Source organism: Pedobacter aquatilis (assembly GCF_030409415.1).
Classification (GTDB): Bacteria; Bacteroidota; Bacteroidia; order Sphingobacteriales; family Sphingobacteriaceae; genus Pedobacter; species Pedobacter aquatilis.
Genome location: NZ_JAUFPW010000035.1, coordinates 115,344 through 230,686, shown reverse-complemented (window position 1 = coordinate 230,686; position 115,343 = coordinate 115,344). Strand labels below are relative to the sequence as shown.

At 35.8% G+C, this 115,343-nt stretch carries 79 protein-coding genes and 1 tRNA gene (2 of these 80 cut by a window edge); 26 read left to right on the top strand and 54 right to left on the bottom strand.

The window, feature by feature from the left end; genetic code table 11:
- A protein-coding gene (locus tag QWY86_RS17930) for a ferredoxin-like domain-containing protein (protein ID WP_290244095.1) crosses the window boundary here: on the bottom strand, positions 1-423 show its beginning. Its footprint begins 1,671 nt before the window's first position; the window shows 423 of its 2,094 coding nt (coding positions 1-423); it begins with the start codon at positions 421-423; its stop codon lies off the left edge, out of view.
- 244 nt (positions 424-667) lie between these two features.
- A complete protein-coding gene (locus QWY86_RS17925) occupies positions 668-1,114 on the bottom strand; it encodes an RrF2 family transcriptional regulator (protein ID WP_290244094.1) in 447 nt (148 codons plus the stop codon).
- 240 nt (positions 1,115-1,354) lie between these two features.
- On the opposite strand from QWY86_RS17925, the gene QWY86_RS17920 reads away from it, so the two are divergent.
- The 5 genes from QWY86_RS17920 to QWY86_RS17900 all read left to right on the top strand — a co-directional run bounded on the left by QWY86_RS17920 (position 1,355) and on the right by QWY86_RS17900 (position 6,356).
- Positions 1,355-3,028 (top strand): ATP-binding protein, encoded by a 1,674-nt coding sequence (locus QWY86_RS17920; RefSeq protein ID WP_290244093.1) that lies wholly within the window; start codon positions 1,355-1,357, stop codon positions 3,026-3,028.
- Positions 3,029-3,120: 92 nt separating this feature from the next.
- Complete coding sequence (locus QWY86_RS17915) at positions 3,121-4,347, top strand: metallophosphoesterase (protein ID WP_290244091.1); 1,227 nt, start codon at positions 3,121-3,123, stop codon at positions 4,345-4,347.
- Positions 4,348-4,389: 42 nt separating this feature from the next.
- Positions 4,390-5,016 (top strand): M23 family metallopeptidase, encoded by a 627-nt coding sequence (locus QWY86_RS17910; protein ID WP_290244089.1) that lies wholly within the window; start codon positions 4,390-4,392, stop codon positions 5,014-5,016.
- 71 nt (positions 5,017-5,087) lie between these two features.
- Entirely contained in the window at positions 5,088-6,083 is a 996-nt protein-coding gene (gene mgrA / locus QWY86_RS17905; RefSeq protein ID WP_290244087.1) for an L-glyceraldehyde 3-phosphate reductase, read from the top strand.
- A gap of 78 nt (positions 6,084-6,161) precedes the next feature.
- Positions 6,162-6,356, top strand: coding sequence for a hypothetical protein (locus QWY86_RS17900; RefSeq protein ID WP_290244086.1), 195 nt, complete (start codon positions 6,162-6,164; stop codon positions 6,354-6,356).
- 53 nt (positions 6,357-6,409) lie between these two features.
- On the opposite strand, the gene QWY86_RS17895 is transcribed toward QWY86_RS17900, so the two are convergent.
- Positions 6,410-9,856, bottom strand: a complete 3,447-nt coding sequence (locus QWY86_RS17895; RefSeq protein ID WP_290244085.1) for a PAS domain S-box protein — start codon at positions 9,854-9,856, stop codon at positions 6,410-6,412.
- Between the two features lie 659 nt (positions 9,857-10,515).
- Between QWY86_RS17895 and QWY86_RS17890 the strand changes: the two genes are divergently transcribed.
- Both QWY86_RS17890 and QWY86_RS17885 read left to right on the top strand, forming a co-directional pair.
- The gene (locus QWY86_RS17890) at positions 10,516-10,920 is read left to right on the top strand and encodes a response regulator transcription factor (RefSeq protein WP_290244083.1); all 405 of its coding nucleotides are present in this window, start codon (positions 10,516-10,518) and stop codon (positions 10,918-10,920) included.
- A gap of 5 nt (positions 10,921-10,925) precedes the next feature.
- The gene (locus QWY86_RS17885; RefSeq protein WP_290244082.1) at positions 10,926-12,128 is read left to right on the top strand and encodes a sugar transferase; all 1,203 of its coding nucleotides are present in this window, start codon (positions 10,926-10,928) and stop codon (positions 12,126-12,128) included.
- Between the two features lie 9 nt (positions 12,129-12,137).
- On the opposite strand, the gene QWY86_RS17880 is transcribed toward QWY86_RS17885, so the two are convergent.
- The 4 genes from QWY86_RS17880 to QWY86_RS17865 all read right to left on the bottom strand — a co-directional run bounded on the left by QWY86_RS17880 (position 12,138) and on the right by QWY86_RS17865 (position 25,007).
- Positions 12,138-12,335, bottom strand: a complete 198-nt coding sequence (locus QWY86_RS17880; protein ID WP_290244081.1) for a hypothetical protein — start codon at positions 12,333-12,335, stop codon at positions 12,138-12,140.
- Positions 12,336-12,507: 172 nt separating this feature from the next.
- A complete protein-coding gene (locus QWY86_RS17875) occupies positions 12,508-14,502 on the bottom strand; it encodes an OmpA family protein (protein WP_290244079.1) in 1,995 nt (664 codons plus the stop codon).
- A gap of 9 nt (positions 14,503-14,511) precedes the next feature.
- Complete coding sequence (locus QWY86_RS17870; RefSeq protein ID WP_290244078.1) at positions 14,512-15,513, bottom strand: PorP/SprF family type IX secretion system membrane protein; 1,002 nt, start codon at positions 15,511-15,513, stop codon at positions 14,512-14,514.
- A 32-nt stretch (positions 15,514-15,545) separates the two neighbouring features.
- Positions 15,546-25,007, bottom strand: coding sequence for an Ig-like domain-containing protein (locus QWY86_RS17865; protein ID WP_290244076.1), 9,462 nt, complete (start codon positions 25,005-25,007; stop codon positions 15,546-15,548).
- Positions 25,008-25,170: 163 nt separating this feature from the next.
- Between QWY86_RS17865 and QWY86_RS17860 the strand changes: the two genes are divergently transcribed.
- The 3 genes from QWY86_RS17860 (at position 25,171) to QWY86_RS17850 (ending at position 28,964) form a co-directional block, all read left to right on the top strand.
- Positions 25,171-27,753, top strand: a complete 2,583-nt coding sequence (locus QWY86_RS17860; RefSeq protein ID WP_290244075.1) for a hypothetical protein — start codon at positions 25,171-25,173, stop codon at positions 27,751-27,753.
- Between the two features lie 114 nt (positions 27,754-27,867).
- Positions 27,868-28,587 (top strand): 3-keto-disaccharide hydrolase, encoded by a 720-nt coding sequence (locus QWY86_RS17855; RefSeq protein ID WP_290244074.1) that lies wholly within the window; start codon positions 27,868-27,870, stop codon positions 28,585-28,587.
- Between the two features lie 146 nt (positions 28,588-28,733).
- The gene (locus QWY86_RS17850; protein WP_290244072.1) at positions 28,734-28,964 is read left to right on the top strand and encodes a DUF4287 domain-containing protein; all 231 of its coding nucleotides are present in this window, start codon (positions 28,734-28,736) and stop codon (positions 28,962-28,964) included.
- A gap of 160 nt (positions 28,965-29,124) precedes the next feature.
- Here QWY86_RS17850 and QWY86_RS17845 read toward each other — a convergent pair whose 3' ends face one another.
- Positions 29,125-31,668, bottom strand: a complete 2,544-nt coding sequence (locus QWY86_RS17845) for an alpha-L-rhamnosidase (RefSeq protein WP_290244070.1) — start codon at positions 31,666-31,668, stop codon at positions 29,125-29,127.
- Between the two features lie 281 nt (positions 31,669-31,949).
- On the opposite strand from QWY86_RS17845, the gene QWY86_RS17840 reads away from it, so the two are divergent.
- The 5 genes from QWY86_RS17840 to QWY86_RS17820 are packed head-to-tail and all read left to right on the top strand — an operon-like array spanning position 31,950 to position 39,551.
- Positions 31,950-32,627 (top strand): response regulator transcription factor, encoded by a 678-nt coding sequence (locus QWY86_RS17840; protein WP_290244068.1) that lies wholly within the window; start codon positions 31,950-31,952, stop codon positions 32,625-32,627.
- On the top strand, positions 32,627-33,976 hold the full coding sequence (locus QWY86_RS17835; RefSeq protein ID WP_290244067.1) for a HAMP domain-containing sensor histidine kinase: 1,350 nt from the start codon (positions 32,627-32,629) through the stop codon (positions 33,974-33,976). Before QWY86_RS17840 ends, QWY86_RS17835 begins: the two co-directional genes overlap by 1 nt.
- A gap of 56 nt (positions 33,977-34,032) precedes the next feature.
- Positions 34,033-35,304 (top strand): TolC family protein, encoded by a 1,272-nt coding sequence (locus QWY86_RS17830; protein WP_290244060.1) that lies wholly within the window; start codon positions 34,033-34,035, stop codon positions 35,302-35,304.
- Positions 35,305-35,309: 5 nt separating this feature from the next.
- Positions 35,310-36,407 carry an efflux RND transporter periplasmic adaptor subunit gene (locus QWY86_RS17825; protein ID WP_290244058.1) on the top strand — a complete coding sequence of 366 codons (1,098 nt, stop codon included), beginning with the start codon at positions 35,310-35,312 and terminating at the stop codon, positions 36,405-36,407.
- Positions 36,408-36,434: 27 nt separating this feature from the next.
- Complete coding sequence (locus QWY86_RS17820) at positions 36,435-39,551, top strand: efflux RND transporter permease subunit (RefSeq protein ID WP_290244057.1); 3,117 nt, start codon at positions 36,435-36,437, stop codon at positions 39,549-39,551.
- 55 nt (positions 39,552-39,606) lie between these two features.
- On the opposite strand, the gene QWY86_RS17815 is transcribed toward QWY86_RS17820, so the two are convergent.
- From QWY86_RS17815 to QWY86_RS17785, 7 genes are all read right to left on the bottom strand, one after another.
- Complete coding sequence (locus QWY86_RS17815) at positions 39,607-39,795, bottom strand: Sec-independent protein translocase subunit TatA/TatB (RefSeq protein WP_290244056.1); 189 nt, start codon at positions 39,793-39,795, stop codon at positions 39,607-39,609.
- Positions 39,796-39,865: 70 nt separating this feature from the next.
- Positions 39,866-40,093, bottom strand: a complete 228-nt coding sequence (locus QWY86_RS17810; protein ID WP_290244054.1) for a hypothetical protein — start codon at positions 40,091-40,093, stop codon at positions 39,866-39,868.
- Between the two features lie 212 nt (positions 40,094-40,305).
- On the bottom strand, positions 40,306-40,827 hold the full coding sequence (locus tag QWY86_RS17805; RefSeq protein WP_290244053.1) for a protease: 522 nt from the start codon (positions 40,825-40,827) through the stop codon (positions 40,306-40,308).
- Between the two features lie 115 nt (positions 40,828-40,942).
- The gene (locus QWY86_RS17800) at positions 40,943-41,131 is read right to left on the bottom strand and encodes a cold-shock protein (protein ID WP_290244052.1); all 189 of its coding nucleotides are present in this window, start codon (positions 41,129-41,131) and stop codon (positions 40,943-40,945) included.
- A gap of 144 nt (positions 41,132-41,275) precedes the next feature.
- Entirely contained in the window at positions 41,276-41,482 is a 207-nt protein-coding gene (locus QWY86_RS17795) for a hypothetical protein (protein ID WP_290244051.1), read from the bottom strand.
- 158 nt (positions 41,483-41,640) lie between these two features.
- Positions 41,641-42,051, bottom strand: coding sequence for a response regulator (locus tag QWY86_RS17790; RefSeq protein ID WP_290244049.1), 411 nt, complete (start codon positions 42,049-42,051; stop codon positions 41,641-41,643).
- Entirely contained in the window at positions 42,044-45,355 is a 3,312-nt protein-coding gene (locus QWY86_RS17785) for a PAS domain S-box protein (RefSeq protein WP_290244047.1), read from the bottom strand. The genes QWY86_RS17790 and QWY86_RS17785 overlap by 8 nt, the downstream gene beginning before the upstream one ends.
- A gap of 572 nt (positions 45,356-45,927) precedes the next feature.
- Here QWY86_RS17785 and QWY86_RS17780 point away from each other — a divergent pair.
- Complete coding sequence (locus QWY86_RS17780) at positions 45,928-46,095, top strand: hypothetical protein (RefSeq protein ID WP_290244045.1); 168 nt, start codon at positions 45,928-45,930, stop codon at positions 46,093-46,095.
- Positions 46,096-46,566: 471 nt separating this feature from the next.
- Here QWY86_RS17780 and QWY86_RS17775 read toward each other — a convergent pair whose 3' ends face one another.
- The 6 genes from QWY86_RS17775 to QWY86_RS17750 all read right to left on the bottom strand — a co-directional run bounded on the left by QWY86_RS17775 (position 46,567) and on the right by QWY86_RS17750 (position 56,911).
- Complete coding sequence (locus tag QWY86_RS17775) at positions 46,567-48,258, bottom strand: sodium/sugar symporter (RefSeq protein WP_290244043.1); 1,692 nt, start codon at positions 48,256-48,258, stop codon at positions 46,567-46,569.
- Positions 48,259-48,305: 47 nt separating this feature from the next.
- Positions 48,306-49,466: an aldose epimerase family protein gene (locus QWY86_RS17770; RefSeq protein WP_290244042.1), complete on the bottom strand. Its 1,161-nt coding sequence runs from the start codon at positions 49,464-49,466 to the stop codon at positions 48,306-48,308.
- A gap of 36 nt (positions 49,467-49,502) precedes the next feature.
- Positions 49,503-50,573 (bottom strand): glycoside hydrolase family 2 TIM barrel-domain containing protein, encoded by a 1,071-nt coding sequence (locus QWY86_RS17765; protein WP_290244040.1) that lies wholly within the window; start codon positions 50,571-50,573, stop codon positions 49,503-49,505.
- Positions 50,574-51,067: 494 nt separating this feature from the next.
- Positions 51,068-51,769 (bottom strand): DUF3823 domain-containing protein, encoded by a 702-nt coding sequence (locus QWY86_RS17760; RefSeq protein ID WP_290244039.1) that lies wholly within the window; start codon positions 51,767-51,769, stop codon positions 51,068-51,070.
- A gap of 22 nt (positions 51,770-51,791) precedes the next feature.
- Positions 51,792-53,693, bottom strand: a complete 1,902-nt coding sequence (locus QWY86_RS17755) for a RagB/SusD family nutrient uptake outer membrane protein (RefSeq protein ID WP_290244038.1) — start codon at positions 53,691-53,693, stop codon at positions 51,792-51,794.
- An 11-nt stretch (positions 53,694-53,704) separates the two neighbouring features.
- A complete protein-coding gene (locus QWY86_RS17750; RefSeq protein WP_290244036.1) occupies positions 53,705-56,911 on the bottom strand; it encodes a SusC/RagA family TonB-linked outer membrane protein in 3,207 nt (1,068 codons plus the stop codon).
- 301 nt (positions 56,912-57,212) lie between these two features.
- Between QWY86_RS17750 and QWY86_RS17745 the strand changes: the two genes are divergently transcribed.
- Both QWY86_RS17745 and QWY86_RS17740 read left to right on the top strand, forming a co-directional pair.
- The gene (locus tag QWY86_RS17745) at positions 57,213-60,383 is read left to right on the top strand and encodes a ligand-binding sensor domain-containing protein (RefSeq protein ID WP_290244035.1); all 3,171 of its coding nucleotides are present in this window, start codon (positions 57,213-57,215) and stop codon (positions 60,381-60,383) included.
- Complete coding sequence (locus tag QWY86_RS17740; protein ID WP_290244034.1) at positions 60,368-61,186, top strand: response regulator transcription factor; 819 nt, start codon at positions 60,368-60,370, stop codon at positions 61,184-61,186. Before QWY86_RS17745 ends, QWY86_RS17740 begins: the two co-directional genes overlap by 16 nt.
- On the opposite strand, the gene QWY86_RS17735 is transcribed toward QWY86_RS17740, so the two are convergent.
- Both QWY86_RS17735 and QWY86_RS17730 read right to left on the bottom strand, forming a co-directional pair.
- The gene (locus QWY86_RS17735; protein WP_290244210.1) at positions 61,173-62,054 is read right to left on the bottom strand and encodes a DUF808 domain-containing protein; all 882 of its coding nucleotides are present in this window, start codon (positions 62,052-62,054) and stop codon (positions 61,173-61,175) included. The two genes, QWY86_RS17740 and QWY86_RS17735, sit on opposite strands and share 14 nt — an antisense overlap.
- Before the next feature lie 197 nt (positions 62,055-62,251).
- Positions 62,252-64,654, bottom strand: coding sequence for a TonB-dependent receptor (locus QWY86_RS17730; RefSeq protein ID WP_290244033.1), 2,403 nt, complete (start codon positions 64,652-64,654; stop codon positions 62,252-62,254).
- Between the two features lie 223 nt (positions 64,655-64,877).
- On the opposite strand from QWY86_RS17730, the gene QWY86_RS17725 reads away from it, so the two are divergent.
- Together QWY86_RS17725 and QWY86_RS17720 are read left to right on the top strand one after the other, a co-directional pair.
- Positions 64,878-64,952 (top strand) — tRNA-Arg (locus QWY86_RS17725).
- A 498-nt stretch (positions 64,953-65,450) separates the two neighbouring features.
- The gene (locus QWY86_RS17720) at positions 65,451-65,888 is read left to right on the top strand and encodes a VOC family protein (RefSeq protein WP_290244032.1); all 438 of its coding nucleotides are present in this window, start codon (positions 65,451-65,453) and stop codon (positions 65,886-65,888) included.
- Between the two features lie 86 nt (positions 65,889-65,974).
- Here QWY86_RS17720 and QWY86_RS17715 read toward each other — a convergent pair whose 3' ends face one another.
- The 11 genes from QWY86_RS17715 to QWY86_RS17665 form a co-directional block, all read right to left on the bottom strand.
- Positions 65,975-67,204: an alkaline phosphatase family protein gene (locus QWY86_RS17715; protein WP_290244030.1), complete on the bottom strand. Its 1,230-nt coding sequence runs from the start codon at positions 67,202-67,204 to the stop codon at positions 65,975-65,977.
- A gap of 231 nt (positions 67,205-67,435) precedes the next feature.
- The gene (locus QWY86_RS17710) at positions 67,436-68,893 is read right to left on the bottom strand and encodes a SusD/RagB family nutrient-binding outer membrane lipoprotein (protein WP_290244029.1); all 1,458 of its coding nucleotides are present in this window, start codon (positions 68,891-68,893) and stop codon (positions 67,436-67,438) included.
- Between the two features lie 11 nt (positions 68,894-68,904).
- On the bottom strand, positions 68,905-72,330 hold the full coding sequence (locus tag QWY86_RS17705; RefSeq protein ID WP_290244028.1) for a SusC/RagA family TonB-linked outer membrane protein: 3,426 nt from the start codon (positions 72,328-72,330) through the stop codon (positions 68,905-68,907).
- Positions 72,331-72,461: 131 nt separating this feature from the next.
- Complete coding sequence (locus QWY86_RS17700) at positions 72,462-73,457, bottom strand: FecR family protein (RefSeq protein ID WP_290244027.1); 996 nt, start codon at positions 73,455-73,457, stop codon at positions 72,462-72,464.
- Positions 73,458-73,557: 100 nt separating this feature from the next.
- Positions 73,558-74,124: an RNA polymerase sigma factor gene (locus QWY86_RS17695; protein ID WP_290244026.1), complete on the bottom strand. Its 567-nt coding sequence runs from the start codon at positions 74,122-74,124 to the stop codon at positions 73,558-73,560.
- A gap of 133 nt (positions 74,125-74,257) precedes the next feature.
- Entirely contained in the window at positions 74,258-75,739 is a 1,482-nt protein-coding gene (locus QWY86_RS17690) for an ArnT family glycosyltransferase (RefSeq protein WP_290244024.1), read from the bottom strand.
- Positions 75,740-75,788: 49 nt separating this feature from the next.
- A complete protein-coding gene (locus QWY86_RS17685; RefSeq protein WP_290244023.1) occupies positions 75,789-76,583 on the bottom strand; it encodes a phosphatase PAP2 family protein in 795 nt (264 codons plus the stop codon).
- 9 nt (positions 76,584-76,592) lie between these two features.
- Complete coding sequence (locus tag QWY86_RS17680; RefSeq protein ID WP_290244020.1) at positions 76,593-76,991, bottom strand: hypothetical protein; 399 nt, start codon at positions 76,989-76,991, stop codon at positions 76,593-76,595.
- A gap of 63 nt (positions 76,992-77,054) precedes the next feature.
- Complete coding sequence (locus QWY86_RS17675) at positions 77,055-78,305, bottom strand: sensor histidine kinase (protein WP_290244019.1); 1,251 nt, start codon at positions 78,303-78,305, stop codon at positions 77,055-77,057.
- Positions 78,302-78,979, bottom strand: a complete 678-nt coding sequence (locus QWY86_RS17670) for a response regulator transcription factor (protein WP_290244017.1) — start codon at positions 78,977-78,979, stop codon at positions 78,302-78,304. The genes QWY86_RS17675 and QWY86_RS17670 overlap by 4 nt, the downstream gene beginning before the upstream one ends.
- Positions 78,980-79,006: 27 nt before the next feature.
- Positions 79,007-79,621 (bottom strand): HD domain-containing protein, encoded by a 615-nt coding sequence (locus QWY86_RS17665; RefSeq protein WP_290244015.1) that lies wholly within the window; start codon positions 79,619-79,621, stop codon positions 79,007-79,009.
- A gap of 199 nt (positions 79,622-79,820) precedes the next feature.
- Between QWY86_RS17665 and QWY86_RS17660 the strand changes: the two genes are divergently transcribed.
- Entirely contained in the window at positions 79,821-80,708 is an 888-nt protein-coding gene (locus QWY86_RS17660) for a winged helix-turn-helix domain-containing protein (RefSeq protein WP_290244013.1), read from the top strand.
- 29 nt (positions 80,709-80,737) lie between these two features.
- Here QWY86_RS17660 and QWY86_RS17655 read toward each other — a convergent pair whose 3' ends face one another.
- The 8 genes from QWY86_RS17655 to QWY86_RS17625 form a co-directional block, all read right to left on the bottom strand.
- A complete protein-coding gene (locus QWY86_RS17655) occupies positions 80,738-81,232 on the bottom strand; it encodes a 2'-5' RNA ligase family protein (protein ID WP_290244012.1) in 495 nt (164 codons plus the stop codon).
- Positions 81,233-81,453: 221 nt separating this feature from the next.
- Positions 81,454-82,647: a glycoside hydrolase family 88 protein gene (locus tag QWY86_RS17650; RefSeq protein WP_290244011.1), complete on the bottom strand. Its 1,194-nt coding sequence runs from the start codon at positions 82,645-82,647 to the stop codon at positions 81,454-81,456.
- A 2-nt stretch (positions 82,648-82,649) separates the two neighbouring features.
- Positions 82,650-83,834: an alginate lyase family protein gene (locus QWY86_RS17645; RefSeq protein ID WP_290244010.1), complete on the bottom strand. Its 1,185-nt coding sequence runs from the start codon at positions 83,832-83,834 to the stop codon at positions 82,650-82,652.
- A 32-nt stretch (positions 83,835-83,866) separates the two neighbouring features.
- The gene (locus QWY86_RS20175) at positions 83,867-83,998 is read right to left on the bottom strand and encodes a hypothetical protein (protein ID WP_353958927.1); all 132 of its coding nucleotides are present in this window, start codon (positions 83,996-83,998) and stop codon (positions 83,867-83,869) included.
- Positions 83,959-84,117, bottom strand: a complete 159-nt coding sequence (locus QWY86_RS17640; protein ID WP_290244008.1) for a hypothetical protein — start codon at positions 84,115-84,117, stop codon at positions 83,959-83,961. The genes QWY86_RS20175 and QWY86_RS17640 overlap by 40 nt, the downstream gene beginning before the upstream one ends.
- Positions 84,118-84,220: 103 nt before the next feature.
- Positions 84,221-86,095: a RagB/SusD family nutrient uptake outer membrane protein gene (locus tag QWY86_RS17635; RefSeq protein ID WP_290244006.1), complete on the bottom strand. Its 1,875-nt coding sequence runs from the start codon at positions 86,093-86,095 to the stop codon at positions 84,221-84,223.
- An 11-nt stretch (positions 86,096-86,106) separates the two neighbouring features.
- Positions 86,107-89,193: a SusC/RagA family TonB-linked outer membrane protein gene (locus QWY86_RS17630; RefSeq protein ID WP_290244004.1), complete on the bottom strand. Its 3,087-nt coding sequence runs from the start codon at positions 89,191-89,193 to the stop codon at positions 86,107-86,109.
- 236 nt (positions 89,194-89,429) lie between these two features.
- The gene (locus tag QWY86_RS17625) at positions 89,430-91,286 is read right to left on the bottom strand and encodes a 7TM diverse intracellular signaling domain-containing protein (protein WP_290244003.1); all 1,857 of its coding nucleotides are present in this window, start codon (positions 91,284-91,286) and stop codon (positions 89,430-89,432) included.
- A 209-nt stretch (positions 91,287-91,495) separates the two neighbouring features.
- Between QWY86_RS17625 and QWY86_RS17620 the strand changes: the two genes are divergently transcribed.
- Positions 91,496-92,080 (top strand): DUF4142 domain-containing protein, encoded by a 585-nt coding sequence (locus tag QWY86_RS17620; RefSeq protein ID WP_290244002.1) that lies wholly within the window; start codon positions 91,496-91,498, stop codon positions 92,078-92,080.
- A gap of 149 nt (positions 92,081-92,229) precedes the next feature.
- Here QWY86_RS17620 and QWY86_RS17615 read toward each other — a convergent pair whose 3' ends face one another.
- Positions 92,230-92,691, bottom strand: a complete 462-nt coding sequence (locus QWY86_RS17615) for a PA2169 family four-helix-bundle protein (RefSeq protein WP_290244000.1) — start codon at positions 92,689-92,691, stop codon at positions 92,230-92,232.
- A 230-nt stretch (positions 92,692-92,921) separates the two neighbouring features.
- Here QWY86_RS17615 and QWY86_RS17610 point away from each other — a divergent pair, with 230 nt between their 5' ends.
- Positions 92,922-93,743: an SMP-30/gluconolactonase/LRE family protein gene (locus tag QWY86_RS17610; protein ID WP_290243998.1), complete on the top strand. Its 822-nt coding sequence runs from the start codon at positions 92,922-92,924 to the stop codon at positions 93,741-93,743.
- Between the two features lie 46 nt (positions 93,744-93,789).
- Here QWY86_RS17610 and QWY86_RS17605 read toward each other — a convergent pair whose 3' ends face one another.
- Entirely contained in the window at positions 93,790-95,115 is a 1,326-nt protein-coding gene (locus QWY86_RS17605) for a PAS domain-containing protein (RefSeq protein WP_290243996.1), read from the bottom strand.
- A gap of 242 nt (positions 95,116-95,357) precedes the next feature.
- Here QWY86_RS17605 and QWY86_RS17600 point away from each other — a divergent pair, with 242 nt between their 5' ends.
- Positions 95,358-95,630: a hypothetical protein gene (locus tag QWY86_RS17600; RefSeq protein WP_290243995.1), complete on the top strand. Its 273-nt coding sequence runs from the start codon at positions 95,358-95,360 to the stop codon at positions 95,628-95,630.
- A 252-nt stretch (positions 95,631-95,882) separates the two neighbouring features.
- Positions 95,883-98,573: an ATP-binding protein gene (locus QWY86_RS17595; protein ID WP_290243994.1), complete on the top strand. Its 2,691-nt coding sequence runs from the start codon at positions 95,883-95,885 to the stop codon at positions 98,571-98,573.
- A gap of 440 nt (positions 98,574-99,013) precedes the next feature.
- Here QWY86_RS17595 and QWY86_RS17590 read toward each other — a convergent pair whose 3' ends face one another.
- Genes QWY86_RS17590 through QWY86_RS17550 form a run of 9 tightly spaced genes read right to left on the bottom strand, consistent with a single transcriptional unit; the run spans position 99,014 to position 113,941 of the window.
- The gene (locus QWY86_RS17590; protein WP_290243992.1) at positions 99,014-99,871 is read right to left on the bottom strand and encodes an ROK family protein; all 858 of its coding nucleotides are present in this window, start codon (positions 99,869-99,871) and stop codon (positions 99,014-99,016) included.
- A gap of 3 nt (positions 99,872-99,874) precedes the next feature.
- Positions 99,875-101,053, bottom strand: coding sequence for a glycoside hydrolase family 76 protein (locus tag QWY86_RS17585; RefSeq protein ID WP_290243990.1), 1,179 nt, complete (start codon positions 101,051-101,053; stop codon positions 99,875-99,877).
- A 24-nt stretch (positions 101,054-101,077) separates the two neighbouring features.
- Complete coding sequence (locus QWY86_RS17580; protein ID WP_290243988.1) at positions 101,078-103,432, bottom strand: GH92 family glycosyl hydrolase; 2,355 nt, start codon at positions 103,430-103,432, stop codon at positions 101,078-101,080.
- Positions 103,433-103,447: 15 nt separating this feature from the next.
- On the bottom strand, positions 103,448-104,656 hold the full coding sequence (locus QWY86_RS17575; protein WP_290243987.1) for a glycoside hydrolase family 76 protein: 1,209 nt from the start codon (positions 104,654-104,656) through the stop codon (positions 103,448-103,450).
- Between the two features lie 45 nt (positions 104,657-104,701).
- Complete coding sequence (locus QWY86_RS17570; RefSeq protein WP_290243985.1) at positions 104,702-105,829, bottom strand: SusE domain-containing protein; 1,128 nt, start codon at positions 105,827-105,829, stop codon at positions 104,702-104,704.
- A gap of 10 nt (positions 105,830-105,839) precedes the next feature.
- The gene (locus tag QWY86_RS17565) at positions 105,840-107,465 is read right to left on the bottom strand and encodes a RagB/SusD family nutrient uptake outer membrane protein (protein WP_290243983.1); all 1,626 of its coding nucleotides are present in this window, start codon (positions 107,463-107,465) and stop codon (positions 105,840-105,842) included.
- Between the two features lie 20 nt (positions 107,466-107,485).
- The gene (locus QWY86_RS17560) at positions 107,486-110,638 is read right to left on the bottom strand and encodes a SusC/RagA family TonB-linked outer membrane protein (protein ID WP_290243980.1); all 3,153 of its coding nucleotides are present in this window, start codon (positions 110,636-110,638) and stop codon (positions 107,486-107,488) included.
- Between the two features lie 58 nt (positions 110,639-110,696).
- Complete coding sequence (locus QWY86_RS17555; protein ID WP_290243978.1) at positions 110,697-112,118, bottom strand: sugar porter family MFS transporter; 1,422 nt, start codon at positions 112,116-112,118, stop codon at positions 110,697-110,699.
- 5 nt (positions 112,119-112,123) lie between these two features.
- Positions 112,124-113,941, bottom strand: coding sequence for a class I mannose-6-phosphate isomerase (locus QWY86_RS17550; protein WP_290243976.1), 1,818 nt, complete (start codon positions 113,939-113,941; stop codon positions 112,124-112,126).
- Positions 113,942-114,310: 369 nt separating this feature from the next.
- Between QWY86_RS17550 and QWY86_RS17545 the strand changes: the two genes are divergently transcribed.
- The gene (locus QWY86_RS17545) at positions 114,311-115,045 is read left to right on the top strand and encodes a GntR family transcriptional regulator (protein WP_290243975.1); all 735 of its coding nucleotides are present in this window, start codon (positions 114,311-114,313) and stop codon (positions 115,043-115,045) included.
- Positions 115,046-115,241: 196 nt separating this feature from the next.
- Here QWY86_RS17545 and QWY86_RS17540 read toward each other — a convergent pair whose 3' ends face one another.
- Positions 115,242-115,343: the 3' portion of an alpha-L-fucosidase gene (locus QWY86_RS17540; protein ID WP_290243973.1), read on the bottom strand. The gene runs 1,671 nt beyond the window's last position; the window shows 102 of its 1,773 coding nt (coding positions 1,672-1,773); its start codon lies beyond the right edge, outside the window; its stop codon occupies positions 115,242-115,244.

Below are 115,343 nucleotides of genomic sequence, written 5' to 3'. Positions count from 1 at the left end.
TTCATCTTTATCAATTCCTGAATTTGGCGATGCCGTTACGTTGCGAACCGTGTTTCCACAAGCTTCACGTAAGGTAATATCATCTTGTTCTAACTTCGCCCAAAGTTCTGGGGTTTTATCTAAACTGACATAGTGCAATTGTATATCCTGACGCGTAGTAAGATGCAAATTACCACTTCCATACTCATCGGCAATATCGGCAATGCGCAATAATTGCTTAAACGTAACTTTACCAAAAGGCAGTTTAATGCGAATCATTTGTACGCCTGGTTGCCTTTGGCCGTAAACGCCGCGGGCTAAACGTAAGCTTCTAAATTTCTCATCGTGAATGGTTCCATCGCGAAAAGCCTTAATCTTATTCTCTAAATCGATAATGTCCTGCTCGACAATATTGTTTTCGAGTTCTGTTCTGAAACTTTGCATATGTGTTGTTAGCTTTATTCAAAAAATGCTTCCCTATTTACTGAGAAGCATTTCAATATTTTATACCTAAAAATTACTAAATACCCTCTTCTACTGTGTTTTATAACAACAGCACATCATTTGAGCGAAAACATTTTTAGGTGCAAATTTGAAGTTCATCCGTCAAATATATAAAGTATATAGAAATAGTAGTAATTTATTTTAAAAAAATTGCTTATTTGTTGATAAATAAGCAAATTCAGTATTAATTGTTGTTTATGCCTAGCTTCAAAGTATCTTCCCTACCAATAACATCTGCTATGCTGGTTTCACTTAAAACCTTAAGTGTTGCATCTCTTACATCAATAAATGCGCTTCTGATGCCACAAGTTTTTTCATCTTCACACTCATCACACTTGTGGTAAAAGTTTAAACTTGCGCAAGGCACCATTGCAATTGGTCCATCTGTAACACGCATAACCTGAACCAAAAGAATATCTTCAGGTTTTTTGTTTAGGCTGTAACCACCTCCTGCTCCTTTTTTACTATAAAGGAAACCAGCATTTCGCAAATCGAGCAGAATTTGCTCTAAGAATTTTTTAGGAATATGCTCCTCCTCCGCAATCTTTGATATTTGCATAGGTGGTTTTTCTACGTTTTTACCAAGCGCAACAAGTGCTTTAATGGCGTATTTAGTCTTTTTAGATAGCATATATCATACAAAGCTAATAAATTAAGTATAATTTTAAAATGTACAAAATAATTGCAATTTCTTTGCTAATTACAATATATATAATTTGCTTAAATTATAATATCTTTGTAGATTAAATTTTACAAAGTGCTAAAAAGCATTAAGATATTAAATTTACGTAGTAGAAAAATCAGTTTAGAATCTAAACTCTTTGCTGTTTTATGCCTTTGTGTAACAATAGTGTCTTTCATGTCAATTGTAATGAATATTATATTACAATTAGCTTGGATTATCAACCTAACCATCCTTTTTAATATAGTTGTACACTTAACTTTCTATTACTTTGCGGTTAATGATAAAGTAAAGGAATGTGGTCGTTTTTGGTATTTTATTTTTAACTGTGCTACAATGCTTCCGGCATGGTTTTTAAATGGTGGTTCTATGGGTTCTACTCCCATATTTTTGATATTTTATTTAAGCATTGCCACACTATCTTTATCAAAAAAATACAGGATAAAATTTATAGTTATTTTCTTCAGCATTGCTGTAAGCTGTGTTTTAATCGAATATTATTATCCACAATTAGTAGTTCCATACCCTAGCGAGCACGAAAGAAAATTGGATATTCTATTTGCTTTCCTTAACATGTCTTTCATGATGATTTTTATGCTGGTAGTGTACAGAAAGGTAACAGAATATGAACGTTTTCTGTTGTTAAAAAGTAAGCAGCGCTTAGAAACATCACAACAAGAGCTTATCATCACTAAAGAAGAAGCAGAAGCTGCAACTAAAGCAAAATCAAGGTTTTTAACCAGCATGAGCCACGAAATTAGAACGCCTTTAAATGGAATAATTGGTGCGTCAGAACTGTTGAAGTTAACCAAACTTGATGAAGAACAGTTACAATTGCTAAACACTTTGCAGGCAAGTAATAGCATAATGGTTGATATTGTTAACGATTTACTAGATATTTCGCGGATTGAGGCAAACAAGATGGACATTCTGAAAAACCCTTTCGATGTTAGAAAATCGATAGCTGATATTGAGAATATCGTTCGTCCGTTGCTAAAAAATAAAAATCTAAACTTCAGTTTTACTATTGATGACAATTTACCTAAAAAGATAATAGCTGACGAGATAAAATTTAAACAAGTAATTATTAAACTCTTAAGCAATTCTATTAAATTTACTAAAGAAGGTTACATTACGTTACAACTCAAGTTTGTGAATAACGAAGGTATTAGTATGATAACTTCTATAATTAAGGATACTGGAATTGGAATTGACCAGCAAGACATGAAGAAGCTATTCTTACCATTTTCCCAAGCTAACCCATATATAGCCCGAGAATTTGGTGGTGCTGGTTTAGGTTTGGTAATTTGTAGAAAATTAGCAGAAATGATGGGTGGAGATATTGCAGCATTAAGTACGAAAGGAAAAGGTTCTATCTTTACCTTCAAAATGCCGTTTGAGAAGCATCTATTGAACACTGAAATTAGCAACAGCATCATAAATCCTGTTAAAAACTCTATTCCAGTCGCCGGCATGAAAGTCTTAATTGCTGAGGATAATGTTTTTAATCAAATCATAACATCAAAAATGTTGCTTAAATCTGGTTATAAATATTCGGTTGCCAACAATGGATTAGAAGCTATTAAAAAAATTAAAGATGAATTTTTTAATATTATATTGATGGATATGCAAATGCCAGAGCTTGATGGCGTTTCTGCAACACTTCAAATTTTAAAGAGTTACGAAGATAAAAACGAAACCGCCCCTATAATAATTGGCTGCAGCGCTAACGCAATGGAAGAGGATAAAAAAGAATGCTTAAACGCCGGAATGAGGGATTTTATAGCCAAACCATTTACTTTTGATGATTTAAAAAATATAATGTTTAAGTGGACAAAAGCTGAAAACGAACATTACAATTAATCACACTTTAGTCAAAAAAGCCTAATCACAGCAACTTATTATTCTTTTTGTAATCTTTAGATTTACCTTGCCTGGTAATATAAATTTGATTGATGAAAAGAAAAATAAATCTTCTTCCCTTTATAATTATTTCAATACTATTTCTTTTATTAAATGGCTATATTTTAACAGGTTTAGCTGTTGTAATAAGTTCTAAAATATTAGTTCCTGTTTTTTGGGCGATAATTTTGGCTTTAACGATATCTGTTATCATTGCTATTCGAAGAATGCGCAAAAATGGTGTCGACCGCTTTTTTACTATTGCTACGCATGCTTTCTTAGTTTTATTTGTTGCAGAATTAATTTTTGCAGTCTTTCTACTAATCGGCGATGTTTATAGGTTTTTTCTGGGGATTGCAACAAATTTCGAACCTGAAGGTTTTCACTGGATAGGCAGAAATTCTAATTGGATAAATTTTTCGCTGATAATGTTTGCTTTAACAGTTCTAATGTTTATTTATGGAATTACCCGCGGTAAATATGCTTACAGAGTAATTAAACATACGTTGTATTTTGATGACTTACCAAAAGCATTTGATGGTTTTACGCTAACACAAATATCTGATGTACATGCCGGAAGTTTTACAAAACCAAATTTGTTACAAAAGGGTATAGATTTAATTAATAGTCAAAAAAGTGATTTGTTTGTATTTACCGGAGATTTAGTAAATAACTCTGCCACTGAGATAAAGCCTTACATTAATCATTTTTCGCAAATAAGAGCACCATATGGTCAATTTTCGGTTTTAGGAAACCATGATTATGGCGATTACATTAAATGGCCAACTGAGTACGATAAAACTAAGAATCTGCAACAATTAAAAGAATATCATGCAGAAATTGGCTTTAAACTTTTGCTTGATGAACACTTCGAAATTCATAAAAATGGAGAAAAAATTATTCTTGCAGGCGTAGAAAACTGGGGTATAGGATTTGGTGAGCGTGGTGATTTAAAAAAAGCACTTAACAATACAACGGATAATGATTTCAAAATTTTGCTTTCGCATGATCCTACACACTGGGAAGCTCAGGTAAAACAAAATCCATCAAAAATTCAGTTAACACTTGCAGGTCATACTCATGGTATGCAGTTCGGAATTGAAGCATTGGGAATAAAATGGAGTCCGGTTAAGTACAGGTATAAACATTGGGCCGGACTGAAAACCGAAAATGGAAGGTATTTGAACATTAACAGAGGTTTTGGATTTATTGGTTTCTCTGGCAGAATTGGTATTTGGCCAGAAATTACTGTTATAGAACTTAAAAGAAAAACGACATAAATTTATCATATAGAAATTCTATCTTCAATAAAAATTGATTTTATGAGGATACTACTTTTTTCAATTATTGCGCTATTTTTTACTCAAAAACCTACTATAGATAATGATAGAGAAAGGTGGAAACCTTATTATATTAATGTTACACCAACTAATATTGCCGAAAATTGGGTTTTACCATTCGAGGCAGATAATAGAAAGCATATTAATTCCATTAAGATCATCAGTATTTTCGGCGATCATCGAGATAGCTTTCTCAAAGGACATATTCATACAGCAATTGACATTAACCCTTCGAAACCAAAAGCTAAATTAATAAGCGTTTACCCTATGGCAAATGGCGTTGTGTGCTCCATTCATTTGGGAGAAAATCAGAAAACCATCGTGATTAAACATCGATTAAAAAATGGTCAATTTGTTTTTACCAGCTACAAACATCTTAAAGAAATATATGTAAATACCGGCCAGCAAGTAAATATTAACACCAAACTTGCCAGGCTCTTTACAAAGGAAGAGAGTAGAAAATATGGTGGCGATTATCATCATCTCCATCTAGAAATTAGAAAAAAATTTGATGATTATGGCTGCGCAAGTTGGTTAACAATGAATAACGAACAGCTTAATGATCGTTTTTACAATCCGCAAATTTTTATCAGGCAAAATGTAAAATAGGCTTTTAAGATTAACTAATTCTATCTGTTTTACTTAACTCAATAAATCACTCCCAGAAAATCAATTTTAAAATGAGCAATATAGATTTATCTAACCGTTACGAAAAAATGACCTACCGTAGAAGCGGAAATAGCGGACTAAAATTACCCGAATTATCATTAGGCTTATGGCATAACTTTGGGCATGTTAATATGCTCGAAAATAGTAAAAACTTAATTGCTACGGCTTTTAGTCATGGTATTACGCATTTTGATTTAGCGAATAATTATGGTCCGCCTCCAGGTTCTGCTGAAGAAAATTTTGGTAAAATTTTAAATGATAATTTTAAAAGCTATCGCGATGAAATGATAATATCTTCAAAAGCTGGCTACACGATGTGGGATGGCCCATATGGCGACTGGGGTTCAAAAAAATATCTTGTTTCTAGTTTAGATCAAAGTTTAAAAAGAATGAACCTTGATTATGTAGATATTTTCTACCACCATAGACCAGACCCTGAAACACCATTAGAAGAAACGATGGCAGCGCTTAGCCTAATTGTGCAACAAGGAAAGGCTTTGTATGTTGGTATTTCCAATTATCAGGCAGAAGAAGCTAATAAAGCATTCAAAATTTTAAAAGAATCTGGAACACCCTGTGTAATCCATCAGCCTAAATATTCGATGTTTGAACGCTGGGTTGAAGATGGCTTACTTGATGTTTTGGAAGAAAATGGGGTTGGATGTATTCCTTTTTCGCCATTAGCGCAGGGGCTATTAACAGATAAATATTTACATGGAATTCCGGCAGATTCTAGAGTTGCAACAAGCGGTGTATTTTTGAATGAAACAAACCTTACATCAGAAGTTTTATCAAAAATTTCAAAATTAAATGATGTTGCAAAAGGCAGAAACCAAAAACTAGCACAAATGGCAATAGCTTGGCTGCTGAAAGATAAACGTGTAACATCTGTATTAATTGGAGCAAGTAAACCCGAACAAATTACCGACTCTTTGAAAGCCTTAGAAAACGTAACCTTTAGTAATGAAGAACTCGAAAGCATTAATCAAGTATTAGCTGGACACTAAATTCAAAAAAAATAAAATTGCTAAAACCAAAATGTATAGCTAGTTGTTTCTCTATTTACGAGAAAAACCTGAAGCTATATGATAAATCAACAATTTGCAGTTAGTACTAATGAGGAGTACATTACAATCGCGGAAGAAAATGACCAAACCTATTGGGCCAATAGATTAGGCGTTAGCATTGTAACGTTAAAATCTGCTATCAGAGCCTGCAGAAGTACGGTATACAATAATGTAAAAGCGTATTTAAAAACCGTTGGTAAAACACCGAACTAAATATTACGGATTAAAAAAGAAAGGGTGAAGTTTAAAACTTCACCCTTTCTTTTTTAATCTATGTTCTCATCAGGAAATTCTTCTTTAAGCAAAGAAGTTACCTTATTTATTGTTACTTCTGTATTTCTTAATGCTTCTGGTAACGATGAGCCATCTAAACCTTCCTTCCCAATGGTTTCTATATCTCTTATAACTTTCTGCAATGAAGTAATGTTTAAATTATCAATACTTGGCTTTATTTTATGTGCTATAGCGCCCATTTGCTCGAAATCATTTTCGTGGTAAGCATCAATCATTTCTTTAACAGATAATGGCGTTTGCTCGCAAAACATATCGACCATTTTTTTAACAAAAGCTTCACGCCCTTTACTAATTTGCCTTAATGTAGATAAATCATATAAAACCTGATTTTCATCTTCTTCCATTATTTCATTGTTTGGTATATCGTTATCTTCTTGCTTAACCCATCTATCAATGGTTTTCAGGAAATCTTCTTCGTTAATTGGTTTGGTTATGTAATCGTTCATTCCCATGGATAAACACTTTTCCTTTTCGCCTTTAATTGCCGATGCAGTTAGAGCAATAATTGGGATATTATTACCCATTTTACGAATTTTCCTTGTTGTATCATATCCATTCATAACGGGCATTTGAATATCCATCAAAATCACATCGAAATTTTCCTTTTCAATCATATCAAGTGCAATTTCTCCGTTCTCTGCAACCATTACAGTAGCGCCAAAATCCAAAAGCAAAATTGAGGCTACCAACCTATTCAAATCGTTATCATCGGTAACTAAAATCTTTTTACCAAGCAAAAAATCTTCACTAAATGTAGTTTCTGCCTTTTCAGGTACATCATCTGTTTTTCCTTTTTGAAATTCTATTACAAATGCGATTGTTGTACCAGAACCTTTAACGCTATCCACAAATATCTCACCCCCCATTTGTTCAATCAATTCCTTGCAAATGCTCATTCCTAAACCAGTTCCACCATATTTACGGCTTACAGATTCATATTCCTGACTGAACTTTTCGAACAAATGTTTTACAAAAGATGCTTCCATACCGATACCGGTATCAACTACAGATATGTGGATAACCTGAGAGTTTGGTTTATCGGCAATAACCCTACAGATCAAATCAACAGAACCTTTTTCGGTAAACTTAACGGCATTTGTCATTAAGTTAAGCAACACCTGATTTAAACGATATGGGTCGCCAATTAACACTTTTGCAATACTGCCATCAAAATGGAAATTATTTAAATCCAATCCCTTTTCTTCACCTTTATGCGTAATCACCTGCATAGCATTTTGCAATACATCAATCAGGTTAAATCCAATATTTTCAAGGCTTAACTTACCTGCATCAATTTTTGAAAGATCAAGAACATCATTAATAATAACCAGTAAATTTTTTGATGCAGTATGAATAGTTTCCAGATAAAATTCTTGCTGTGGCTCGAGATTGGTTTTAGCCAATTGATTTGCCATACTCATAATGGCATTCATTGGTGTTCTAATTTCATGGCTCATATTAGCCAAAAATGTTTCTTTAGATTGAGCCGATTGTTCTGCCTCAACCCTTGCATCAACCAATTCCAATTCTTGGTTCTTTTTATCTGTAATATCTAAATGAATACCGATTGAACCAGCAAGTTCAGCTTTATCATTATACCTTGGAGCCCCGCTACTTAACCACCATTTTTTATTACCTTTTTTATCTCTGGTTTCAACCTCATAAGCATCAGCTAAGCCCTTTTCAATACTCTTCCATTTTTCCTTTTCACTTTCTAATCTTCCCTCTGGCAAAAACAATTCTGATGCGCTTTTGCCAATTAATTCGGGCATCGCATAACCACTCATGTAACAAAAACTGTTATTTGCATATGTGATATGACCATTGTTATCAATTTCAAGCAAGCCAAGTTTCATGTTAGCTAAAATGCTTCGATATTTTTCTTCGTTAATTCTTAACGATTCTTCTACACTTTTGCGTTCTGTAATATCAGACATAAAACCAGTGAATACCTTTGCTTTATTATCCGGATCAGTATATGAATAAGATGAGTGTACTGCATACCATCGGGCGCTCAAACCCGGTATAGTGATTTCAGTTTCATCATAAAAAGGCTCCAAAGTATTTCTGCTATGTTGCTGCTTTTCGTTAATCCTTTGTTGATCTTTGGGTGTTATGTATTTCTGATTCCAAAAATCATCGGCTGTAATGCCAAATACGCGTTCAATTGCTGGGCTAATGTATCTTAATCCATCAGTACCATCTTCCCGGTATTCATATTCATAAATTACACCCGGAATGTTCTCAGAAAGAGATTTAAATTGTTTTACTCTTTGTTCGAGTTCTTGCTCTGTTCTTTTAATAGGAGTAATGTCTGTATGCGTGCCAACCACTCTTAGCGGTCGACCGTTTTCATCCTTCTCTATTACTACACCACGATCTAGAACCCATTTAATATCACCATTTTTATGCAATATCCTATATTCTTCGCTGTGCGAATCAATTCTACCACGACGATATTTTTTAAAGTTATCTACCAGAAGGTGAAAATCATCTTTATGTACCCTATCCCACCAATTAGATTCGCTTTCTGCTAATTCATTATCTGTATAGCCCCAAAAATCATTATTTGTTTTGGAGAAAAAAGTTTTCCCTGTTATAAAATCATGTTCCCAAACATTTCCGATTTTTTCAAGTGCAAGTCTGAAGCGATTTTCAGAATCCTTTAAAAGTTCTTGGGCTGCTTTTTCAACGGTAATATCTTCGATTAGAGCAAAAAAACCGGTAAGTTCTCCATTTTGGTTATTAATTGGTTGCCCTTTAATACGTGCCCAATACGGTTTTCCAGATTTTGAATAATTATAAATATCTGCATTAAATGATTCGCCTTTAGATACCTGCTTATTTAGATAATCAAGTGTGGTTTGACTTGTAGAAGGTCCGTGTAAAAGATATTCTGGTTTTCTTCCGATAGCTTCATCAAAAGAATAACCCGTCATATTAGTAAAACTCTGATTTACCCAGGTAATTAAATCAGTAGCATCTGTAATAATTACTGTATTTGTATTTACTTCGGCAATCTGCGATAATATTAATAGCTGTTCTCTTTGCTCTCTGGTTGTAAATTTAACTTCACCATCGGTAGATTTAGATTCGGTAATTAAACTCCCAGTAAATAATAGCCATCCATCATCTTTACCAATTTCTAAATATCCTGTAATGGTTTTATTTAAATCGAAAATAGTTTTAACGTTTAATAGCTGATTATTTAAAGACATTAAATCTTCAAAGCTTAAATTTTGAAGGTTCTTATCGTTGATAATAAAATTTTGAATAAAAGACTGACCAATAAGATTTTGATTTAGTTCTACTAATCTACTACCGCAATCGTTTATAATTAAATCTTTATCAATAACTATATGGTAAGGAAATAACCTATTGAGTTGGTCTTTATTAAATGAAAAAAGGGATGACGTCATGCTATTCAACAATAGTTTATTTGAGCGTTAGAAATAGAGCGTTTTATTAATTGTTTGAAAAGAAAAAAGTCAAACTAGAATTATTAAATTTCAAAAAATTAAAAGATTAAATATATAGCTTTAAAAATTAAAAAAATATTTCGTTAGCATTTTTTACATTGTAATTAATAGGCAAAAAAACATTTTTACCGGTTTCGTCAAAAAAAAAAATCAAAATAATTACCAAAAGCACTACAAAAGTGTTGCCGATTCATTTTTCATAACAAAAAAGTCGCTGTAAATTATTTTGATAAAAATTCAATTGGTTATTCCTTATGTTTTCTTTATTATTGCAGAATAACATCACCCTAAAATACCTAAAACTATAGTTATCTGAAAACATAGTGAACCTATCATTATTTCAGTTTTTTATAGTACTTACCATTTTATTAATGATGTTATTAAATTAATTTTTAAATCAGAACTAATAAATAAAGAAGAAAAAATCAACCGCTCACTCTAAATTAAAGGCTACAATTCTTTTTATTAAAAAAAGCATAACTTAAATTATTATGTTTTTGCTAGTTGTTAGCTTAACAAATAAATAAAAATAACTAAAACCTTATTCTCGGTTTTTACGTATTAAACACCGAGGTTTTAAATTATGCAATCCTAAAAAAATGAGTTTATCAGGTTCCAGAACAATAAAAATATTAATCGTTGAAGATGACGTTTTTATGCAGGCAATACTGGAGGAAATTTTAAGTTCTGCTTACGAAATTGAAACAAGTTCAAATGGTATGGATGCGTTGGCATTTATGCAAAATGGAAATATTCCTGATTTAATTATCGCCGACTTAAATACGCCAAAACTTAATGGCTTAGAATTAATAGAACAAGTAAAAGTTAGCGATTTCTTTAATTCTGTTCCAATATTAATACTTTCTGGTGAAGAAAGTTCTGACAAGCGAATAAAATGCCTTGACGCTGGAGCTGATGATTTTGTTGTAAAACCATTTAATCCGGCTGAGTTAGAAGCAAGAATTAGAGTTGTTTTAAGAAGAATGGGTAAGTTGAGTGCTTAATAATTATGAGTGAAGGAATTTACGCTCCGCCTGGTAAACCAATAATTGCCTTAGTTGGCTTCGAAGATGCCTTTGCAGATATGTTTGCAAACTGCAATTTTGGAGAGAAGGAACTTATTCATTTCGAAAATGGGATGAAAATGGTATCAGCATGGAACGACCAAAACTTAAACATTACTGCAATAGTTTCTTATAGTGAGATTATGGCTCCTGCCGGATTAGCATTGGTTGAAACGTTAAAGAAAAGGGATTTATCAATTGTTCCATTTTTTCTGGTTGTTAACTATTTTAATCCCAACCTTAGGAAGTTAGCACTATCTGCAGGAATATCTGATGTATTTAGAATCCCTTTAAAGATAAATAGAATTGAGAAACGAATTAATTTCTTAATTGATAATTGGAATGAATTAAAAGACAGTATAAAATCTGAAGTTCCGCCAATAAAAAATATAGGTTTTGCAAAACGTGTATTTGATGTGTTTTTCGCCAGTATGGCACTTTTCTTTCTATCTCCGTTATTTTTAATTATTTATATTTTAATTAAACTGGAATCCAAAGGTCCGGTATTTTATTATTCGCTTAGAGCTGGGACAGGTTTTAAGGTATTTAAGTTTTATAAATTCCGTTCGATGTTTGTTAATGCAGATCAACGCATTAAAGATTTAAAACACTTAAACCAGTACAATATCGATTCGGCAACTAAAGCCGAAGAAGATACCGTGATTCGTGAAAGCTTATGTAATCAATGTGCTGCTGAAGGCAAATGTCAGTATCCACTTTATGCTGATAACATACAATGGTGCGAGAAAGACTTTAAATATTCTAAACTAGCAAATTCGGGTTCGGCATTTTTCAAAATCAAAAACGACCCAAGAATTACCAAGGTTGGTAATTTTATAAGAAATACGAGTATAGATGAGCTTCCTCAGCTTTGGAATGTTATAATTGGCGATATGAGTATTGTAGGGAACAGGCCATTGCCTCTTTACGAAGCAGAAAAGTTAACTACGGATAAATATGTTCTTCGTTTTGCAGCACCAGCAGGAATTACTGGCTTATGGCAGGTAGAAAAACGTGGTAAAGGTGAGATGAGTGAAGATGAACGCTTAATGCTCGACAATACTTATGCTCAACAGCAAAGTTTTAAAAATGATATCAAACTGATTTTTAAAACAATACCTGCTCTTTTCCAAAAAGAAAACGTGTAAAAACTCGTATTATTCGCCAGTAGCCAACTGAATATCAACTGCTACTAACCCCGCATCTGTTAATTTAATATTGAAATTTACATCGGCACCCTTTATATTATAAAATAAAGAATCGCCTAGTGTGAAAGGAATTTCTTGTTCATTCTCGTCAGTGATTAATCCTGAACCATCGTTATTAATTGATGTTATTTTACCTTTTCTAAGCATTAAGGATGAAAGTCTATTTTTTAAAAACAATAATGTTCTGCAATAATATAAATTTCTGTATAATTAATTCGTATAATTCAAAATACATTTAACAACTTTTTTGAGTAATTTTTTTAACAAAAAAGCAGGGTTAAATACCCTGCTCTAAACCAAACCAACATTGTTTTATGTACTATTTCTTAATAACTTTAAATTCGGTTCTTCTATTTTTAGCTCTACCATCAGGATTGTCTTTGCCATTCTTTAATTTATTGGCTGAAATAGGTACACGTTCTCCATATCCTTTCGATGACATTCGATTCTCTGCAATACTTTTACTAGCCAGATAATTTAAGCAAGATTTTGCTCTCCTTTCTGATAAATCTTGGTTGTACGCGTCTGTTCCAATATCATCTGTGTGAGCACCTAATTCAATTTCCATTTCAGGATTATCTTCCATAATTGCGACCAAAGCATCAAGTGTTTTTTGCGACGATGGAGTTAGTTCGGCGCTATTAAATTCGTAGTAAATGTTTTCAAGAACAATTGGAACATTGATTTTGAATGAATTAATGCAATAATCTACGTTCATTAACGTGTCTGCCTTTGCTACTTCCTCGTAGCTATAATTTTTATTAAGGGCAAAGTAATTATCTTTTGATATATTAAGTTTAATAGGTCTTCTGCTATCGATTTTAAACTCATACCTACCATTTACATCTGTTATAATGCTTTTTTGGATATCCTGGTCAATCATCTTAACAGAAACGCCTGCTAATGGTTTTTTAGTTTTGCAATCGCTAATGATTCCGTTAATCGAAATATATTCTCTTTTAACTTCAAATATTTCCAAGCAGCAGGCCGATTCTCTGTCAGAACTTATGTATCCTTTACTTGCATCAGCATTAATTGCAGTAAAATAGAGATCATCTTTTGAAGAGTTAAATGGATAGCCCATATTAACTGGAGTAGTCCAATTAATAAAATCTCCTTCCGATTCAAAGAAATCTAAACCGCCAAATCCGACTCTCCCATCGGTACTAAAAAGCAATTTACGGGTTAGAGTATTATAATATGGAGCCTTTTCATCAGCTTCTGTATTAATTTCTGGTCCTAAATTAACAGGTTGACCTACCGAACCGTCTGTCCGGATTGAAGCGTACCATAAATCATATTTTCCAAAGCCTCCGCTCCTATCCGATGAAAAAATCAAAAATTTACCATCGCTAGTAACAAATGGTTGTGCAGAATTAAATTCCTTCTCATTAATTTGTAGACCTAATGGGATTGGGTTAGCCCACTTATCTCCATCTTTTTTAGATTGATAAATGGCATATTTTTCCTTGTCCTTCCATGCTGTAAAATAGGCGATATTACCTTCAGGATTAAAGCTTATTGCTGCTGTTTCCATATCCTTAGGCAAATTTAAATCAAGTGCCTTAACCGAAATGTCAGAAGAGTTTAAATCATCCTTAGCAAAATAAATATTATTTATAAAAGGGTTAGCCTTCGTACTTACAACTGTTTCACCTTTTACAGCTTTTATAACCTCAGTTTTCCCTGTAACGGCAACAGGTCTTGAAGATGTGTAAAAGAATTCACTACTACGCTTAACGGCAGCATAGTTTGAACCCAAACCATTGATTTTTTCCGGAACTCGTTGAAGTTGCAATAATCTTGGATAACGCATTTCTTGGATCGCAAACTTGCACGATAGAATTTCCAGATTGGCAGCTTTTACTAAATCATCACTTTTATTTTTTGCTATAAATTGTTCGAATGCTGTAATTGCTTGCGGAAATTTTTTATTAGCCCTTAAACTCTCTGCATAGTAAAATAAAGCATTTTTATATTTTGGTTTTCCGAATGTGCTGGCTACAGCGTAGTATTTTTCTGCTTCTAAAAAATTTCGATATAACCTACTCGATTCAGCCAGATTAAATATAGAACCTTCGTAATCTTCGATTAAATTGTCTTTTATATTTTGCTTATTCTCGTTTGTGTAAGGCAGTACAACCTGTGAACTATCAGAGCTTATCTTCAACGCTTTTTTATAAAACGTTGATGCAGCATAATAATCCTTATTTTGAAAATATGCATCTGCAACTTTTTTATAATTAACAACATATTGTGCGTTTGTTGTTAAGCTACTAATGAAAACGGCTACCAGTATGATTAATTTTTTCATATTTTTCTTTTATAAACGAGGACAGAAAAAGTTTGGACCAATAATTCCATTCCTTCCAATTAGAGAAATGGACAACTCTAAGCCACCATTGCTATTAGATGCTCGTTGGAAAGAGGAAGTATTAATATCATAGCTCAATCCAAAAACCATATTTTTAAATTGTAAGCCTACAAATGCTATTGCTGCGTCTTTTATGCGATAATTTCCCCCGAAAAGTATATTTGATTGATTGTTAAGCATAAGTTGACCATAGCCGCCTAACGATATTTCTCGGGTATTTCCCTGATACATAAATAGTGCATTTGGTACTACGTCAAAAATCTCAGATGCCCTTATCCTGGCTCCACCATGTGCTGTGAAACGAATTGGAGTACGCAAACTATTTCCAGAAAACCGTTCGACCGGGCGATTAAGGTGAGCTGCGCTAAAACCAGCAAAAACATTAACATTTTGGTTAGGATTTCCATCAAAATACATCACTCCGGCATTTACATCAGGAACAAATGATGATGTTGAAGAAAACATTTCTCCACTCATCATTCCACCGTCATAACCGCCTACGGGATTAAATTGATTACCAAAACGGGCTTGAGAAAGATCGAAACTTCTATTTACAAAACCTGCCTGCAAACCAAAACTTATCATTTGCAAACCTTCCAAACCAAAACGTAATCGATATGAACCGGAAACCAAAGCAGTAAGATAATTAAAATCTAACTCCCCTGCTCTCTGATTCAAAATGGTTGCGCCAAAGGCGAAGTTTTTAGTTGGTGCAACATCAAAAGATGCTCCACCAGTTAAAAATGAATTGGAAAGCGCACCCCATTGCTGTTTAAAATTAACTGATGCACGATAGTCGCCATCGATAACACCAGTAAGTGCTGGGTTTAGCCATAGTGGATATGCATAGTATTGCGAAAAATGTGGATCTGTTTGAGCATTAACCTTTAAAACGAAACTGCACAAAGCAAATACAATAATATATAGTTTTACTGACGATAATATTTTCATGGTATCTTATTTTAACTGTGATAATTATTTTGTTATCTGATTAATGTAATCGTTCCTTTTTTCATCACTTTGGTTCCATCCGAAGAAATTACCTCAATCATGTAAACATAAACTCCGCTAGGCTGTGGTACGCCTCTGTAAGTTCCATCCCATCCTGTTGTTGTAGAATCAACCTGATAAATTAACTGACCCCACTGGGTATAAATATTCATCTTCACTGAAGCTATTGTTGTTCCGTAAACTAAGAATATATCGTTCTTACCATCATTATTTGGCGTAAATGCATTTGGAATATAGATTTCATTTCCTAACGGATTAGCAGCCTTAGCCGTTAATGCAGTTGAATTAGCACTAGTTTGACAAGCAATTTGACCTGTTGCCCTTACAACAATTGTTACGCTTTGGTCTGGTTTCAAACCAATTACCAAGTGTCTTGTCGCGTTTGCGCCTTCTGATGGTTGTTGCCATGTTAAACCATTATTTAATGAAATTTCGTAACCTGTTGCTCCAGTAACTGCATTCCATGCAAAGCTTATACTGTTCGCAGTTGTTGTTTCAACTCGAACCACTGGTGCGGCCAACACAGGAAGAACGGTGATTGTTATAGGTGTACGAATCGTACTCTTACATCCCGAAGCGTTGATGCTCTCTACATAAAATATAGTTGTACTTGTTATAACAGGCGTAGTAATAGTTGTTCCTTGACCAATTGATGTACCACCAGAACCTGCGGTAAACCAACTGTAAGTTAAGGTTGGATCTGGATTTACCACACTCAATGTTGCAGCACTTCCCGCACATATTGTATTACTCGCTGCACTTACTTGAGCCGGAGCTAACGGAACCGGAAGAACAGTAACATTTACCTGTGTTCTTGTTGCTGATACGCAATTACCAGATACAGCCTCTACATAAAAAACCGTATTTGTATTAACAGCACCAGTGTTAAAACTACTACCAGATCCTAATATGTTTCCTCCTGTCGCAGCATTATACCAATTATACGTGTAATCTGACTGAGCATTCGTTACATTTAATACAGTTGAGCTGCCTGAGCACACACTTACTGATGATGACGCAACCGATGTAGTACCCGGACGAGCATTAACGATGACCGCAACCATTGTACGCCCAGTAGAATTTGCACAACCTGCTGCTCCTACAGCTTGAACGTAATATGTGGTGTTTGCTGTAAGAATTGGAGTTGTGAAAGATGTACCGCTAAATAATAGGTTACCTCCAGTTGCACTGTTGTACCACTCATAAGTAATACCTGCTTGTGGATTTTGAATATTTAAAGTAGTAGCATCGCCAGAACAAATTGTTGTTCCAGTGTTTGATATTACCGGACTTGTTGGAACCGGACTCGTAGTTATGGTAACAACTCTTGCATTACCAACAGCATTTTCACATTTATTATCGCCTTTTACCGTTACATAATAAGTTGTATTTGTATTTAAGGACGGTGTTGTAAATGATGATCCAACATATGAAATATTTGTAAGCGCTGCATCACTATACCATGTAAATACTGGATTTGTAACTGATGTACTACTTGCTGTTAAAACTGCTGGATTGCCTGTACATACCGCCGTTGTTCCAGAAACTATAATATCTGTTGTTGTAGCTAATGGATTTACAGTAACGGTTACGACCTTCGCATCAACAGCAGCATTTTCACATTTGTTGCTGCCCTTTACGGTAACATATAATATTGTTGTTGATGTAACCGCGGTAATATTATAGGTTGGCCCTGTAAATACAGGAACAGTTAATGATGCATCACTATACCAGGTAAATACTGGTTGTGTAACGGTTAAACTTGAAGCCATTAAAGTTGTTGAGCTACCAGAACATACATTTGCATTATTAACTGTAATATCTGCAGCGGTAGCATAATCTTTAACGGTTACCGTTACCACAGCAGCAGAGCCTGAAGCATTTTCACAACTATTATCTCCTTTAACAGTAACATAATAAGTTGTTGTATTTATTAAAGGCGTGGTATTGAATGATGCCCCAACAAAAGCAACACTTGTTAATGCAGCATCATTATACCATGTAAATACTGGGTTAGTTACTGTGGTTGATGATGCCGATAATGATGCAGACACATTTCTACAGATGCTATTTAAACCTGTAACATTTATATCAGCTGCTGTTGAAATCCTGCTTGCTCTTACCGTTATAGCTCTTGAATCACCAACTTCATTTTCACATTTATTAGTTCCTTTTACGGTAACATAATATGTGGTTTCTGCAAGTAATGAAGGTGTGTTAAATGTTGCACCGCTAAAGGCAACGCTTGTTAGTGCAGCATCATTATACCAAGTAAAAACTGGATTTATTACCGTCGTACTACTTGCTGTTAAACTTGCAGAAGAACCCGAACAAATTGAGTTATTACCCGCTACATTTACGTCAGCTGCTGTTGATGATGGATTTATATTAATATTTATAACTGCGGCATTACCAACTGTATTTGCACAACGGTTTGTACCATTAACGGTAACATAGTATGTTGTTGCAGCAGTAATTTGAGGTGTTGTGAAAGTACTACCAACTGAAACTTGATTTGTTAAGGCTGCATCGCTATACCATGTGAATATCGGATTTGTTACCGTTGTACTGCTTGCAGTTAATGTTGTTATTCCGGCATCACAAAGTGACGTATTACCAGAAATTATGACATCGCTCGCTGATGCATTTTGATTTACATTAACCAATACAGCCGTTCTTGTAGTGTTTGCGCAACCCGAAATTGAGGCTGCTTCTACATAATAGGTATAACTACCTGGCGCTAGGCTCGCAGAAGTAATAAAAGTACCGCTATTGCTTACTAAAAGATTACCTCCCACTGGCGCATCATACCAGTTATATATAACTCCGGGCACTGCCTGTACATTAATTGTGGTTGAATTGTTTATGCAAACATTTACCGGATTAACCGATGCAATAACAGGGTTTGCTGGTGGCGCAGTAATTGTAACCACAACCCCAACTTTCGGGCTTTCACAACCATTATTACCCGTAGCCGTTACAAAGAAATTGTGGTTTCCAATTGGCAGGGTAGCATCAGTTAAATATGTGGTGCCTGTATTTTTAAATACATTATCCTGGTACCATCTGTATGTAGTATTAGGTTTTGGATTATTTACTGTAAGCAAAGCTGATGAACCTAAACAGGCTGTTGCAGTTACAGAACTAACCTCAGGAGAGGTAATTAGGCGCTGAGCATAATTAAGATTTACAGAAGTTAATGCGCCAACAATGCCGGAATACAACCTGATTTCTAATCCACTGAATTGTTTTGTTGGAACGAAACTTAAGATTGCCTCACTACCGTTTGAAGCCAATTCTAATTTTAAAAGCTGACTGCTTAATGTAATTTCATCAGCATTGCTGGTTAAATTGTTGTAAGTGGTTAACGTAATCCTTGGTAATACTGCGGCACTCAATAAGTTTGCCGGAGAAGATATTTTTACACGTAGTGTATCTCCGATATTTGATAATCCACCTGCAAATCCAACTCTTTGAAAAACATAGGCATTTGCTGCACCCGCAGTGATAAATAATGTTGATGCAGAGTTAATATCGGTATCAACCGCAGCAGCAGTATTAGAAACGCCAGAACCTATGCCCAAACTTGTAAAACCATCAGCTAATGCAACAGTAGCCGTTCCGCAATCTGTAGTTCCTGGAGTAGCAGGAATAACATTTACGGCAACTATTACTGCTGCTGAATTTCCACATAGAGAAGTTTCATTTCTAACATAATAATTTGTGCTTGAAGTTAAAATAGGTGTTGTAAATACCGCATCTGAGGATACTAAGTTTGTAAAAGCAGCATCGCTATACCACCTAATCGTACTTCCAACTATTGATGATGTAGCGGTTAAAGTTGCCGTATTACCAGAAATTATTGTAACCGAAGTTGAGGAAACTATTGGAGCATCAGGTGTTGCACCAACATTCAATGTTGCTGTAGCTCTTGTAACTGAAGTACCACAACTATTTACCGCCTCAACTGTATAAGTTGTATTAGCAGCGGCTGTAACTATTAATGTTGGTCCATCACTACCTGCAGAAACATTTGATGAATTATACCATCTATATATTACTCCTGGTATTGGGTTTTTAATTTGTAGGGTAACCTGACTACCAAGGCAAGCATTTATAGTTGATGATAACAATTCCGGAGTTGCAGGTGGTGCAGATAAGGTAACATTAACTGCAGTTTTTGCACTCACACAACCAGTCGAAGAAACTCTAGCAACAAAATATTGTGTACCTGCTGTTATGGCCGGTGTTGTATATGTATTTCCATCTGCCAAAGCATTTTGATTTGAATCAAACCACCTGTAAATTAAACCAGCAACCGGATTTGCAACCTGAAGAGTTGCTGTATTACCTAAACAAACAGCAATACTAGACGATACCACTTCTGGAGCAAGTTGTGTACGTTGCATATAATTTAAATTAATAGAAGAAAGGGCGCTTGCCACTCCAGAATTTAGCCTTAGCTCTGCTCCATCAAAAACAACTGATGGAATTAAAGTAATTAACGCTTGTGTATTTCCACTTAAAAGTTGAACATTTAGTAAGGCATCATTTAAACTTAAAGGATTATTGTTAGAAACACCATTTAAATACGTAGTAATTTGCACACTGCTTAATACACCTAATGATAATATTCTTCCAGGTGATGATATTAGCACTCTTAATGTATCTCCAACTCGAGAAACTCCTGGAAATGATAAATTTTGATACACTGATGCGCCCGCAACTCCTACAGGTAAAACTAATGTTGAAGCGGTTTGAGCATCATTATCTATTGCAAGATTTGGATTCACAACACCCGCACCTAAAGTAATACCAGAGAATCCATTGCTTTGAGTTGATGCGACTTCACACGGTACAATAACAGGCGTGCCTGTTCCGCTAATTGTTATAGTTACCTGAACTCTGCTTGCAGACGGGCAACCAGATGAAGAAACACTTTCTACGTAAAAACTTGTATTTGATATAATTGGTGGCGTTACAAAAGTTGCACCTGTAAATACCGGACTTGTGCCATTAGCGCTATCGTACCAGTTAAAGGTAATGTTTGTTTCAGATGATGTAGCTGATAATGTGGCGGTTTGTCCTGATGGAACTGATAATGATGAAGCCGTAACAACTGGAATTGCCGGAGTTGGATTTACCGTGATTATTGCTGCAACCCTGCTGCTGCTCACACAAATACCATTAGCAGCTTCTACATAATAAGTAATATTTGAGGTTAAAACTGGCGTTGTAAAAACACTGCCAGTAAATATTGGCGTTCCGCCGGTATCGCTGTCATACCAATTATATGTTAGTGAAGGATCTGGATTGCTTACAGAAAGTGTTGCTGATGAACCGATACAAGCATTTGCTACAGGTGCCAAAACCGGAATTGATATTGCAGGAATCACAGTTACCACTACTGGAATTCTTGCTGTATTTGTGCAATTTCCTCGGCTAACCTCAATGTAATAAATTGTAGTTGCTGTAAGCGATGGAGTTGTAAATGTCTCCCCAGAGGCTAAAATATTTCCCCCAGTAGGAGCATCAAACCAACGTAATGTAGTGCCACCATTGGCTGTGGCAGATAAAGAAACAGAAGTGCCTGCACATATTGTTTGCGTTCCACTAGTTATTGTTGGCGATGGGTAAACAATTGTTGCCCCGTAAATATCCAGGCTTGTAACTGCAGAAACTAAACCACCAACACGAACTTCAACACGATCGAATGGTCCGTTTGCAGGCAAAATAGCTTGAAAACGGCTGCCCCCCAAAAGCGCCAATCTTAACAGTGAAGAATTTAATGGATAACTACTAACAACTGTGTTACCATTCATTACGTTAACCGTAATATTTCCAAGTAAAGATAAATCTAACAAACCTGTTGGTAGGCCCAAATCTAATCGTACACTATCTGTGGCTGTTCCGGCAGTATTAAATATTAATTGTTGAAATCCAGTCGATAGTGCACCAACTGCTAATGTTATTCTTGTGAAATTATTAGGATTTGCATCTGTTGAATTTCCTGGTCCACTTATTCCACATAAAATACAAATGCCTGTTATACCCGAATTTTGAGTTCCTGCAGCATTACAAATTGTATTACTGCCACCTGTTATTACAGTAACAGTAACCGGAACACGAACGTTACTTGGGCAACCACTTGCATTAACGGTTTCAACATAAAAAGTTGTAGTTGTGGTTAAGGCAGGCGTGGTAAAATTAGAACCTGTAGCTAATTCTGTTCCATCGGTTTGTGTAGCAAACCAGCGTATTGTGTTGCCTGTGTCAGCGGTAGCACTTAAGGTTGTTGTTTGTCCTGAATTAATTACTTGATTATTCGTAGTGATTATTGCCGGGCTTGCAGATGGATTAATTGTTACATTAACTGCAATTCGGGCGCTTGTGGCAGTTCCTGAAATCGCCTCAACATAAAAAGTAGTATTAGAAGTTAATGCTGGTGTTGTAAATACACCATTGTTATTTGTTGCCAGAGGTGTATTACCTGTGGAAGCATACCAATTATAAGTTACACCGGCTTGAAGATTGCTAACATTTAAAGTTGCAGCACTTCCGGCACAAACTGATACACTGGTAACAACAGGTTGATTAACATTAACGACAATACTGTAATCTGTATTTACAACATTACCGATAGCATCAGTTCCGGTTAGAGAAACAGCAAAAGTTCCCCCCAACGTTGGTGTACCTGAGATTTCTCTAGTTGCTGTATTGAAAATTAATCCCGGAGGCAAATTAGAGGCAACGTAAGTATAAGGTGCAGTTCCTCCAGTTACGGCTGGTAAAGTTTGAGTTGGATAAACAACCCCAACCGTGCCACTCGGTAATGAAGCTGTAGGTAATGTTAATACTCCAATCACACTCAAAGGATATAAATTATTAGCAGTATTTCCTTGAGCATCTGTTACGGTAACCGAAACTGAATAATTTCCGGCTTGAGTTGGATTACCGGTTATTTCTCTTGTAGCTGGATTAAATGTTAAACCCGGAGGCAAGCCCGTAGCAACATATGTGTACGCTCCAACACCTCCGGTTGCTGATGGAATTACCTGTGTTGGATAGGTTGTACCTACATTCCCATTTGCTAAAACTGCCGAAGGTAATAGAAGCGGATCGGTTACTGTAATGATATAATTGGTTGTACTATTCCTTCCTTCAGCGTCGGTTACAATAACTGGAATGGTAAACGTTCCACTTGATGTAGGCGTACCAGTAATTTCCCTCGTAGCAGGATTAAATGTTAGACCAGATGGAAGACCGCTTGCAGCATAACTGTATGGGCCAACTCCACCTATAGCTGATGGGATTATTTGTGGTGTATACACCCTTCCAGTTACACCGCTAGCTAAGGTAGCAGCGGGTAAAACCAGTGGATCAATAACTTTAATTATATATGCTGAAGTAACCGAATTTCCGTTTGCATCTATAACCGTAACAGGAACTGTATAAGTACCAACAGTTGTTGGTGTACCAGTAATTTCTCTTGTGGTCGGTTCAAATATTAAACCCGGGGGAAGATTTGTTGCCGAGTAAATATATGGTTGCGTTCCACCAGTAGCCGCAGGAATAATTTGATTAGGATACAATGACCCAGTTATTCCATCAGGAAGTGTTCCAGGTGTTAAAACCAATGCATCAGTAATATCCAAATTATATGAAACTGTTACTGAACAACCACGACTATCAGTTGCAACAATTGAGAAACTGAAATTACCAGCAGAAGTTGGAATCCCAGAAATTGTACCGTTTGCAGATAAGGATAAACCTGCAGGTAGAGAACTTCCACTAGCCAATGCGTAAGAAAATGTTGGTGTTCCGCCTGTTGCTAAATCAATTTGTTTACTATACTGAAACCCAACTGTAGCATTTGCCAAAACCGTTGTATTAAAAACAATGGTTGGGTTTACTGTTATGGTAATTGGTACGCGAACCGATTCTTCAATACAACCAATTCGCCTTGCGGCAACATAATATATTTTATTTGCAGTTAAAGCAGGTGTTGTAAATGTGCCGTTAAAGGCAGTTGTGGCTAATACGGTTCCACCTTCAGCAACATCATACCAACGCAAGTCGTTTGTGCTAAGTGTAGTTGCCGACAAAGTTGCAGCAGAATTAAAACAAGCGTTAACAACATTCGAACTTGGTGCTACAAATGTTGGTCGGGCTGCTGTTCTGGTTAATCCATAAATTAAAATGGTTTGGGTTAGGTTAACGTTCAGCAAAGACGATAATGTAACCTGTACTCTATCGAAAGCAACACCAGGCGAAAATGGAATGGTTACAGGTTGTCCGCTACCTAAAGCATTTAATAAATCGACACTTAATAAATTCCCTGCTGATTGATTGAAAACCTGATTATTGCCATTATAGGCCGTAATGCTTAATCTGCTTAAAACACCCGCATTAACCAAATTTCCAGAAGCGCCTATTCTCAAATTAATTTCATCGCTTGTATTAGAAAGGGTATTAAAATAAAAATTCTGACTAATGGAGCCTGCAACACCCAAAGCACCCAAACTCAATTCAGCGTAATTTGTTTGGTTTGCATCTATGGCAAAACTTGGGTTAGTCACTCCTGCTTTACCCAAGCCTAAAGCATCAAGCGTTAAGCCATTTCCTTCAAAGCTTGTTGCAAAAGTTTGTGCACATGCATCAGTTCCTGAAGTATAAAATGCGTTGTAAACTTTCGTGTTATTTAGTGTTCCCAATAAAAGCGCACTCGTTACATCTCTAACAAAAACTTTATTATAATCTTGAGTTGGCCTAATTGCAACATAGAAATAGCCATTCGCATCTCTAACTAAACGTAAGTTAGAGCTTGTGAAACCATTAACACTCGACCCAGATAAAACTGTAGCACCGCTTGCGTTTCTTGCACCCACGTCAATCGAGTGATTACCTAAAGCCACCCCCCCAACAACGCTGCTTAATAAATTTCCCAAATTCCCAGCTAATAACTGATTTAAAAGCGTTGGGTCGGCATCTATTCTTACGTAGGCAACAGTACCAGCTGCAAGTGTAGTTGGAAACTGGAGCTCTATCTCTCCTGTATATGCTCCAATTCCAACTGCTAAACCACCAGATGATTTTACTGTTGCAAATGTAGTTTCATCTGCCGTGATGGCGTTGTTTGGGTTATCAACTGTTGGTGTTGTAAAACACCCTGAAAGCCCTAAGGTACCGCAACCCAATAAGCTAGACTGACCATTGCCCGATACCGAACTTACAGAATTGGCATAAATTTTACTTTGCCCATAAGATTTTAAACTTATGACCGTTATAGATAAAACGATTAGAAAAATTTGAATGAGAGGAATTTTCCCGAAACGGGAAAGTGGAGTAGAGTTTTTCATCATATCAGCGTTATTAGGTTTGATTTTTTGTTTAAGGAGCGAGAAGTTCATATCCCCCGAAGGAGTGTTTCTCATTCTATTTTCAAATCTACGGTAGATGTCAGCATTAAGTTTTATCCATTATTATTCATTAATCGGACATTTTCCTTCGTTCATTTTGTTCATAGGATATTTGTTACTTGAAATCATTTCGGCTATTGCATAATTTTGATGACATTAGCATCAACATCCTCTATTAATGAATACAAACGAATTGCTCTCTCAGCTTAGGAGGTTTGTTCTTATAAAATCCGGACTCAGAAACATTGATCCGGCTCATTGTAAGACTATTTCTGAGCTAATTTTTAAGGAAACCAAAAACTACGTTAGCGAAACCACAGTTAAGCGTTTTTTTGGCTTTGCTCAAACTCTGCATAAATTTTCCCTATTTACTTTAAATAGTCTGTCTCAATATATCGGATTTTCAGATTGGGAATCTTTCTGTAAGGAGAAAGAAAATGAAACTACAGATGTTGATGACGTTTGGCAGAATTTAAAAATCAGAACGCAAGCCATTACAGATACCTCATTAATTGCAAAAAAGAATAGTTCTGGTGTCCCTTTTGATGCCACCTCAAAACGTAATTTTCTTTACAGTGATTTTGATTACTTCTTAAAAAACGATTATCAGTTCACAACCATAAGCGCCCAACCAGGGCAAGGAAAATCTATTTTACTTGCGCATTTAATAGAAAATTTTTTTTATAATGATGATGCACCATACAAATCAGATATTGTTTTGCTTATAAACTCTGGTACAATCAGCGATATAATCCAGAACGGATTATCATTAAAAGATTGGTTTTTAAAGGAATTTAAATTCCCAGGACTTAGTGAATTGATTTCATATTTTGTCAAAAATCCTAAAAATTGTAAAGGCCGTATTGTAATAATTGTTGATGGTATCGACCAGTATTTATCTATTAATGAATACTTTAAAACATTAATTGAACTTTTGTATAGCGTTCAGCATAATAATTTTATAAAAATTGTATTGGGCTTAAGAGTTAACAATTGGGTTAATTTACAGCCTGCTATTACAGGTTCAGCATTTTTAACAAATGCATGGTATAAAGGCTTATTTTTTGATGATGATAATAACACAAATGTACCATCACTAAATACAGAAGAAATATTATTCACTTTAAGTAAAATTCAAGGTAAACCAATTCTTGAGAGTGATTTGCATCCTGGCTTACTACTGCAGTTTAAAACACCATTCTGGTTACAAATTTACTATAAACTTAAACAAGAGATAAAAACGCTCGAGCTGAGTAACCAATTGCTCTGCCTGGAATTGATTAATTATTTTCTGGAAAACAAAATTTTCCTATCTAAAAACAGCACCGAGAAAATATTTATTCTAAAAGAAATTAGCAGGGAAATATCAAAAGGGGCTGTATGTCACCGGGTTTCAAAAGAAAATATTCTCAACTATGCCAATTCGTATCCAGAGGCTTATCAAGAACTTTTGTATGGAGGAATTTTAATTGAAGAAAAAAGACTTACAACATCAATTCCTACAGAAATAGTCAAGTTTTTGAATGATGATATTTATACTTATTTCTTATTTCTTCAATTAACTGAAAAATTCAATTTTAAACCTGATAAGAATTTCTTCGAAGAAATTTTAACAAATTATTCGAAAGAACATACTTTAAGAGGACATTTATTAAACTGGAGTATTAGGTTTTGCATCAATAGAAATGAAATAAAAGCACTTAAAAATATATTTACCTTACCATTTACTAACGAAGAAAAAAATAAAGCGTTTAACTTCATCTGCGATGTTGCACTATTTGAATTAAGTAAACCCGACTCTAAATTTAACGCCCATACCATCGACATTCAATTTATTGATTTGATAGTGAGTGGAAGAATAATGAGCAGCCATTATAAATCCATAATTAACCAACTATCAGAAAAGGTTTTTGATGAGAATATACAAATTATACTTAATGTTATAAGTTGTGGTATTTCAATTGTTGATATGGATAAAGTTGGGCTTGCTGAAAGTATGCAGATACTAAAACGCTACAATAGAGAACTATTAGAACTTTTCCCTATTAATCCGTACGATTTAATTACGTTCTTCAATAATGTATTGGTTGGCAAACCAAATAATAGCAAAACCTTATTAGAAAAGATTGATACACTTTGCCATAACACTACTAAAAGTAAGCCATTGCCGAACAAAATGTTAAGCAGTTATGAAATGATAACTTACCGACTGGCAATTATTGTTCTTTTCAGCAATAAGAATTTCAATGAATGCTCAATGCTGTGCGAAGCCATCATTAAAAAATACCCAAAGATTTTTTATCTGCGTTCATCTGTGTTTTCATCATTTTTATTGATTGCAATAGCACAAAACTGTTTAAAATTAAACAAATTAAAAACCACGCAAAGGATTCTTAATCTGTTTGGAAAGCTACTTGATAGTCCGCATGGTTACCATACGCCATACATACTTGCTTCGTATATTTTGGCTAAAGCGAATTTTTCTAATTACACGGGCAATTATAAAAATGTAATTGCCGAGGTTGATAATGGTATGAAACTTGCAAATCAGCACAAACTTCAAATTTTCGAAATCTCTTTTCAGCTTGTAAAAATTGATGCGCTAAAACATATTAGTGATTCTGAAAGTGTATCGCAGGCAATTAAAGACTTGTTAAATTATTTAGCCCTAAATAAACTTACCATGCCTGATTTCGTTAACCTAAACGGCGAAAAATTCAGTCATACTTTTAAGATTCTCAAATCTTATAAATCCAATTAGCATACAATTGATTTATTTCTACTAAATCGATTTGTAACAGTTTCAACGCATCTTATTCCGAATAATAGAAACTAGCGAAGTATTTATTATTTTCGAAATAAAAAAAGAAAACCAATGAAAAAATCGCTATTTCTTCTTGCAGCATTCGCAATCTTTTGCGGAACAGCTTTCGCACAAGAGGCAAACACACTAACTAAAAAAGAAATAAAAAAAGGCTGGAAATTACTATTTGATGGTAAATCGTTAAATGGTTGGCACACTTATTTAAGAGATACAGTAGGTTCAAAATGGACTGTACAAAACGGTGCAATTGTATTCGACCCATCAAAACCAAGAAATGGTGGCGGTGATATTGTAACCAATGAAGAATATGAAAACTACGAATTAAACCTTGAGTGGAAGATTTCAAAAGGTGGTAATAGCGGTATTATTTTCGATATACAGGAAAGCCCAAAATTTAGAGCGACATATTTAACTGGACCTGAAATGCAGGTTTTAGATAATATTGATGCCGATGATAATAAAAAAGAAAATCATCTAGCCGGATGTTTATACGATATGGCAGGTGATGCATCAGTTTCTAAACCAAAACCTGTTGGCGAATGGAATAAAGTTCGATTAATACAAAACAAAGGACATTTGACTTTTTATTTAAATGGAATAAAAACTTTTGATGGCCAGATAGGAAGCGATGAGTGGAACAAATTAGTAGAAAACAGCAAATTTAAAGATAAAGCATTTGCAAATTTTGCGAAGGTTGCAAAAGGTAAAATTGCACTACAAGAGCATCCAGGTTCGAGCCAATGGAGAAATATTAAGATTAAACAACTTTAGTTTTTATATAAAACATTAAAAGGATTGGTATACAACCAATCCTTTTTTTATGCGGTAATTGTCGTATTTGACTTTTAATTTGTCGCAAACAAATAACACATTTCGCTTTTGATAGTTTAATTTAGAGTTAAATAAAACCATCAATTATGTCATTCCAAGGATATCTTAAAACAATAAAAGAAAAAACCGGATTAACACCAGCAGAGCTGAGAACTAAAGCAGATGAAAAAGGCTTTACTATAAACGGATCATTAAAGTCCACAGTTAAAGCAGGTGAAATTGTTAGCTGGTTAAAGGAAGATTATGATTTAGGCCATGGTCATTCGATGGCTGTTTACGCTTTACTCAAAGGAATTAAAAACGAAGACAGCAAATAAATTGTTTTATTCTCATCATTCTCGCAAAAGTCGAAATCCTAAAGCTTCGTGTAAATCGCTTTGGTATTCCTAGTAAATTGGGATTGATGACTGTTCAAAATATAATTTAAAGAAGGCAAACCCTCTTATACATTCTCTTTTTTATCAGCTAAAATTATATCTATTTAACATCAAATGAGTAGGTTCCGGCGCCTAATTCCAACTTTGAACCCACAATTTTTCCATTTAAATACACCTGTTTGCCAGCAACTTGAGGGATAGTAATACTCGCAGTTGAATTTGCAGGGATTTTAACATCATACTTTACGCCATTTTTATTTTTCTTCCATGAAGATAAAATTGTACCAAACGGGCTTTCATGGCTTGCCGTAAAATGTTCCAAACCTTCTACAAAATTCGGCTGAAGCAAAATGTTTTTGAAACCTGGTTGCTTTTCGTCTATCTTAATTCCGCCGATGCCTTTAAACAACCAGCCACCAATTTCACCAAACATCATATGGTTATCAGAAATATCTCTTGTTGCCTTCATATCCCAATTCTCATGTAGTGTAGTGGCGCCGTTTGCTATCCACCAACCCCAACCCGGATAAGTATCTTGTGCAGCGAGCTTGTATGCGGTTTCTGCTTGCCCGTTATCACTCAAAGCGTTTAAAACTGCCTTAGCACCTAAAACGCCAACGTCGATATGCATACCATCTTCGGCAACTCTTTTTGCAAGGTTTTCGGCTAATTTTTGGCGATACCTATCTTCAACAATATTCCATTGCAATGCCATACTTAATTCAGTTTGAACACCAGAACCATAGCTAACCGTTTCGGCATTAAAATACTTGGTGTTTATGGCTTGTTTAATTTTTTTTGCCAATGCACTATAAATCAGGTAATCGTTTTGTTTATTAAATAATTTAGCTGTTTTGGCTAAAATATCAGCATCAACATAAAAATAAATTGATGAAGTATATTCCAGATTTGAAGTAGATTTTACCGGAACCCAGTCGCCCCGTCCGAAGGTGGTTAAGCCATCTTTGCTGATGTTGTTTACATAATCAACATACTGTTTAATGTTTTTATAATTATCGGCAAGTGCTTTGGTATCCCCATAAAACATATAAATATTCCATGGAATTATTGCAATGGTACTCGTCCAGTCGGTGCCATTTGCGGTACCATAACCCCAGCCTCCGGTTGGTATAATATCTGGTAAAACACCATTAGGTTGTTGCTCATCGCGATGGTCGCCCAACCACTTTTCGTAAACCGTTACCGCATCAAAATTGTACAATCCGGTTTCTATAGCAAAATGTCCGTCACCCGTCCAGCCATTTTTTTCCCTTTGCGGACAATCGGTTGGAAAACCAAATAAATTAGATAAATAAGAGTTATTGGTTGCCCACCAAATTTTATCAATTAAGGGATTTGATGATGATATTTTACCAGTTGCAGGTACATCGCTGTGCATAAAATAAGCAACAAGATTTTTTTCATCTAACTTTATTGGATTGCTTGATGTAATTTCTACATATTGAAAACCTTTGTAGTTGAACAAGGGCATAAACTCCTCTTCCCCATCTCCATTTAAAATAAAAATATCGGTTTGAAAAGGGTCTGTATTATCTTTAGGGCGATAGTAAACATCGATATTAGATAAATCTGCACGACCATTTGCAAATAAACGTTCAGCGTGTTTTAGCTTTATCACCGTTCCTTTTGGTCCGGAAACCTTTATTTTACTTACACCTGCAATATTTCTACCCAAATCATATAAGTAAGTCGTATCGTTAAATTTGCGAATGTTTTTAACTTTAATTTCTTCGACATTACGAATTGGATGCATGGTTTGAGAAACGATGTTTTTTGAAGGAGCTGCCCTGAGGTTTATTCCCCGCCATTTTGAATCATCAAAATCAACTTTATTCCATCCCATTTGTTCCAATCTTGCATCGTAATGTTCAGCCGTATAAATATTATTAGAGATAATTGGCCCAAAACTCGTTTTCCAATCACTGCCTGATGTTATGGTTTCTGTTGTACCGTCGGTGTAAGTAATCCTTAAATCCAGACAAAATGCTGGTCTTGCCCTCCATGGCGCTTTATCAAAATTCCATACCGCCATAGCCTGATGGTTATACCATCCATTCCCCAAGATAACGCCAACCGCATTTTTTCCCTGCTGCAGATTTTTAGTAACATCGTAAGTAACGTACAAATTCCTCCTGTCGAAACGGGTATACATTGGATCTAATCGATGGTTACCAACCTTCTCTCCATTCAAATAAAGTTCGTACAAGCCTGAAGCAACAATATATGCCCTTGCAGATTTTACCTGTTTTACCGGTTCAAAAACTTTCCTAAAATATGGCGCCTGACGAGCGTTTATATCACTTCTATCACTAATCCAGGTTCCTTTCCAATTTTCTACACCCATCATTCCGGTTTCAAAACTTGAAATTTTTGAAGACACCAACTTATTGTCTTTATCTAAAACTTCTACCCTCCAGAAATATTTTGTAAATGGCGCCAAAGCTCTGCCTTTGTAAGTAATCAAACTATTTCCAGAAATTACTTTTTCGCTATCCCACTGAACATTCATTTTACTTTTGAGTTGTAAAGAATCTGTACCAACAATAACCCGGTAAGCGAGTTGAATAGCTCCTTTTCTGTTGTCTTCCATCATCCATGATAAACGTGGGTTTGGATTATCCACCCCAATGGGATTTTCTAAATGTTCGCACTTAAGCTTTAAAATTTCGGCTGCACTAACACATGATTGATTGACTATGAATATAAGTAGGTATAAAAATATTATCTTATTTAGGAGTGAACTCATTTTATTACTTTAAGAATGAATATGTGGTTAGTACAGATTATAAAACGTTTTACTAATATGATGTAATATGCAATTTTTATTTCTTTACATCAATATTTGAACGAGAACTTTACATCAATTTTAATCTCAATTTAAGATGATATGGTTATTTTTGTAGTATGCCCAAAATTGGAATAGCAGAAGATGATGTTAAAATTTCGGATTTGCTAAGATCGGCCATCGAAGAAAATGGCTATTCTACCCGTTGTGTTTTTAATGGAAGCGATGCACTTTCTCTTTTTATTGAGGAAAAATTCGATTTGTTGATTATTGATGTAATGATGCCTGGAATAAACGGTTTGCAAGTTTGCAAATTGATTCGAGATCATGGCGTAAAAACGCCTATCCTTTTACTTACAGCCCTCGGAACGGTTGATGATAAAGTAATAGGATTAGAATCAGGAGCGGATGATTATTTGGTAAAACCGTTTCATTTAAAAGAACTCTTGGCTAGAATTGCTGCACTTTTAAGACGGTCGAATGTTATCGAAACCCACAATGAGCATCTTCTCTGTTTTGATGATTTATGCTTGGATACTGCAAGTAAGGAAGTAACCAGAGCTGGAAAAAATATTGACCTTAGCGCCAAGGAGTTCATTCTACTTGAGCTTTTCTTACGAAACCCAAACCGTTTGCTATCGAGACAATATATTGCAGAACAAGCATGGGATATTAACTTCGAAACGGGAACCAATGTTATCGATGTTTACATCAACTTTCTAAGAAAAAAAATTGAGAAAGGATTTGATAGAAAGCTTATTCATACCAAAATAAACATGGGCTATATTTTGAAATAATGAAAATTAAAGACCGTATAGCCTTATATTTTACACTAATTTGTACCACCATTCTTTTGGCAGTATTGCTTACGGTTTATTTTACCTTCATGAAATTTCTGCAAGCCGATTTTTTTGAAAGACTTACAGACCGGACAATGGTTACAGCTAAACTTTACCTCGAAGCTGATGAAATTAGTCGCGATGCGCTAAATACTGTTCGACATAAGTACTTGCAGAAATTGAACGGTGAGGTTACCAGAATTTACGATAGCAAAAACAGGGCTACTTTTATTGGCGATTCTGCACAATATTGGACAAAATCTACTATAGAACTTGTTCGCCAACGCAAGCATTTAAAATATACTGATGGTGAAAGGCAAGTTGTTGGCATTTACTACAAAGATAATCAGGGCGATTTTGTTATTCTGGCTTCCGCCGAAGACCAAGGTTCTCATAACAGGCTAGCAAAACTCTGGAAAATCATGATTTTTGTTTTCATCCTGATATCGGGTTTTGTTTTATTGCTGAGCAGATGGATTGCAGAAAAAATGCTAAAGCCATTAAATAAATTCCTTGCAGATGTTGAAAAAATTGATGCAAAAAACATGGAATTTAGGGTTGAGGAAAAAGCAAACAATGATGAAATAAATCAGATTGCCAAAACCTTCAATCAGCTTATGGAAGAACTTGAGCAGGCTTTTATCTTACAAAAAACTTTTGTTGCTAATGCTTCGCATGAATTAAGAACGCCTCTTACAAGTGTAATTATGAGCGCCGAACTTGTGCTTTCTAAAGATAGAAACTTAAATGAATACAAAAATTCTATTCAATCTATTTTAGAAGAATCTGAAAAAATGGAACACATTATTACAGGTTTATTAGCATTGGCGAAAATGGATATGGAACTGATTCACGCTCAACGTTCTGAGATTTTTGTGGTTGATTTGGTTAATGCTATTAAAGTAGATTGGAAGCTCCAAAGAGGTTTAAACTTATCCGTTTCTCTAAACGAAGATGCTAAAGAATTATCCATTTTTGCAAATGAAACACTAATTAGAATTGCGCTTGATAACATAATTTCAAACGCATTTAAGTTTTCTAATAACGAGCAAGTTACTTTAGCTGTAGAATATAAAAATCAGGAAATAGCCATTCGGATTGAAGATATTGGCCCAGGAATATCAGCAAAAAAAACTAATGAAATTTTTAAGCCATTTTACAGCAACGCAAAAAACCTCGGCTTACAAGGAGAAGGCATGGGGCTTTATATCGCCAAAAAAATAATAGAGATTTTTAAAGGAACAATTGAATTATCTGCTGCAAAACCTAATGGAGCTGTTTTTACAATTAAACTACCTACACTTTAATCCGCTTTTAATTTCGATTTAATTCGCGTTTAATTTCGCAATAATAGTTTTGCCGCATGAGAAAAACCTCGGCATTACTCATTGTATTTTTAGGGTTTTGTTGCTTAAATGCTAAAAGCCAAATCGATACTTTAAAATTAGACTTTTCGAAAGCGCAATCGCTGTTTTTAGAAAACAACTACGATTTGTTGGTAAGAAATTATCAAATAGAGCAAGCGAAGGCAGAGATTATTACTGCTAAATTATTCGATAATCCGGAGTTAGAATATGAAAACCTATTCTACAATCATGAGACTAAAAAATTTCTTCAAACCTCTGCCGAATTTGGTCAGTTTGCGGGTTCAATTTCGCAGTTATTTAAATTGGCTGGAAAGCGAAACAAAAATATAAAGGTTGCTCAATTTGGTGTAAAATTAGCCGAGACGGAATATTTTGAGCTTTTGCGAACCCTAAAATTCGAGTTAACAAATAATTTCTACAAGGCCTATTATACTAACCAAACAATTAAGCTGTTTGATGAACAAATCACATCAACTGCACAATTGTTAAAAGCTTACGAAATACAGTATAAATCTGGAAATGTTGCTCAAAAAGAATTAATCAGAATCAAATCTTTATTAATTGGTTTAAAAGCAGAACGTGTTGATGCTTTAAATGAACTAGAAGATAATTACCGCGATTTAAAATTAATTTGTGGTATTCGTGCAGCTACGCCAATTATGCCAATTGTTGATGAAAATAAAACTCAATTATCAAAAGTTGAGAAAATTTCAATTTCAGAATTGCTCGATTCTGCAAGAAACAACCGACCGGATTTAAAATTAGCGAAAACTGATTTACAACTTAGCGAAGCCAATTTAAGCTTGCAAAAAGCAATGGCAATTCCAGATGTAGAGCTTTCTTTAAGCTACGATTATAAAGGAAATTACCCTGAAAAATACACTGGGATTGGGTTGAAAATCCCAATTCCACTTTTCAACAGAAATCAAGGTGAAATAAAAAAAGCAAAATTGGCTATTGATGAATCGAATCTAAAAATTAGCCGACAACAAATTTTACTCGAAAACGAAGTTTTAAACAGTTACAGAACTGCGCTTAGAAATGAAAAGTTGGTTAATGAAATAGATATTGATTTCAGTACTAATTTTAATAAACTGATAACGGCGCTGATAAAGAATTTTAAGGAGCGAAACATCAGTTTAATAGAGTTTCTTGATTTGTATGATTCTTACAAACAAAACAGCTTACAATTAAATAAACTGATGTTCGAGCAAATGAGTTCGAGAGCTGAAATAAATTACATAACAGGTTCAAGTATTTTTAAATAAAAATCATGCAAATCATTAATAAATCCATTTTTTACTGCAGTTTAATTTCGGCAATTGGCCTGAGTTTTTCTTGCAACGAAAACAAGACTGAACCTGTTAAAGAAAAATTTACAATTACCGATTCTTTGCTAAACCGTTTGTTAATCGATACCGTTCAACAAGCAAACAGCAAAACCAATATTATGTTCTCTGCTAAAATTACGGCAAACGAAGAGCGCAAATCAGAACTTTTTCCAATGGTAAGCGGTACGGTTAACCAGGTAAACATACGTTTAGGCGACCAAGTAAAAAGTGGGCAAACTTTGGCTACGGTTAAGAGTGCAGAAATGGCAGGCTTTGATAAAGAATACATATCGGCTAATGCCGAATTAAAAAACGCCGAACGTTCTTTACAACAAGCAGAATCACTTTTTCAAAGTGGATTATCATCTGCAAAAGAATTAGAAGAAGCTAAAAACGATTTTCAAATTAAAAAAGCTGAAGTAAAAAGAGCAGGTGCTGTGCTTAAGTTAAATGGCGGCAATAGCGCCGGCCTTTATTCAATCAAATCGCCAATTAGTGGTTTTGTTATAGAGAAACAGGTTACAAATAATATGCAATTGAGGGCTGATAACGATAAAAGCCTTTTTACAGTTGCCGATTTATCAAATGTTTGGGCAATGATTAATGTTTATGAATCTGATATATCTAGACTTAAATCTGGAGATGAGGTAAAGCTATCTACACTCTCATATCCTGAAAAAACATTTAATGGCAAAATTGATAAAATTTACAACTTGGTTAACGAAGAAAGCAAAGTTTTAAACGCCAGAGTTATAATCGCAAATCCCGATTTTTTATTAAAACCAGGCATGTTAGGAACCGTAAGCGTAACAGCAAGTTCCGGAATAGATTTACCTGTAATCAATTCTAGAGCTGTAATTTTTGACGATAATAAGAACTATGTTTTGGTATTAGATAAAAATAAAAAAGTAGTTATTAAGGAGATTGAAATTGGACGTAAAACGGCTGATAAGATTTACGTAAGCAAAGGTTTAAATGCCGGAGAACGTATCATTGCTTCAAAACAAGTATTTCTATTCGAAACACTTAAAGCTCAATAATTTCTCATCCTTTTAGATTTCTGAATAATGAATAAATTCATTAAAAATATAATCAGCTTTGCGCTGAAAAATAAATACTTTATATTTTTTGCAACGTTCGTACTAATCCTAGCAGGCTATCTTTCTTTTAAAAGCACTACAATTGATGCCTTCCCTGATGTTACAAACACCAACATTACCATTATAACCCAATGGCCTGGAAGAAGTGCAGAAGAGGTTGAAAAATTCGTAAGTCGCCCATTGGAAATTGCCATGAACCCAACAGAAAAACGAACCAGTATTCGTTCTTCTTCGCTATTCGGTTTATCAATCGTAAAAGTAAGTTTTGAAGATGATGTAGATTACGCTGAGGCTCGCGTTCAGGTTAACAATCATTTAGATGAAGCCGATTTACCCAACGGAATAAGACCAGAAGTACAACCGCCTTACGGACCAACTGGAGAAATTTTCAGATACACTTTAACAAGCGATGTTAAATCTGTTAAAGAATTAAAAACCTTACAAGATTGGGTAATTCAACGCGAGCTTTTATCCGTTTCTGGCATTGCCGATGTAGTTAGTTTTGGTGGCGAGGTTAAAACCTATCAAATTACAGTAGATCCGCAAAAAGCCATTCAATACAGTGTTAGCGCAACCGAACTTTTCGAAGCGGTTTCTAAAAGTAATATAAATGTTGGTGGCGATGTAATTGTTCAAAGCGGGCAAGCTTATGTAGTTCGTGGTATTGGCGTTTTAAATAACATTGATGAAATAAGAAACGTGGTTGTAGATAATGTAAATGGCACACCTGTTTACGTTAAAACCATCGCCGATGTTACTGAATCAGCCTTACCAAAACTTGGTCAGGTTGGACGAGATAACGACCCTGACGTTATTGAAGGAATTGTGGTAATGAGAAAAGGCGGAAATCCGAGCGATGTTATTGCCAGATTAAAGGAAAAAATTAACGATATAAATGCTAATATTTTACCAGATGATGTAAAAATTAAAGCCTTTTACGATCGCGAGGATTTAGTTAATTATTCGGTGCGTACGGTTATGAGCAACATGCTCGAAGGCATTCTTTTCGTAACGCTAATTGTATTTCTTTTCATGGCTGATTGGCGCACAACGCTAATTGTTTCCATAATTATCCCGCTTGCGCTTCTTTTTGCATTTATCTGCTTAAAATTAAAAGGAATGCCTGCCAACCTATTATCAATGGGTGCGATAGATTTTGGAATTATTATAGATGGTGCAGTGGTAATGGTAGAAGGAATTTTTGTGGCATTAGATGCTCGGGCGCAAAAGTATGGTATGGAACGCTTTAACAAAATGAGCAAACTTGGCGCTATAAAAAAAGCTTGTTTAGAAAACGGAAAAGGAATTTTATTTGCCAAACTCATCATTATAACTGGCTTAATGCCAATTTTCACTTTCGAAAAAGTTGAAGGCAAAATGTTTTCGCCATTAGCTTGGACATTAAGTTTTGCTCTTTTAGGTGCCTTGATTTTAACTTTTACTTTGGTCCCCGCATTATCTAGTGTTTTGCTTAAAAGAAATGTAAAAGAAAAGCATAATATTTTTTTAGAATGGATGACAAAAGCTACGCTTAGATTTTTTGATAGCTGTTTCAAAAAAAAGCGATTAGTTTTTTTAGTTTCTATGATTATACTAGTATTTGGTGCATTTAGTTTTAAATTTTTAGGAACAGAATTTTTGCCAAGTTTAGATGAAGGCTCAATATATGTACGTGCTACTGGTCCGCTGAGTATTTCCTTAAACGAAACGAAGAAGCTTTCTAATGATATGAGAAAGATTTTCATAACCTTCGATGAAGTGAAGCAGGTTATGTCGCAAACAGGTAGGCCAAATGACGGCACAGATGCTACAGGTTTTTACAACATGGAATTTCATGTAGATATTTATCCGCGAAAAGAGTGGAAACGCAAGCAAACTAAAGAACAACTCATCGAAAGAATGCAGGAAAAATTGAAAAGTTTTCCGGGCATTAGTTTAAATTTTTCTCAGCCAATATCTGATAATGTTGAAGAAGCTGTCTCAGGCGTTAAAGGCTCTATTGTGGTGAAAATGTTTGGCGAAAATTTTGAATACATTGAACAACAAGAAGAAAAAATTGAAAAGATTTTGAAAACTGTTGACGGCATAGAGGATTTAGGGATTTTAAGAAATCTTGGTCAGCCGGAATTACAGATAAATCTCGACCAGAAAAAAATGGCACTTTACGGAGTAAGCACAGCTGATGCAAACGCCGTTATAGAAATGGCTATTGGTGGTAAAGCAGCAACAGAAATTTTTGAAGGAGAAAGAAAATTTGATTTAATTATTCGTTACCCCGAGGATTTTAGGAATGATGAAACTTCAATCAGCAGGTTACGTATTCCAACTTTAAGTGGTTCAAATGTACAGCTTGGCGAAATATCGACCATTAGAAAAATAACCGGCCCAAGTATGATTTACAGGGATAAACACAAGCGATACGGGGCAATTAAATTTTCTATCAGAGGCCGGGATATGGGCAGTGTAATTGCTGAAGCGCAGAAAAAAGTTGGTAAAGAAATCAAACTTCCAAAAGATTATAAATTAGAATGGGCTGGAGATTTTGAAAATCAGCAAAGAGCAATTGCCAGACTTTCACAAGCTGTTCCGGTAAGTTTGTTATTAATCTTTTTTATTCTCTTTGTACTATTTGGAAATATTAAAGACTCACTTTTAGTTTTAAATAATGTACCATTTGCAATGATTGGAGGCATAATAGCACTCTTGGCTACTGGTGTAAACTTCAATATTTCGGCAGGAATTGGGTTTATAGCATTATTTGGTATTTGTGTTCAAAACGGGGTAATTTTAATTACCAAATTCAAAACAAATATTGTTGAATTAAAGCATAACATGAATTGGACTTTTACTGATGCTATACGCGATGGAATTGCGAGCAGATTCAGACCAGTATTAATGACTGCGCTAATGGCTGCGATTGGACTTATGCCAGCAGCACTATCTACAGGAATAGGTTCTGAAGCATCGAAACCTTTGGCTATTGTTGTAATTGGAGGCTTAATTACAAACACACTGTTTAATCTTTTTGTATATCCGATTGTATTTTATTGGTCGTACAAAAGAAAAGTGGCGAAAATAATGTAAACAAAAAACCAGCAAGTTTGTAATAACTTGCTGGTTTTCTAAATTTAAGATATTATTATTTTTTGACAGTTTCTACAGCTGGTTCCTCTTTTCCCTCCTGCCCATCTTTAAATTCTTTCATACCCTTTCCGAAACCTTTCATAAGTTCGGGGATTTTTTTCCCACCAAATAGTAGTAATACAACCACTAATAAAATGATGATTTCGGGCCCGCCTAAAATGGCTGCAGTTGTAAAATTATTCATATCGTATTTATTTAAGGTAAGTTAATAATAAATACGTGAATAAAGTGCTTTTGGATTTTTAGTAATTAACCTATTTTTTTAATTCAGACTCTACTTTCTTTATCAAGCTGGATTTACCGTTTTGATAAGTATGTGGTTTTGAAAAATCCTCTATGATGTTTCTAAGTTTTTCTTCATAATCATCTCCCGCAATTTGTTTAAACTCGCTAACAACTTTGTAAGAATTCATATCGCCGAAGCCTCTTAGCTGTTTTACTTTTTGAAGGAAAGATGTTAGTTCAGATTTTCGCTTTTCCATTTAATAACCAAAAATAATAAAATAGACTAATTAATTATACAAGGTTTTAATATTTTTTATTAACAAAGAATAATTTTAACATTCTTTTAAGGTTTAGATAACAAAAAATTAACCTAAATATTTATTTTCAAGAAATACCACAGTTTAAATTTAATTTTCCTTATTGAAAAGCTTACTTTTTGAGAGAAACAAGAAATATTAAAGCTTTGCGCTTATTTTTCGTAATCGAAAGATATTTTGCCAAGAACTGAGAGTCCGCTCATGCCGCTGCCATTATAAATTAGCGTGTATTTGTTGCCAGGTTTTAAATCGTAGGCTTGAAGTAAATCAACTTCTGATGAAACACTATCTTTTGATTTCACAGAAATGTAACTATCTGCAGGCGGCGGCATTATCCTTTTAGCCATAGCACCTTTATATGCAACATCTACCCCATTTGCGTCTTTAATATCTAAATATTTGCTAATAAATGGCTCAAATGGTGTATGCCATTTGCAAAATGATCTTGTAGAATCGGAATTATTTGTAACGGTAAATTTCAGTTTAACCGGCGAACCTTGCTTTACAATATTGTTAATAGTCATTACTGCGGTTAAAGAATCTGTTTTGATAGTTTCAGTAACAACTGTATTGGTACTATCAACCACTTCTTTTGAGCTCGTGTTTTTTTGGCTTTGGCTACATGCAGTAAATAAAACTGCTAAAATTGGAATTATTAATTTTAAGTATTTCATTTTATAAATTTAGAATTCATTAAACAAAAACTCATCCAAATTAATTATTCATAAAAATTAAGACAAAAAAAAAGCAGACTTTAAAAAAGTCTGCTAAATTTCTTTGGTAGTTTTTTTAAACTAGTTTTACCTTTACTGCATTCAGGCCTTTTTTGCCTTCTTGCACTTCGTATTCTACTTTATCATTCTCACCAATTTTATCTATAAGCCCACTTACGTGAACGAAAATTTCTGAACCACTTTCTTCTTTGATAAAGCCAAAGCCTTTTTCCTCATTAAAAAATTTTACTGTACCGTTTTTCATTTTAGATTTTATTTTTTTATTAATTATTTCATAAAAATATGTTTTATAATTAAAAAAACAAATCTATTAGGTTGTTCATTAATTAAATAAAATTAATTTTTATTTTTTAAGATGGTATAAGCTATGTGAAAGTAACTAAGCTAATTAAGTATTTGCTTCTAATGATTTTTCGTACTCTTCCAATAATACTTCCAAATTAGTCTTTTTCAAGAAAATTGCACCGGCATCATCAGGCGTTTCTTCGATTTCTGTTAAAACTGTCAAAGTTTTGACGCTTAAATCAACAAGTTTAGAAACTTCATTGAATTTTTGAGGTGCAAGTTTAAAAACCATCCAATTTTTATTTTCCATACTCTAAATAACTGAGTAAGAATGATAATCGCAAACAAAAACACTTAAAAGTTGTATGATAAATAATATTTTTTTCCACATTTAGGAAAATCAACCATAACGGTAACAATGTTGTGGTGAAAATTAAATTAATTTACATCAACTATAAAAATTCAAGGTTAAGTTAGTTCTTTAAAGAATGGTGTTAATTTTTCTATAGATTTCAAATGGTCAAAATCGGCATCTTTTAAAGGTTTACTAATAAAACCGACAACATTACTGTACTTACCTGCTTTCAATCTATCGCCTTCATTTACTGATGAGGTTACCATGACAACAGCGACATTTTTTTGCACGAAAGAATCTTGAATTTCCTCAAGTAAATCCCAACCACTAATCATTGGCATATTTATATCCAATAAAAGCAGAAATTGTGTATTTAAATTTTCGCTTTTTTCCATAAAGAGTATGGCCTCTCCGGCATCATCAAAAAACTCCGAACTACAGGTTAATTCTTGTGTTTCCAAAACCGCTTCATGAATCATCAAAATAAGCGGATCATCATCAATCACTAATATTTTTCTATTCATAACTTTCACTTTCCGCTTTATCAGATTTCTCACTAATTTCTCTAATAATGATATCCAATTCGTTAGCTGATTGTTTAATGTGTTGGATAATTTCGTTAAACGAGAGCTTAGGCTGCTCTTTGCCTATCTCTAAAAGCTGAATTAAAGCCATAATCCTCGCTAACGGAGCTCTTACCGTATGCGATTGAATCCAGGCAATTTCTTTTAATTGAGCATTTTTTTGTTCGATTGAACTTATATGTTTTAGCTGGCTGGTAATATTTGTTGCAACCACTAATTTTGCCTTTCTGCCTTTATATTCCATTAAATTGCTTTTTACATCAACGTCAAGAATATCTCCGCTTTTTGTTTTATGCTTAAAAATGCCTTGATGGAATAAACTTTTGTTATACTTGGTTAAATGAAGCGTATTTTCTAAATAAAGCAACTCAGAATCTGGACGAATGTCGCGAAGGTTCATTGATAAGAATTTAGCTCTACTGTAACCATAGTTATTCTCTGCAGCTAAATTAACATCTAAAAACATTAACGTTTCATAATCATAAACCCACATTGGTAGTGGTGAAAAATGAAACAATTCGCTATATCTCTTTTCAGATTCTGCAACTTCTAATTGGATTTTTTTGTTTAACAGTTCGGCCTTCTTTCTATCATCTATATCCTGCACACTTCCAAAAATTCGTGTACATTTATCGTTAACCATTTCAGCCTGCCCAATGGTTCTTACCCACTTATTGTTACCCTTAAAAGTTTCTATTTCAACTTCCTCATCCCATGGTTGCCCAAAGTTGATGCACTCCTGAAATTTTCTTTCAATTAAGGTTCTATTCTTTCCTTCTTTAAAATGGTTGGTACTGTTTATTAAATCTGGCTGAAAATAAGATGGCGCTTCGTGAATTTCTCTAGTTATATCCGACCAAAAAACCCACTTATTTGCTAAATCTATTTCCCAACTGCCTACGCGTGCAAGGCTATTAGTTTTTAAAAGTAGTTCTTCTAAAATTTTCTTTTCGGTAATATCTTTAGCTACTGCAAAAATAGAACCTTCATTAGAAACTGAATTTGCCGTCCATGATAACCATTTAACCTGGCCATTTTTAGTGATGAATCTGTTTTCAAAATTATTTGACTCGCCACCAGCACTTAAATTTTTAATAATTTTAACGGTTTGCTTTCTATCATCCTGATGAACAAAAGATCTGGATGGATATTTTAAAAGTTCTGCTTCGGTGTAACCAAGCAATTCGCCGGCCGCAGGATTTATTTTTGTGAAAAAACCATTTTTATTAATGATAGCTAAAATATCGGGCGCAAAAGTAAAAATCTCAGTTAGTTCTTGTTCTAATTGTTTTCTGCTAACTTCAATTCCTAATTGCTCAGCAAAATCGTTAGATAAAACGGCCATACCTTCTAAACGGTGCTGCTCTCTGCCCGCTAAAATTAATACGCCCACAAGAACCCCATTATCAATCATTGGTAAGCCAAAAGCAGTTTTTAACCCAGCTTTTTTTGCAGCAGTTAAACGAATGATGTTATTAGATTCTTCTTCCAGTCTCCAAGAAACCATTTTATCTTTATCCCAAACCTTACCTGCAAGCCCTTCTCCCCTTGCGGCTTTTCTATGGCTTTTTGTACTATCATAAAACTCTGCAATTTGTTCATCAGCAACGATGTAAGAGAACAATGCAAGTTCTTTATGCTCAATATCTGGCAACCAAACCTCAGCTATACAAAAATTACCGCATTTACTAATTGTTGATAATACCTTGTACATTATTGTCTTTAAATCGGAATGCTGGTTAAACAGTAAACCAATTTCTGATAACAGCTTATCTCTGATTGCTTCTATTTTTGTATCTGTTACGTCTCTTTGGATTGAGATCCATCGATTAAACTTACCATTTTCATCGGCAATGGGTGTTATTGAGAAATTTGTCCAGAATTCATCCCCATTTTTTTTGTAATTTATTAAGGTTGCTTCTACAGGTTTGCCCTCTACTAATTCAGAAATTACCCTCGAAACCTCTTCCTGATCTGTACGCGGACCTTCTAAAATACGAGGAGAGCCTGCTCTTATTTCATCAAGGCTGTAACCTGTCATTTCGGTAAAGGCATCGTTCACATAAACAATCCTGCTAATCGGCTTATCATCAGGATTATACCGAGTAATTACAACAGAATCTGTTGTATTTAAAACAACCGATTCTAATAATTTTAGTTGCTGTTCTTCTGCCTTGCGTTTAGAAATATCTTGTATAGCACCCACAACCCGTATTGCATTACCTTCGGTATTAAAAATTACAAAGCCATTATCAATAACAGTGGCGTAAGAACCATCGCTTCGCTCCATTCTATATTCATCTCTCCAATGGTGATTTCCTTTTTCAATAACCTCATCTAATCCTTTAACCACTCTTTCTAAATCTTCAGGATGAATTTTTACAGACCAGATGTCCATATCGCTTTTCAGTTCGGCTTCACTATACCCAAAAATGGTAGAAAAGCCTTCCCCCCAATAAAGTGAGTTTGTAGCAACATCCCAATCCCATATTGCCTCAGCAGTCGCTTTAGTTACATATTTGTATCTTTCGTTTGCTAATAATATTTCATTTTGAAAATTTATACGCTCTGTTATATCTCTGGAGTTGGCAACAATACCTAAAACACTTGGCTCATTTGTTAAATCGGTAAGTACAGTTTCAATCCATCTGTAATTTCCAGTACTATCAACAAAACGAAATGGTGGTAAAGTTCTTTTATCACCAGGTTTTATACTCGATAATATAGAACCAACACTTTCTGCATCATCAGGATTTATAAACTCAAAAGCATTTTTACCGATAAAATAATCCGGGGCTAAACCTAAAATATTAAAAGAAGTTGGGCTAACGTATTGATATTTGCCCTCTATATCTAAAACGGCAATCATATCCATTCCTTCCTGAACTAAAAGCTTAAACGTTTGCTCATCAATACTTTTAGGTAATGCTGCGTTTTCGACAGCGCTAAGCCAAAATTTATTAAGAATTATGTGTTGATTATTTACATACGATGGTTTGCAAAACTCGATGTTAAATTGTTTTTTGTCTTCTTCGTAATAGAGGTCACAACTTACCGCCGAATCAGAATTCACCGCTTCAACAATTTTATCATTAAGTCTAATTAATTGATTATGTTTTAAATTGCAAAGAGAAAGTACTGCATCGTAAGGCTTACCAATAATTTCATCTTTTTTTAAATTAAAGAAATTCATGAAACTCGCGGATGCATCAATAACGTCGACACTGTTTTTTGAAAAATTCAAAATTAGTGAAGGCTCAGTAATTGAGTCAAAAATAGCTGAATAAAAAGTATCCGGCATTATGTTATATCAGGGATTATAGGAATGATTAGTTAATATAACAAATATCTACCTTTTTTGCAATAGACTCGTTATAACGGTAGAAAAGTATTTAATATTTGCGAAGGATGCAAATTCTAAAATGCAGCTTCTTTAAAGATTTTCAAAAGCTTTAACATGTTTCAGTTTTATTATCGATAAACAACCTAAGAACATCAATCACGCAAGTAATTCAATATCAAAATTTTAACAATTATCAAGCTTAATCATTCAGATAGTGAATAAAGGCTCTCGATTATCAATTCTTCATATTCAGTGTGTTCATTATTATTAATTAAATAACTGATAAAAATAAATTCCAATCATAATAAACGTCATAAACAGATGTAAAAACACTTATTTACTCAATATAACAGTACCTATCAATTACATTAGTTCTTAAAAATGTAAATTCTGCAAAAACAAGATTATTTGATTAGGATTTGCCAAAAAAAATCTCTATATTTAACAATCAACCACCAATTAATCAGAAAGTTATGAAAAATATAAGTATTTTCTTTATAGCATCGCTGATATCTTTGGGCTTTATGTTTCTTTCTTTAAATATAGCCGACCCAGAACTTGGAATTGCCACAATTTTTGTAATATGGGGCATAGCATTCTGGCTTTATTTTAAAAAACAGCCCAAAAATTCGGCGAATTAGAAATAATGGTATGATTTATCAGTTTTCAAATCCATACAAATGAAACCACTATTTACTAAGAGATAAAGTTCAGTTTTTGATTTTTATAACTGCGCATGAAAAATTTGCTGTAGAAGCTTTTCATGTAGATTGCGGTACATTATTAATTAACCCATTGTCTTTTTTAAAGTTGTTAAAAACGACAAACCTGTTGCTTAAAGGCACCCTATATTAAAATAAAAAGAGGCTGCATCAAATTAAAATCATCGGTATAACAATAGCATTAAATTTTGTTTTTTTAGCCTCACCCTGTTAGCTTTTTTAGTTTTTGCATCTGTCTGCAAAGTCCCTCTCGTTCAGGAGAGGTAAAGAACAGGCGTTGCTCTTAACCTAAACCTTCGTAGGGTGAGGTTTATAAAAGAAAAAAGAAATTTAACTTGCTTAACAAAAGATCAAATTAAATTTTGATAAAGCCTTTTAAAATAGAGCGTATTACCAGTAAATTGTATAAAGCAATGTTATTAGTGCAATAGTTAAAATAGAACCAATTGCAAAACTCCAATTGGTTTTAAACATTTTAGGGTCAATTTCTAATCCCTTGGGTACAACCCCTTTTTTGTTTTCGTAAATACTGATGATGTACATACCCAAAGCACAAACTGCGAAAACGATGAGCATTCTATCCATGAATGGAATTTCATAAATACCATTGCCGTTTTTTACTGCCCAACCAAAATTGTATAAGCCAGATAAATCTATCCAACGAGGCAAAAACTTTAAAATTACAGATGTAATAAATCCACCTATTGTTGCAAATAAAGCAGCGTTTGAGGTTGTTTTTTTCCAAAAGAAACCAAAAATAAACATGGCAAAAATACCAGGCGAAACAAAGCCTGTATATTCCTGAATGTATTGAAAGCCTTGTTTACCCTCGCCCATTAAAGCCTCTCCAACAACAAAGGATAAGGCAACTGCTAATGATACGGAAACTACAACGGTAATTTTACCTACGTTAACTAATCTCTTTTCGCTTGCATTTTGGTTAAACGCTTTTTTATAAATATCTAATGTAAAAATGGTTGCAATACTATTTGCTTTTCCAGCTAAAGATGCAACGATAGCAGCAGTTAAAGCTGCAAAAGACAGTCCTTTTAAGCCTGACGGCAAAAGCGTAAGCAATGCCGGATAAGCCTTGTTTGGATCTTGAACACCAGAAGAAGTAAGCAAATGATCCGGACTTATACCACCAACATTATTTTTTATGATATAATAAACAGCAATTCCTGGTACAACAACAATTACCGGCATTAACATTTTTAATAAGGCAGCAAACAACAAACCTGCTCTTGCGGTAGGTAATGATGCGCCTAATGCTCTTTGAGTAATGTATTGATTACATCCCCAATAACTTAAATTGGCTATCCACATACCACCAATAAGCACACTTAAACCAGGCAAATCAATATAATTTGGATTGTCTTTCTTAAATATTAAATGAAAATGTTCTGAAGCTCCCGCTTGAAGCATTGTGAATCCTTTGGTAATTCCTTGTCCGCCGGAAATTAAATTCAAGGCGATATATGTTGCGACAAGGCCACCCAGCACTAAGAAAAACACTTGAATTACATCAGTATAACCTATTACTTTCATTCCGCCCAGCGTAATAACTACTGCAAAAACGGCTAGAGCAAGGATACAAAAAGTAATACTGAAACCTGAAATCCCGCTTATTGCTAATGCACCCAGATATAATATCGACATTAAATTAACAACGATGTAAAGCATAAGCCAAAAAACAGCCATTATCATGGCAACTTTATCATTGTACCGTTGACTTAAAAACTGAGGCATGGTAAATATCTTATTTTTAAGATATACAGGCATAAAGAACACCGCAACAATAATCAAGGTTGCAGCAGCCATCCACTCATAGGCTGAAATTGCTAGACCTAACTTAAAGCCTGAGCCGCTCATACCAATCATTTGCTCGGCAGAAATATTTGAAGCAATTAAAGATGCACCAATAGCCCACCAGGTTAGCGAACCTTCGGCAAGAAAATAATCTTTAGAACCGCCTTCGGCAGATTTTTTCTTTTTATAAATGTAAATACCGTATGCGGATACAATTACAAAATAGACAAGAAAAATTATGTAATCGTTTGTTGATAAGAGTGAATTATTCATTTATTTGGCATGATTTAATCAATAATTTGCGATTTGGTTATATCTCGCTATTTTGAAAATTTATATATAGAACTGGTTTTGTAAGTTTTGCCAGGTTCTAAAACTGTCGACGGAAAATTAGGTTGGTTCGGCGCATCAGGAAAATGTTGCGTTTCCATAGCAAAAGCAGTCCTAAAATCATCTTTAATTCCGGTTTTAAAAGTGTTTTTACCCTGCATAAAATTGCCGCTGTAAAACTGTAAACCTGGCTCTTGTGTGTAAATATCCATTACGATACCAGATAAATCGCCCTTAACAGTTGCCGCATGGTACATCCCCAAAGCTTTGGTTTTATTTAAAACATAATTATGATCATAACCTTTTCCAAAAGTTAGTTGTTCATCTTTAGCATCTATCCGTTCGCCAATTGTAGTAGGTTTTCTGAAATCGAAAGGCGTTCCGCTAACCGTAGCAATTTTGCCCAAAGGGATTAGTGTAGAATCTACCGGAGTATATTCGTTTGCAAAAATTTCTACATTGTGCTTTAAAATTGTTCCGCTGCCTTCTCCATTTAGATTAAAAAAGGCATGGTTGGTTAAGTTAACAATGGTTTTTTTATCGGTTGTTGCTACGTAATCCATCTTTAACTCATTATCATCAGTTAAAGTATAAGTTACCTTAATATCCATATTACCAGGAAAACCCTCTTCCATATCTTTGGCTTTATAACTTAAAAGCAGCGTTTGTGAATTTGGCTGACTTGCATCCCAAACAACATATTGAAACCCTTTTTTACCACCATGTAGTGTGTTAATTCCATTATTTGTAAAAAGTGTGTAGGTTTTGCCATCCAATACAAATTTTCCTTTCGCAATGCGATTACCAAAGCGTCCAATTGTTGCTCCAAAATATGGCTCTGTAGAATTTTTATAATCGTTTAGGCTTTTAAAGCCAACAACAACATCAACCATTTTACCTGCAGAATCTGGCACGTTTAAACTAACCAAACGACCACCGTAATTTGTGAAGGTAGCTTCCATACCATTTTTATTTTTAAGCAGATAAAGTGAAGTTTGCTTTCCATCTAAGGTACTTTTAAAGGAATCTGCCACTAAAGAAAGTTGGGTGCTTTTGTCTGTAGAATCTAAAGATGATTTTTCACTTGTGCCCGAACTGCAGCCCCAAGCCAAAATAACTAATGATAATCCGACTAAAATATTTGATTTCATAGGTAGATAATTTTATTTAAAGGTTATCTGAACGGATTATTTTCCGTTCAATTTCTTGATTAAATCTGTTTCATCTTTGCGGTAAGGTGTACCATCCGGATTGTAGATTTCGTGAAACCATTCTATAGGTTCGCTTCCATCTGCCAAAGGTGTATCCCAAGCAAATTTCGTATTCGTTTTTCCATCAACAAAACCCCAGTTAATTGCGCCAACGTTTTCTTTTTTTAACATTGGAAGGATATTTGCAAATCTACTGTTACGACTTCTAGCCATGTATTCGGTACAAATAAGCGGTCTGCCAATCGATTTTAACAAATCAATTGTACGTTGGTGCCAATCTGGAGCCTCATAATTGTGGTAAGTTACAATATCTGAATTTGCTATTTGAATTTTATTCAGTTTTTCATAACCCCAGTTCCACAAACCAATAGTAATTGGCTGACTTGGGTTTACTGCCCTCGCCCATTCAATGGTTTTGTTAAGTAATGGAATTGTGGTTTCTAACTTCCCGCTATTTCCTGGCTCGTTGTATAAATCCCAAAGTAATATACGTTTATCATTAGCAAATTTAGTTAACACCGCTTTTACATAAACTTCGAGTTCGGCAAAGTTTGCTTCTTCTTTAGATGCCGGATCTCCTGGGTCTTGCAACCAACCAGAATTATGGATACCGGTTTTTGGTGCTGGTTGTTTTCCAATTTCTGATGTCTTATTCCAGCAATCATCAAAAAACACAAACATTGGTGTAATTTTATGTTTCTCGGTTATCGCTAAAAATTGGTCAACCCGCTTCAAGAAACCTTCAGGATCTTGCTTATAAGCTTTGCTATATAAAAATACTCTTAAAGTATTGAAGCCTAAACCTTCGGCCCAGCCTAATTCCTTATCAATAATTTCTGGACTAAATGTATCAGCCTGCCACATTTCTAACTGATTAATGGCATTAGCAGGAATATAATTTGCGCCAGTTAACCATTTATGATTTTTATACCATTCGTTTGCTTTTTCTACAGACCAGACTTTACCTGGTTCTTTTTTATTTTTTTGTGCCAAAACAATGCCTACACCCGACATAAAGATTAGGGCGGCTAATACATAAGTTTTCATTTTCATTTTGTGTATTATTTATAAAAATAGATTGAATGATATATTTAGAATTTCTTTTCGAACTTATTTATATAGTTCTGGTTTATATTTTCTTTTATCGCATTGCGATTAAAATTGGCTCATAATTATTTGGTTTGGATTGATACACAGATGGCACCAGATATTACATGATGAATAAGACATCACCTTTCAAAACAAAGGTTTTTTGTACGAATTAGCGACTTGCATTGTTTCAAAATTTCAACATAACGTATCAATATAAAAATGCCTTATAAATGCGTTATTTGAATATTTATTATTTTAATTGATGAAATGGAAATCTTTTATCACCTAAAAAAATGCTTCCTATATCAAAAATAAGGCACAATAGAATTAACATTTATCTTTTTTTATTAAGATATTCAAAACTTAAAGATGACCACCCGAACTTGAAGTTATTGCAACCGCTAATTTTGCAATATATCCACAACATCGGGTGATCAAAAACGAGAAAACTAAAATGTTAATTTGGAAACGGGTGTAAATATTAAATCTTCTACTCCGGCAATTTTTACGCCGATACGTGCAAAAACATAGTTTTGCGTAGGTACTATTGTTGGAATATTAACACTCATACTTAAATTATTTAAATCGGCTATTGCAGCACCAGTTAAGGTTTGCGTTGCAAGACTGTTTGAGCCATCTACAAACTGTGTTTTATTTACATAAAGGCTAATACTTTCAACATTTCTGGCATTGGCATCGGTTATGATTTTTTCTAACCTGCAATTAGCGTTTATTTTACCCGCAGCCGCAGCTAAAACACCATTTCTAATCATGTAATATGGCACAACCTCAATATCCATGGTTTTACTTCCACTCAGATTAAGCTGAAGGGTATCTTGTTTTCCTGCTGCATTTTTAGGCCATAAAAAAGGACCTTGGTTAGCAGAAAAAACTAATTTGTAATTGCCATCAAACAACTTTGAGGAAAAACCACCTTCTTGATTAATGTTCACATTAATTGCCCCATTATTACCAAAACCTGGTTGCCACAATTCAAAATTTACGTTTCCGTATTGTACATTAATGGCTTCGCCTTTGTAAACTAGCCTGCCATTAAAATCCACCTCGGGCGCATCGTAGTTATCTTTTTTACAAGAACTAACAAACATTGCAATCACTAGTGCTATGGCTAAAAAATATCTGCTTTTCATATTTATATATCTTGGTAACATATTATTGATTTGGATTTCTAACAATCTTTGGATTTCTGTTGATAATATCCTGATTTATTAATGAATAATAATTTCCAAAACGGAAACGGTGAGCTGCTGTTACACGGCTTGGCTTTACTACCTTAAAAACATATTTATTGTGGTTAGCATTGCCTGGGTTGTAATATTTATACGGCCATAAGCCAAAAACCTGGGTGCTTTGTTTAGTTGAAGAACCAATATTGCTGGCGTTTGTAAAATCGGCGGTGCTCATGGCATTACCATTCCAAACTTTATCAGCTAACCTCCATCTTTTCAAATCCCAAAGTTCATGCCCTTCGAAAGCTAATTCAACCTTGCGCTCGTGTACAATACGGTCGAAAGTAATTTCAGTTCCTGAAAGTGCTGAAGTTAAACCAGCACGGTCTCTAACCGGTTTTAAATATAAGGCTGCTCCAGCTGCGTCGCCCATTTCAAAACTAGCCTCTGCCGCATTTAGCAATACTTCCGCATAGCGATAACGTACCCACCAAACCTCACTTCTTGTACCAATCTGACCAGAACCCGCAGCCGGATCCAAGAATTTACGAACGTAAAAACCAGATTGCGCACTAAATTCAAGTCCATCAATTGGTCCATCTCCGCCAACAACTTGTACAGCGCCCGCATTTCCTGGCAAAGCGTTAGTTTTAATTTGTCCAAAATTATCGCCAGTAACTGTAGATCCGTTGGCAAGCTGATAACCAGCCCAAATATCTACAGTTTTACCTTTAAATTGAGAACCTGGTAAGATAACTGTTCCTGCTAATCGAGCATCTCTCCCAGCGAATATATCACCAATATTTGTGTAGTATAGCGTATTACCAGCTGCATCAACATTTGGTAGCGATGCAAAAGTGTTATCCAGTTTCTCAAATGATTGCACCAGATTCAGTGATGGATTCAATCGCCCACCTTGCTGTTCTTCTGCAGACGAACGAGGTTGATTATCGATCGTGTAACCATGAACTTTATTTGTTTTAAGTTTGAAGTCCTTTACAAAAATCATTTCGGTATTGTTGCCTTTATCTGTAAATAAAGCCGCAAAGTTTTCTGATAAATTCGGATTCTTATTATACAAAGCATATTTACCATCAGCGATAATTTCCTTAGCTGCATCTAAAGATTTTTTGTAATAAGCTTGTGCCATTGTAGCCGGAATACCAACTTCGCCACCTGCCAGCGAAACGGATGGTGTTGATGCGCCATATTTCGCAATAGATGCAGCGTATAGTGCTGCTCTGGATTCCATTGCTAACGCTGCCGCTTTACTTGCACGGCTCTGAACATTTGCTGCATTTGGCAAAATACCTTTAATTGCTTCCAACTCAGAGATTACAAAATCGTAAACTTCTGATTCTTTAGCACGAGGACGTTGTAAATAAGTTGGGTCGCCACTGTAATCGTATTCTAAAACTTCGGTGATTATTGGTACACCGCCCATTCTTTTAACCATTTCGAAATAAACTCCGGCACGGATAAATCTTGCTTCAGCGATAAATCTATCTCTATCAGCTGTTGATAAAGCATTTGGTTCCAATCCTCGTTTAATAAACAAGTTTATATCACGGATGTAACCGTAATCCCAATAATTCCACGAATCGTAATTATATTCTATGTTTTGATGACGAAAATAATCGCCACCTGCTGAACCAAATCCTTCATCAAAATCAGCATAAAGCCACCACGATTCTACCCTTTGAAAATCTGGAAAACGATCATACAAATCGCCCATTACCGAAAGTACGAGATTGGCATCTTTCCATGTTGCATCTACACTTAAGGTATTTGTAGGCTGCTTATTTAAAAATTCTGAATCTTTTTTACACGATTGCGAAAAGGATAATAACGCAATTGCAAATAATGTATATATAAATTTTTTCATTGTATTTGATTTTATAGCGATAATTTAAAGCCTACATTAACAAACTTGTTCTGCGGATATTGTAAACCATTATCATCAGCAATCTCAGGATCTACACCGTAGCTTTTTAAATTATCTAAAGAGAACAGATTGTATCCATTTACATAAACTCTGGCATTTTGAATTTTGATTTTCTCCGACCATTTTTTCGGAATGGTATAGCCCAATTCAATTGTACGAGCTCTTAAATAAGTAACATTATGTAACCAAAAGGTTGAGTTCTTATTATAGTTACTCAATGAATTATCGTTATATCTCATTGCAGGATATTTTCCAGGAAGCCATTGGCTGTTTAAATCGTAAGGATTTGCCCTGTGCCAGCTATCATCTGCAAAGTTTTGCAGTAATGCACCACCATTTTGGAAAGGCCATCTTTGCTCCCAATTCTGGTTCCACGAATACATAGAACCGCCAGAGAAATCGGCTACGAAATCAAATCCTTTGTAAGATAAACCAACAGAAAAACCAAACATCAAATTAGGTTGACCAGTTGTGGTATAGCCAATCGGACGTTCATCCAAACCATCTATAACACCATCACCATTCTGATCTTTATAAATTAAATCTCCCGGAAGCAACGTACGGTTACCACGCCCATCTATATTTACTTTGTAATTGTTAATTTCTTCTACACTTTGAAACTGACCTGTAACTTCATATCCCCAGAAAATATTATTATACCTGTTCTCTCTTGAATTGCGATACTGATCAATTGAATTATTGAAACGAGGTTTGTAAGAATCTAAAAATTTACTTCTTGAAAGTGCAGCATTACCACTAACGTTATAATTAAGTTCGCCAATTTTGTTTCTGTAACTAAGCATAAATTCTCCGCCATATTGGGCATCGCTATTAATGTTTTCATCACTTAAATTATAGCCCAATTCTGCAGGAACTAAAATATCATTCTTAGTACCTCTTAAGCCGGTACGTTTACGATAGAAGTAATCGGCTGAACCACTTAATTTTCCGCCAAACAAAGAGAAATCGGCACCAACATCTGCAATTTTACTTTTAAACCAACTTAAATTGTTTATAATTGGTCCTTTATCTCTTGATGTAACGATGGTTTGTCCATTTAAAATAACCGTACCAACGTTATACGTATAGCCAGGTAAGTACGCAAAAGGATCGATGTTAATGTTATCATCTCCAAGCACACCATAAGAACCTCTAAATTTGAAATCGGTTAAAATGCTGTTTTCGCCTAATAATTTCTTCATAAAACCTTCCTGACTAATTCTCCATCCAACGGATGCAGAAGGGAAATAACCTACACGGCGATCAGGGGAAAATTTCCATGATGCATCCCTTCTTCCAGAAAATTCGAAGTAATATTTATTATCGAAGTTGTAGTTTATACGAGTTACATAACCAATACGAGCTTCTTCCTGCTGTTGATCTGTATAGTCCTGTCCATCTAAATCAGCAAATTGCAAAACTGGTAAAACATTTGTTTTTGGTACAGCATGTTGGAAAGTGTAAGTACGGAATCTGTCTAATCGCTCTGCTAATAACAACGCACCAACCGTATGCTTACCGAAAGTACGGTTGTAATTGGCGTGAAGCTGATAGGTATTGGTAATGACTTTTTCATTTCTACGCTCGCGATAAGGATTTGAGCTACCAACTTTCTTTTCATAAATACCAGTTTCCGGGCGGTAGGTGTAAACATCGTAAGTGTATTCATGCCCGTTAATAACATTATCTGCAATGTAGTAAGAATATAAACCCTTTAAGCTTAAACCTTTTATAGGTGTATCGTAATCGGCAGTCAAATTAGTTTGTAATACACGCCAATCTGAGCGCCAGTAACCTGTTAAAGCCTTGCTTTGTACCGCAAATTGCTCGGTGTTGTGCCCGATATCATTTGGATAAAGTGGATTTCCGTTTGCATAGGCTTGCTCAGTAGGGCGGTTACGCAGTAAGGCAAATCTGGCTGCAAAATAATCATCACCTCCAGGCACACCAGGTTGGTCTCGAGTTTCAATCCTGCCGTTCATAAGCATACTTACTTTAAAACGATCGGTAATTTTTGCCGAAACATTACTTTGAATGTTAGTTCTGTTAAACTCAAATTCTCTTGCTGTACCATAAACACCTTTTTGATCTAAACGGGTTGCAGAAATGTAATAGGTTAATTTATCTGTTCCGCCAGATGCGTTAAGATTTACAGAATATTGAGGTGCATTTGGAGCAATGATAATGTCTTTCCAATTTTGGCTTTGATAACCATATTCTGTACCCGCTTTCCATTTATCAAGCTCTGCTTGTGTAATTGCGGTGGTTCCTGTACCGTTTAATTCTGCAGTTGCTTTACCCAACATGTAGGTATATGCATCGGTAGTTTCCGGGAAACGAACCCAATTTTGCCAACCAGTATACGCATCAACAGTAAAGGTATTTCGTGTACTATTTGCACCACGTTTTGTTGTTACGATAATTACACCATTTGCCGAACGACTACCATAAATAGCTGCAGAAGCATCTTTTAACACGGTTATACTTTCGATATCATTTGGCGAAATATTATTGAACTGTCCGGCATCTTGCTGAATTCCGTCGATAACATAAAGCGGATCGCCCATGTTTCGAATCTGGATATTTGCACTCGCACCCGGTCTGCCATCAGGCATTCTGAACGATACTCCAGGCAATTTGCCCGCTAAGCCTGTACTAACTGTAGAACCACCATGTACACGTTCAAAATCTTTACTGGTTATGGTTGCAACAGCTCCGGTAATTGATTCTCTTTTTTGAGTACCGTAACCCACCACAATCACATCATTTAAATCGCTTGTTGATGGAACTAACCTTATGCGCACATTACTAGAGCCATTTAAAGGATATTCGAGCGAGTTATAACCCACAAACGCAATTACCAATATTGCATTTTTATCTTGAACGGTAATTTTAAAATCACCAGCATCATTTGTACTGGTAACTGTAGTGGCATTTTTAACCTTAACACTTGCTCCTGCAATTTTTTCACCTTTTTCATCGGCTACGGTTCCAGTAATAACAGTTTGAGCTAAGGCTTGAAAATTAATTGAACAAATAAAGAATAAGAGGCAGCTTCCTATGAGGGAAAAATTATACTTCTTAAAACCGTTTTTCTGAGGCGAATGCCACGAAGAATTCATAGCTTCCCCTCCGGAAGAGGATAAAGTTTTTTTCATAAAATTTAGATTATTTGGTTAGTTATTAATCAAGTAATTTTTCGCTACCTGAATTATTATGTATCAAATATGAACGATTTTGGGATGGAGTATTCAATCAATTTGTATCAATATTTCTTCAATTTGTTTCTATTTATCGAGAAAAAAATACCTACATTCAATTAACAACTAAAACGTTTTATAATGTTTTAAACCAATTTTTATAAAAACTGTATCATCAATTCTACATATTATTTCAAAATTGATTTAATTCAAAATGAGATAAGGAGTTTGATATATTTGATAGCCGAATATAAATGCCTTGAAAAAATTAGTCCTCTTATTCTCTATCCTTATTTTGGCAGAATTTTGTTCTGCCCAGCCTTACTATTTTCGACACTACCAAGTTGAAAATGGGCTATCGAACAATACCGTTTTCTGTAGCGCACAAGACGAAAATGGTTTTATGTGGTTCGGCACAAAAGATGGATTAAACCGATTTGATGGTTATCAATTTAAAACTTACCGTTACGATATAGAACAACCAGGCAGTTTAGGAAACGATTTGGTATATGATTTACATAAAGATGCTGAGCATAATTTATGGGTTGGAACGAACAAAGGCGTTTATCAATATATCCCTCAGAAAGAACAATTTAGAATAATTAAGGGAACTGAAAATCTTCGAATTAATGATTTAAATTCTGATAAAGAAGGTAACCTTTGGATTATTTCCCTTTTTAAAATTTATTTATACAACAGTAAACAGAAAAAACTATACGCTTTTGGTAAAAATGCTGCATTTGATGCAAACGCTGTTTCGATAATGAATGATGGAAGTATTTGGATAAGTACAATGCAAGGTACTATCGAAGAATATAACCCTAAAAAAAAGGTTTTTAAATCTCACTTTGTGATGAGTAAAACCAACCCGCAAGAAAGTAGTTGGGCAACCAGAACGCTGGATGTTGGCAACCAGAAAATACTTGTAGGAACGGCAAATCAAGGTATAAAATTATTTGATAGAAAAACCGGATTAACTAAAGATGTTTTAACCTTTAACGATGACAAAACTTCAATTTATGTTCGCGACATAATACAGGCCGCCAACGATGAGTTTTGGGTTGCAACAGAATCTGGTGTTTATATTTACTCGAGCAAACAAGTTACACGCCTTAAAAAACAATATAGCAACCCCTATTCTTTAACAGACAATGCCATTTATACTGTTTTTAAAGATCGTGAAAATGGAATTTGGGCAGGAACGTATTTTGGTGGCGTAAACTATTACTCAAGTCAATATTCAATCTTTACTAAATATTTTCCTCAAAGAGATAATAATGCCATAAGTGGTAGCGATGTAAGAGAAATTTGCAAGGATGGAGATGGAAATTTATGGATTGGCACTGAAGATGCCGGTTTAAATATGCTTAACCCCAAAACAGGACTTTTCACAAATCTTCTTCCTAACGGGAAATCATCAAGTATTTCTTATTATAATATTCATGGTTTGCTGGTAGATGGAAATAAACTTTGGATCGGTACTTTTGAACACGGTCTTGATATTCTTGATATTAAAACCAAAAAGGTTATAAAGCATTATTCTGCTGGTAAAGGGAATAAGTTACGTACAAATTTTATCGTTAGTTTTTACAAAACCAGCAAAGGCGATATTTTAATAGCCACTATTTCAGGATTATATATCTACGATAGAAAAAACGACGATTTTGAGCTTGTGCCAAATATCCCGGTAGTATTTTATGAGTTAATAACGGAAGATGCTAATGGAAATATTTGGGCCGGAACTTTTAACGATGGCGTAATCCGGTTTAGGTTAGATAGTAAGGATGTAAAGCAGTACAAAAACAACCCAAAAATTAGCAAAAGCTTAACCCATAATACCATAAACGGCATTTTGCAAGATAGTAAGGGCAACATTTGGATTAGTACAGATGGTGGTGGCTTAAATCTCTATAATCCTAAGGAAGATAATTTTGAACACATTACTTCGAAGGATGGTTTACCAAGCAATTTTCTTTTTAGAATTATTGAGGATAAGGATAATAAGCTATGGATTGGCAGCACCAGAGGTTTAATTCATTATAACCCAGCTCAAAAGACAGTAAAAATATATTCCCGCTCTAACGGTTTGCTTACAGATCAGTTTAATTATAATTCTGGTTTTAGAGATGTAGATGGGCGTATCTATTTTGGCAGCGTAAGAGGATTAATTAGTTTTAAACCCGAAGAATTAAAAAACTATGCAATAAATCCATTAGTTAAATTAACTGGATTTCAAATTGATAATGAAGAAAGTAAAATCTCTGACCAGGATTCAGTACTTAAAAAATCTATTCTTTATACCGATAACATTAGTTTGAACGATTCTCAATCATCTTTTAGTATTGATTTTGCCGCATTAAGCTATACCTCTCCAGATATGACCCAATATGCATATCGAATGAAAGGCTTAAGCAATAAATGGATTCACCTTAAAACCAACCGAAAGGTTTATTTTACAAAATTATCGGCAGGTAATTATGTTTTTGAAGTTAAGGCCTTAATAAATGGTGCAGCTAACTGGAGCGAAAATAATCCCCGCTTATTTATAGCCATACTCCCGCCCTTTTATGAAAGTAATTTGGCTTATTTAATATATGCTATCGTTTTAACTACATTAGCTTATTACCTTATACGTGGCTACCATCAAAAAATGGAAAGCAGAACCAGACGCAGAATGGAACTTTTTGAGAACAAAAAGGAAAGGGAAATCTATCAAGCCAAGATTGAATTTTTCACCAACATTGCACACGAAATAAGAACGCCACTCACGTTGATAAAAGGGCCGATGGAAAAAGTTATTAAGCAAGCTGCAACAGTTCCTTTTATTGAAAAAAACTTGCGTGTAATGAACCGGAACACAGATAGATTACTTAAATTAACCAATCAGCTACTCGATTTCAGAAAAACAGAAGTAAATGGCTTTTCATTAAACTTTGTAAATGCTAATATTTCTGATATACTAAATGATATAAATATTATTTTTCAGCCAATGGCTGAGGAGAAAAACCTGATGTTTTCGTTAATAATGCCTAACGAACCTTTTTTTGCCTACGTAGATACTGAAGCTTTTTACAAAATTATTAGCAACCTAACAGATAATGCTATAAAATATGGTGAAAAATTAACGGAAATAAAATTACTGATTGGTGAAGGCAAACCTGATTTTTTCAAAATTGAGGTATTGAACGATGGACCGCTAATTGCTGCCGAATTAAGAGATAAAATTTTTGAGCCATTCTTTAGGGCAACAGAACAACAAGTAAAACAAGGCACTGGTATTGGCTTATCTATATCAAAATCACTTGCAGAGTTACATGATGGAAATTTATTTGCAACTGTTAATGCTAAAGGACAAAACCTATTCGTACTCGAACTACCTATACATCAGCTTATCGAATTTAACTTGAAAGGAAAATGGAAAAAACAATAGCGAACGACTTTACCAGACAAAATGATAAACCAGAGAAATTTGTAATTTTACTTGTTGATGATGAGGAAGAAATTCTTGAATTTATTGCTGATGATTTGAATGAAAAATATCAGGTTTTAAAGGCAAAAAATGGCTTTGAGGCATTAGAAATTTTAAGTCAAGAGATTGTGCAGTTAGTAATTAGCGATGTTATGATGCCTGGAATGGATGGCTACCAGCTTTGCGAAAAAATGAAATCAAGTTTGGAGTTTAGCCACATTCCGGTGATTTTGCTTACAGCAAAAACCAGTTTACAGTCCAAAATTGAAGGTTTGGAAATGGGCGCCGACGCTTATGTAGAAAAACCATTTTCACCAGAATTTTTGCAAGTACAAGTGGCATCGTTAATAAAAAACAGAAACAAAATTAAGGCTTATTTTGCCAGTTCGCCGTTAATTCATATTAAAACAATGGCGTATTCTAAAAGTGATGAACATTTTTTGGAGAAACTTCAAAATTTGATAAATCAGCAATTGGATAACCCGCAATTGGACGTAGAGCATTTGGCAGACCACATGAACATGAGCCGACCAACCCTGTACCGTAAAATTAAATCGATTTCGAATTTAAGTCCGAATGAATTGATTAACATTGCCCGATTGAAAAAGGCAGCCGAGTTACTTAATAATGGTGATTTGAAAATTTACGAGATTTCAGAGCAGGTAGGTTACAGCTCACAAACGCATTTTGGGCGAAATTTCTCCAAGCAATTTGGTATGTCTCCTTCTGAATATATTCAATCTAAAAATACTAAGAAACAGTAGAAGTTGCTTCTTTCTTTTTAAACACTTTTTTGATAAGGGCCGCAATAGGAACCATTAATAAACCGGCTACCAAACCTAATGCGAGTTCTTTAACTATTGTAATTAGCGTTGGGAAAATGTTGTGAATGAAATCAATATTGTGATTAAAAATACCACCAGCAACCAAAATTAAGGCAATTGTACCCACAACATTCAAGGTTTTAATAATTAATGGTAATGCTTTAACTAAGGTATGTCCAACTTTAGATAGAAAACCTTTATCGTTAGAGTTTTTGATAAGTTTGAAGCCTGCATCGTCCATACGAACAATTAGCGCAACAATTCCATATACACCAACCGTAGCAATTAGCGCCACAACCGAAACCGTTAAAATTTGAAGGGTTAAGCTTTTATCTAAAACCGTACCCAATGCAATGATTACAATTTCTACAGAAAGAATAAAATCTGTTGTAATTGCTGATTTTACTTTGGCTTTCTCAACCATAGCATCGCTTTTTACAACCTCTGCTGCTGCTTGTTTTATAGGTTTTTTACGATGAAACAGAAATTCTATAATTTTCTCAACACCCTCGTATGCAAGATATAAACCACCTAAAATTAATATATATTTTATTGCTATCGGGAAAAAAACGTTTAGCAACAAAGCTATCGGTACAATTATAATTTTATTGATTAATGAGCCTTTTGTAATTGCCCACAAAACAGGTATTTCCCTGGATGATAAAAATCCAGTTGCTTTTTCGGCGTTTACGGCTAGATCGTCGCCTAAAATACCGGCGGTTTTTTTTGTTGCAATCTTAGCGGTTACCGCCACATCATCCATTAAAACTGCTATATCATCTAAAATTGCAAAAAAACCCGAAGCCATAAATATGTACATTTTATCTGCTGCAAATTATAAATTCAAATTTGAATTAATAGCAAGTTTAATACAGAATGTTGAAAATTGATTCGGAAAGCTAATATGTAATAAAATAACTTGCTTCAGCAATGAATTTAACACATGAAAAATGCCTCCAAAATATTAGGAGGCATTTTGCACTTTATAAATGCATTATCTTAAGATTAAAATTTATAAGAAAGCGTTGTTAAAAACTGACGCGGGGCAATTGGATTTACACTGTAATTCTCATGTACAAAATAGTTTAACTCGTTGGTAATGTTTGACATTTTAGCAAGCAAAGCAAATTTTTTCCAGGTATATCCTGCTGAGAAATCTAATGTAGTAAATGCAGCCAATGGAATTAATCTGATGGTTGTTGCATTTTTAGCATCATTCCATCCGCCGTTGCGCTTTCCAGTATAAAATGCAGAAGCCCCAAGTTTTAAGCCTTTAACTGCTCCATCCTGAAAAGTATAAAACAAGGTTGCATTAGCTGTGTTTTTTGTAGTTCCAACCAAACGTACATCTTCAATCATTCCGGTAACGGCTGCAGTATTTGTGTAACGCATATAGTTGTAAGAATAGCCCATTAAAAAATTTAATCCTTTAGCTAGGTTTCCAGTAACATCTGCCTCAAAACCATCACTTGTCGTTTCGCCATTTAGTTGTCTGAAAAGTGCGCTTGTACTTCCATCAGGCATAATTGCTGCTTGTGAAATGTTGCTGTTGATGATTTTATAGTAGGTTAAATTTGCAGTTAATTTACCACCGAAGAAATCGTTTTTAACGCCCGCTTCATATTGATCAACCATTGATGGTGGCAATGCCTGACTATTTACATCGATGCCAGAATTTGGGATAAAATTGTTTGCATAGCTAACATACATCGATGTTGTTTTTAAAGGCTGATAAATTAAACCCAGTTTAGGAGAAAAGGCATCATCAAATTTAGTTGCGCCTTGCGTAATTGCGCCCGTTTCTAAATTTAAAGCCCTTGAGCTTGAATTTTTTTGATCGGTATAGCGAATGCCTGCCAAAACTTTAAACTGGCTGGTTATTTCGATTAAATCCTGAACAAAAGCACCATACCTGTATATTGGCGCTAGCGTTTGGGTTATGGCAAAAGCTTCAGGCATAATGCCCGAACCATAATATGTAGTTGGATCAAATAGATTTACATTTCCATAATTATATGTGGTGATATTAGCACCTGCCGCTGTTTTACCGTAAGCAAAAGCATTGCTGGTTACTCTCGATTGGTCGGCATCTACACCAACTAACAAAGTATGCTTCAAACCACCAGTTTTAAAATTACCGTTCAAATTAATTTGCTGGTTGTAAGTGTACTCCTGACTAATTTGTCTTGCCAAATTTCTGGATGCTACACCAGTTGCATTTGCCTGAATCCGTTCAGAACCATAATAGTTACGATTATAAGATTGGAATGACCCCAACGCATTTAGTTTCCAATTCTCGCTAAACTGATGCGTAATATTTGCTTGTGCAGTAGCTGTATTCGTTTTATTATAAGCCCAAGGCGTATTGATGAATTTCTCGCGACCATAATCTACAATTACGCTATTAACAGAACCCACACCGAAATCTGGTGTATAATCACTTTTTAGATAATCTCCCTGCACCAAAACTTCAGTTTTATCACTTATTTTATAAAGTAAGGATGGATTAATGTAGAGGCGATTAGACTTTACGTAATCTCTAAAACTGCCGGCATTTTCATAAGTACCAATTGCCCTAAAAGCCAATTTCTTCGAAATCGGACCATAAAGATCTAACGTTGGTTTGTACTGGCTATAGCTTCCGCTTCTCATTAAAACTTCACCGCCGTATTCGAATTTTGGTTTTTTGGTAACCATGTTTACAACAGCACCACCAGTAACACCACCATAAAGTAAAGCAGCACTACCTTTTAAAACCTCAACAGATTCTAATGTACTTGCTTCGGGACTGCCACCTATTGCTGTACGCGCGCCGTTTTTAAAAATATTGTTCGAACCCAAACTGTAGCCTCTAGAATAAAAATTCTCGCCTACACCACCACGATTTGCACCTAAAGCCACGCCGTTAACGTTTTTCATTACGTCGCCAAGGCTGTTTGCCTGCTGATCGGCAATTACTTGTGTGCCGATAATTTGAACGGCCTGAGGCAAATCTCTTGGTGCAATTGCAATTTTGCCAAGGTTTACTGGTTTTGTATTTGGAGTTCTGTAACCATTAATTGCAACTTCATCTAACTGAGACGAAGATTCGGCAATTGAAAAAGAAATGTTAGCAGTTTCACCATCTTTTACTGATAAATCTTTTTCTTGCGAAGAAACTCCAACAGCTGAAACTTTTAAAGTATAAGTTCCGGCAACTACATTTTTTATTTGGAAGTTTCCTTTTTCATCACTCTGTGTAGTTTTATTGGTGTTTTTTAAACCAACACTGACAAAAGCTGCTGGATTACCATCTCTGGTTTTTATAGTTCCAGATATAGAACCATTTTTTGATTGTGCTAATACATTAGTCGAAATGAAAACGAAAAGCATGAACAATTTAAGGAAAGGGGTAGATTTTCTATACATCTTATTTAGATTAATTCTTAGTTGGCGCAAAAGAATGAAATTAAAATGAGATTAGAAAATTATTTTTAATTATTCTAAATAAGAATTGTAAGTATTTATTTAATTTTCTTAAACACAATAGATTTTTTCTAAATTGTAAATTGCTTAAAATTCATTCCTAGATGGATCTTTTTCTTCAATCGAGAAAAATATAAAGTCGTAATCCCTATATTTGCAGCCAAAAGCTCCCGTAGTTCAATGGATAGAATTATGGTTTCCGGTACCATCGATATGAGTTCGAATCTCGTCGGGAGCACCAAACGAGACAAGTCAGTTTTTCTACTGCGGTCTCGTTTTTCATTTTAAAGATTTTTTTAAAATTCAGGTCTATTTACCTTGACAGTTGAGCATTAGTGTTGTTAAGAGGTACTACAATAAACTCATCACTATTATCTTTAGTTGCAGTCTTCATTTCTGCTGCCATTCGCTGGATTTTGCTTACAAATTGTTAGATATGATTTATAATTCAATTGCACTAAAAATTACGAAATCATGAAATAAATTAGATTTAAATAAACTTATTCTTCATTTCAAATTAATAAAAAACTTGCAGCTGGTTATAAATTATTCTAATTTAGAGTAAAAAAACAACTTATGAATTCGGTGAATTTGGTGTATTCTGCATCAGCTTTGCTGCTAAAAATATACTTACTTAAAAAAGCATAAGAAAACTGGGCTTTACAGAAAATGTTGAAATATAGAACAGAACCAGTTAGCATTAAGATATTTTAAACAACCAAATAAACTAAATAAGAATATGGCAACAACAAACACCTATTTAAATTTTAACGGAAATTGCGAGGAAGCATTCAATTTCTATAAATCTGTTTTTGGAGGAGAATTTACTTACATCGGCCGCTTCGGCGAAATGCCACCAAGTGAGGAATTTCCTGTTTCAGAAGCTGATAAAAACAAAGTTATGCATGTATCGTTACCTACCGGCGCTTCAGTTTTAATGGGAAGCGATAATGGCGAGCAATATGAATCCGCTTTTGTACAAGGCAATAATTTTTCAGTGTCAATAAATGCCGACAGTAAGGAAGAAGCTGATAAATTATTTAACGGACTTTCTGCAGGCGGGCAAGCAACGATGCCAATGAGTGATACCTTTTGGGGTGCCTACTTCGGCATGTTTACTGATAAGTTCGGTGTAAATTGGATGGTAAATTATGATGATCCTGCAAAAATGCAATAACAATAATTACAAAAAGGATTGAGCTATTTGTAGTTCAATCCTTTTTGTTAGAGAAACCATTAATCAACTATTGATAATGTAATTTCCTAATTCAACACTATCCAGCGATTTAGCGTATTATTTTTAGCTTCTAAAACAACCTTATAGAATTTTGAAGGATATTTTTCTACATTAACCAAAGCATGATTATCGCTAACCGGAACTTCTGCTAAAAGCTGGTAATTATCTACTCTGCCAACTTTAAAATTATTTGTTGGCGCAATCCATACTTTAACTGTTCCTGTATTTTGTAGTGATTTCCAGCTTACATCTAAATTTCCCTGAATGTAATTTGCATTGATATCAGCTATCGAAACTTCGCCAATTAATGGAATGCCATCTACTTCGTAAAGATTAGCTTTTGGAATATTAACCGACATAAATCTTGCAATTGTTGGCATGATATCCACAATCGCCGGGTGAAAATATTTGCTGTAATTATTTAAGCCTGGATAATTGCTTAGCATCCAGGTACTGCGTTGTCTGGCCGATTGACCGCCATGGTTTTTACCAGTTTTTTCATCCCGACCATGATCGGTAGTTACCACCATTAACCAATCTTCATTAAAATTCTTTTTTCGATAGTTTATCGCATCATAAACCTTGCCCAACTGCACATCTAATTTCTTAATAGCAGCCGTAAACTGCGGACTATCGCCATGCATATGCCCCATATCATCTGTATATTCTAAGTAAATCCACGATAAATCTGGTGCATCTTTTTTCAAAGTTGCAGTAGCTTCACTAATTACTTTTTCATCAATTCTACCCATAAACTCACGGGCTTTATCATGTTTAAAATTAACCGTATCTAATTCGTAACCATCAAAATATTGGTCTACTTGTAAGTTACCGGCAGCAGGCAAATTATGCCCGAGTAATTTCGTTCTGTTATCTAACCAACTCGAAAATATTGCAGTCTTTTTTGCAGGGTATTGGGTTTTAAAAAACCTGAAAATATTCTGGTAATTGTAATTCGGGTCTTTGATATCGTTATCTGGAATGTTGTGCTTATTAAACCAAACACCTGTTAACAAACTATTGTAACCAACCGCAGATATGGTTGGTGTTTGACTATAACCACCCTTTTCACCACCAACGCTCATTCTGGTATAACTTCCATCTTTAATGATTCTTTTGATATTTGGCAGGTCAAGGCGTTCAATCAAATCTGCCGGAATACCATCAGCTATAATAAAAACTGTTTTTTTTGCCTTTTGCGCCCACACATTCATCGAGATGGTAAGTAAAAGCAACACTATAGATTTTTTTATCATTTCTTCCTTTTAAAATATTGAGATTTTTTAATCCAAGAGGTACTGTATCATAAATTAATATTGATATTAGATTAATCTTGGAAAGTCGTCATTGCCGTGAAAACGGAAATCTTAATGCGCACAATGTATAACTTAAGCATTAAGATGCCCAGTCAAGCTGAGCATGACGAAAGCGTCAAATCAAATCCTTTACAAATATTCACTTCATTACGATACAGCACCATTTAAGGTTTAAGGTTTAAGCAACCACATTACCTGATTAATATCATCGCCTTGCGGATATTGTCTTGAAATTGCTGCTGAAACATTTTGTTGATTCAACCTCAATTCAGATTCAGGATACATCCAACGTTTAGGAATGCGTTTTTCGTTCAACATACCTGCACCTGTTGTATCAAAAACTGGAAAACCCGTTCTTCGTTGCTCGTAAAATGGTTGCCATCCACCATTCATAAATGAAGCAATGTATTTTTGAGTAATGATATTGGAAATCGGACCAGATGCTGAAGCTAACTGTACCGCTGGTTGTGCCAGATAAGTAACAATTGTGGCCTCATCAATGCCGTAAAATTGCATAGAAGCTCTGATACCTTTTTGATAAAAATCGTTTGCGCTTCCGGTAATCCAACCTCTTTGCACACCTTCTGCCAAAATAAACTGCAATTCTGCATAACCTAAGGCAATGCTTGGCTCGTTAGTTGGATTGTTGTAATAACGTGGTTTAATTTTCGAAACCTCACCGGCAACTGTTTTTGCATTATTTTCATTAACAGGTGCGCTTCCTCTTGCACCACCATAAGCATTAAAATCGTTTACAGGTAATGCCGAGAATTTGGTGGCTTTATCTGCAAAGTTAAAAAGACGCACATCCTTTAACGATTTCAATAAATTAACAAAAGTTTCTTCCATGTAGTTGGTGGTTTGTATATCGTTATTATTAAAATATGGATAACGGTTTCCAGCTAAATCATAAAACTTTAATTGTGCATTATCTGCATTGCTTGTTAAAATTGGATATTCTGTAGGATTAGCAACAATCTCCGCAAAACGCTTTTTAACCTCAAATCTCGCATCGTTTTCCTTAATGGATAAACTCATCAAAACCCTAAGCGATAAGGTATTAATTACACGTTTCCATTGTTGCATATTGCCATTAAAAACAATATCACCCTGGATGTTTGGCGTGTTTGCAGTAATCAATCCGTTAGCAGCTTTTAAATCATTCAAGATGTTAAAATAAATATCCTCTTGCTTATCATAAACCGGACTAGGCACATTTTCATCGCCTTTTAAAGCCTGACTGTAAGGAATATCGCCAAACATTTGGGTTAATTGTAAGAAATACCAAGCCCTGAAAAACTTTGCAATTGGCTGGTATTCTGGTTTGTTTTGACTTGTTGCGGCCTGCTCCATTTTCATAACCTGACGTAGGTTATTAAAGTTACCGAAGCTGCCTCTGTTCCAGCCGTAATATTGGCTTAACGAAACCGCATCGGTATAAACCATCTGGCGTGAAGCAAATGCTACCGTAATATCAGTTGTTTGAAAAGCTGTTTGCTCAACTGCATTTAAAAGTAAATCGGGCGTAGCAATAGTCGATTTGTTGGGGTCTGTCTGGAATTCGCTAAATTTCTTGCAACCTACTTGTGTAAGTGCAGTAAATAATAACAGATATAATGTCTTTTTCATATTCGTGCAGATTAAAACTTAAGGTTTACATTAAAGCCAAATGAACGTGTTGATGGTGTTTGTAGATTATCTGAAGCTGGATCAGGATCTACGTTTGGCATTTTTGAGAATAAGAGCAGGTTACGTCCTACAATTGAGAAATCAAGTCCTTTGATAAAAGATTTACCTAATAACTTACTTGGCACTTGCCAACCGATGGTTACCTCTCTTAATTTTAAGAAAGTTTGCGAGAAGTAATTGTAGTTGTTATAAGCGCCGTTACTGGTGTTGGTCATATAATCGATGTAGTTTACCGCTCTTGTATTTGGAGCAAAAACGCGGGTATCGCTGGTAATGTTTCCATTCGCATCATAAGTAGCTGCACCGCTAACCACAACCACACCGTCGCCAATAAATGTAGATCTGCCTGCATTTGCATCTACACGATATTGGTTAAGCGTTCCAGGATTAGTTCCACCCCACCACATTTTTTGGTTAGTAGTAGAATACATCATACCGCCTAAACGTCCATCAACCAAAAACTTTAAAGTAAAGGCTTTGTAATTGAAGGTATTTTCGATACCATATGTCCAGTCTGGAGATTGATAACCTAAAAATCTAGAGAAAGTATCATTCAACGGAAAACCATTACTACCATAAATAAATTGTCCCTGACTGTTGGTTTGATAAACTGAAGTGAAGATTTTATCGGTACGATCGCCAACTCTTAAAAAGTTTAGGGTTTCAGCACCGCCATAAATTTCTTTAAGGTATCTGCGGTATTTACTTAAGTTAACCGCCATGTTCCAGCTGAAATCGCTGCTTTTTAAAACCGTTCCAGAAAGTACAAACTCTAAACCCTTACGTTGGAAAACGTTACCATTTGCCAATTGGCTGTTGTATGCACTTGTTATTGATGTTGGGATTGAAACAATATTGTTAAAATCTTTGGTTTGATAATAAGTTGCCTCTAAACTTAATCTATTATTGAAGAATTTAGTATCTACACCAACCTCCCAGCTGTCAGAAGTTTGAGGTATAAGATTTCCATTTAGCAAAGCATCACCAAAGGTTAAAGAAGGAACACTATTCCAAATTGTGCCCTTATTAAATGATGGCAAATAACTGTAAGTGTAAGCGTTATCATTTAAAGTTGCACTAGAAACCCTCGACCATGAACCACGAGCTTTTAAATAACTAAACCACTTTGGCAATTTAGTAAGTTGAGAAACCACCACAGATGTAGTCACCGATGGATAGAAAAAGCTATTATTTGCAGTTGGTAACGTAGAAATAACATCGTTTCTTCCAGTTGCAGTTAAGTAAATTGCATTTAAAAATTCTAAATCTAAAACCGCATACAAACTACTTGTACGTCTTTCTTCTACAAAGTTATTACCCTGAATTGGGTTTGCAGAATTGCTTAAATTATAAAAACCCGGAATGGTTAAACCATCTGTACTGGTAGAACCATATTTGTGATTTCTGTAATAGTTTGCTGCACCAACTTGTGCGTGTAACTTAAATTTATCGGTAAAAGTGTGGTTGTAATCACCAATCAAATCCGAAACTAAATCTATATAATTTCCGGTTGCAACGGTAAATTGCCCTCTTGATTTATTACCGTAACCGATATAACTCATTGGCTCTTTGTAAGTACGATTTAAACCGTAACCGTTGATACCGTTTCTAAATTGAACACTAAAAGATGGACTTATCTTGTAGTTAAGATTTAGTGAACCGAAAGTATTGTCTTTATCGTAACCTCTTAAATATTCATAAGCCTGAAAATATGGATTATTATAGTACGAAGTATTATAATTACGCTGTTGAATACCTTCTTTACCCGGAATCCAATAATCTCTCAAATCTTCAACACTTACGTCGGCACCTGTCCATAAAATTAAGTTATATAGATAGTTTGTTGGCCCATAACCTGTTTCAGGGAAGTTTTTAGTAAACTGGCGGTTATAATTTAATCTAGCATCAACCGTGAAGTTTTCTGATAACTTATAATTTCCTGAAATATTGAATGAACTGTTTTGTAAATCAGTATTTGGTACAATACCACGTTGGTAAATATGCGAAGCTGATGCCCGGAAAGAACCTTTATCTCCACTCTGAGTAATACTGATGTTGTTACTCGCTATTAATCCTGTTTGGAAGAAATCTTTAACATTATTTTTTCCTCTTGAGATAAAAGGCAACGGAACCAACTGGCCAGTAACCGGATTTCTCGGACTGTTGAACTGAGGTGTTTCAAAAAAGCCACTCGGCGTTGTAGGATCTGGTTGGTCTAATTTTGGTCCCCAAATCCAGCCTGAACCTTCTGGCCCACCACCTGAGCCATCAACATAAGTATACTTACCTTTAAAACCTGCGCCATATTCCGTTTGTACTTCAGGAATGCGGATAAAACTTGGCTGAATTTGCGTGGAACTATTTACATCAATACTTAAATCTTTGCCCTTACCACGTTTGGTGGTAATCATAATGGCACCATTCTGCCCGATTGAACCATATAATGCGGAAGCATTTGCACCTTTTAAAACGGTTACCGATTCAACATCATCAGCATTCACACGATATAAATCTGCCGATTGATCTGGAATACCATCAATAACAACAAGGGGTTTTCTACCCCTTAATGAAATGCCCGGGTCTTGAAACAGGTCGGTTGAATTGGTAATGTTTAAACCAGCCACACGACCGGTAAGTGAATTAATAATGTTTGGTTCTCTGGCTTTTACTAAATTTTCGCCCTGAACTTCCTGAACTACGTAACCCAATTTAGCACGTTCTTTTTTAATACCGAGGGCAGTAACCACCACTTCTGATAATGCCTTACTGTCTTCGAGCAATTCAATTTTGTAAGCGTTTGCATCATCAACAGAAACTTCCTTAATTTGGTAACCAATACTCTTAAATACGAGAACAGCACCATTATCGGCTTTGATTGAGAAATCGCCATCTTGATTGGTAACTGTACCCGTATTGGTACCTTTAATTAATACTGAAACACCCGGAATACCCTGATTATCTTTATCGGTAACATGACCTTTGATAATTCTCGGCACTTCGATGTTGGTCAATTTCTCTAATGGTTTTAAAATAATTTTATTGCTTAGCTTGGTGTAGGTAAATGGCACAGCCGATGAAATTTTCTTAAGCACTTGTTCTAAGTTGCTGTTGGTTTCATTTAAGCTGACTTGTTTCTGCATAAAACCATTACGATCTACACATACAAAGCTAAAATTGGTTTGTTTGTGGATTACGTTAAAAACATTTTCCAAAGATTGGTTGTTCATTTTGATGGAGCACTTTACCTCGGCAAGACTCTTTTCTGCGTTTCTTCCAGGGTTGGCAAAAGCAGTGTTGAAAAAAGTCATCAATAGACAGGCTATTGTAAAACCATTTTTCAACGAAATTAAAGACGCATTGTAGATCTTTTTTTTCATAAATTAGCAAATTCGTTAATTAAATTTTAGTGTTTATTTGGCGATTAATAGCCGGCATCTCGACCATGCCGGTTTCTTTTTTTTAAGGTGACTATGCTTAACACAGTCTTAATTCTTTTCTTTCTATTTCATTACTTAGCGTTTATGTAAATTTTATTTCCTTGTTTACGATATTCTAAATTTCCTGGTGCGCAAATAATCGTAAGTACATCTTCCAATTTATCGCCCTTAAACTGTGCATAAATGCGTGTATCGGCTGTGGCTTGGTCGGCAAAGATGATTTTAACACCATACATATTTTCTATTTTAACTGCAGCATCGCTCAATTTTTCATTACTAAAAGTGAGCGTTTTAGTCATCCAGCCCAACACATTTACACTGTCAAGGCTACGTTGAAACATACGAAGACTGCTCCTGTCAAAAGAAAGTTCCTGACCAGGCTTTAGCAAATAAGCATCATCTTTGTCACCATTAAGGTTAACTTCAACTTTGCCTTCCAGAAGTGATACGGTTGTTACTTTTTGGTTCTTTTTGGCATTAACATTAAAATGCGTTCCTAATACTTTTACAATTAAATCGGCAGTTTTAACGCGGAAGGGTTTGTGCGGATTTTTACTAACTTCAAAGTAAGCCTCACCATCTAATTCTAGATTTCGTTCATTACCAACAGAAACTGCAGGATAGCGCAATATACTTTTTGGCCCCACCGATATTTTGGTTCCATCAGTTAAGGTTATGTTTTTCATTTCCCCTGAACGTGTGCTTACCATAAGTATTTCGGTTTTAGCTGCGTGAGAAGGCTTCAAAAAATAGTAAAGACCAAAAGAAACGATGAATATGGCGGCAAGACTTGCTGCAACCATTTTCCACATAAAAGGATTCAGTTTCTTGATTGCGATATTCTCCTCTTCATGAAGTTTTATTCTTGATTTTAATCTTGTAAGGGCATCGGCACTTTCTTCCGTTTTGGAAAAAACAGTGTATTGCCAGGTTAGTTTAATCTCCTCAAAAGTTTGCTCATTCTTTGCAGAATCTGTAATCCAATCTGCGAGAACTTCGTTTTCTTCTGTAGTTGTTTGCTTTTGCAGGTATCGTGTAATTAATAAATAAATTTCTTTTTCTTCCAATGTCTGTTGTATTTAAAAGGAAGACGAAAAAGTATAATCACATCCTTACAAGATTAATTACATTTAACAAAAAAGTAATATGATTAACAATTACTTAACATTAAGAAGGGGAATTGTAATGACGAAAGTTTTCTTTCAGGAATTTTAAAGCTCGATACATGTGAGTTTTAACCGAATTTAGGGAAATGCCGAGCATTTTTGCTATTTCTTCGTAAGAAAGATGGTCATGTCGGTTCATTCTAAATACGAGTTCAGTTCTTTCGGGCAATAAGGCAATCATTTGGTGAATATCCAGATGGAGTTCCTTATACATCAGCACCTGATCCGGACTTTGATAATTTTCTATCGGCTTATCCTCAATAAAATCAACTGAAACAAAAGCACGAATCTTGTTTTTTCGGAAATGATCGTAAACTTTATTTTTAACCGAAGTGTATAAAAAGGAATTTAATGCGGTGTGTATAGATCGCGTCTTTCGGCCTTGCCAAAGTTTAACAAAAACATCCTGCACAAAATCTTCTGCTTCGCCATCTGATGATTGAAGCAGCGATTTGCAAAACCTTATTAAACCCGGATAATACTTGGCAAACAATTGATCAAATGCTTTTTCATCATCATTACTCAACTGCAATAAAAGCTCAAAATCTTCAGTTTGGTTCGTGCTCATAGTTAAAACAAAGCTAAAGTTCACCTGTTAAAGTGCGATTAAAATAAAGTTAAAAAAAATAGTAATGCAACCAAGCATCGTTAAATTTAAGCTGCCAGGCAAATTCTGTTTCAAGACTGCACTCTTATCTTATTTATCGAAATTTATAACCTTTACACAAATACACATAAAACTTACGAACCGGGCGTGAATTTGCTTCAACAATAATTGGCCTTAACTGCATTACAGAATTGAAATAAGGCTTCAACGAATCATTAGAAATAGCCTCCTTATTTACATCTTTAAATTTAGGATCAGAATCTATAAAAATTGCATCCTTTCCTTTCAAAACCGATAAATCTGTACCAATAAAATCAAAGTGCAAGGCATGCTGCCCAATAACATTTTGGCCATATATAAATGAATCGCTGTAAAGATTCAGTTCTGCCGTGGTCTTATAACTATCAGCAGAAAAAATAAAGCCTGCCTTATATTTGTTCTTAAGTAAATTTGTTTTTTCTAATAGCGACTTCCATCCTACCCAGGTATCATCAGATTTTATTTGAAATGGATAAAATATCAACTCCAGCAGTAACCCAAAATGAACGATAAATGAAAGGATGACTTGCATTTTAAGCCACTTTTTATCGATCATACTTCCCGCCAATAATATTCCGGTAATATAAGATGGTATCATCCAATTTATTTTAACCCAATAAATTGGCGAAAGTAGCTGAAAGGTTAAAAAAATTGGCAGAAAAAACGATAGTAGAAAAATACCACTCGCTGTTATTTCCAGTTTTTTGGATACATATTTACTTGTCAATTTAACTACAGAAACAATAACTGCTATAAAAACTATCGGAATTAGCAGCGCCAGTTGATGCCCTAAAAAGCCAAAAAATAGTTGTGGCTTGAAATTTAGGGCCGCTGCATCCTGCATCCGTTTACTGCTTTGAAAAGCAAATGATGCAAAGTGGTTTTGCACATTCCAAATAATAACTGGCGAGGAAACCAAAACCATAATTAAACAGCTTAGCCAAGGCCAAATGCTTAACAGGTATTTACGATGAGTGGCTGATAAAAACAAAAAAAGCAGCATACCTGCCGGAAGAAAAACAGCCGTATATTTACTATCAAATGCCAAACCCATCAAAACTCCTGCAATAAGCCAATATTTTTTCTGGTGATTAAATATTGCCTTGTATAATGCAATTAGTGAAACCGTCCAAAAGAAGAGTAAGGGCGTATCCGGAGTAGAAACCAATGAAAGTATGCTGACCATAAGCGTAGTCAAAAAAAGAATCATCACTTTTTCGGTTTCATATTTGGGAAAAATTCGGATACTCAATTTGTAAACGGCAATACAAGTTAATGCTGTTAAAAAGGAATCCGCTAATTTTATGGCAAATACATTTTTACCTAAGACAGTTGTAAATAACCATAAAAGGTATGCAATTGCTGGTGGATGGTCGAAGTAAGATAGACTAGGGTGTTGCGAATAAAAGAAATAATAGGCATCCTGAGGCATCGGTCCCATTATCCAAATGGAAAGAAAACGAATGAATATAATGCCAATCAGCATGTAAATTGTGCGTTTTCCAATGGAAAGTTGTATCCTGTTGAAGATGTTCATCGATGATGATTTATTTGATAGAGATGATGAGGATGGAAATAATTACAAACTAAAGTCTGCCAGAAAGCATCAAACCCGCTCCTCTCGGTTGGTAATAAGGCATCACTGTAAATTTTGAAGTTTGCTTCTTGTTAAAAACCTGCTTTATGTATGGGTAAACCAAATAAGCAATCTTCGTGGAGGCAATTCCAAATCCGGCCCCGGCTACTACATCACTAAACCAATGCTTATTGTTGTACATTCTTAAAGTACCCGTGGTAGTGGCTACAAAATAGCCTGCATAACCAATCCATGGATTAACATCTTTATATTCCTGATGCAAAAACTCCGCAGCCATAAAAGCTGAAGCGGTATGACCAGAAGGAAAGGAATTATTGCCATTATTATTTGGCCGCATTCTGCCAATACCCTGTTTAACAAAATGTGTTGATAAGCCCATCACGGCTGCTGATGTAAGGTAGAGCATACTCGCATCAAAAAGGTTGTGCTTTCCCTTAACGCCAGATAGATTTAAAGCATAAACCGCAGCCGCAGGCGCAAATTGCATGGAATCGTCAACGTGTGCCGCAAATAAGGGATGGTCTTCCTGCAATTCAGCTTTTGTACTCATATCAAGCTGATTGAGCGCACCTTTATCGTAAACCGCTGCAAAACCATACCCAGCCAAAACAGCAGGCACAATGAAAGAAGCAACTTTAAACTTCTTTTTTTGGACTACATTTCCTGCATACCAATTGCTTGTAGTATCAATGGTTATTATATGGTGTAATAAATCAGCTTCTTGTGCATTTGAAGATAATGTTGCTGCAAAAAACAACAACATTAAAGGGACGATTTTTAGCATACTAAAGCTTTACAGGATTACCCTTGGCATCAAATAATAAATCCTTTCTTTTACTTCCGCTTCGTATTGTACTGTTCCATCGGCTTTGGTAATTTTTGCTGTTTCGGCAATTTTCATTCCTTTTAATTTTGCCAATACAGCTGTCGGAAGTTCTGTTGATTTAATTGAAACTTCAGTTTCCATTAAAGAACCAGATGCCGCATAAACTTCTGAAGTTTCGATACCTTTTGATGTAAATTCTGCTTCGTAGTTCTGCTTTTCCATTTCCCATTTTGCTTTTAGGCCTGGATGATTTTTTGCAAAAGCAGCTTTAACTGCAGCAGGTACCTTTGCATCTGCAACCTTTTGCGCAAATGAAACCGCAACAACGCCGCCCATAAGTACAAAAATTCCTAAAATCTTTTTCATAGTCTTAATTTTTTAATCAAAACTATAAGGCAAATATGTAGTAATTCTGAAGTTAGTAGCTTTTTAGAAAAGAATTTTAAAAATATGTTTATCCTCTTCTTTGGAATAAGTAATCTGATAGCCATAAAGGTTACATACTTGCTTGGAAATCGCCAAACCAAGACCCATGCCTTCTGATTCACCTGATTTAGAAAATCTATCAAAAAGCCTGTCTTTTATGTTGTTATCTTTTCCGGTGTTAGAAATTGTGAGTGCAGATTCAGATAAATCAATGATTATTTTACCATTTGGAATGTTATGCCTAACTGCATTGCTAAAAAGATTATTTAAAAGTATATCGGCAAGGTAACGACTCATAACAACAGTTTTGTTTTCCAGTTTCGCTTCAACCTTTAATCCATCTCGTTCAAAAAGCTCTTGAAATTGCCTTTTCTTCGATTCCAGAAGCTCTTTTATATCTACTTCCTGCACATCGGGTATTAAATTATTCTCAATTTTCGCCAGCAATAACAATGATTGATGAAGCCTTGAAAGTCTGCCTGTTGCCTGGTAAATATCTTCCAAAAGTGTTCCTTGTTGTTCAGTAAATGCATCTGTTTGCAGTAAAGAATCAAGCTTGGAATTGATAACGGCCAGGGGGGTCATCATTTCATGAGAAGCATTATCTGTAAAACTCTTGAGCTCTTTGTAGTCTTTTTTTACTCGCTCGGCCATTGAATTAACAGATTGGTTAAGCTCAATAAATTCATCAATATTGGTTGGCTCTTGCCTAATATTTTCCATTCTGCTAACCTCGAAAGTTTTCATGTGTTTAAGCACCTGGTAAAACGGCTGCCAGAGTCTGTTTAAAACAAATCGGTTTATTAAAAAAAGCGAACCTAGCAAAATGGCTGTAACCCCTAAAGTAATTATTAAAATCACCCTCAATAAATCTTCTGATTCTACTTTAGATTTAATAATGGTGACTTCAATCACCTCATTTTTTAAACGAAGTGAGGTAACCAATCTACGTCCTGGCTCTAATTCATTTTCTTCCGAATTGAAATAATTGACATTGCTAAATTCCCTTTTAACAATCGATGCAGAGGCTAAATGTCGGTAAGAAATTTGCTGCTCGAGAAAAATACCTGGAAGCGGGAGTTTTTGAAATGTTTGGGTATAGTGCCTAATCTCATTTTCCTCAACTTCTAAATCCTTATCCAACTTGTTTGTTAAGATTAAGTGAATCACCAGATAATAAATAAAGCCTGTAATAATCAGCACAATTACTGATGCCGCAATATTTACCCGGTTATATTTTGATGATAATTTCATACCGCTGTGAACTTATAACCAATACCATAAACCGACTTAAGATAATCCTTAGCTCCGGCCTCGGCCAACTTTTTCTTTAGGTTTTTCACATGCGTATAGATAAAATCGAAGTCGTCAGACAAATCCATTTCATCGCCCCAAAGGTGTTCGGCCATTGCATTTTTCGTAACCACCTTATTTTTATTCGATAAGAAATAGACAAGCAAATCGTATTCTTTTTTAGTGAGGATAACCGGTTTTTCATTTACCATAACCTTCATTGCAGATACATCAATACTAATTTCCTGGAAACGGATAATATTATCGCCATCAAAGTTTTTACGCCTTACAATTGCACTTACCCTAGCTTTTAATTCTGAAAGGTGAAATGGTTTAACCAGGTAATCATCAGCACCTAAATCAAGTCCGGAAAGTCTGTCATCCAACGAATGACGAGCAGATATAATCAGCACACCATCGCGTTTATTAAGTTTTTTAAGCCGGGTTAATAACTCCAATCCTTCTCCTCCAGGTAATCCAAGGTCTAGTAAGATGCAGTCGTAACTGTATAGCTCAATCTTTTCACTCGCCGAGTTAAAATCTGCTGCATGTTCGCACAAATTTCCCTCACCGGTAAAATAAGCCAAAATACTTTCGTACAAAGCCTGCTCATCTTCAATCACCAATATTTTCATAATGTAAAATAGTAATTCTGTATTAACTTAACTTATTTGCTTAGCAAGTTTTGCTATGTTTTTATCTTTATTTTTCTGCAGTATTTTTTGTCCGAAGGCAGTAAAATAACGATGCTCTTCGAGGAATTGAAGATTTATAGTTTCCCATTCTTGTTTGTTGTAAATCTTGCCAAGCTTTAATGCCCATTCTTCTTTAAGTTTAAGCGCAAAGGCAGGATAATCAACCATCGAAAAATGATAAAAATCAGCATCGCAAATAACCTGTTCCAGCAAATTAACAGGATGTTGCGGCAGCCTTGTCGCCAAAATACAACCAACAATAATCTTTATTTGTTCCGCCGATAAGCCATTAGTGCTTAAAAAATCTTTGGCTATAATCGCACTTCGCTCTTCATGACCAATGTATTTTTCTACATAACCAACATCATGTAAAAAAGCAGCAATAATAAGCAAAAACCTTTCATCATTGGTTAAGCCAGCTGCCCGCCCAATAAGCTTAGCAGCCTCTACAACCAGCAAAGTATGCTCAAGATTATGGAATTGGAAGTCATTATCAAGCTTTTTAAAATGCTCAACAACAAATTTTTCTACCCTGGTTAACAACACATCAGAATACGCCTCCATATCTATATTTTTTTTCAATATTAAAGGCAAATTCTGGAGGAAAACTGTAGAAAGAGATTCGAAAGAACTGACAACAATTTACAACAATGCCAACAGGCACCAGAAAATAAGTATTATCCTTATTTCGATTTAGTGAAATTACTTTGATATTTTTCTGGTCAAAAAAAGCCGGGATTGAAAATAAAATTGTAAACTTTGTAAATAAAATTTCAAAAACATGTTAAACTTCCAGAATCTCCTATCTGGTAAAGGCAAGTACTTTATTGGTTTAATGATACTTTTGTTTATTTCAGCAATGTGTGTAGCAATCAGTGCAAGCGATGTTGATGATTTTGCAATTGCGAGAAGGGAAGTTTTGCTCCGGAGAATCGGACATGAATTGCTTCTACAATCCGGAGATGGTAAATCGAGAGTACTTCCGATTGAAAAGATTGCTGATAATGAATATCAAATCAAGTTTGAGAATGAACTTACATTTCAGCCGGGTTCTTTGGTAAATACAACAAAAAGATTGTTATCTAAAGATCCATTCGCAACCGATTATATTGTTAATGTTTTAAATAGAAACAATGCTAGCGTAACTTACGGATTTGCAATATCGGGAGATAAAAGGGATGATATTGTATCTTGCATAGGTAGGAAACAACCATCAGCACCTTACATAATCAATATTAAATTCAAAACAACGGGTATTGCTAAAAATAGCTATCTTTTTGGCAGTTTACCTCTTTTAGCCATATTTGGATTTATTTTTCTGAAATCGAATAAATCTGGACAAACTTTACCTAATGAACCACAACCCCATACTTTTACATTGGGTTCTGTATTGTTTGATGCTAAAAATCGAAAGCTTATTGTAGATGAAAGAGCAATAGAATTAACTGCAACCGAAACGCGTGTACTACTCATCTTCGCAGCTGCACCTAACGAAACCATAGAGCGGAGCCGACTACAAAAAGAGATTTGGGAGGATGAAGGCGTTATTGTAGGTAGAAGTTTGGACATGTTTATATCAAAACTTAGAAAAAAACTTGAAATTGATACTCAAATTAAAATCTCGGTGATACGCGGAATCGGGTATAAGCTTCAAATCAATGGAGAATAAATTTTCTTAATCCACTAAAAAACAACGCACTACAATTTAGCAAAAGGATAATATTGATAATGCTGCCATGGTCCGTCTAAATAATGCCACAAGTCAAGACCTTCAAGACTTATTTGAAATGGCTGAAAAGTTGGTTTAAGATGTTTTAATAATTCTCTTGCCTCTTCTGCTGTAACTTTATTTTGTATGGTAATATGCGGACGAAAACCTTGCTTATCCTGCAAAATAAGTTGGCTATCAAAGGCTTTTTGAAGGTAAGCATGTAATTTATTTAGTTCATCACTTTCAATAAAATAAGCAAGTCCATTACCGATGCTTTTTAATGAAGTTACGTTCACTTTAAAAACATTTTCTTTTATCGATTGAAGAATTTTTTGGTTGGATAAAGTATCTGGAAGTTTATGGAAAAGGGTTAAATGAGCTTTAAGTAGATTTCGTTCTTTAGGAAAATATTGATCCCGCATCTCATTAAAGAAGTTTTGACTCACTTCATCTAATCTGGCAGTGAGGATACAAGTTTTCATAACAAATTAACGAATTAAGGGGCCGATTTGTTTAAATTACCATCGAGTTAAAACAAACAAGCACCTCTAATTAGTTTGAAGTGCCTGTTTGAGTACTTTTTATTAATCATTAATCCATACTACGTTCGAAACTTTATTCGAAAACGACAAGGACAACCAAACGCAATCAATTCATAATAAACCAGTCAACTTTAAACAACTCAACGGAAAAAAGCAATTTATCAGTTCAATTTTATTGAGTTATTGTTGCTCCGAAAAAGTGCTTCCAAATAATAATAATCAGCGTAATTTATTGGTACATCAATTTCTGATTTAACAGGGCGATGACCTGTACTATGTTTTAACAGAAAACCATAATTTTCTCCAGTGTTATTGGTGTACCCAGAAGCTAAAGAATTTAAAATTTTATCGGCAGCCGCACGGTATTTTTTAGCATTAGCACTATATTCAGCCAGCTCATAAAGTGCCGAAGCCGTTATGGCAGCAGCAGAAGCATCTCTTGATGTATTGGGTATTAATGGGTCATTATAATCCCAATATGGAACACCATCCTTTGGCGTTATTTTAGAGTCTAAAATAAATGCAGCAATTCCATCAGCTTGATTTAAGTAAGTCTGTTTTTTAGTTTCCCGGAAGCACATCGTATACCCATACAATGCCCAGGCTTGCCCACGAGCCCATGAAGATTCATTTGCATAACCTTGCGCAGTAACCTTTTGGCGTACTTTTCCATACTGCGTTGTGTCGTAATCTATCACATGGTATGAACTAAAATCTGGTCTGAAATGGTTTTTTATAGTATTATCTGCATGACTAATTGCAATTTTATAGAATGAAGAATCTCCGGTAAATTTTGTAGCCTCGAAAAGCAGTTCAAGGTTCATCATATTATCAATTATTACCGGAAATTTCCATTTATCTCCATTATGGTCCCAAGATTTTATTACGCCTGAAGTTTGGTTAAATCTTGTAGAAAGTGACTTTGCCGCCTGAACAATTACACCTCGATAAGCGGTATCATTCGTTAATTTATAGCCATTACCAAACGGACAATAAATCATAAAACCTAAATCGTGTGTACCTTTATTAAATTGCTCTTTTTTAACATCCTCTGTATATTTTTTAGCAAGATTTAGCCACTTTTCATTTTTGGTATAAGCATACAAATACCAAAGTTCTGCCGCAAAAAAACCACTCGTCCAATCTCTGGAGTTAACCATTTTAAACTGTCCGTTTTCTACCGTTCTGGGCGAAACCAAATTTGGTTTAATTTTTCTTGCAGAATCTACATTTTTAATCAGTACTTCCATTTGTTTTTCTGCGGAAGCAAACGCTTTTTTAATATTGTTTTTTTGCGCCTGCGCTACACTACCGCACAGCATTATCAGTAACAATATTTTAATTTTTTGTTTCATAATTATAACCATATTAAGGGATTTCGGATAGGCATATTTCTGATAACCTCTTCTACCTGAGGTTTATGATCTAAATTTTTCCAGGTTTTAAGCCAGTTTTGTGCACCATACGCTTTTGCACCGAAAACAAGAAACGGCTGTGCAACTGGCCAATTGTTCCAATACATTACATCTGGCTTTAATGTCCATTTGCTTTTATCTGTAATAAAGGGATATAAAAATTCTATCCCCTTTTTTATTGATTTTCCATCTGAAGTTTCAAACTTCCAGAGGTTTTCTTTTTCTGTTGATAATATATGGCAAAGCATTGTCATTGCATCCAAATTAAAAATAGCATAACCATAAGGTTTAGTACGAGCCATCTCAAGTGGAAAGCTTCCATCTACAGCCATTTGATTTGGTAGCAAATTATTTCTAAAGTTATTTCTAATAGAATCAAGCATGTTTTCATCTCCACATAATTTTGCAAAAGATGCTACTTGCATTGCCCAGCAGGTTGCATGATTATTTTTAACTGTTTTCTCTTGTATGCCTGGCTTTGATGTATTTAACCACAGGATATAGTCAGAAAACCATTTTTTTACAGTAGTTAATGTTTCCTTATCAAAAGCATTTGATTTTTCCATAACTAATGTTCCTTGTGCTACCTCCATTAAATGAATAGTATCGATAATACCATAATTGCGCCCCGTAAAACGACCTTTAACAGCTTGTGCAAAAAGTAAACTTGGATTCATCAGGGTTTTTGAATCAACAAACCATGCTTTTAAATGCGAAACTGCATGCTTTATATAAATATCTTTTCCTGTTAGAATATAAGCTGACGAAAGTGCGCCAATAATTTTACTAAAACGAATCATGGCTTTTCGGTGTTCGATGAAATTATCAGGGTTAGTCATGCCATCTCTGTTAATGTACGGTCCATCAGGATTTTGTGGGTCAGGCCAAAAATAATCCGCTTCAGAAAAAAAATCATGTATTCCGCCTGCGCTTCTGGAAGAATAATGAGCGGTAACCGTAATGGGCTTTTGTTTCATTGCCCAGGCTGCATCTGCTAATATTTGTTTTTTTAAAACATTTTGAACCACTTTTTTTACAGCAACGGTCTGCCGATTTTTAGTTACAGAGAAACCTGTTGAAGATAGCCCTAGCAGAATCAAAATGTATATTAAAATATTTTTTCTCATAAAATAATTCCTAAAATTTGAATTATATCTGGCTAATTTTCAAATACAAAATTTAATGAAAGTTTAATGTTATCTGATGCTGTTCCAATCATTACTTTATATTGCTCAGCTTCGGTTATCCTTTCTAATTTTGAATTAAAGAAAGATAGCTTTTCTTTATCGATTTCAAAAGTAATCTGCTTACTTCTCCAGGTTTCGAAATCAGCGATTGTAAACCTTTGGTTTCCTTATAAGGCCTCCGCATAGAGGCAGCTTTATCTTTTAAGACAAGATATTTTTCCATAACTTTTGAATTATTCAAAAAATTAGCAATCCCATTTTTATGGGATTGCTTAAACAACTAAACAATGGCTCGCATGAGCATACGCTATTTTTCTTCAATTTTATTAAGGTAACTTATCAAGCGCCGGAACATTTTGCTCAAAACCTGCATATCCTTTATTCTGATTTATTCTACCTTCGGTATTAAACCTTTGTGCACTTGCAGGAATAGGCCATAACACATGAAAAGGTGCTATTTTATAATTTACACCCTGTAATGTTGGTACCTGATTTTTGTAAAAATCATTTTTCTCTATTATTCTATCGTACATAAAATTATTATCAGAGAAAGTTGCCATATTATAACTTTTACCATTATATGCCGCTTTTCCGGTTTGTGCAAAAATGTAAGCAATTCTGGTTAACTCTGTTTTACGTGGTTCTTCCCAATAAAGCTCCCTTGCTCTTTCATCGAGTATTGTTCCGATATTAATTTGGCTGGCATTTGTAAATAGCGTTGCATTTGCCCTCGCCCTCACCACATTTAAATCAGCCATAGCAAGGCCTAAATCGCCTTTCCAGTAGTAAGCTTCGGCTCGAAGCAAATAAGTTTCGGCAAGGCGAAACACATACCAATCTGTATTTGTACCGCGTGGCGGAGTCCAGTAAGGATCGTTAGCCAGTGCGTTAGTCGAGTTGATAAATACCTTGTAATGTGGCCATCCAAACCAGTGTCTGATGGTATCAAGCGCTCCGTTTGTAAATCTCTGAGAAAGATTTGATGATGAATATTGTTGTAATGGTTGTCCGTAAAGTGCTCTATCTGCAGCGTTTGTAGAGGTTTTAAGTGCCGGATTATTGTAAACTAAATCGGTCATATCCATCCACATTCCTTTTGCATGGCGATAATCTGTATTATCAGTCCAAATGTATTTTGTTGAGTAAGGCGTACCTCTGTAACGGCCAATACCTCTACCATACATTCTAGTTAAAGGAATTTCCGCTGTTACCGCATCAACAATTGCGGTTGCTCCAGAAGGCGTTTTTACATTTGCGAAATGCCAGGCTGGCACTGTATTTCTCATTAATTGAGAACCGTTTGCTGTGAAACCAACAAAATTTTCCCTATCAATAACCAAGAAAAGGGCTTCTCTGTTAGCGGCTAAAGATTTATTATCCATCCGATGTAAATCCCAAACTACATTCTTTGTCGCATCGGCTGCTGTACTACCAAAACGAGTGGTCATAATTCCATATCTCCCGCCATTTATTACATTATTTGCAGAAGTAATTGCATCATCAAAATTGGCTAAAGCCAGGTTAACTTTTGTTAATAAATGACTAACTGCGCCTTTGCTTACATCGCCTTTATTACCGCCATCAGTTACCCAATTCTGGGCAAATTCTAAATCTGCTTTAAGTTTGGCCAAAATTACCTCCCGTTTGGTAGAATAAAAATCAGCCCTTGGCGAATCCAAATCCTTTAACAATAATGGCACATCTCCAAACTGATGAACTAATCTATAGTAGTTGTAAGCTCGATAAAAAAGCGCTGAACCCAGAATTAGATTTTTTTCTGCTTCAGATGAATAAGTTGGCTTATCAATATTAGAAATTATGGTATTTGCTTGCCTAACAGCGATGAATTCATTGTCCCAATACCATCCTATTTTATTAAAATCATCACTATTCAAATTTGCATCAGGCGTAATTCTGGAAACTAAATCTTGTGCAGGTGTATTTTTATCTGTGGTACCTTCAACAGCCACATCAGAAAAAATTGATTCAGTTAACATGGGGGCCGAATCGCCGAAGAACTCCCTTCTGGTTGCCAATCCTAATCCGTTTAATGCGGCCTTCATTGCAACCAAACTGTTTAGATTTTCAGGAGCATAAGCAGACAGTTGCTCAGAATCTAAATAAGTTTTTTTGCAGCCAGCTGTTGTAATTAGCCCAATAAATCCTAGAAATACTAATATATTTTTGTTTAATTTTTTCATTTTCGTAATGCTTATAATGTAACATTGAGGCCTAAAGTATAAAATCTCGGTGTTGGCCCATTGTTCTGAGGGTCCCAGAAAGTCCATTGAGGAGCATAATAACCAGCATTGGTTACGTTTGCATAAATTTTGGCCGTTTTAACCCTAAGTTTACCCAGCAAATTTTGAGGAACTGAATAAGAAAGTGCAACAGTATTTAGGCGGATAAAGGAATTATCCCAATAAAGATTGTAGCTTGTACCGCTTGAACCTGAATTTAGCCTTGCGTAATCATTAATTGGGTTGTTTGGTGTCCAATAAGGTAAAACATAAGATGAAGCTCTTGCAAAACCTACACTACCCGGTTGGTTTTTAGCCTGATTGTATTGTTTTAATTGCCCCCAATTTGAAAGCAATTGAAATGAAAAATCGAAGTTTTTAAAGATGTTAAATTCGTTCCTCATCGCCAGAAAATATCGGGGTGTACGGTAACCCAAAAATTTCTTGTCCGCATCAGAATAGTTATAATCTCCATTTACATCTTCTAATTTAAAATCTCCGGCTTTAATTGCTGCTCTGGTAAATTTAGCTGCCTCTGCCATTTCATTTGTTTGCCATACACCCTGAACGTTATAATCCCAGATGATGTCGATATCCTTTCCAATAAACCATCCATTACCCGGATCATCGGTTGGAAGTGCAAGTGCAATGATTTTATTCCGATTGAATGAAACGTTAAAGTTGGTGGTCCATTTTATGTTTCCTTCGGTTAAGTTTTTAGTGGTTAGGTTAAATTCACCTCCTTTATTATTAATACGGGCAAGGTTGGAATAAACGGTAGAATAGCCACTAACATTTGGTAAAGTTTGTCTTACCAACAAATCGCTTGTCTTTTTAGTAAAACCATCAATAGATCCGGTTATTCTATCATTGAAAATTGAAAAATCTAATCCAAAGTTTAATGCAGTTGTTTCTTCCCATTTCAAATTAGAGTTTGCCATTTTACTTCCAATTTGTACCGTATTTACATCGGATGCTACACCACTTGGCGTTACGGTTTGATATTTACCACTTGCTAATTGTGCAAGCGCCGCATATGGGTCAACTGTTCCGTTATCTGGATTACGTAAATCACGGTTTCCATTTATGCCATACGAAACACGAAGTTTACCATAACCTAGCCATTTCTGGCCTTTCATAAAAGATTCATCGGTAAATACCCAGGCAAAAGCTGCAGCAGGAAATGTTGCTCTTTTGAAGTTAAAGCCAAATACAGAGTAACCATCTCTTCTGGCGGAAAGTGTTAAAATATAACGTTGCAAAAGGGTGTAATTTAATCTTGCCATCAATGCATCACCAGTATAAACCTTATCTTCACTATTTGTTGTTGGTTTAATACCGCTTGATAAATTATGGTAGCTCAACACATCGCCAGGCACAAAACCTTCATTTGCTGCCTGTGTCCACCAGGTTTGATATTTTTCTGCATTGGCAAGTAAGGTTACATCCACATTGTGAATACTTGCAAATGTTTTATTCCATTTAACGAGGTTATCAATTTGCCAATTGTAACGGGTTTCGTTAGAACGACTAGCCGAACCACCTGGTGTAACCACATCAGGGTTTCTGGAAGAACGGTAATCAAAAGTTCTGTAAAAATCTAAACCCGGACTAAAATTGAGCTGATAAGTGATGCCAAATGGTAATTTTACTTTACCATAAAGACTTGCAAAAATTGTGTTTTGCTTATTCATCCTTTCATTGTACGTCATTGCGAGGAATGGATTTCTTGCATTCAACCCACTGTCATCAGTAGGAATTCTACGTAATTCTCCATTAGGTAGGTACCTGTCGCCATAGGGAGATAGGTTAGTTAGCTGATTCCAATCGGCTTCTAAGCTACCATCTCCTGTGCGTGCTTCATCCCGGTCTGCAAACTGAAGATTTAAGCCTAAAGTCAGAAACTTAGCTGCTTCTGCTTCCAGGTTTACACGACCACGAATTGCCGTGTACTCTCCACCTTCTATCAGATTTTGGTTTTTCTGATAATTTAAAGACATATAATAGTTAACCTCCTGTTTACGCCCGCTAAGGCTAAGCGTATGATCCTGACGAAAGCCTTTTCTGAAGATATCATCATACCAGTTTTCGGTTTTACCAGCCAAATAGTTTGCCTTTTCGTTTGCAACCAATCCAAGTCTGTTTAGCCATAAATCAACCGGATCGCCGGTTTGTCCATTTAGCCATTGTGTGATGGAAACGCCTGTTGGCAAATTTCTTGGGTCGTTATATAAATATTCTGGTGTTATTGCGCCACTCCTCATTACATCTGCTCTCCAATTCAAAAAGTCTTCCCCTTGATATGGACGCATATTTTTGGCGAGTTCGGCAAAACCTGCATTGGTATTTATGGTAATTGTTGGCATATCTCCCCTACCTTTTTTGGTGGTTACGGCAATAACGCCTGTGGCCGCTTTAGCACCGTAAACTGCCAAAGAACTGGCATCCTTTAAAACATCTACAGATTCAATATCATTTGGATTAATATCGGCCAGTTGTCCATTGTAAATAACGCCATCTAAAACAATAAGTGGCGAACTACCTGCAGAAAGTGTTGATTTTCCCCTAACAAGGAAATCTCCACCGCCCTTTGCACTAGAGCTTAAACCAACCGATAAACCCGGCACATTGCCTCTCAGCACATCAGATAAACTCTGTGGATTTTCATTTTCAAGTTGGGTTGCCTTTACACTTGAAATGGCACCGGTTGCATCTCTTTTGGTTGTCGTTCCGTATCCAATTACAACAACATCTGTCAAATCCTGAGATTCTTCAGCTAATGTTACATTTAAAGTTGTACGCCTGTTAACCGGAATTTCCTGACTTGCATAACCAACGGCAGAAAATATTAGTATTGCCTGCGGAGCAGCTGATATGGTATATTCACCATCGCCACCGGAAGATACACCTGAAGATGCATTTTTAACTTTTACGGAAACCCCTGGTACGGCGGCTCCTGATTTGTCCCTGATTGTTCCTTTTATGTTTAGCTGCTGTGCATACCCCAGCGAAAACATAAAACAAACCAGGCTAAAAAGTAGCGTAATTTGTTTTCTCATATTATTTGGTTTAGAAATTTATAATCACAAACCTATTCTATTTGAAAACAAATAGCAAGAAAAATAACTCATAACTAACTGTTAAATAGACAGTTATAAATCTAAGCAATACGTTTCAACCGCAATGATAAATAATGGAATATATGCAAACTATACAATTAAAGCGTATTGTGAAATAATCACTAATACGCTTTAAAAACATTTATTTTTTTCTGAAAAAATATCTAAAACATTAGTTAAATAGGTTCTGTTAGCAGCAATTTGCTCCATCCTTCTTCACCTGCTTTTTTTATCTCATCCTTTTTAAGGTTGAACAACTTTTGCATTTTAGAATTGTAAGTCCAGCACGTGCTTTGCCTAATAGAAAGTAATTGGGAAAGTTTGTAGGAAGATATTGTTCCCTTTGAGCTACAAACCAGAAACAGCATGTACAAAGCTTTATTGATAGGAATTCTGCTGTTTTGAAATAATGTATTTGCCGTTACAGATTCATCATAGCCACATTTGGTACATCTCCTGCTGTAAATAGTTTGGCCAGTTAAAAAATGTTGGTTTGTACAACGTTTGCAGCAATAACCACCAGACCACTTTAATTCGGCAATATATTTATAACAATGTTCCTTATCAGGATAAATTCTGCTAAACTCTTCAAATTCCACCATTTTCGAACTCAACCTTGCTTTTGTAGCTCGGGTTATGTTTAGGTTAAGTTCGTTATTATCCTTTTTCAACATAGAATTCATTAAAGAAATTTCCAGATTCTGTTGTTCAATAATTTGTGCTTTGGTTTGAATTTCTTCTGTACGCTGCTCTACAAGTATTGATAATTCGGCATTGAGTGTTTGATTAAGTTTATCATTTAACCTCAATTGTTCAATAACTCTTTTTTGTGCCCCGCTTTTCTTTTTACGAAGCGTTCTGATACTATTTCCAATGGCGAAAGACACTATTACCATTTCTATAACGAAGCAAATACTCAGGCTGTAGTAAACTAACGGCCCATAAGGTAGCCACTTTAAAAGCAGCAAAATTTTTATGCTGAAGCCTGCAACAAGGAAACCGTAGCCAATTATCAAAAAAAGTGCAGGCTTGTACCCCTTCCTGTATACATCAAAACCTGCCATAAATACCACTAAAAGTGGAATAAATTCGACTATTTTAAAATTAAATAGCGGGGTGTAAAATAAGCAAGCAATAAAAAATAAGCTTCGAAGAACTATTAAAGCAACAATTACCTTATAATAGGCTGGAGATTTTGCTTTTATAAATAGAAAGTTTAAGGTGAAAAGCATCCCAAAAATGCTGCTTAAAAACAAGGCAACACCAAAACCATAAATATTTAATAGCGGAAAATTTGGCCAAAGATATTGAAATGCGATTCCATCATTACACATTTCATAAAGTCCGATGCTTAGATTATAAAGCACATAAAAAAGATATTGCTTTCCTTTAATCGCAAAATACATTAGTAAATTATATAGGCAAAACACGATAATCATTCCATAGAAAAGACCGAAAATAAAATATTCGCCCAGGGCATAACCCACAAACCAATGCAAATCTCTTAGCACAATAATGGCACTTACAGAATGTGGAGATTTAATTCTTACATAATAAGTAAGCTGAACGTCTGCTTTATTGATCAAATCGAAAGTGAAATTTTTATGTTGATATACCCTTTTACTAAAATTATAACCTGTACCAAACACATGAGACTGATAATCTTGCTTACCATTTGGGGTGTAAAGAGTTAAATCAGCTATAGATTGGTCAAAAAATTCGAGCACCCACCTATTTGCGGATAAAGCATTATGATTAATTTTAAACCGATACCAATATGTGGATGAATGATTTTCATTCTTTGGTATTCTATTCAAACTCGGCTTAAATAATGCTTGATTTTCATGACTAAGTACTTCTTTAAGATTTAACTTCCCTGATTTATCCTCAAGTATATCTATTTGATTGTAAGTAAAAATCTGATGCGGCGCATCATCATCAATAGCAAGTGGAATTTGAGCATTTATTTTAGCACTGATTAAGGTGAAAAAGACAAATGAAATAAAATAGGCAATAGCTTTTGATTTTATCAAAAACAGAAATTGAGTTCGATGATTGAATACGTAATGTAACAATGGGATAATGGTTAGTTGATACATTATACAAAAATTGATAGACTTAAGCCCTCAATTCTTTATTTACAATGTTCAATGTATTCTTGAATCAAATTTCAATCGATTGAAATTCTTAAAACCTTTAATCATTTTTAAGGTTGTATAATCAACAACAAAAAACATTTACTATGAAAAAGTTATTTTATGTGATGGCTATACCTGTCATTGCGATTGGATTGCAGGCTTGTAGCGGAAACAATGATGCCAAAGACACAGCCGATAGTTTAAACATGGCTAAAGACACCTCTTCTAATGTGGCTGAGACGGGTGGTATTGCAGTTGCAGAAGAAGATTCTAAATTCGCAACAACTGCTGCAGTTGGCGGCATGGCCGAAGTAGAAATGGGCAAATTAGCACTTGAAAAAAGCACAAATGCCTCAGTTAAGGAATTTGCTACCATGATGGTTAGTGACCACGGAAAAGCAAATACAGAACTAATGTCTATTGCAGCTATGAAAAACATAACCCTACCAACAACTGTAGATGCTGAACATCAGAAGAAAATGGATGATTTAAGTAAAAAAAGCGGTTCGGATTTCGATAAAGCTTATGTTGATGCTATGGTAGATGGTCATAAATCAACCTACGATTTAATGGAAAAAGAAGCTAAAGATGGTGAAGACGCTGACTTAAAAGCCTTTGCTTCGAAAACAGCACCAGTTGTGAAAGCTCATTTAGACAAAATCGAACAGATAAAAAAATCGATGAAATAGTTTCGATATTTGATAAAAAAGAAAACCCGGAAATTCCGGGTTTTCTTTTTTTAAGGATGTTCCATAATTAATGTAAAAAATATGGCTGTTCGCCAAAAAAAAATGGGATTATACAATCCCATTCTTTATTAATCATAAATATCTCAAGATTAAATTGCTTTGTGAGCGTCACGTAAAGCTTTAATCGCATCGTGACTTAGGTTAATCCCTTGTTGCTGATCAAGTAAAACTGTTCTTACTTCTTCGCCAAGTTCATTTTCTTGAAGTGCATCTTTATATGCCTTTTTAATGGCGTCTTCACCGCGTTCGCACTCTTCCAAAATACTCGTTCTGTCGTCGCCACCAAAACTTGCCTTAATATCAATCCATGCCCTATGAAGGCTGCCCAATATGGTATTACCTGTGTCAGGATTTTCACCATGTTTACCAACAAGACCAGCTAATTCAGTAACATTTTTTCTGCTTTGATCAGATAATTTTTCAAATGTTGCTTTCAAGTCAATGTTTTCTTCCTTGATATCAGCAGATGCTTTATCAAAACCGTCAGCACGATCGTTATTAATTTGAATTAAATCGTTTAATACTTCTGTTGTTCTTTCTTGATTTTCCATAATTTTTAATAGATTGTATTGAAAACACCACGTGATAAGGATTGTTTTTAAAATTTTCTAACCTTGTTGATTATGCCTTCGAAAAAGTATTTTAACATCTCGTATATATGTAAAGGAGTGATGTGCGATAATTTAGAATTTTTACCTGGACAAATTTAAAAACAGTTAAATCCAATCAAATCAAGAAATAAAATGTTTATTAAGGCACATTTCAATAATCTAAACATCAAATGAAAATTTTCCTTGCGTTACTATTTACAGCAATTATCTCTCTCTCCAATGCAAATGCGCAAAGCCTACAGGAAGAATGGAAATCCGAAGAAAAGTTACCTGTTCCAGAGTCTGTTTTGTATGATGCAGATTCAAAAACATTATTTGTTTCACTTATTGATGGTGAGGCAGCCAAAAAAGATGGTAAGGGTGGCATCGCTATTTTAAATCTTGATGGTAGCCTAAAAAATGCTTCTTGGATTAGTGGTTTGAACGCACCTAAAGGTATGGCGTTACACAAAAATGTATTGTATGTGGCAGATATTAATAAAGTGTTGGCAATAGACATTAAAAAGGGTAAGGTTACAGATTCTTTAACTATTCAAGATGCCGTTTTTCTAAATGACATTACAATTGATGATAAAGGTATTTTATATGTTTCAGACACTAGAATGAATAAAATACATCGTATCTCAAATAGAAAAAGTGAAGTTTATCTGGAGAATGTAACTGCAGCAAATGGATTGAAGCACGCTAAAAACAACCTATATGTTTTGGCTGGAACTGAATTGGTAAAATTTAATTCAAAAAAGGAACGAAGTGTTATAACTACAGGATTAGAAAAATCTGGAGACGGCCTTGAGCTACTCCCAAATGGAGATTTTATTGCATCCTGTTGGGCGGGAATAATTTACCATGTTAAACAAAATGGAACGAAGACCAAAATTTTAGATGTACAAGGTAAAATGAATACTGCCGATATTGGTTATAACCCAAGAAGTAAAACACTATATGTACCAACTTTTAATACTAATGCAGTTATTGCCTACAAATTGTATTAAGGTTAATTTTAAATAAACTTTATTTAACTCAGTATAATAAAAGAAATCAGGGTTTATCAATAATCTGATTTAAACCGATAATATGAGTAGCTTTTCCATCCGCATTATATACTGGCTTACCAAAGCCTCTAATCCAATGGGTAGAACCATCACTCCATTTCACTTCGTATTCTGCCCTGTAAATCCCATTGGTATCAATAGCATGCTGAACAGCCTCTCTGATGCGTTGTTTATATTTAGGCAATATCGTGTCAAAAAGATCAGAGTAGCCAAATGATTGTTCAGGAAGATAACCATAATTCTTCTTTAATTGATTATTTGATGTCATTTCACCTGTGGCAAACTCAACAACAGTATAGCCCATACCAGCAACTTCAATTGCTTTGGTTAGTACCAGGTTTGCTTCATGAGTTAGCTGCTTAGAAACGACGAGTTCAGTAACATCGGCAAGGATAAACATAATGTTATCTGGCTCATCTCCCATCCTGGCAACTGGCTGTAAAGAAAGGTTTGCATATAAAATTTTGGGAACCCCCTTATAATTTATTATCAATTTAACTGCAGCAGCATGGTAAGGTTTACGAGTTGTGTAAACTTCATCAAGTAACGAAATAAACTTAACTCCGCCTGCTTCGCTGACTACAGAATCGAGTTGTTGTCCAATTAAAGAATCATCCCCTCCGAAAATTTTATTAAGGGCATCGTTTGATTGCCAGATGATTTTAGTTGAACCTGAACAAATACCAATAGCAACAGGAGTATGTTTAAACAAGCGTTCGTAACTATCAAGAATACTTTCCAAAAGACTATTTGCTTGCGAAACCTGATCCTGGTATTCCATCAAATCTGTATTTCGATTAACGATTTCGTTATTAAGAGAAGTTATATGTTCATTCTGTTCCCGAAGTAATATTTCATCCAATGCAATAAGACGCAATTCTGTTCTATCCATAACTACCTTAGCAAGTCCGGATAAAATTTCTTGTTGATTTTCATCGAAATTCCTGCTTTGATAATCCATGATACAGATGGTTCCAATTCTTTCTCCTTGCCGGGTAATAAGAGGAGCCGCAGCATAGAAAGCTATTCCTTTTGGGTTTGAGATATCGGGAGCGGCAATCCTAACATCATTAATAACCATAACCTGCTTAGATTGCATTGCTTGATTGCATAAACTATTAGAACGTGATTGAGTATTTTCTGTGCCATAACCAACATTTGACTTATAGTAAACCTGCTCTTTCCCAATAAAACATATCAGCGCAATTGGAACATTAAATACGCGACTGGCTAATTTAGTTAACTCATCAAATGCTGCTTCTGGTTGCGTACCAGCAATTCGATAGTATTCTAGTGCAGCTATCCTTCTCATCTCTATATTATTAGAAGGCTCGTTTGTATTACTGCTTATCATTTTATTAATATTAATAACGACAAATTTATCCTTAAGGATCTGATTAACATCTGTTAACAGTTTCTTGTTTTAATAACCACTATAAAATCTGACCACCAATATTAATGATTGATATAAATCAAATAAAATGCATAAGACTACCATAAGATAAAACAATTCATAACACAAAAAGTTAATAAAATTATTAACTAATGCTTGCTATGAATACAGATAATCTACTTCATGCAAATCTGAAAATTAGAATTATGGCAAAGGCTACTTCGCTAGATTTTAAAGATGCGAGTTATAGGGCTATATCTCAGGATATATTTATCAAAACAGGAAATTATTTATCTCAAACGACCATAAAGCGTTATTTCGAACAGAGCGATTTAAATTTTAAATGCTCGCCATTTGTATTGAATAGCCTTGCACAATATTTGGGTTATAATGACTGGGATTCCTATAGCAGAACTGATATTAATAAAAGTTAAATTAATTAATAAGCCGTAAATCTTATTTTACAAAAACATTTATATCTCCAATTTGCTTTACTATATGAATTAGAATATAACCATTTAATGGAGTGATAATCATTTCATTGTTATCGTTTGATAATTCAAAATTATAGCAACTGTTTTAATTAATTGTAATCTGCGCTTCGCGACAATTTAAAAGCAGTTGCTCCAGTGGCAATATTAATAGTTAAAAAATTAAAATCATTGTAAAATATCTTAGTACAATATATGGCACAAAGCCCTCCCTATCTTCAAGTCGATACGCTTCTGGAAATATTTCAGCATACCAAAACAGCTACAGCGGTTCACGTTGGAGAAGAAGCTTATATACAATTTGCCAACGATGCAATGATAAATATCTGGGGTAAGGATAAATCGGTTATTGGAAAATCTTTAGAAGCTGCATTGCCTGAACTTAAAGAACAGCCTTTTATCGAAATGTTTGCAAAAGTGTGGAGAGAAGGTTTAACCATTGGCGGTTCTGACACCCCTGCTGAGTTGATAATTAATGGAAAAAGAGAAACCTTTTTTTTCGATTTTGAGTACAAGGCCATATTGGATAGTGATGGAAAAACAATTTGCATCCTACATACCGCAACCGATGTTACAGAGCGGTATTTGAAGAATAAAATATATGAGAAAGCAATAGAAACCGAAAAATCATTAGGCCGGGAGCAGGCTTTAAACGAAGAATTAGCAAGTTCAAATGAGGAATTGATGGCAAGTAACGAAGAGCTTGCTGCAGCTTTTGAAGAAATAAGAACAACCAATGAAGAACTTCATTCTACAAAAGATAGCCTCAAATCGCTCAATGCATCACTTGAAAAACGTGTTGCGCAAAGGCTCGAAACTATTTCTATCTTAAACCAGCAACTGGAAGCATCAAACGAAGAAATAAGAGCCTCAAATGAGGAATTGTTAAAATCAAACGAAGAATTGGCGAAAAGTAAGGATGATCTGGAATTGAGCATCAAGAATCTTGCTGATAGTGAGTACCGAACCCGAACAATAATAGAAAGTGCGCCTTTCCCAATCGGAGTCTATTTAGGTCGCGAGCTTAGAATTGCCTTTGCAAATCAATCAATCTTGGATGTGTGGGGAAAGGGGAACGATGTAATTGGTAAGTGTTACACAGAAATTCTTCCAGAACTTGAAAATCAATCTGTGTTTAAACAGCTTGACGAAGTATTTTTAACAGGAAAACCTTTTATCGCCCGAAATCAGGCGCTCAATCTTAAAGTGAATGGTGTATTAAAAACTTCATTTTTCAATTACAATTTTACAGCATTAAGGGATGGTTCTGGCAAGATTTACGGTGTAATGAATACAGCAGCTGATGTTAGCGACTTAGAAATCGCAAGGCAGCAAATTGAGTCGGCTGCAAAGGAAACAAACAGACTGAATGAACAACTAGCCGCCTTGAACGAAGAATTAATTGCTTCGAACGAGGAAATGACGGAATACAACCGACAATTAAGTTTGCTTTATGAACAGTTAAGCAGAAATCAGGATGAGCTTGAACTGGCAATTAATGCTGCAAATCTAGGCACATTTGATCTTAATCCGATAACCGGCCGATTCACGGGTAATGACTTACTTAAATCATGGTTTGGATTAGCTCCAGGAGAAGAGATAGAGCTTGAACATGCAATCAATGTAATTACAGAAAGCGAACGCAATGAAGTTGCTTCAGCCATACAACATTCATTAAATATCAGTTCTGGAGGTAATTATGAAAAAGAATACACAATAATTTTATCTGGTAAACCAAGAATTGTTAGAGCAAAGGGTAAAGCCTTGTTTAACAATAAGGGGCAAGCCATCAGACTAAGCGGAGTATTGCAAGATGTAACTGAGCAGGTGAATTATAGGAAAGAAATTTCTGAAGCAAATACCCGCTTAAAAATTGCCATGGATGCTGGTGCCTTAGGCTCAACGGAAGTAGATTTGGAAACCGGAGACATGGAGTGTAGCGACCGTTTTAAAGCTTGTTATGGTAGGCCATTAGATGAACCGTTTTCTTATCCTCAACTCTTTGAAGCCATGTTGCCAGCTTACCGAGATAATGTTAGGGAACGCGTAAAAACTGCAATTGATACACATAGTATTTATCAGGCTGAATATGAAGTACAATGGCCGGATGAAACGATACATTGGATTAATGCACACGGACGAGCGAGATATGATAATGATGGCAAAGCAATCAAAATGGTTGGTATCGTTGCTGATATTACCGAAGCTAAAGCAGATGAACAACGGAAAAGTGATTTTATTGGCATGGTTAGCCATGAACTAAAAACTCCGCTCACATCAATAAGCGGTTATCTCCAGCTACTTCAAATCAGAGCAAGGAAAAATGAGGACAGTTTTTCGCAGCCTGCTTTAGATAAAGCAACCAATCAGCTTAAAAAGATGACCAACATGATCAATAGCTTTTTGAATATGTCCAGGCTTGAATCGGGCAAAATACATATCGAAAATCAGTATTTCGATCTTTCTCACCTTGTTAGCGAAATAGAAAGTGAATTCCAGCTTACAGTAACAAGCCATAAACTAATTTTCACAAGCGAAGGTGAAGCATTTGTAAACGCCGATCGTGATAAGATTGGTCAGGTTATAAATAATTTTATTAGCAATGCGATAAAATATTCTCCCGTTGGTAGCACAATAAATATCCGTTGCAAACCTTTAGAAAAAGCTATGCAGGTATCGGTGCAAGATCAAGGCTATGGCATTCGTGAAGAAGATAGGGAAAAGCTATTTGAGAGATATTATAGAGTTGCAAATCAACCTACAACAATTTCAGGTTTCGGAATTGGACTTTATTTATGTGCAGAAATTATTAAAAGGCACAATGGTAAAATCTGGGTAGAAAGCGAACAAGGAAAAGGATCAACTTTCTATTTTACTATTTCATAAATCATGTTTGAGTTTCTAACGAAACTATTGATACATTAATCAATCAGAATACACACTTTAAATTGATGCATTTTAGTATCTCGCAATTCAAAATGATGCACCATTAAAAAAGACACCCCTGTAAATATGAATTTACACGGGTTTTTACCTTATAATCCGTACCCAGCGCCGAATTTCAAACGAACCAATTCTTTAAGGACTTGATGATTTATCAGATTGGCACAATTAAAACGATATTCATATATAAGAATTGTAATGTTAACGAACCGCTTTATTGAAAAGCTATTTTGGAACTGTCTAAGAAATAATTTACAATTCAAGTATGATTTCAGTAGTGAGAAGGTACCGGTTGGTGGATTACAGTTAATAGTTTTGAGCGAGCCAGAGTTTTGACGTATCCCAGAGGCAAATGCCTATTACATATCACATATGGATAACGCTTAAGCCAAAAATGCTGCGCCTATTAAGGCTGCATCTTCACCCTTAATGGAAATTAATATATCAGCTTCTACGGACATCGTCTTTAAATATTGCTTTAATTGTGGAAGAAACAATCCTGATGCTTTTGCTATATTTCCCCCAAGCACCACACATTCAAATCGTTCTTTTTTATGAATTTGTGTTAGAAATGCTCCAAGGTTAAGACTGAATTCATCAAAAACCTGTAACATTGGTCCGCCCAAAATTGCATTATCAATGAGTTCTTTTACGTTTGATACATTGCTTTGGGCGTAAGCATTATATTTGGATACAAACCATCTTGAGGAAAACAAATCTTCACATATTCCACCCATAAAAGGATGGCGCCAATAGTCGGCATCTTGAGCTACCCCCAGAATACCCCTCGCAGAACCAAATCCGGTACCCAGCGTGAATCCCATCACTTTTGAAAAATGTGCTATTGATCCGTGGCTTAGTTCTCCTTGAAGAAAACACCCGGCGTCATTGAAAAAGCTCACTGACTTTACTTGTTCACCGAGCTGTTCACTAATCAACTGTTTAACATTTAAGCCGTATAAGGCATCATATTTGCCCATACCCTTCATGTAGGAGATGCCGTTTTCATAATCAAATGGACCAGGCATTGCAATCCCAACATTTCCAGAGTTTTCAAAACTCTGTAAGCTGCTTTCAATTACCTTACACCAGGTAGTAATAATGCTTTTGTGGTTTTCGGCTGCATTTACTTTTTGCCTAAATGTAGAATCTTTAATGATGCTTCCATCGCTCAGATCTACTAAGGCTGCGATAATATGAGATCCGCCGATATCTACGCCGACAGCAATGTTAGCATTCATGGGTTAATTTTCTTTCTTTAGGTTTAATAAACTCACGCGGGCGTAAAGTTCTGCAATGCAGGCTTCATCAAGCAACCATTTGGGTTTCCTTATGGATTCTTCATCGTTTAACCATTTTGCGGTAAGCAGGCCGTAACGATCTGCAGACTGTACCCACGCCTTGTCCAAGTCATAGATAACGGCCTTTACATATTTAGCGTTATGGTCGATGTGATAGAGCGCTTCGTATCCTCTGAAGAGCTCCGTCAAAAACCATGGTAAATCAACATCGAATTCCCGGATGCCGTTTTTTTCCTTTGAGAAAAACAAAAAAGATTGTTCAGCGACATCCTGTGCTTCTTTCAGATATTGAACCTCTTTGGTAAATTTAAACAGTAAAACTGCTGATTCAAGCATCGAGCCAGTGTTATAAGTATAATAGGTGGCATTTTTTTTGGCATCCATTTTTACATCATTATAATAAATGCCTTGAGGATTTCTGAGTGTATCGTGCATCCAGCTGTAAAATCGCTTTCCCCATAGAAGATACTTTTCATTTCCTGAAATTTGATATAATTTGAGGGCTGCAAGTGTCGCCATCCCGTTGCTACAGGCTGGTTTTTGGTCTTTATGACCCTCCAACCAGTAAATACCACCGCCTAATTTTTCATCCCAGCCGCTGATGATAAACTCAAATACCTCTTCAGCCTTATTTTTAAGAACGATATTTTTTGTATTGAGGTAAGCCTCACAATAATCAATACAGACAAGTCCATTGTCATCATAATATCTATCTGATTTCTCCAGCGTTGCCGGGTAGGCTTGGTAGCCAACCGGCATTCGAGTGGTATCGCGGTATTTCCAAACACCTGTAGCAAGCGTATCCAAATATTTTTTATAAGTTGATGATAAATCAGGATAACGGACCAGCACATTTGCGGCAGAAAACATCCCTGAAAACGGCCAGAGAAAACTAACTTCTTTTTCTTTAACACCCTCACCTTGGAAATAATCAAGCTCTGTTTTATTTCCCGAAGGATAATGCTCACTAAAAAGACCCGTATATGCGCTCACCCTGTATAGTCGCCAGACTTTCTCAAACATTTGATCAGCCCTTTGCTTATATTCTGCTGCAGATTTAATTTTCTGAGCAAAGATAGTCTGAGTACAGCACAGAAAAATCAGTATAAAAAGGTATCTCATCTTTTTCTAAAGTCTTTATTGATATTATTGAGTTGAAGGTGGAGGTGTTTTTAAGCCCCAGTTTTTATTAGCCTTATTGCCCATTGTTAAAATAAGCTTTCCGCCTTTCATCAGCTCATCTCGGTATAACCAGGCATTATTTAATACCTTTCCGTTCCAGGTGGCAGATTGCACATAAATATGTTCTTTATCATTCTGTTTTGCCTCAATTATCAATCGTTTACCATTTCCGAGGGTAATTTCGGCACGATCGAAAACCGGACTTCCAATCTGAATGGCTGGCCTTAAATCAGTAAGTCCCTTAACATCAAACAGACCAAGTGACGCCATAACGTACCAGGAGCCAAGTTGTCCCTGGTCTTCATCCTGGCCGTATCCATAACCATGTATACTCTCAGTACCATAGAATTCATCGCAAATTGCCCTCGTCCATTTCTGCGTAAGCCAAGGTGCTGATGCGTAATTGAACAGCCAGCTGATGTGTAGATTAGGTTGGTTACCATGGTTGTATAGAGATTGTATGCCGGCAAAAGCATCAATGGTTTTACCGCCCCCAAAAGCATTTTTCTGGGAGGTCTCGAAAATTTCGTTTAACCGTTTGTTAAAGGTCTGATTGCCAATCTGAGCGATTAGCGCTCTTGGGTTATGCGGTACATAAAAGGTATATTGGGTAGCATTACCTTCCTGAAACCCCCGCCAAGCTTCCAAGGGATTGAACTTATCAATGAATTTTCCGTCAGCGGTTTTTGGTCTCACCAATTTCAAATTCTCATCGAAAATCTGCTTCCACCCATTAGAAAGGTTAATGAGTTTCTTATAATCTGAGGTTTTTCCTATTGCTTTTGCAAACTGGGCCGCGGCAAAAGCACTATAACTGTATTCGAGGGTGTGTGAACCTGAAAAATGCGAGCCTGTTGAGTCTGTTACATCCGCATCCAGATAGGGGACAAAACCTTTGTCCACGAAAGTTCTGGTATCCATTTTACCCGACCCTACCGGCCGATTTTGGTAACCCAACTCGTTACCCAGTACAGCTTTATAAGCTAAATCAAGATCATAATCGCGGATTCCAGCCTGATATGCCCCTACTATAGCAAGCCCTACAAAGTTTGTTCCTACGCCAGATACAAAATTGCTATTGGCTATGCCATCACCAAACCAGCCTCTTTCCTTATAAATTTCGAGCTGGGTGTGTACAAAGTCGTTATAATGCTGAGGGTAAGACAATGCCCATAGCTGGGTAATATTCCAAAAGCCGCCCCAGATTGCATCAGTATTCATAAAGTTATAACTAAACTTGCCTTTACTATCCTTTGGCAACTGACCGATGCTGCCGTCGTGTCTTGGGAAGTTCCCATTTACATCACTGGCCACACCTCTACCAAGCAAAGCGTGGTAAAGCCCAGTGTAAAATTTAGTCTTATCAGCATTACTTTTACCCTGAACATTCAGCTTACCTAACTCTTTTCTCCATTCTTGCTGTGCACGCAATTTTGCCTCATCAAAATCGAGTTTTGCTGCTTCAGTATCAGCGTTAAGTTTTGCATTGGCTATTGAAGTGTATGAAAGGCCAACTTTGATCTCAATCTTTTCATTTTCTATCGTTTGATATTCTACAAATAAACCAGCACCTGCTCCTTTTGAAGACATCTGACCATTGGTTGCTTTTTCTTTGTCCAGCGCTCCGATTTTAGCCGGCTTTTTACTTAAAGCGCCAAAAAAGTACATGGCAACCCTTCCGCCGCGGTCGTACTTCTCAACATATTTAGGGTTGGTTACTACAAAACCTTGAAAATGGGTATCATCAATCATCTCAACAGATGCATCTGTTATCGGTCCACTTTCCCCTTGCACATTTCCCACAGATAATATAATTCTGGAGGCATCATTTTTTGGAAAAGTGTAACGGTGAAATCCTACCCTTTTGGTAGCCGTCAATTCTGCTTTTATTTTAAAATCATCCAGCATAACTGAATAATAGCCGGGCTGGGCTAATTCATTTTTCCTATCAAAAGCAGATCGGTAACCACTGCCAGGTTTTTCCAATTCTCCAGGGATTGTTTTCAATGCACCTGCCGTAGGCATAAAACTAATACCTCCAACCTGCCACTCATGAAAATGAACAAAGCCTTCAATAGAGTTATGCCTGGTATCGTAACCCACCGCTTCCCAACCCTGGTTATTGCCGTAACTTCCATTTGTAGATGGCGCCAGTTTCGCCATACCGTACGGTACCGCCGCAGGCGTATAGAAAAACCACCTGCTATGTGCTGTTCCTATGTTCGGATTAACATATTTCAATATATCCTGTGCAGAAACAGACGTGTAAAATAAAAATAGGACAAGTGATATTGGAAATGATTTGTGTATTGTTTTCATAGAATGCAATTGTGATTACTGATACTTGGACAACATAGCCTGGATTCTTTGCATCCATGCCTGGTCAACGGTTTCCATTTCGCTTGAACGGTTTTGCCCATCAAAGCCAGCGAAAAAATAATAACCAAAGTTACTGGTGTTTCGGTTGGCAATATTCAACCGATTGATGTTTTCTCTGGCATAAGTCAGCCAGCTCTCATTCTTATCATACTCATAAAGGCGAATCATAGCCTGTGAGCCCCATGCGCACCATGCCGGATTAATCCTGGCCTCGGCAGTATTAAAAACGTAGCCTTTATATACTGCGTTCCACAGCGTAGTGTTCATCGCCTTGCCAATATTCTGCGCTTTTGTTAAATAAGATGCATCGTTCATGATTTTACTGTAGAGCAGGTATGCCTCTACCATGATAGCATTGTCATAGGTAAATTTTTGTGTGCGTTTAATTCCTTCGCCTGCACCATCTATTTTCCATATGTAAAGGCCGGTATTGGTATCAAACATCTTTTGAGTTAACCAGGCATCAACCATCAAGGCCCATTCCCTATACACCGATTCTCCTGTCATGCTGTAAAGCTTAAGAAAAAGCTGCAATGCGAGACCATTAGTTTGGGTAGGTTTCTCAGGCTTTAACGTATTCCAATAGAAACCACCGCCATAAACATTATCCCAAAGACCACTGTTGATCAACCAATCACCACAAGCCTTTGCCTTTGCCAAATAAACAGGTTTATCACTAGCGGCGGCAACTTCGTAAGCTTCGAGGTAAACCATACCACTCAAAGCATTATCATCCACGTATTTATCTCCGGCCGCCCCGCTCCCATCAAGATTTACGGAAGCAAAATAACCGCCTCTCAAATCTTTTTTGTCCCACATATTCTCCATAAACTTAAAAGTATTGTTCATGTAAGCTAGATAACTGGATTCGCCAGCGGCTACCATTGCCGCATCGGCATATATCTGGCTTACGTTATACCATTCATAACAATTACCAGCATGTGATGTTGTATTTGCCCGGTAGCTATAGCTTGCCGTTATGAGGTTGTTTACTGTAAAAGTATGGGTTTCTTTAGCGAGTTGCAGATAATTTACACCAGCGCCAGGAACCACCGGCGGGATGACCGGCGGTGGTGTCACTGGGGGCTGTACCGCTTGTTTTTTGCAGGCCACCATTGAGAAGAGCGCTAATATAATGATAACATTTTTGAGGAAATTTTTCATAGGATAGATCTTGCCCGCAGGCATTATAAAATGGCTAAGCAAAAATTACTGTGTAGCGATGGAATGTGTATAAGGCCCTCCTGCACTCAGGCTAACCGTAGCCTTAATACTCTTATTATCTGCTGATGGATTGAATTTATAAGTATTATTCCATTGATCATTACTCACTGCATTAAGGTAAAAATATGAAGCGGATTGACCAACGGGACTAACATTATTAACATTGCTGCTGCCCATATATTTTACGCCAGTCGAGGTATGGAACGCAAATTTATAGCGCTCATCTCTACCCCATGAAAATTGATAGAAAACAACAGGGATCAAATCCGATTGCCATATTCCACCTGATGTATAAATTAACTGGCCAATTTCATTGCCATAGGCAGACATGTATAAACCTACACTTTGTATCTCACTCATTTCCAAAACACTGGCCGCATTAAAATCATATTTCAGGTAATACGGTTTAGTGCTGCCGGTAACGGTAATTGTAGAAGTGCCTTCCTTTATTAATGCAGCCTCGGCATAAAATTTCCTTCCGCCCTGAGTAAGTTTATCAGTAAGTTGGTAAGTTCCGGGTTTTAGTGAAGTGTAGATTTCAAAAACGCCTTCCTCAACCTTCTTTAACTTTAATGCTTTGCTGAGATCATCTCCTCCTTCGCTTGCTGTTCCTGTTATGTACAATTCTGTTGGCACCTCTGCAAAACCTGCTGGACGTTCAAGTTGTAAAGTTCTGATTTCTTGACTTGTTTTTCTGTTGCTAGCTTTAGAAGCAATCACAGTCCAAGTAAGCTTGCCAATTGATGAGGATGCAATGCCTGCAAGGGCTGCGATTTTAGTTAAATCTTTATGTGAAATTGTTACCTGTGGCTGTACACCTCCGCCATCAGAAACTATTTTATAAACAGGGGCAGAGAAATTCCCACCATCCTTATCAAAAGCAACTTCATAAAGTACCAATCCACCATCCTCTCCTTGTGCGGCAGACCATTTGAACTGCTGCGAGGCAGATGCATTTGACGGGTTTAGTTTAATGCTGGCCAAGTTAACCGGCAGACTTAAGGCACCAACGGTACTAACATTTTCATTCAAAGATTTTTCATCCTTTTTACAGGAAACTACTGCTATACATACGAATAGTAGCATAGCCATTATTTTATTTAATTTTTTCATGGTTCGTTAATTATTGATAACCCGGATTTTGTGTCAGATTTTTATTGAGGCTGGTCTCACTAGATGGTATCGCCCAAAGGTAATCTCTTTGCGGATTGAATTTACGTTGCTGTGTTCTAATATAACCTCCATCCAGTGTTTGGTCAGTGGCGAATTTTGCACCGTGTGCAAAACCATTCATAGTAGTTTCAGCTACCTTCCAGCGCCTGATATCGTCTACCCTCAAACCTTCCATTGCAAGTTCTGCACGTCTTTCCCGCCTAATGATACTGGTTAAATCTCCGGATGGGAATGCTAAAGCCAGTGGGTCTGTAAAACCTGCTCTGGAGCGAAGGGCAGCTATTGTTTTAGTCCAAACTGCAGCATCCATCTGTCCGAGGCTATTTTTGGCTTCCGCATAGCTAAGCAATACTTCCGCATAGCGAAAAAGATGTAAGTTATTGCCTGAAACAAAGCTTGATAAAGCGATAGGATCGAAATATTTTCTCCAGTAATAACCTGTTGCTGATGCGCTTTGAGAGCCTGGTGAATATTCATCCAAACCGGGTTGTACGGGGTCAGAGCCAGGCCTGATGTAAATCGTTTTGGTTGTATTATTTGGATTAACCCAAACATATCTGTCATAAACTACAGTTGCTGTGAGCCTTGGATCGCGGTTAACGTAAGGATTACTTTCTACATAACCCGAGCCTGACTCTTTAATTCCCCTGCCGTTTAGCATAATGTAATCGTCAACAAGTTCTTGCGTTGGCGCCATATTACTTACGCGTCCTCCTACTGTTCTGGGCGCAAAGTCCCAAAAGTTTTGCCATGTCCTAACAGTAGGTACATATTGAAGAGATAAAAGGCTTTCGTTATTATTTTTATTAGTCGCCGGATCACTGAACAATGCACTATAGCTGGGCGTTAACGTATAAGTACCGTAAGTACTCTGATTATTAATTAGCTTTTCGCAAACTGCAACCACTTCGGCCATTTTATTTCCCTGGTAAAGCAGGGTTCGCATTTCTAGAGCAAGTGCTGCTCCCTTAGTGATACGGCCATTTTCACTGGCAGGAAGCTGGTCCTTACTAGGCAGGTTTGGAATGGCAGCTTCTAACTGGGCGATAATAAAATCACTTACCGCAGCCTTTGAGCTTCGCGGGATAACCTGTGCTTCTTCGGGTGTTAAATCATGGTCAGGCAGAGGTACATCACCATACCATTTACTCAAATTAAACAATGCAAATGCCCTCATGAATTGGTTTTCTGCTTTCATTCTGGCAATTGTTCCCGCTGGCAACGTTTTATTCTGGTCAACGTTAGCCAGAAAAATATTTACAGATTTAATTGTTCTGTAGTAGCTTGCCCAATCGGCTGCAAATTTAGCGGTCAGCGCAGTTGCATTTCCACTAGCAATCAGGTTAAGATCGCCGGATGGAGAGTAGGCATTGTCCGAAAGTGCCTCTGGCTCAAAATATAATAAGCTATTATACAAGAGGCTATAGTTATTATTAAGTGCATTATTAACATTAACATCCACCGTCCAGAAAGTTAGGTCCGAGAAACGGTCGGTCGGTGCGATATCAAGCTTTTTACATCCTGCTATTAGAATACAGGCAAAAGCGGTTATAAGGAGTTTGTATGTAGATTTCATATAAATGATACTAAACTTATTTAAAAACTAATGTCTAAACCAGCACCATAAAAAATGGGTAAAGGATACTGGCGGGCACTATTTGAACTAGAGCCAGTGCTAAGATTATTTCCAAATTCAGAAGTTTCGGGATCGATAAATTTAAGTTTGCTTAAGGTTAAAAGGTTCTGACCGATTAATGAAACACGCAACCGGTTGATTCCGATTTTACTGGTAAAGGCCTGTGGCAAGGTGTAACCAATATTTACATTTTTAAGCCTAATATATGCTGCATCGTATTTATACAGATCTGAGCCTGTTCGCCAGTTGTTGGTATTTGACGGCGAGCCTATATTTGCAAAAATAGGATAACGGGCATCAGGATTTCCAGGTGTCCAATAGTTGGTCATATGTTCATACACGGTAGCGCCATAGCCATAATGAAAGGGTTCAACAAGTTCGCCGCGTAAAAACGTTTCCCTTTTCCCTACGCCCTGTACAAAAAGTTGCAGGTCGAATCCTTTAACGGCTAGGCGGTAAGTGAAACCAAAAGTATATCGTGGAAATGGATTTCCAAGTACCGTTCTGTCTTTTGCATCAATCACGCCATCATTGTTCAAATCTTTAAATTTAACATCGCCAGGAACAACTGCATTACCTGCAATTTTTGGTGAGCTATTGATATCGGCCTGATTTTGGAAAAAGCCATTCGTTTGGTAACCATAATACTGTGTAATCGGCTCTCCAACCCGTCTCAACAATTGAAACACATCCTGGTTGATTATCTGTTCTGTTGCTCCTCCTGAAAGCTGAAGCAGTTTATTCTGATTATCGGCAAGGTTTAAACTAAAACTTTGGGTTACATTTTTACCGCGAAGGTTGTAGGTAACTGAGGCTTCCCAGCCTTTACTCCTCACCTTCGCAACGTTGAAATCCGGCGTTGCAGCGCCGAAGATAGCAGGAATGTCTTGTCTGGGTTGCAGAATGTCTTTGGTCACTTTGTTGAAGTATTCAAAAGTTGCCGTCAGCTCATTGTCAAACAATCCCGCATCAAGGCCGATATTGAATGTAGTTGCTTTTTCCCAGGTTAAATCCCTGTTAGAAAGCAACGTTCCTGCGCCACCAACCGGAATGTTATTAAATCCATAAGCACTTGCATAATTAAAATATGTAGTCTGGTATTGGAAATTGCCAACGTTCTGGTTACCCACAACCCCGTAAGAACTGCGTATTTTTAGGCTGTTCACTGTGTTTTTAATCCCCTTCATAAAATCTTCTTCGGAAAGTACCCATCCAGCACTTACTGCCGGAAAGAAGCTTCCGCGATTTCCTTTTGCAAATTTTGATGATGCATCATAGCGTGCATTTGCTTCTAAAAGATATTTATTCTTGAAACTGTAATTCAATCTTCCAACTAGTGAAACAAGACTATAAGAATTAATGGCCAAACTGTTGTTTGAGTTTATCGGATCGACAATGGTACCCGTTGTAGGCGTTCCAAGTAATTGGTCGGTAAGTGTTTTTTGCAATTGAAATCCACGTTGCGAATAATTTTCACTTTCGGCACCTGCCTGAATTTTGAAATCATGGTCAGCAATTGCTTTAGTGTACTCAAGAAATACTTTCGTGTTGAAGAGCTGCGATTTACTATTCGCATCAAGTACCGAACGGTCATCGCCATATACGCCTGACGGCAAATAGTTTACCTGCGTCCTTCTAAAAAAAGTTCCATTGTTCTGAAGCGTTCCTCCGAATTGTCCGGTAAGCTTAAGGTTTTTGGTAATGTCAAACTGCCCGTTAAAGGAACCAAAGATTTCATCATTGTCAGCCTGATTAAAGCCGCCTTTTTCGAGCACACCATATTCATTATACTGTGAAGCGAACGGATTGGTTAGATAATTTCCATTTTCATCTTGCCAGTTAAAATTATGTGGTACCCTATTGGCATCGGCAAAGATGTTGTTATCTCCAACGCTATTGGTCTTATTTCGTGATTTGGTATAAAGGAGGATAAAATTCGTTCTGAATTTCCCAATAACATTCGTTTGGTTTAGCCTTAGATTATATTTCTGATATCCAAAATTTGAGCCTTCTCCACCATTACCAATGAAGTTACTTTCCTGATTCTGTAAACCCGCAGAAATAAAGAATGCACTTTTTTCGCCTCCACCGGAGATGCTGAAATTATGAGATTGTTGGGGAGCGGTTCTCAATAAATGTTCGATATCCCAAGTACCATCACCCTGATCTTTGAGTTGTTGAATCTGATCGGGTGTATAAGCAGGGCTTAATCCTGAGTTTACAAGAGACTCATTTTTATAATAAGCATTCTGCCAAGCCGGAACTTTATGTACCAATACATTAGCATCCTGGAGTCCATAACTTCCATTATAGGAAACGGTGGTTTTCTGGTTCAGTTTTCCGCTTTTTGTGGTAATCAAGATCACGCCATTGGCCGCCCTTGACCCATAAACAGCAGCAGCACCTGCATCTTTCAATACTGAAACACTTGCAATATCGTTGGGATTAATCGTATTTAGGTTACCACCAACAATTCCATCCACTACAACAAGAGGGGTATTATCTCCAAGTGTTCCCACACCACGGATATTTACCGTCACGTTGCTTCCTGGGTTTAGATTAGTTTGCTGGATGATTAAATTGGGAGATTCTCCCTGCAGAGCTTGATAAGTGTTTAACACTGGTTTATTTTCGATGTTTTTTGCATCGATCGTACTAACCGAACCAGTGATGCTTACCCTTTTTTGCGTTCCATAACCAACAACAACAACATCTTCAAGAGCATTTTCTGCGCCTGGTTTTAACTGGATATTGATGATTTTCTTGCCGGCAATCTCAACATCCTGGCTTGCATAGCCTAAATAAGAAAATGTCAGTGTTCGCGAAGTAAGGTCGTCTGGAACGGATAAACTATAAGCTCCATTGGCGTCTGTAACTGCACCAACAGTTGTGCCCTTAATTTGCACACTTACCCCTGGAATTGCAGCTCCCTTTTCATCTACAACCTTTCCGCTGATTACCACAACCCGCTGAGTAATTATCGGATATATTGGCCCCTGATTTCTTGCCTGAAGGTAAACCGGACTGAATGGCAACAGTATGGAAACCAGTAAAGCCAGTTTCCCGAAAGGCGGTCGTTTGAGTTTTTTGTTTTGGTAAAGTTTGAGTCTCATAACATTTAGTTGATTTAAAATGCCAATGGCATTAGATAATTGGTTAGTTTTTTTTATTTTAATTCAGTGTATCCGTATAACTCTTCTTCCAATGGTTTTCAATGTCTTCGAGTGAGCGACCCTTGGTTTCAGGGATCAACTTCCAGGTAAGATATAGCGCTGGGGAACAGCATAAGGCGAAAATCCAAAAGGTTCCTGAAGAGCCCAGCTCCTGCAACATGAGCGGGGTAAGCTGACCGACCAGAAAATTGGCAACCCATAGAGATAGAGTAGCTAGGGACATTGCCTTACCCCGTATGCTATTAGGAAAAATCTCTCCAATAATTACCCAGCATACCGGACCAAAAGAAAATGCGAAACAGGCAATGAAGGCCAGTATGAAAATAAGTATCCAAAGCCCGGAAGTTACCCCCAATTGAAAAAGTATACCTATTATAATCAGTGAAATTACAGCACCTCCAACACCGACAAATAGCAGCGGTTTTCTTCCCCATCTATCAACTGTGAATATTGCAACGAAAGTAAATACGACATTTACCAATCCGATGGTCACCTGTCCGCCTAATGCATTATTCAAGGTGAAACCAGCCTGTTCGAGTATTCTGGGGCCATAGTAAATAACAGCATTAATACCGCAAACCTGCGATAGGAATGGAAGTAAGAGGCCTATCCACAGCGCCTTACGGTAAATAGGTTTAAATAAGATTTTAAGCGAATCCTGCTCTTGCTTATTTCCTGTTGATATAAAGGCGTCAATTTCCTTTTCGGCTGCAACAGCACCATCAATTTTTGTAAGAATGCTTTTGGCTTTTTCTTTTTTGCCTTTAGTGAGCAGCCATCTTGGCGATTCAGGAACTGCAAACAGTGCGCTTAAGAATATAAAAGCAGGAACAGCACCCAAACCGAGCATTGAACGCCATACTTCATCAGAAAATATTGCATTTCGGTCTCCCTCAACCACGAAGTTTGCTGCCTGGTTGGCTAGATATGCATTGGTAAAGTATGCACTTACAATACCTATGGTTAGTGCCAGCTGATAAAGCGAAACCATCATACCCCGCAATCTGGATGGTGCAAATTCTGAAATATATAGTGGGGATACCATAGAGGCCACACCTATTCCTAATCCGCCAATCAGCCTGAAGATTATTAGAGAGGCAAATGAATCGGCATACATGCAACCGACTGCCGAAACCAGAAAAAGAAGGGCAGAAAGTATCATTACAATTTTGCGCCCGAATGTATCGCTTAGCTTGCCTGAAACAATTACCCCAATGATGCAGCCAAGCAACGCACAGCTCACAAACCAGCCCTCGCCTACGGCATCAAGACCAAAATCCCTGGTAACCAAGCTAATCGTTCCGGAAATTACGGCTGTATCAAAGCCAAATAAAAAACCACCCAACGCTGCAACCAGGCAAACCAGGTATAGATAGTATCGGCTTCCTTTTATTAACGTATCTTTCATCTGAACATCCATATTCATTATTTTAGAAAAGCCTTGATAACTTTCAGAGGTGAGTTGGTATTATTTGTAATGGTGTAATTTTCTGCTGCAGCCGGAATTATAAAGGTTTCCGCATACGCTAAAGTCATCTCTGAGCCATCCGCTGTTCTTACCGTAATGGAATCTCCTTCTACCAACATCAAAACATGGCAGCGATTTTCATTTTCGATTTTGGCAATCGAATCAAATTCTAGGCGGTGCACATCATAAAAATGTTCTGCATGTGTTGGTAGATGAAAGCAACGCACACCATCTTTATCAGAAAGCAAATAAGGTTTGGAGATAAGCTCTTGTTTAACTTTTTCTCCCTTTCTTGAAAAGTCAAGATTCTTGAAGGCATGGTCGATATTTATCGGTCGCGGTTTGCCGTTCAAATCCATCCGTAGCCAATCATACATTTTAAAAGTAAAAATGTATGGTGTAGCACTGATTTCCAGCACAAGATTCTCCGCACCTGCACTGTGAATAGTTTGGTTTGGAATCAGGAAAAGATCATGCTTTTTAGCACTATGTACTTGCACATACCTCTCGATATCTACCTCAATCCCATTTGCGCTGCTTTGCTCAAGTTCAGTTTTGAAATTACCCGGATTTATGTTCTCCTGGAAACCCAGATAAACTTTTGCATTCGCTTTACAATCTAATATGTAATATGTTTCATCTTGTGTTATGCGCTCCCCAAATTGAGATTGGATGTATGGCAGACTCGGGTGGCATTGAATAGAAAGATTGCCGCCATCGAATGTATCGAGAAAATCGAATCGTATCGGAAACTCATCACCAAAGCGCTCGGAATGCAGCCCAAGGATATTTTCTCCAAAAGCAAACATCAATACATCAAAGGAAACTTCCAATAGAAAGCCTCCGCTCTCAAATACAATTCCATTTTCAGGGGCGATAATTTCGAAAGACCAGGCATAATTGATCTCACGCTGTTCAAGTTGCGGCATTTGGTTTTTCATCCACTGCCCTCCCCATGCACCAGGCGCAAACCACGGACGAGGACGAAAGACAGATTTTGAAATTTTATTTAGTGCCTTGCGAATATCATTGCCATGAGCCCAGTTCAGGTCCTGCTCGTACTGACCGTCAGAAAATATATCGATTTGGTTAAGTAGTGACTTTTTGTGCTTGTTTAAAATTACCCAATCCACAAAGTAAAACCGTTTATACATTTCTGTCTGTTCAAGCGGTATACTCATTCCTAAGTTTGTTATAGAGCCGGCACTCATACGGTGCTGAAGTTCATTTTTTGGCAAATCAAAATAAATAATTCCACCAGGCCATTCTGCCAAAGCAGCACCTGGCCCTATTAGTATATTAACCTGCTCTTGACCATCTCTACCTGCATTTTTTAAAGCATCAAGGTTAAAATAGTCTATAAGCGACAAATCAGTTTGCTTACCCCAAACACTTCCAAAAGTTCCAACATAAGCTTCGGTAAGCTTGCCAATCTCATCTTCAGGCTTCATTAAAGTCTGGGTATTTTCCATGTAAAACTTTACTCCCCTTGAAGCAAACTCTTTATCAATGCTATCCTGTATAGATATCCAATGAACACCGATATACCCATCAATTCGAACTGTTCCCTGCTCGATGATATAATCACATAAGCCGGAAATTCCGGTATGTATCTTCCCCTCTCCAATACTATGGAATGGATAAATATCATAACCCTCAGGCTTTTTTATATCGCTTACCCGTGCTGGCATAATCTCCTGCTCGGTTTTTCTCATTGGCTCCTCAATAGACATTGTTTCTGAAAATGGATTTAAATTAGGTGTGTTTTCAAGCATATATTGTTTGTATATACATTTAACTAAATAACGATATAAAATCTAAATATATCTGTAATTCGGATTAGAATGTTTGATTTAAAAATTGTTTTCAGTAGATATTACATTCTAATATCGAACTATTAGGTCGCTTATTTAGTATTAAGTAATAATTATCGCAGACTTTACACTGTTTATTCATAAATAATGATTTGGTTAGAACATACATTAATATGTATGTACATACAAATTTATTACTTAATTTTACATCTCCAAATAATTTATATTATTTTTTACAACTTACTTTGATTGTGGTAAGAATTCTTCAGTAAATAACTAAAGGAAATGGTTATTACTTAATCATTATTTTTTTTTAATATTGTGAGGAATATGAAACTCAAGATTGACCATGAAAGCCAAATTCCTTTGTACATCCAGGCAGAAGAATTGCTCAGAAAACTAATAGAGTCACCTGAATACACCGATGGTAAATTATTACCAAATGAAGTTGATTTATCAAAAATTCTCAATATTTCCAGAACAACATTAAGGCAATCGATTAACAAGCTTGTTTATGATGGTTTATTGACCAGAAAAAAAGGTGTCGGTACAAGAGTTGTAGAGTCAAAATCACTAAGCTCAAAATCTAAAAACTGGATGAGTTTTTCGCAGGAGATGAGTGCAAGAGGAATTCCAATTAAAAATTTTGAATTGCATGTTAGTTGGGTTTATCCGGAAAAAAAAGTCGCCAGTTTCTTTGGCATAAAAGAAGATAAAAAAGTACTTAAACTCGTAAGGCTTCGGGGACGTCCGGAGGGGCCCTTCGTTTATTTTGAATCTTATTTTCACCCTATTGTTGGTCTAACCGGAGAAGAAAATTACAGAACTCCATTATATGAAATGCTCGAGCAAGAGCACGGTATAGTGGCTATGATATCAAAAGAAGAAATAAGTGCCATGCTCGCAGATGAATTTGTTTCTACCAAGCTGGAAACAGTTCAGGGTGCACCAATTCTTTTCCGTAAACGATTTGTTTACGATAACCAGGAACGTCCTATCGAATATAATTTAGGTTATTACAAGGCAGACAGCTTCGTGTACACTGTTGAAAGCAAGCGGGAGTAGAAAAAATCTCTTTGATTGGATGAATCATAGGCAGTTCACCCCATTTCGCCGGAAACAAAATTTGTGTCAAATTATTAAATATCTTGCGTTTATGAATTTGGTGGTGCAGGGTCGAATACATTGGTATTTCCACTCTGATGTCTAATTAAATGCATAATGGAATAGGCTCGATATTTATAATATAATTTTATATCCTTTAATTAATCTTAAAGACTGCCGAAGTAGCAAATTGTATTTCGGACGGATATTGAATAATCAGCCCATTACTAGTCTGTTTCCAATTAAGTCTACCCTCATA

Coding starts and splice junctions, on each gene's coding strand:
- QWY86_RS17925 (WP_290244094.1), bottom strand. CDS start 1,114: ATGCTATCTAAAAAGACTAAATACGCCATTAAAGCACTTGTTGCGCTT.
- QWY86_RS17920 (WP_290244093.1), top strand. CDS start 1,355: ATGAATATTATATTACAATTAGCTTGGATTATCAACCTAACCATCCTT.
- QWY86_RS17915 (WP_290244091.1), top strand. CDS start 3,121: ATGAAAAGAAAAATAAATCTTCTTCCCTTTATAATTATTTCAATACTA.
- QWY86_RS17910 (WP_290244089.1), top strand. CDS start 4,390: ATGAGGATACTACTTTTTTCAATTATTGCGCTATTTTTTACTCAAAAA.
- mgrA (WP_290244087.1), top strand. CDS start 5,088: ATGAGCAATATAGATTTATCTAACCGTTACGAAAAAATGACCTACCGT.
- QWY86_RS17900 (WP_290244086.1), top strand. CDS start 6,162: ATGATAAATCAACAATTTGCAGTTAGTACTAATGAGGAGTACATTACA.
- QWY86_RS17895 (WP_290244085.1), bottom strand. CDS start 9,856: ATGACGTCATCCCTTTTTTCATTTAATAAAGACCAACTCAATAGGTTA.
- QWY86_RS17890 (WP_290244083.1), top strand. CDS start 10,516: ATGAGTTTATCAGGTTCCAGAACAATAAAAATATTAATCGTTGAAGAT.
- QWY86_RS17885 (WP_290244082.1), top strand. CDS start 10,926: ATGAGTGAAGGAATTTACGCTCCGCCTGGTAAACCAATAATTGCCTTA.
- QWY86_RS17880 (WP_290244081.1), bottom strand. CDS start 12,335: ATGCTTAGAAAAGGTAAAATAACATCAATTAATAACGATGGTTCAGGA.
- QWY86_RS17875 (WP_290244079.1), bottom strand. CDS start 14,502: ATGAAAAAATTAATCATACTGGTAGCCGTTTTCATTAGTAGCTTAACA.
- QWY86_RS17870 (WP_290244078.1), bottom strand. CDS start 15,513: ATGAAAATATTATCGTCAGTAAAACTATATATTATTGTATTTGCTTTG.
- QWY86_RS17865 (WP_290244076.1), bottom strand. CDS start 25,007: ATGAGAAACACTCCTTCGGGGGATATGAACTTCTCGCTCCTTAAACAA.
- QWY86_RS17860 (WP_290244075.1), top strand. CDS start 25,171: ATGAATACAAACGAATTGCTCTCTCAGCTTAGGAGGTTTGTTCTTATA.
- QWY86_RS17855 (WP_290244074.1), top strand. CDS start 27,868: ATGAAAAAATCGCTATTTCTTCTTGCAGCATTCGCAATCTTTTGCGGA.
- QWY86_RS17850 (WP_290244072.1), top strand. CDS start 28,734: ATGTCATTCCAAGGATATCTTAAAACAATAAAAGAAAAAACCGGATTA.
- QWY86_RS17840 (WP_290244068.1), top strand. CDS start 31,950: ATGCCCAAAATTGGAATAGCAGAAGATGATGTTAAAATTTCGGATTTG.
- QWY86_RS17835 (WP_290244067.1), top strand. CDS start 32,627: ATGAAAATTAAAGACCGTATAGCCTTATATTTTACACTAATTTGTACC.
- QWY86_RS17830 (WP_290244060.1), top strand. CDS start 34,033: ATGAGAAAAACCTCGGCATTACTCATTGTATTTTTAGGGTTTTGTTGC.
- QWY86_RS17825 (WP_290244058.1), top strand. CDS start 35,310: ATGCAAATCATTAATAAATCCATTTTTTACTGCAGTTTAATTTCGGCA.
- QWY86_RS17820 (WP_290244057.1), top strand. CDS start 36,435: ATGAATAAATTCATTAAAAATATAATCAGCTTTGCGCTGAAAAATAAA.
- QWY86_RS17815 (WP_290244056.1), bottom strand. CDS start 39,795: ATGAATAATTTTACAACTGCAGCCATTTTAGGCGGGCCCGAAATCATC.
- QWY86_RS17810 (WP_290244054.1), bottom strand. CDS start 40,093: ATGGAAAAGCGAAAATCTGAACTAACATCTTTCCTTCAAAAAGTAAAA.
- QWY86_RS17805 (WP_290244053.1), bottom strand. CDS start 40,827: ATGAAATACTTAAAATTAATAATTCCAATTTTAGCAGTTTTATTTACT.
- QWY86_RS17800 (WP_290244052.1), bottom strand. CDS start 41,131: ATGAAAAACGGTACAGTAAAATTTTTTAATGAGGAAAAAGGCTTTGGC.
- QWY86_RS17795 (WP_290244051.1), bottom strand. CDS start 41,482: ATGGAAAATAAAAATTGGATGGTTTTTAAACTTGCACCTCAAAAATTC.
- QWY86_RS17790 (WP_290244049.1), bottom strand. CDS start 42,051: ATGAATAGAAAAATATTAGTGATTGATGATGATCCGCTTATTTTGATG.
- QWY86_RS17780 (WP_290244045.1), top strand. CDS start 45,928: ATGAAAAATATAAGTATTTTCTTTATAGCATCGCTGATATCTTTGGGC.
- QWY86_RS17775 (WP_290244043.1), bottom strand. CDS start 48,258: ATGAATAATTCACTCTTATCAACAAACGATTACATAATTTTTCTTGTC.
- QWY86_RS17770 (WP_290244042.1), bottom strand. CDS start 49,466: ATGAAATCAAATATTTTAGTCGGATTATCATTAGTTATTTTGGCTTGG.
- QWY86_RS17765 (WP_290244040.1), bottom strand. CDS start 50,573: ATGAAAACTTATGTATTAGCCGCCCTAATCTTTATGTCGGGTGTAGGC.
- QWY86_RS17760 (WP_290244039.1), bottom strand. CDS start 51,769: ATGAAAAGCAGATATTTTTTAGCCATAGCACTAGTGATTGCAATGTTT.
- QWY86_RS17755 (WP_290244038.1), bottom strand. CDS start 53,693: ATGAAAAAATTTATATATACATTATTTGCAATTGCGTTATTATCCTTT.
- QWY86_RS17750 (WP_290244036.1), bottom strand. CDS start 56,911: ATGAAAAAAACTTTATCCTCTTCCGGAGGGGAAGCTATGAATTCTTCG.
- QWY86_RS17740 (WP_290244034.1), top strand. CDS start 60,368: ATGGAAAAAACAATAGCGAACGACTTTACCAGACAAAATGATAAACCA.
- QWY86_RS17735 (WP_290244210.1), bottom strand. CDS start 62,054: ATGGCTTCGGGTTTTTTTGCAATTTTAGATGATATAGCAGTTTTAATG.
- QWY86_RS17730 (WP_290244033.1), bottom strand. CDS start 64,654: ATGTATAGAAAATCTACCCCTTTCCTTAAATTGTTCATGCTTTTCGTT.
- QWY86_RS17720 (WP_290244032.1), top strand. CDS start 65,451: ATGGCAACAACAAACACCTATTTAAATTTTAACGGAAATTGCGAGGAA.
- QWY86_RS17715 (WP_290244030.1), bottom strand. CDS start 67,204: ATGATAAAAAAATCTATAGTGTTGCTTTTACTTACCATCTCGATGAAT.
- QWY86_RS17710 (WP_290244029.1), bottom strand. CDS start 68,893: ATGAAAAAGACATTATATCTGTTATTATTTACTGCACTTACACAAGTA.
- QWY86_RS17705 (WP_290244028.1), bottom strand. CDS start 72,330: ATGAAAAAAAAGATCTACAATGCGTCTTTAATTTCGTTGAAAAATGGT.
- QWY86_RS17695 (WP_290244026.1), bottom strand. CDS start 74,124: ATGAGCACGAACCAAACTGAAGATTTTGAGCTTTTATTGCAGTTGAGT.
- QWY86_RS17690 (WP_290244024.1), bottom strand. CDS start 75,739: ATGAACATCTTCAACAGGATACAACTTTCCATTGGAAAACGCACAATT.
- QWY86_RS17685 (WP_290244023.1), bottom strand. CDS start 76,583: ATGCTAAAAATCGTCCCTTTAATGTTGTTGTTTTTTGCAGCAACATTA.
- QWY86_RS17680 (WP_290244020.1), bottom strand. CDS start 76,991: ATGAAAAAGATTTTAGGAATTTTTGTACTTATGGGCGGCGTTGTTGCG.
- QWY86_RS17675 (WP_290244019.1), bottom strand. CDS start 78,305: ATGAAATTATCATCAAAATATAACCGGGTAAATATTGCGGCATCAGTA.
- QWY86_RS17670 (WP_290244017.1), bottom strand. CDS start 78,979: ATGAAAATATTGGTGATTGAAGATGAGCAGGCTTTGTACGAAAGTATT.
- QWY86_RS17660 (WP_290244013.1), top strand. CDS start 79,821: ATGTTAAACTTCCAGAATCTCCTATCTGGTAAAGGCAAGTACTTTATT.
- QWY86_RS17655 (WP_290244012.1), bottom strand. CDS start 81,232: ATGAAAACTTGTATCCTCACTGCCAGATTAGATGAAGTGAGTCAAAAC.
- QWY86_RS17650 (WP_290244011.1), bottom strand. CDS start 82,647: ATGAAACAAAAAATTAAAATATTGTTACTGATAATGCTGTGCGGTAGT.
- QWY86_RS17645 (WP_290244010.1), bottom strand. CDS start 83,834: ATGAGAAAAAATATTTTAATATACATTTTGATTCTGCTAGGGCTATCT.
- QWY86_RS17640 (WP_290244008.1), bottom strand. CDS start 84,117: ATGGAAAAATATCTTGTCTTAAAAGATAAAGCTGCCTCTATGCGGAGG.
- QWY86_RS17635 (WP_290244006.1), bottom strand. CDS start 86,095: ATGAAAAAATTAAACAAAAATATATTAGTATTTCTAGGATTTATTGGG.
- QWY86_RS17630 (WP_290244004.1), bottom strand. CDS start 89,193: ATGAGAAAACAAATTACGCTACTTTTTAGCCTGGTTTGTTTTATGTTT.
- QWY86_RS17620 (WP_290244002.1), top strand. CDS start 91,496: ATGAAAAAGTTATTTTATGTGATGGCTATACCTGTCATTGCGATTGGA.
- QWY86_RS17615 (WP_290244000.1), bottom strand. CDS start 92,691: ATGGAAAATCAAGAAAGAACAACAGAAGTATTAAACGATTTAATTCAA.
- QWY86_RS17610 (WP_290243998.1), top strand. CDS start 92,922: ATGAAAATTTTCCTTGCGTTACTATTTACAGCAATTATCTCTCTCTCC.
- QWY86_RS17605 (WP_290243996.1), bottom strand. CDS start 95,115: ATGAGAAGGATAGCTGCACTAGAATACTATCGAATTGCTGGTACGCAA.
- QWY86_RS17600 (WP_290243995.1), top strand. CDS start 95,358: ATGAATACAGATAATCTACTTCATGCAAATCTGAAAATTAGAATTATG.
- QWY86_RS17595 (WP_290243994.1), top strand. CDS start 95,883: ATGGCACAAAGCCCTCCCTATCTTCAAGTCGATACGCTTCTGGAAATA.
- QWY86_RS17590 (WP_290243992.1), bottom strand. CDS start 99,871: ATGAATGCTAACATTGCTGTCGGCGTAGATATCGGCGGATCTCATATT.
- QWY86_RS17585 (WP_290243990.1), bottom strand. CDS start 101,053: ATGAGATACCTTTTTATACTGATTTTTCTGTGCTGTACTCAGACTATC.
- QWY86_RS17580 (WP_290243988.1), bottom strand. CDS start 103,432: ATGAAAACAATACACAAATCATTTCCAATATCACTTGTCCTATTTTTA.
- QWY86_RS17575 (WP_290243987.1), bottom strand. CDS start 104,656: ATGAAAAATTTCCTCAAAAATGTTATCATTATATTAGCGCTCTTCTCA.
- QWY86_RS17570 (WP_290243985.1), bottom strand. CDS start 105,829: ATGAAAAAATTAAATAAAATAATGGCTATGCTACTATTCGTATGTATA.
- QWY86_RS17565 (WP_290243983.1), bottom strand. CDS start 107,465: ATGAAATCTACATACAAACTCCTTATAACCGCTTTTGCCTGTATTCTA.
- QWY86_RS17560 (WP_290243980.1), bottom strand. CDS start 110,638: ATGAGACTCAAACTTTACCAAAACAAAAAACTCAAACGACCGCCTTTC.
- QWY86_RS17555 (WP_290243978.1), bottom strand. CDS start 112,118: ATGGATGTTCAGATGAAAGATACGTTAATAAAAGGAAGCCGATACTAT.
- QWY86_RS17550 (WP_290243976.1), bottom strand. CDS start 113,941: ATGCTTGAAAACACACCTAATTTAAATCCATTTTCAGAAACAATGTCT.
- QWY86_RS17545 (WP_290243975.1), top strand. CDS start 114,311: ATGAAACTCAAGATTGACCATGAAAGCCAAATTCCTTTGTACATCCAG.